General features: G+C 56.2%; 120 protein-coding genes and 2 tRNA genes (1 of these 122 running past the window's edge). 60 read left to right on the top strand and 62 right to left on the bottom strand.

Features of this window, described 5'->3' with window-relative positions; all coding sequences use genetic code 11:
* Positions 1 to 29 precede the first annotated feature (29 nt).
* The 4 genes from recA to RUA4292_RS13260 all read left to right on the top strand — a co-directional run bounded on the left by recA (position 30) and on the right by RUA4292_RS13260 (position 5291).
* The gene (gene recA / locus RUA4292_RS13275; protein ID WP_058277981.1) at positions 30 to 1097 is read left to right on the top strand and encodes a recombinase RecA; all 1068 of its coding nucleotides are present in this window, start codon (positions 30 to 32) and stop codon (positions 1095 to 1097) included.
* Between the two features lie 245 nt (positions 1098 to 1342).
* Positions 1343 to 4012, top strand: a complete 2670-nt coding sequence (alaS, locus tag RUA4292_RS13270) for an alanine--tRNA ligase (RefSeq protein ID WP_058277980.1) — start codon at positions 1343 to 1345, stop codon at positions 4010 to 4012.
* Position 4013: 1 nt separating this feature from the next.
* Positions 4014 to 4301: a DUF1330 domain-containing protein gene (locus RUA4292_RS13265; RefSeq protein ID WP_058277979.1), complete on the top strand. Its 288-nt coding sequence runs from the start codon at positions 4014 to 4016 to the stop codon at positions 4299 to 4301.
* A 366-nt stretch (positions 4302 to 4667) separates the two neighbouring features.
* Positions 4668 to 5291 (top strand): transglutaminase-like cysteine peptidase, encoded by a 624-nt coding sequence (locus RUA4292_RS13260; RefSeq protein ID WP_058277978.1) that lies wholly within the window; start codon positions 4668 to 4670, stop codon positions 5289 to 5291.
* A gap of 145 nt (positions 5292 to 5436) precedes the next feature.
* Here the strand turns inward: RUA4292_RS13260 and RUA4292_RS13255 are convergent, their stop codons facing one another.
* From RUA4292_RS13255 to RUA4292_RS13245, 3 genes are all read right to left on the bottom strand, one after another.
* A complete protein-coding gene (locus tag RUA4292_RS13255; protein ID WP_233493431.1) occupies positions 5437 to 5952 on the bottom strand; it encodes a hypothetical protein in 516 nt (171 codons plus the stop codon).
* Positions 5953 to 6116: 164 nt separating this feature from the next.
* Positions 6117 to 7934, bottom strand: coding sequence for a translational GTPase TypA (typA, locus tag RUA4292_RS13250; RefSeq protein WP_058277976.1), 1818 nt, complete (start codon positions 7932 to 7934; stop codon positions 6117 to 6119).
* Positions 7935 to 8010: 76 nt separating this feature from the next.
* On the bottom strand, positions 8011 to 8346 hold the full coding sequence (locus RUA4292_RS13245) for a DMT family transporter (RefSeq protein ID WP_058277975.1): 336 nt from the start codon (positions 8344 to 8346) through the stop codon (positions 8011 to 8013).
* Positions 8347 to 8551: 205 nt separating this feature from the next.
* On the opposite strand from RUA4292_RS13245, the gene RUA4292_RS25475 reads away from it, so the two are divergent.
* Complete coding sequence (locus RUA4292_RS25475; protein WP_267885453.1) at positions 8552 to 8683, top strand: hypothetical protein; 132 nt, start codon at positions 8552 to 8554, stop codon at positions 8681 to 8683.
* Positions 8684 to 8736: 53 nt separating this feature from the next.
* On the opposite strand, the gene RUA4292_RS13240 is transcribed toward RUA4292_RS25475, so the two are convergent.
* Genes RUA4292_RS13240 through RUA4292_RS13230 form a run of 3 tightly spaced genes read right to left on the bottom strand, consistent with a single transcriptional unit; the run spans position 8737 to position 10789 of the window.
* Positions 8737 to 9894 carry an HD domain-containing protein gene (locus RUA4292_RS13240; RefSeq protein WP_058277974.1) on the bottom strand — a complete coding sequence of 386 codons (1158 nt, stop codon included), beginning with the start codon at positions 9892 to 9894 and terminating at the stop codon, positions 8737 to 8739.
* Positions 9891 to 10136: a hypothetical protein gene (locus RUA4292_RS13235; protein ID WP_058277973.1), complete on the bottom strand. Its 246-nt coding sequence runs from the start codon at positions 10134 to 10136 to the stop codon at positions 9891 to 9893. The genes RUA4292_RS13240 and RUA4292_RS13235 overlap by 4 nt, the downstream gene beginning before the upstream one ends.
* Positions 10136 to 10789 carry an alpha/beta hydrolase gene (locus RUA4292_RS13230; RefSeq protein WP_058271679.1) on the bottom strand — a complete coding sequence of 218 codons (654 nt, stop codon included), beginning with the start codon at positions 10787 to 10789 and terminating at the stop codon, positions 10136 to 10138. The genes RUA4292_RS13235 and RUA4292_RS13230 overlap by 1 nt, the downstream gene beginning before the upstream one ends.
* Before the next feature lie 177 nt (positions 10790 to 10966).
* On the opposite strand from RUA4292_RS13230, the gene iscR reads away from it, so the two are divergent.
* The 10 genes from iscR (at position 10967) to RUA4292_RS13180 (ending at position 18925) form a co-directional block, all read left to right on the top strand.
* On the top strand, positions 10967 to 11425 hold the full coding sequence (gene iscR, locus RUA4292_RS13225) for a Fe-S cluster assembly transcriptional regulator IscR (protein ID WP_058277972.1): 459 nt from the start codon (positions 10967 to 10969) through the stop codon (positions 11423 to 11425).
* Positions 11426 to 11485: 60 nt separating this feature from the next.
* On the top strand, positions 11486 to 12529 hold the full coding sequence (locus RUA4292_RS13220; protein ID WP_058277971.1) for a cysteine desulfurase family protein: 1044 nt from the start codon (positions 11486 to 11488) through the stop codon (positions 12527 to 12529).
* A 17-nt stretch (positions 12530 to 12546) separates the two neighbouring features.
* Entirely contained in the window at positions 12547 to 14067 is a 1521-nt protein-coding gene (sufB, locus tag RUA4292_RS13215; protein ID WP_058277970.1) for a Fe-S cluster assembly protein SufB, read from the top strand.
* A 70-nt stretch (positions 14068 to 14137) separates the two neighbouring features.
* Positions 14138 to 14893 (top strand): Fe-S cluster assembly ATPase SufC, encoded by a 756-nt coding sequence (sufC, locus tag RUA4292_RS13210; RefSeq protein ID WP_058271675.1) that lies wholly within the window; start codon positions 14138 to 14140, stop codon positions 14891 to 14893.
* Positions 14893 to 16173, top strand: coding sequence for a SufB/SufD family protein (locus RUA4292_RS13205; protein WP_058277969.1), 1281 nt, complete (start codon positions 14893 to 14895; stop codon positions 16171 to 16173). The genes sufC and RUA4292_RS13205 overlap by 1 nt, the downstream gene beginning before the upstream one ends.
* Positions 16173 to 16658: a YIP1 family protein gene (locus RUA4292_RS13200; protein WP_058277968.1), complete on the top strand. Its 486-nt coding sequence runs from the start codon at positions 16173 to 16175 to the stop codon at positions 16656 to 16658. The genes RUA4292_RS13205 and RUA4292_RS13200 overlap by 1 nt, the downstream gene beginning before the upstream one ends.
* Entirely contained in the window at positions 16655 to 17221 is a 567-nt protein-coding gene (locus RUA4292_RS13195) for a Yip1 family protein (protein WP_058277967.1), read from the top strand. Before RUA4292_RS13200 ends, RUA4292_RS13195 begins: the two co-directional genes overlap by 4 nt.
* 13 nt (positions 17222 to 17234) lie before the next feature.
* On the top strand, positions 17235 to 18455 hold the full coding sequence (locus RUA4292_RS13190; RefSeq protein WP_058277966.1) for a cysteine desulfurase: 1221 nt from the start codon (positions 17235 to 17237) through the stop codon (positions 18453 to 18455).
* A 66-nt stretch (positions 18456 to 18521) separates the two neighbouring features.
* Positions 18522 to 18598 (top strand) — tRNA-Arg (locus RUA4292_RS13185).
* Between the two features lie 87 nt (positions 18599 to 18685).
* On the top strand, positions 18686 to 18925 hold the full coding sequence (locus RUA4292_RS13180) for a hypothetical protein (protein WP_233493430.1): 240 nt from the start codon (positions 18686 to 18688) through the stop codon (positions 18923 to 18925).
* 2010 nt (positions 18926 to 20935) lie between these two features.
* Here RUA4292_RS13180 and RUA4292_RS13175 read toward each other — a convergent pair.
* Positions 20936 to 21313 carry a hypothetical protein gene (locus RUA4292_RS13175; RefSeq protein ID WP_145974950.1) on the bottom strand — a complete coding sequence of 126 codons (378 nt, stop codon included), beginning with the start codon at positions 21311 to 21313 and terminating at the stop codon, positions 20936 to 20938.
* A gap of 425 nt (positions 21314 to 21738) precedes the next feature.
* Between RUA4292_RS13175 and RUA4292_RS24785 the strand changes: the two genes are divergently transcribed.
* Together RUA4292_RS24785 and RUA4292_RS24490 are read left to right on the top strand one after the other, a co-directional pair.
* Positions 21739 to 21972: a hypothetical protein gene (locus RUA4292_RS24785; RefSeq protein WP_058277963.1), complete on the top strand. Its 234-nt coding sequence runs from the start codon at positions 21739 to 21741 to the stop codon at positions 21970 to 21972.
* A gap of 373 nt (positions 21973 to 22345) precedes the next feature.
* Positions 22346 to 22810, top strand: coding sequence for a hypothetical protein (locus tag RUA4292_RS24490; RefSeq protein WP_145974949.1), 465 nt, complete (start codon positions 22346 to 22348; stop codon positions 22808 to 22810).
* A 412-nt stretch (positions 22811 to 23222) separates the two neighbouring features.
* On the opposite strand, the gene mepK is transcribed toward RUA4292_RS24490, so the two are convergent.
* Positions 23223 to 23792, bottom strand: coding sequence for a peptidoglycan L,D-endopeptidase MepK (mepK, locus tag RUA4292_RS13165; RefSeq protein ID WP_058277962.1), 570 nt, complete (start codon positions 23790 to 23792; stop codon positions 23223 to 23225).
* Between the two features lie 83 nt (positions 23793 to 23875).
* Between mepK and RUA4292_RS13160 the strand changes: the two genes are divergently transcribed.
* The 5 genes from RUA4292_RS13160 to RUA4292_RS13140 are packed head-to-tail and all read left to right on the top strand — an operon-like array spanning position 23876 to position 28386.
* Positions 23876 to 24133, top strand: a complete 258-nt coding sequence (locus tag RUA4292_RS13160; protein ID WP_058277961.1) for a hypothetical protein — start codon at positions 23876 to 23878, stop codon at positions 24131 to 24133.
* Positions 24134 to 24146: 13 nt separating this feature from the next.
* Complete coding sequence (locus RUA4292_RS13155; protein ID WP_058277960.1) at positions 24147 to 25751, top strand: L,D-transpeptidase family protein; 1605 nt, start codon at positions 24147 to 24149, stop codon at positions 25749 to 25751.
* A gap of 35 nt (positions 25752 to 25786) precedes the next feature.
* Positions 25787 to 26878, top strand: coding sequence for a UDP-3-O-(3-hydroxymyristoyl)glucosamine N-acyltransferase (gene lpxD, locus RUA4292_RS13150; protein WP_058277959.1), 1092 nt, complete (start codon positions 25787 to 25789; stop codon positions 26876 to 26878).
* A gap of 32 nt (positions 26879 to 26910) precedes the next feature.
* Positions 26911 to 27168: an acyl carrier protein gene (locus RUA4292_RS13145; RefSeq protein ID WP_058271604.1), complete on the top strand. Its 258-nt coding sequence runs from the start codon at positions 26911 to 26913 to the stop codon at positions 27166 to 27168.
* A 9-nt stretch (positions 27169 to 27177) separates the two neighbouring features.
* Positions 27178 to 28386: a beta-ketoacyl-[acyl-carrier-protein] synthase family protein gene (locus RUA4292_RS13140; protein ID WP_058277958.1), complete on the top strand. Its 1209-nt coding sequence runs from the start codon at positions 27178 to 27180 to the stop codon at positions 28384 to 28386.
* Between the two features lie 63 nt (positions 28387 to 28449).
* On the opposite strand, the gene RUA4292_RS13135 is transcribed toward RUA4292_RS13140, so the two are convergent.
* A complete protein-coding gene (locus RUA4292_RS13135) occupies positions 28450 to 29058 on the bottom strand; it encodes an invasion associated locus B family protein (RefSeq protein WP_058277957.1) in 609 nt (202 codons plus the stop codon).
* 433 nt (positions 29059 to 29491) lie between these two features.
* On the opposite strand from RUA4292_RS13135, the gene RUA4292_RS13130 reads away from it, so the two are divergent.
* Positions 29492 to 31033, top strand: a complete 1542-nt coding sequence (locus RUA4292_RS13130; protein ID WP_058277956.1) for a helicase HerA-like domain-containing protein — start codon at positions 29492 to 29494, stop codon at positions 31031 to 31033.
* A 41-nt stretch (positions 31034 to 31074) separates the two neighbouring features.
* Here the strand turns inward: RUA4292_RS13130 and RUA4292_RS13125 are convergent, their stop codons facing one another.
* The 9 genes from RUA4292_RS13125 to RUA4292_RS13085 form a co-directional block, all read right to left on the bottom strand.
* The gene (locus RUA4292_RS13125) at positions 31075 to 31326 is read right to left on the bottom strand and encodes a hypothetical protein (RefSeq protein WP_058277955.1); all 252 of its coding nucleotides are present in this window, start codon (positions 31324 to 31326) and stop codon (positions 31075 to 31077) included.
* 187 nt (positions 31327 to 31513) lie between these two features.
* Positions 31514 to 32827 carry a branched-chain amino acid ABC transporter permease gene (locus RUA4292_RS13120; protein ID WP_058277954.1) on the bottom strand — a complete coding sequence of 438 codons (1314 nt, stop codon included), beginning with the start codon at positions 32825 to 32827 and terminating at the stop codon, positions 31514 to 31516.
* Positions 32824 to 33834 (bottom strand): branched-chain amino acid ABC transporter permease, encoded by a 1011-nt coding sequence (locus RUA4292_RS13115; protein WP_058277953.1) that lies wholly within the window; start codon positions 33832 to 33834, stop codon positions 32824 to 32826. Before RUA4292_RS13115 ends, RUA4292_RS13120 begins: the two co-directional genes overlap by 4 nt.
* 116 nt (positions 33835 to 33950) lie before the next feature.
* Positions 33951 to 34304, bottom strand: coding sequence for a hypothetical protein (locus RUA4292_RS13110; RefSeq protein WP_058271610.1), 354 nt, complete (start codon positions 34302 to 34304; stop codon positions 33951 to 33953).
* A 222-nt stretch (positions 34305 to 34526) separates the two neighbouring features.
* The gene (locus tag RUA4292_RS13105) at positions 34527 to 34850 is read right to left on the bottom strand and encodes a hypothetical protein (protein WP_058277952.1); all 324 of its coding nucleotides are present in this window, start codon (positions 34848 to 34850) and stop codon (positions 34527 to 34529) included.
* Positions 34851 to 35065: 215 nt separating this feature from the next.
* Positions 35066 to 35509, bottom strand: coding sequence for a hypothetical protein (locus RUA4292_RS13100; protein ID WP_058277951.1), 444 nt, complete (start codon positions 35507 to 35509; stop codon positions 35066 to 35068).
* Positions 35502 to 36344, bottom strand: a complete 843-nt coding sequence (locus RUA4292_RS13095; protein ID WP_082637092.1) for an ABC transporter ATP-binding protein — start codon at positions 36342 to 36344, stop codon at positions 35502 to 35504. The genes RUA4292_RS13100 and RUA4292_RS13095 overlap by 8 nt, the downstream gene beginning before the upstream one ends.
* On the bottom strand, positions 36341 to 37129 hold the full coding sequence (locus RUA4292_RS13090) for an ABC transporter ATP-binding protein (protein WP_058277950.1): 789 nt from the start codon (positions 37127 to 37129) through the stop codon (positions 36341 to 36343). Before RUA4292_RS13090 ends, RUA4292_RS13095 begins: the two co-directional genes overlap by 4 nt.
* 130 nt (positions 37130 to 37259) lie before the next feature.
* On the bottom strand, positions 37260 to 38441 hold the full coding sequence (locus RUA4292_RS13085) for an ABC transporter substrate-binding protein (protein ID WP_058277949.1): 1182 nt from the start codon (positions 38439 to 38441) through the stop codon (positions 37260 to 37262).
* A gap of 153 nt (positions 38442 to 38594) precedes the next feature.
* Between RUA4292_RS13085 and RUA4292_RS13080 the strand changes: the two genes are divergently transcribed.
* Positions 38595 to 39689, top strand: coding sequence for a PQQ-dependent sugar dehydrogenase (locus tag RUA4292_RS13080; RefSeq protein ID WP_058277948.1), 1095 nt, complete (start codon positions 38595 to 38597; stop codon positions 39687 to 39689).
* A 7-nt stretch (positions 39690 to 39696) separates the two neighbouring features.
* Here RUA4292_RS13080 and RUA4292_RS13075 read toward each other — a convergent pair whose 3' ends face one another.
* Complete coding sequence (locus RUA4292_RS13075; RefSeq protein WP_058277947.1) at positions 39697 to 40701, bottom strand: GlxA family transcriptional regulator; 1005 nt, start codon at positions 40699 to 40701, stop codon at positions 39697 to 39699.
* Between the two features lie 169 nt (positions 40702 to 40870).
* Here RUA4292_RS13075 and RUA4292_RS13070 point away from each other — a divergent pair, with 169 nt between their 5' ends.
* Positions 40871 to 42241 (top strand): class II 3-deoxy-7-phosphoheptulonate synthase, encoded by a 1371-nt coding sequence (locus RUA4292_RS13070; RefSeq protein WP_058277946.1) that lies wholly within the window; start codon positions 40871 to 40873, stop codon positions 42239 to 42241.
* 57 nt (positions 42242 to 42298) lie between these two features.
* On the opposite strand, the gene RUA4292_RS13065 is transcribed toward RUA4292_RS13070, so the two are convergent.
* Positions 42299 to 42970, bottom strand: a complete 672-nt coding sequence (locus tag RUA4292_RS13065; RefSeq protein ID WP_058278201.1) for a PAS domain-containing protein — start codon at positions 42968 to 42970, stop codon at positions 42299 to 42301.
* Between the two features lie 245 nt (positions 42971 to 43215).
* Here RUA4292_RS13065 and RUA4292_RS13060 point away from each other — a divergent pair, with 245 nt between their 5' ends.
* The 12 genes from RUA4292_RS13060 to RUA4292_RS13005 all read left to right on the top strand — a co-directional run bounded on the left by RUA4292_RS13060 (position 43216) and on the right by RUA4292_RS13005 (position 54986).
* Positions 43216 to 44106 carry a YicC/YloC family endoribonuclease gene (locus tag RUA4292_RS13060; RefSeq protein ID WP_058278200.1) on the top strand — a complete coding sequence of 297 codons (891 nt, stop codon included), beginning with the start codon at positions 43216 to 43218 and terminating at the stop codon, positions 44104 to 44106.
* Positions 44107 to 44122: 16 nt separating this feature from the next.
* Positions 44123 to 44764: a guanylate kinase gene (gene gmk, locus RUA4292_RS13055; RefSeq protein WP_058277945.1), complete on the top strand. Its 642-nt coding sequence runs from the start codon at positions 44123 to 44125 to the stop codon at positions 44762 to 44764.
* Positions 44761 to 45285: a gamma carbonic anhydrase family protein gene (locus tag RUA4292_RS13050; protein ID WP_058277944.1), complete on the top strand. Its 525-nt coding sequence runs from the start codon at positions 44761 to 44763 to the stop codon at positions 45283 to 45285. Before gmk ends, RUA4292_RS13050 begins: the two co-directional genes overlap by 4 nt.
* Positions 45286 to 45316: 31 nt before the next feature.
* Entirely contained in the window at positions 45317 to 46363 is a 1047-nt protein-coding gene (locus RUA4292_RS13045) for an ATP-binding protein (RefSeq protein WP_058277943.1), read from the top strand.
* Between the two features lie 196 nt (positions 46364 to 46559).
* The gene (locus tag RUA4292_RS13040) at positions 46560 to 47600 is read left to right on the top strand and encodes a substrate-binding domain-containing protein (RefSeq protein WP_058277942.1); all 1041 of its coding nucleotides are present in this window, start codon (positions 46560 to 46562) and stop codon (positions 47598 to 47600) included.
* 82 nt (positions 47601 to 47682) lie between these two features.
* Complete coding sequence (gene pstC / locus RUA4292_RS13035) at positions 47683 to 49155, top strand: phosphate ABC transporter permease subunit PstC (protein ID WP_058277941.1); 1473 nt, start codon at positions 47683 to 47685, stop codon at positions 49153 to 49155.
* Positions 49152 to 50513, top strand: coding sequence for a phosphate ABC transporter permease PstA (gene pstA / locus RUA4292_RS13030; RefSeq protein WP_145974948.1), 1362 nt, complete (start codon positions 49152 to 49154; stop codon positions 50511 to 50513). Before pstC ends, pstA begins: the two co-directional genes overlap by 4 nt.
* A 12-nt stretch (positions 50514 to 50525) precedes the next feature.
* Complete coding sequence (pstB, locus tag RUA4292_RS13025; protein WP_058278199.1) at positions 50526 to 51323, top strand: phosphate ABC transporter ATP-binding protein PstB; 798 nt, start codon at positions 50526 to 50528, stop codon at positions 51321 to 51323.
* A 16-nt stretch (positions 51324 to 51339) separates the two neighbouring features.
* Positions 51340 to 52041: a phosphate signaling complex protein PhoU gene (gene phoU / locus RUA4292_RS13020; protein WP_058271623.1), complete on the top strand. Its 702-nt coding sequence runs from the start codon at positions 51340 to 51342 to the stop codon at positions 52039 to 52041.
* Between the two features lie 12 nt (positions 52042 to 52053).
* A complete protein-coding gene (gene phoB / locus RUA4292_RS13015) occupies positions 52054 to 52743 on the top strand; it encodes a phosphate regulon transcriptional regulator PhoB (protein WP_058277939.1) in 690 nt (229 codons plus the stop codon).
* Positions 52744 to 52868: 125 nt separating this feature from the next.
* Entirely contained in the window at positions 52869 to 54098 is a 1230-nt protein-coding gene (locus RUA4292_RS13010) for an acyl-CoA dehydrogenase (protein ID WP_058277938.1), read from the top strand.
* A 120-nt stretch (positions 54099 to 54218) separates the two neighbouring features.
* Complete coding sequence (locus RUA4292_RS13005) at positions 54219 to 54986, top strand: SDR family oxidoreductase (RefSeq protein ID WP_058278198.1); 768 nt, start codon at positions 54219 to 54221, stop codon at positions 54984 to 54986.
* Here RUA4292_RS13005 and RUA4292_RS13000 read toward each other — a convergent pair.
* Together RUA4292_RS13000 and RUA4292_RS12995 are read right to left on the bottom strand one after the other, a co-directional pair.
* Positions 54983 to 55852, bottom strand: coding sequence for an acyl-CoA thioesterase (locus tag RUA4292_RS13000; protein ID WP_058277937.1), 870 nt, complete (start codon positions 55850 to 55852; stop codon positions 54983 to 54985). The two genes, RUA4292_RS13005 and RUA4292_RS13000, sit on opposite strands and share 4 nt — an antisense overlap.
* Before the next feature lie 49 nt (positions 55853 to 55901).
* A complete protein-coding gene (locus RUA4292_RS12995) occupies positions 55902 to 57131 on the bottom strand; it encodes a serine hydrolase domain-containing protein (protein WP_058277936.1) in 1230 nt (409 codons plus the stop codon).
* A gap of 196 nt (positions 57132 to 57327) precedes the next feature.
* On the opposite strand from RUA4292_RS12995, the gene RUA4292_RS12990 reads away from it, so the two are divergent.
* A complete protein-coding gene (locus RUA4292_RS12990; protein WP_058277935.1) occupies positions 57328 to 57936 on the top strand; it encodes a 2-hydroxychromene-2-carboxylate isomerase in 609 nt (202 codons plus the stop codon).
* An 8-nt stretch (positions 57937 to 57944) separates the two neighbouring features.
* Here the strand turns inward: RUA4292_RS12990 and RUA4292_RS12985 are convergent, their stop codons facing one another.
* Both RUA4292_RS12985 and RUA4292_RS12980 read right to left on the bottom strand, forming a co-directional pair.
* Positions 57945 to 58970: a phosphotransferase gene (locus RUA4292_RS12985; RefSeq protein WP_058277934.1), complete on the bottom strand. Its 1026-nt coding sequence runs from the start codon at positions 58968 to 58970 to the stop codon at positions 57945 to 57947.
* A gap of 23 nt (positions 58971 to 58993) precedes the next feature.
* Positions 58994 to 59812, bottom strand: coding sequence for an SDR family oxidoreductase (locus RUA4292_RS12980; protein WP_058278197.1), 819 nt, complete (start codon positions 59810 to 59812; stop codon positions 58994 to 58996).
* Between the two features lie 134 nt (positions 59813 to 59946).
* Here RUA4292_RS12980 and RUA4292_RS12975 point away from each other — a divergent pair, with 134 nt between their 5' ends.
* The 3 genes from RUA4292_RS12975 to RUA4292_RS12965 all read left to right on the top strand — a co-directional run bounded on the left by RUA4292_RS12975 (position 59947) and on the right by RUA4292_RS12965 (position 62276).
* A complete protein-coding gene (locus tag RUA4292_RS12975) occupies positions 59947 to 60948 on the top strand; it encodes an NADPH:quinone oxidoreductase family protein (RefSeq protein ID WP_058277933.1) in 1002 nt (333 codons plus the stop codon).
* A gap of 126 nt (positions 60949 to 61074) precedes the next feature.
* Positions 61075 to 61524 (top strand): type II 3-dehydroquinate dehydratase, encoded by a 450-nt coding sequence (gene aroQ, locus RUA4292_RS12970; RefSeq protein ID WP_058277932.1) that lies wholly within the window; start codon positions 61075 to 61077, stop codon positions 61522 to 61524.
* Positions 61521 to 62276, top strand: a complete 756-nt coding sequence (locus tag RUA4292_RS12965) for a helix-turn-helix transcriptional regulator (protein ID WP_058277931.1) — start codon at positions 61521 to 61523, stop codon at positions 62274 to 62276. The genes aroQ and RUA4292_RS12965 overlap by 4 nt, the downstream gene beginning before the upstream one ends.
* 359 nt (positions 62277 to 62635) lie before the next feature.
* Here RUA4292_RS12965 and tsf read toward each other — a convergent pair whose 3' ends face one another.
* The 5 genes from tsf to RUA4292_RS12940 all read right to left on the bottom strand — a co-directional run bounded on the left by tsf (position 62636) and on the right by RUA4292_RS12940 (position 66435).
* Complete coding sequence (tsf, locus tag RUA4292_RS12960; protein WP_058277930.1) at positions 62636 to 63511, bottom strand: translation elongation factor Ts; 876 nt, start codon at positions 63509 to 63511, stop codon at positions 62636 to 62638.
* Between the two features lie 76 nt (positions 63512 to 63587).
* Positions 63588 to 64391: a 30S ribosomal protein S2 gene (rpsB, locus tag RUA4292_RS12955; protein WP_058271914.1), complete on the bottom strand. Its 804-nt coding sequence runs from the start codon at positions 64389 to 64391 to the stop codon at positions 63588 to 63590.
* 166 nt (positions 64392 to 64557) lie between these two features.
* Complete coding sequence (gene olsA / locus RUA4292_RS12950) at positions 64558 to 65394, bottom strand: lyso-ornithine lipid O-acyltransferase (protein ID WP_058277929.1); 837 nt, start codon at positions 65392 to 65394, stop codon at positions 64558 to 64560.
* 4 nt (positions 65395 to 65398) lie between these two features.
* Complete coding sequence (gene olsB, locus RUA4292_RS12945) at positions 65399 to 66154, bottom strand: L-ornithine N(alpha)-acyltransferase (RefSeq protein ID WP_058278196.1); 756 nt, start codon at positions 66152 to 66154, stop codon at positions 65399 to 65401.
* Between the two features lie 98 nt (positions 66155 to 66252).
* A complete protein-coding gene (locus RUA4292_RS12940; RefSeq protein ID WP_058271637.1) occupies positions 66253 to 66435 on the bottom strand; it encodes a DUF3553 domain-containing protein in 183 nt (60 codons plus the stop codon).
* 44 nt (positions 66436 to 66479) lie between these two features.
* On the opposite strand from RUA4292_RS12940, the gene RUA4292_RS12935 reads away from it, so the two are divergent.
* Complete coding sequence (locus RUA4292_RS12935) at positions 66480 to 67076, top strand: histidine phosphotransferase family protein (RefSeq protein ID WP_058277928.1); 597 nt, start codon at positions 66480 to 66482, stop codon at positions 67074 to 67076.
* Here RUA4292_RS12935 and RUA4292_RS12930 read toward each other — a convergent pair.
* From RUA4292_RS12930 to RUA4292_RS12885, 10 genes are all read right to left on the bottom strand, one after another.
* Positions 67073 to 68335 carry a glutamate-5-semialdehyde dehydrogenase gene (locus RUA4292_RS12930; RefSeq protein WP_058278195.1) on the bottom strand — a complete coding sequence of 421 codons (1263 nt, stop codon included), beginning with the start codon at positions 68333 to 68335 and terminating at the stop codon, positions 67073 to 67075. The two genes, RUA4292_RS12935 and RUA4292_RS12930, sit on opposite strands and share 4 nt — an antisense overlap.
* A 44-nt stretch (positions 68336 to 68379) precedes the next feature.
* A complete protein-coding gene (proB, locus tag RUA4292_RS12925; protein ID WP_058277927.1) occupies positions 68380 to 69486 on the bottom strand; it encodes a glutamate 5-kinase in 1107 nt (368 codons plus the stop codon).
* Positions 69474 to 70508, bottom strand: coding sequence for a GTPase ObgE (gene obgE, locus RUA4292_RS12920; protein ID WP_058277926.1), 1035 nt, complete (start codon positions 70506 to 70508; stop codon positions 69474 to 69476). The genes proB and obgE overlap by 13 nt, the downstream gene beginning before the upstream one ends.
* A gap of 37 nt (positions 70509 to 70545) precedes the next feature.
* Positions 70546 to 71082 carry a GNAT family N-acetyltransferase gene (locus RUA4292_RS12915; protein ID WP_058277925.1) on the bottom strand — a complete coding sequence of 179 codons (537 nt, stop codon included), beginning with the start codon at positions 71080 to 71082 and terminating at the stop codon, positions 70546 to 70548.
* The gene (locus RUA4292_RS12910; RefSeq protein ID WP_058277924.1) at positions 71079 to 71687 is read right to left on the bottom strand and encodes a LysE family translocator; all 609 of its coding nucleotides are present in this window, start codon (positions 71685 to 71687) and stop codon (positions 71079 to 71081) included. The genes RUA4292_RS12915 and RUA4292_RS12910 overlap by 4 nt, the downstream gene beginning before the upstream one ends.
* On the bottom strand, positions 71687 to 72184 hold the full coding sequence (locus RUA4292_RS12905) for a GNAT family N-acetyltransferase (protein WP_058277923.1): 498 nt from the start codon (positions 72182 to 72184) through the stop codon (positions 71687 to 71689). The genes RUA4292_RS12910 and RUA4292_RS12905 overlap by 1 nt, the downstream gene beginning before the upstream one ends.
* 84 nt (positions 72185 to 72268) lie before the next feature.
* Complete coding sequence (gene rpmA, locus RUA4292_RS12900; protein ID WP_058271644.1) at positions 72269 to 72538, bottom strand: 50S ribosomal protein L27; 270 nt, start codon at positions 72536 to 72538, stop codon at positions 72269 to 72271.
* Between the two features lie 11 nt (positions 72539 to 72549).
* Positions 72550 to 73167, bottom strand: a complete 618-nt coding sequence (locus tag RUA4292_RS12895; RefSeq protein ID WP_058277922.1) for a 50S ribosomal protein L21 — start codon at positions 73165 to 73167, stop codon at positions 72550 to 72552.
* Positions 73168 to 73375: 208 nt separating this feature from the next.
* Positions 73376 to 74176: a DUF2059 domain-containing protein gene (locus RUA4292_RS12890; protein ID WP_082637090.1), complete on the bottom strand. Its 801-nt coding sequence runs from the start codon at positions 74174 to 74176 to the stop codon at positions 73376 to 73378.
* Positions 74176 to 75024 carry a DUF2059 domain-containing protein gene (locus RUA4292_RS12885; protein WP_058277921.1) on the bottom strand — a complete coding sequence of 283 codons (849 nt, stop codon included), beginning with the start codon at positions 75022 to 75024 and terminating at the stop codon, positions 74176 to 74178. Before RUA4292_RS12885 ends, RUA4292_RS12890 begins: the two co-directional genes overlap by 1 nt.
* 117 nt (positions 75025 to 75141) lie before the next feature.
* On the opposite strand from RUA4292_RS12885, the gene RUA4292_RS12880 reads away from it, so the two are divergent.
* The 9 genes from RUA4292_RS12880 (at position 75142) to RUA4292_RS12840 (ending at position 84000) form a co-directional block, all read left to right on the top strand.
* Positions 75142 to 75231 (top strand) — tRNA-Ser (locus RUA4292_RS12880).
* Positions 75232 to 75630: 399 nt separating this feature from the next.
* On the top strand, positions 75631 to 76125 hold the full coding sequence (locus RUA4292_RS12875; RefSeq protein ID WP_058277920.1) for a hypothetical protein: 495 nt from the start codon (positions 75631 to 75633) through the stop codon (positions 76123 to 76125).
* Positions 76126 to 76308: 183 nt separating this feature from the next.
* Positions 76309 to 77337, top strand: coding sequence for an alcohol dehydrogenase catalytic domain-containing protein (locus RUA4292_RS12870; RefSeq protein ID WP_058277919.1), 1029 nt, complete (start codon positions 76309 to 76311; stop codon positions 77335 to 77337).
* Positions 77338 to 77412: 75 nt separating this feature from the next.
* Positions 77413 to 78288: a branched-chain amino acid ABC transporter permease gene (locus tag RUA4292_RS12865; RefSeq protein WP_058277918.1), complete on the top strand. Its 876-nt coding sequence runs from the start codon at positions 77413 to 77415 to the stop codon at positions 78286 to 78288.
* A gap of 3 nt (positions 78289 to 78291) precedes the next feature.
* Entirely contained in the window at positions 78292 to 79389 is a 1098-nt protein-coding gene (locus RUA4292_RS12860) for a branched-chain amino acid ABC transporter permease (protein ID WP_058277917.1), read from the top strand.
* Complete coding sequence (locus RUA4292_RS12855) at positions 79386 to 80150, top strand: ABC transporter ATP-binding protein (protein ID WP_058277916.1); 765 nt, start codon at positions 79386 to 79388, stop codon at positions 80148 to 80150. Before RUA4292_RS12860 ends, RUA4292_RS12855 begins: the two co-directional genes overlap by 4 nt.
* Positions 80147 to 80920, top strand: a complete 774-nt coding sequence (locus RUA4292_RS12850; protein ID WP_058277915.1) for an ABC transporter ATP-binding protein — start codon at positions 80147 to 80149, stop codon at positions 80918 to 80920. Before RUA4292_RS12855 ends, RUA4292_RS12850 begins: the two co-directional genes overlap by 4 nt.
* A 5-nt stretch (positions 80921 to 80925) precedes the next feature.
* Positions 80926 to 82812, top strand: coding sequence for an AMP-dependent synthetase/ligase (locus RUA4292_RS12845; RefSeq protein ID WP_082637089.1), 1887 nt, complete (start codon positions 80926 to 80928; stop codon positions 82810 to 82812).
* A gap of 30 nt (positions 82813 to 82842) precedes the next feature.
* The gene (locus RUA4292_RS12840) at positions 82843 to 84000 is read left to right on the top strand and encodes an ABC transporter substrate-binding protein (RefSeq protein WP_058277913.1); all 1158 of its coding nucleotides are present in this window, start codon (positions 82843 to 82845) and stop codon (positions 83998 to 84000) included.
* 74 nt (positions 84001 to 84074) lie between these two features.
* On the opposite strand, the gene rpsI is transcribed toward RUA4292_RS12840, so the two are convergent.
* Positions 84075 to 84560: a 30S ribosomal protein S9 gene (rpsI, locus tag RUA4292_RS12835; RefSeq protein WP_058271904.1), complete on the bottom strand. Its 486-nt coding sequence runs from the start codon at positions 84558 to 84560 to the stop codon at positions 84075 to 84077.
* Positions 84561 to 84565: 5 nt separating this feature from the next.
* Positions 84566 to 85024 (bottom strand): 50S ribosomal protein L13, encoded by a 459-nt coding sequence (gene rplM, locus RUA4292_RS12830; protein WP_058278194.1) that lies wholly within the window; start codon positions 85022 to 85024, stop codon positions 84566 to 84568.
* Between the two features lie 242 nt (positions 85025 to 85266).
* Between rplM and RUA4292_RS12825 the strand changes: the two genes are divergently transcribed.
* On the top strand, positions 85267 to 85629 hold the full coding sequence (locus tag RUA4292_RS12825) for a nuclear transport factor 2 family protein (protein ID WP_058277912.1): 363 nt from the start codon (positions 85267 to 85269) through the stop codon (positions 85627 to 85629).
* Positions 85630 to 85633: 4 nt separating this feature from the next.
* Here the strand turns inward: RUA4292_RS12825 and RUA4292_RS12820 are convergent, their stop codons facing one another.
* On the bottom strand, positions 85634 to 87037 hold the full coding sequence (locus tag RUA4292_RS12820; protein ID WP_058277911.1) for an aminotransferase-like domain-containing protein: 1404 nt from the start codon (positions 87035 to 87037) through the stop codon (positions 85634 to 85636).
* 99 nt (positions 87038 to 87136) lie between these two features.
* Here RUA4292_RS12820 and RUA4292_RS12815 point away from each other — a divergent pair, with 99 nt between their 5' ends.
* A complete protein-coding gene (locus tag RUA4292_RS12815; protein ID WP_058271589.1) occupies positions 87137 to 87364 on the top strand; it encodes a DUF1127 domain-containing protein in 228 nt (75 codons plus the stop codon).
* Between the two features lie 57 nt (positions 87365 to 87421).
* On the opposite strand, the gene RUA4292_RS12810 is transcribed toward RUA4292_RS12815, so the two are convergent.
* Complete coding sequence (locus RUA4292_RS12810; RefSeq protein ID WP_058277910.1) at positions 87422 to 87865, bottom strand: PaaI family thioesterase; 444 nt, start codon at positions 87863 to 87865, stop codon at positions 87422 to 87424.
* Between the two features lie 58 nt (positions 87866 to 87923).
* On the opposite strand from RUA4292_RS12810, the gene RUA4292_RS12805 reads away from it, so the two are divergent.
* The 4 genes from RUA4292_RS12805 to gluQRS all read left to right on the top strand — a co-directional run bounded on the left by RUA4292_RS12805 (position 87924) and on the right by gluQRS (position 91859).
* The gene (locus RUA4292_RS12805) at positions 87924 to 88709 is read left to right on the top strand and encodes an enoyl-CoA hydratase (RefSeq protein WP_058277909.1); all 786 of its coding nucleotides are present in this window, start codon (positions 87924 to 87926) and stop codon (positions 88707 to 88709) included.
* Positions 88710 to 88973: 264 nt separating this feature from the next.
* Positions 88974 to 90314, top strand: a complete 1341-nt coding sequence (trmFO, locus tag RUA4292_RS12800) for a methylenetetrahydrofolate--tRNA-(uracil(54)-C(5))-methyltransferase (FADH(2)-oxidizing) TrmFO (RefSeq protein WP_058278193.1) — start codon at positions 88974 to 88976, stop codon at positions 90312 to 90314.
* 37 nt (positions 90315 to 90351) lie between these two features.
* On the top strand, positions 90352 to 90966 hold the full coding sequence (locus RUA4292_RS12795; protein WP_058277908.1) for a class I SAM-dependent DNA methyltransferase: 615 nt from the start codon (positions 90352 to 90354) through the stop codon (positions 90964 to 90966).
* Complete coding sequence (gluQRS, locus tag RUA4292_RS12790) at positions 90963 to 91859, top strand: tRNA glutamyl-Q(34) synthetase GluQRS (protein WP_058277907.1); 897 nt, start codon at positions 90963 to 90965, stop codon at positions 91857 to 91859. Before RUA4292_RS12795 ends, gluQRS begins: the two co-directional genes overlap by 4 nt.
* Before the next feature lie 6 nt (positions 91860 to 91865).
* On the opposite strand, the gene hisI is transcribed toward gluQRS, so the two are convergent.
* Entirely contained in the window at positions 91866 to 92255 is a 390-nt protein-coding gene (hisI, locus tag RUA4292_RS12785) for a phosphoribosyl-AMP cyclohydrolase (RefSeq protein WP_058277906.1), read from the bottom strand.
* Between the two features lie 48 nt (positions 92256 to 92303).
* Between hisI and RUA4292_RS12780 the strand changes: the two genes are divergently transcribed.
* Positions 92304 to 92756: an iron-sulfur cluster assembly scaffold protein gene (locus RUA4292_RS12780; RefSeq protein ID WP_058278192.1), complete on the top strand. Its 453-nt coding sequence runs from the start codon at positions 92304 to 92306 to the stop codon at positions 92754 to 92756.
* A 59-nt stretch (positions 92757 to 92815) separates the two neighbouring features.
* Positions 92816 to 93454, top strand: a complete 639-nt coding sequence (locus tag RUA4292_RS12775) for a MarC family protein (protein ID WP_058277905.1) — start codon at positions 92816 to 92818, stop codon at positions 93452 to 93454.
* A gap of 185 nt (positions 93455 to 93639) precedes the next feature.
* Here RUA4292_RS12775 and RUA4292_RS25470 read toward each other — a convergent pair whose 3' ends face one another.
* The 5 genes from RUA4292_RS25470 to sciP form a co-directional block, all read right to left on the bottom strand.
* Positions 93640 to 93762: a hypothetical protein gene (locus tag RUA4292_RS25470; protein ID WP_255414864.1), complete on the bottom strand. Its 123-nt coding sequence runs from the start codon at positions 93760 to 93762 to the stop codon at positions 93640 to 93642.
* 111 nt (positions 93763 to 93873) lie between these two features.
* Positions 93874 to 95964, bottom strand: coding sequence for an ATP-dependent DNA helicase RecG (gene recG / locus RUA4292_RS12770; protein ID WP_058277904.1), 2091 nt, complete (start codon positions 95962 to 95964; stop codon positions 93874 to 93876).
* Entirely contained in the window at positions 95961 to 98087 is a 2127-nt protein-coding gene (gene ligA, locus RUA4292_RS12765) for an NAD-dependent DNA ligase LigA (RefSeq protein WP_058277903.1), read from the bottom strand. The genes recG and ligA overlap by 4 nt, the downstream gene beginning before the upstream one ends.
* A gap of 124 nt (positions 98088 to 98211) precedes the next feature.
* Positions 98212 to 98928 (bottom strand): response regulator transcription factor CtrA, encoded by a 717-nt coding sequence (ctrA, locus tag RUA4292_RS12760; protein ID WP_058277902.1) that lies wholly within the window; start codon positions 98926 to 98928, stop codon positions 98212 to 98214.
* Positions 98929 to 99010: 82 nt separating this feature from the next.
* Positions 99011 to 99304 carry a CtrA inhibitor SciP gene (sciP, locus tag RUA4292_RS12755; RefSeq protein WP_058278191.1) on the bottom strand — a complete coding sequence of 98 codons (294 nt, stop codon included), beginning with the start codon at positions 99302 to 99304 and terminating at the stop codon, positions 99011 to 99013.
* Positions 99305 to 99433: 129 nt separating this feature from the next.
* Between sciP and mnmA the strand changes: the two genes are divergently transcribed.
* Entirely contained in the window at positions 99434 to 100579 is a 1146-nt protein-coding gene (gene mnmA, locus RUA4292_RS12750; protein WP_058277901.1) for a tRNA 2-thiouridine(34) synthase MnmA, read from the top strand.
* A 10-nt stretch (positions 100580 to 100589) separates the two neighbouring features.
* Here the strand turns inward: mnmA and RUA4292_RS12745 are convergent, their stop codons facing one another.
* The 13 genes from RUA4292_RS12745 to frr form a co-directional block, all read right to left on the bottom strand.
* Positions 100590 to 101126, bottom strand: coding sequence for a hypothetical protein (locus RUA4292_RS12745; RefSeq protein WP_158507026.1), 537 nt, complete (start codon positions 101124 to 101126; stop codon positions 100590 to 100592).
* A 31-nt stretch (positions 101127 to 101157) separates the two neighbouring features.
* A complete protein-coding gene (gene lpxB, locus RUA4292_RS12740; RefSeq protein ID WP_058277899.1) occupies positions 101158 to 102324 on the bottom strand; it encodes a lipid-A-disaccharide synthase in 1167 nt (388 codons plus the stop codon).
* Complete coding sequence (locus RUA4292_RS12735) at positions 102324 to 103118, bottom strand: LpxI family protein (protein WP_058277898.1); 795 nt, start codon at positions 103116 to 103118, stop codon at positions 102324 to 102326. The genes lpxB and RUA4292_RS12735 overlap by 1 nt, the downstream gene beginning before the upstream one ends.
* Before the next feature lie 3 nt (positions 103119 to 103121).
* Entirely contained in the window at positions 103122 to 103907 is a 786-nt protein-coding gene (gene lpxA, locus RUA4292_RS12730) for an acyl-ACP--UDP-N-acetylglucosamine O-acyltransferase (protein WP_058277897.1), read from the bottom strand.
* Positions 103904 to 104377: a 3-hydroxyacyl-ACP dehydratase FabZ gene (gene fabZ, locus RUA4292_RS12725; RefSeq protein WP_058277896.1), complete on the bottom strand. Its 474-nt coding sequence runs from the start codon at positions 104375 to 104377 to the stop codon at positions 103904 to 103906. The genes lpxA and fabZ overlap by 4 nt, the downstream gene beginning before the upstream one ends.
* Before the next feature lie 72 nt (positions 104378 to 104449).
* Entirely contained in the window at positions 104450 to 105034 is a 585-nt protein-coding gene (locus RUA4292_RS12720) for an OmpH/Skp family outer membrane protein (RefSeq protein WP_058277895.1), read from the bottom strand.
* 7 nt (positions 105035 to 105041) lie between these two features.
* On the bottom strand, positions 105042 to 107402 hold the full coding sequence (bamA, locus tag RUA4292_RS12715) for an outer membrane protein assembly factor BamA (protein ID WP_058277894.1): 2361 nt from the start codon (positions 107400 to 107402) through the stop codon (positions 105042 to 105044).
* 124 nt (positions 107403 to 107526) lie between these two features.
* A complete protein-coding gene (locus RUA4292_RS25465; RefSeq protein WP_267885452.1) occupies positions 107527 to 107655 on the bottom strand; it encodes a hypothetical protein in 129 nt (42 codons plus the stop codon).
* Positions 107656 to 107745: 90 nt separating this feature from the next.
* Positions 107746 to 109098, bottom strand: coding sequence for an RIP metalloprotease RseP (gene rseP, locus RUA4292_RS12710; RefSeq protein WP_058278190.1), 1353 nt, complete (start codon positions 109096 to 109098; stop codon positions 107746 to 107748).
* Between the two features lie 4 nt (positions 109099 to 109102).
* The gene (gene dxr / locus RUA4292_RS12705; protein WP_058277893.1) at positions 109103 to 110275 is read right to left on the bottom strand and encodes a 1-deoxy-D-xylulose-5-phosphate reductoisomerase; all 1173 of its coding nucleotides are present in this window, start codon (positions 110273 to 110275) and stop codon (positions 109103 to 109105) included.
* A complete protein-coding gene (locus RUA4292_RS12700) occupies positions 110275 to 111057 on the bottom strand; it encodes a phosphatidate cytidylyltransferase (RefSeq protein ID WP_058277892.1) in 783 nt (260 codons plus the stop codon). The genes dxr and RUA4292_RS12700 overlap by 1 nt, the downstream gene beginning before the upstream one ends.
* Positions 111054 to 111785 (bottom strand): undecaprenyl pyrophosphate synthase, encoded by a 732-nt coding sequence (gene uppS, locus RUA4292_RS12695; protein WP_058277891.1) that lies wholly within the window; start codon positions 111783 to 111785, stop codon positions 111054 to 111056. The genes RUA4292_RS12700 and uppS overlap by 4 nt, the downstream gene beginning before the upstream one ends.
* A gap of 9 nt (positions 111786 to 111794) precedes the next feature.
* Positions 111795 to 112294, bottom strand: partial view of a ribosome recycling factor gene (gene frr / locus RUA4292_RS12690; RefSeq protein ID WP_058277890.1) — the 3' portion only. 64 nt of this gene lie beyond the right edge of the window; only the last 500 of its 564 coding nucleotides appear in the window; its start codon lies beyond the right edge, outside the window; it ends in the stop codon at positions 111795 to 111797.

Here is a 112294-nt window from a genome sequence, read left to right as displayed (position 1 = left end):
GGTGTGACAAAAGAGAAGGCGACAGGACAATGGCGGATCTTCTGACAATGAGCGACAAGAAAAACGCAGACAAGCAAAAGGCGCTTGATAGCGCGCTGGCGCAAATCGAACGGCAGTTCGGCAAAGGCTCGATCATGAAGCTGGGCGAGGATGCCAAGCAGGACATCGATGCAAGCTCGACCGGGTCTTTGGGCCTGGATATCGCGCTGGGTATTGGTGGTCTGCCGATGGGTCGGATTGTTGAGATTTATGGCCCGGAAAGCTCGGGCAAGACCACGCTGACGCTGCATTGCATTGCAGAACAGCAAAAACGTGGCGGTGTGTGCGCATTCGTGGATGCCGAACACGCGCTGGACCCACAATATGCCCGTAAGCTGGGCGTCGATCTTGATGAACTGTTGATCTCGCAGCCTGACACCGGTGAACAAGCGCTTGAGATCACCGATACGCTGGTGCGTTCGGGCGCTGTGAATATGGTTGTCGTCGACTCAGTTGCGGCTTTGACGCCGAAATCGGAACTCGAAGGCGACATGGGCGACAGCAGTGTTGGCGTGCAGGCCCGATTGATGAGCCAGGCGATGCGTAAACTGACAGGCTCAATCAGCCGCTCGAATTGCATGGTGATCTTTATCAACCAGATCCGCATGAAAATCGGCGTTATGTTCGGCAGCCCCGAAACCACGACTGGTGGTAACGCGCTTAAATTCTACAGCTCGGTTCGTTTGGATATTCGCCGCATCGGCGCGATCAAAGATCGTGATGAGGTTGTCGGCAACCAGACGCGCGTCAAGGTGGTCAAGAACAAGGTGGCGCCGCCCTTCAAGCAAGTGGAATTCGACATCATGTATGGCGAAGGCATCAGCAAGATGGGTGAGTTGCTGGATCTCGGCGTCAAGGCTGGAGTGGTCGAGAAATCGGGCTCGTGGTTCAGCTATGGCGACGAACGGATCGGGCAGGGGCGTGAGAATGCCAAGCAATACCTGCGCGACAACAGCCGCATTGCGCTGGATATCGAAGACAAGATTCGGGCCGCGCACGGCCTGGAGTTCGACATGCCACCCGGTTCTGCCGCGGAAGATGACATCCTCGAGGCGTAACAGCCCAATTGGGGGCCGCAAAAATCCCCCGGTTTTGCAAGAATTGAGAATACTCGAAACTAGGCGGTCCGCGTGGCTGCCTTAACTCGTTCTGCATACGGTGATCTTGTACTATTGGTGTGTACGGATCTTGTTGACGGGTTTTCTAGCCCTTCAAAAATAAGGCCGGTTTATCTTTGTGGACTATCCTTTGGGACGGGGATAAACCATTTCAGAACACTGAGATTGCGCGCCGAGAGAGCCATATGCCCACGCTGAACGAAATCCGCTCAACCTTTCTGAATTATTTTGCCAAACAGGGGCATGAAATTGTCGCGTCCAGCCCGCTGGTTCCGCGCAATGACCCGACATTGATGTTCGTGAACTCGGGCATGGTGCAGTTCAAGAACCTGTTTACCGGCGTTGAAACCCGTGATTATCAGCGCGCCACGACGGCGCAGAAATGCGTGCGCGCCGGCGGTAAGCACAATGACCTCGATAACGTTGGCTATACCGCACGTCACCACACCTTCTTTGAAATGCTGGGCAATTTTTCGTTCGGTAACTACTTCAAACACGAGGCGATCCCTTTTGCGTGGGAGTTGATCACCAAGGAATTCGGTATCGACAAGAACCGCCTGCTGGCAACGGTGTATCACACGGATGACGAGGCGTTCGAGATCTGGAAAAAGGTCGGCGTTCCCGAAGACCGGATCATCCGCATCGCTACCAGCGATAACTTCTGGCAGATGGGTCCGACTGGTCCGTGTGGACCGTGTACCGAGATTTTCTACGACCATGGCGATCACATCTGGGGTGGCCTTCCGGGATCGCCCGACGAAGACGGCGATCGGTTCATCGAAATCTGGAACATCGTTTTCATGCAGAACGAGCAATTCGAGGACGGCTCGATGGTCGAACTCGACATGCAGTCGATCGACACCGGCATGGGGCTGGAACGGATTGGCGCGCTGCTGCAGGGCAGCCATGACAACTATGATACCGACCTGTTCAAGACGCTAATCGAAGCGTCTGCTCATGCCACAGGGGTTGATCCCTATGGCGACCAGAATGTGCACCACCGGGTGATTGCGGACCACCTGCGCGCGACATCCTTCCTGATCGCTGATGGCGTGATGCCGTCCAATGACGGGCGTGGCTATGTGCTGCGCCGGATCATGCGTCGTGCTATGCGTCATGCGCATCTTCTGGGGGCGAAAGATCCGGTTATGTATCAGCTGGTGCCAAGTCTGGTGCAGCTGATGGGCGCGCAATACACTGAGTTGGGACAGGCGCAGCCATTGATCGAAGAGACGCTCCTGTTGGAGGAAACGCGGTTCAAGCAAACCCTCGATCGTGGTCTGAAACTCCTGGATGATGAAGTTGCAGGCTTGCCCGAGGGCGCGGCGCTTCCGGGTGATGCGGCATTCAAATTGTACGACACGTATGGGTTTCCGCTGGACCTGACGCAGGATGCCCTGCGCGAAAAGGGTCGTTCTGTGGACACGGACGGGTTCGACGCGGCAATGGCCGAACAAAAAGCCAAGGCCCGAGCGGCATGGGCCGGTTCGGGTGAGGCTGCAGATCAGGCGGTGTGGTTTGATGTGCTGGATACTGCCGGAGCTACGGATTTTCTGGGCTATGACACGGAAAAGGCCGAAGGGCAGATTGCCGCTTTGGTGGTCGATGGTGCATTGGTTGACACAATTGAAAAGGGCGGATCCGGTTGGGTGATTGTCAACCAGACGCCGTTCTATGGCGAAGCTGGCGGTCAGATCGGTGATACTGGCGAAATCCGTCGTCTTGAAGAACGCGATGACATGGCGCGGGTCGAAGACACCAGAAAATTCGCTGAAGGCAAAATCTATGCCCACAAAGTGACCGTTGATCAGGGCGCTTTGTCCAAAGGTGACGCGGTCGAGCTTGAGGTCGACCATGCGCGGCGCACGGCAATTCGCGCAAACCACTCGGCCACGCACCTGCTGCACGAGGCGCTGCGTGAAACGTTGGGCGATCATGTTGCACAGCGCGGCTCGCTGAACGCGGCCGACCGGTTGCGGTTTGACTTCAGCCATTCCAAGGCGCTGAGCGCGAATGAGATCCAAAAGGTCGAACGCGACGTGAATGACTTCATCCGTCAGAACTCGACTGTCGAAACGCGGATCATGACCCCCGATGATGCGCGCGAACTGGGCGCACAGGCGCTGTTTGGCGAGAAATACGGCGACGAAGTCCGGGTTGTGTCCATGGGCAAAGCTCCGACCGGCAAGGGTCAGGATGGAGAGACCTGGTCGATTGAGCTGTGTGGCGGTACGCATGTTCGCCAGACTGGTGACATCGGTACTTTTGTGGTTCTGGGCGATAGCGCCAGTAGTGCGGGAGTGCGCCGGATCGAGGCGCTAACCGGCGACGAGGCGCTGCGGCATCTTTCCCAGCAGGATCAGCGTCTGGGTCAGATCGCATCGGAGCTGAAGGCGCAGCCGGATGACGTTGTCGGCCGCGTCAAAGCACTGTTGGATGAACGCAAATCGCTGCAAAACGAAGTGGCGCAGCTGCGCCGTGATCTGGCCATGGCCGGCGGTGCCGGGCAGGGTGGCGGCGAAGCGCGTGATGTGAATGGGGTGGCCTTCCTTGCGCAGGCGCTGAACGGTGTATCGGGCAAGGACCTGCCTGCGCTGATTGATGAGCACAAAAGCCGTTTGGGGTCCGGTGCCGTTTTGCTGATCGCGGATGCGGGCGGTAAGGCTGCTGTGGCCGCCGGTGTGACGGCCGATCTTACCGACAAGGTTTCAGCCGTTGATCTGGTTCGTGCGGCCGTCGCAGAACTGGGCGGCAAGGGCGGCGGTGGACGCCCCGACATGGCGCAGGGCGGTGGCAAGGACGCGTCGAACGCAGATGCGGCGATCAAAGCCGCAGAACAGGTTTTGGGAGGATAAGATGGCTGCACTCTGGATTGCCCACGTCACCGTGACGGACACGGAAGCATATGCGAAATACGCGGAACTCGCAGGGCCTGCGCTTGCCAAGCACGGCGGGGCGTTCATCGCCCGTGCCGCACGGTATGTCCAACTGGAAGGAAAAGAGCGCCCGCGCAATGTGGTCGCCAAATTTCCGTCCGTCGAGGCCGCGGTCGAGTGCTATAATTCACCGGAATACCAGCAGGCACTGGACCACGCGCGCGGCGCAAGTGAGCGTGAACTGGTGGTCGTAGAAATCACCGAATAAGAATAAGCCAAGTCTGATCGGCAGGTTTCCTGCCAATCAGATCCATTCATGGGCGAAATTCAGCCGAACTGTTCATAAGTGAAGTGAACCGTATTGTGGGATTTTCCCACCCGTTCGGAATCTTCATGATTCCAGTATCTTATTTTATTGGAACGAAAGTTATTGGGTATTTTCCCGCTTGGATTGTGGCGCTTCTTTCTCATTTCCTGCGCGAAATGGTCATATTGAGTGACGAATTTCCGCCTTTTTTCCCCTTCACGTTCGCCTCAGATTGTACAAGCGCTACCGTTTACCATTACTTGTTTTTAATCGAATACGGTCCTGTTTGTCGTCAATCGTTGCGCAGACAGGGATCGAGGTTCAGGCATGAAATCGGTAGGTATCGGACTCAAGGCCGCTCTTGGGCGGTTGAAAACATATTCAGGTCGGGCAGTGGGGATTGCTGCTTTGGTTTACGGGCCTGCGGTTTTTGCGTCACAGGCGGATGCGAGCGAGGGCAGCTTCATCCGAAGTCTCGCGGCGTCCCCTCCGCCTTCCGGTGCGCAGCAGTTGTGCCGTCAGTACGCTTGGGCGTGCTCAAGTAAGACGTCGGTACGCATGACATCCCAGCAGGAAATGCAGATCATTGAGCGGATCAACCGTCAGGTCAATGCAACGACGCGCGCGGTTACGGATCAGACGCAATACCGCACCACCGAGCGGTGGGCTTTGCCGACAACGCGCGGCGGGGATTGCGAGGATTTTGCTCTTTTGAAGAAAAGAGATCTGATCAGGGCGGGCGTTGATCCTAACAAATTGCTGATCGCGACAGTGTTGGATACGCGCCGAAATGCACATGCAGTTCTTGTCTATCGCTCCGCTCAGGGGGATTTGGTGCTGGACAATTTGACCAACCGGATCAAACCCTGGTCGGCCACGCGGTACTTGTTCCTTCGGATGCAGGATCCGGCAAAACCCAGCCATTGGGTTGGTGTGTACGGAAGAAGTTAAAAATATTGACTGATCTATCAGGTTATGTATGGCAAAAGGGGCGACACGATAGTCGCACCTTTGTTTGTAAGACCGAATGCCGAGACGTTTTCGGCGTTTTTTAAGGTATAGCCTAATATTTCAGGCTTCTTTGCGTTTGATCACGTCAGAGGGTGCCGCCGCTGCCATCGGTACCGCCGCCACCGGCACCACCACCGCTGCTGGAGTTTCCGCCGCCATTACTGCCGCCGTTGCCGTCCCCGCTGCCGGAGTTTTCGCCGCCATTGCTGTCGCCGTCGCCGCCGTTACCACCGATACTGCGGCCGTCGCTGCCATTGCCGCGCTCACCACCATTTCCGGATTCTCCATTTGTTCCGGGCACTCCGTCACCGCCGTTGCTTCCGGACGATTCACTGCCGCCATTTGAGGCGCTTCTGCCGTCGCCGTCGCTGGTACGGCTACTCGCAACGGTTGCCGTGGGGATATCAGTCAAAATCGCTGCAAACAAAGGACAGGCTTGCGACGTGCGAGCCAGGATATCCTCAAAGTCGGCACGGCGGTGAATGTAGCGCAGCATCCGCTTGTCGACAACTTTGCAACTACAAAGCGTTTCGGTGGATACAGATTGCCGGGCTGTTTTGACTTTGCAAACTTCAGCCGCATGAGCCGCGAGTGACAGCAATAAACGCCAGTAGATTTGCAGCCTATTGGTGAAACTGTATGAAAAACAAAAGAAAGTTCCCGCCAGCAAGACGGGCTTTCCTTTGATTTAGATGGTAATTCTAGAAGTGATTTTACCACGAACTGTTCATTGTTTGGATTATGTAAACAACATTACAGACCGGATCAGGCAGATCTTGCCATCCGTTTCCGTTCGTGCGGGTCGAGGTAACGCTTGCGCAACCGAATGGCGTTTGGAGTGACCTCAACCAGTTCGTCATCATCGATATAGGCAATCGCCTCTTCCAGAGAATACTGGATATGAGGTGTCAGGCGGACGGCGTCATCGGAACCGCTGGCGCGTACATTTGTCAGTTTCTTGCCTTTGAGCGGGTTCACCTCAAGGTCGTTATCGCGTGAGTGCTCGCCGATGACCATGCCCTGATACACGTCGGTTTGCGGGGCAACAAACATCCGGCCGCGCTCTTCCAGGTTCCACAACGCATAAGCCACGGCCTGTCCGTTTTCCATCGAGATCAAAACCCCCGCACGGCGACCCGGGATCGGGCCTTTGTGGGCCGCCCAGCCGTGGAACACACGGTTCAGAACACCGGTGCCGCGCGTGTCGGTCAGGAATTCACCATGGTATCCAATCAACCCGCGCGACGGTACATGCGCGATAATACGGGTTTTACCCGCGCCGGCCGGACGCATTTCGGCCAGTTCACCTTTACGCGCGCCGGTGATCTTTTCGATCACCGAGCCCGAATATTCATCGTCGACGTCAATAGTGACCTCTTCGATGGGTTCCATGCGCTGGTCGTCTTCTTCGCGGAACAGAACCTGCGGACGTGAGATGCTGAGCTCGAACCCTTCACGGCGCATGTTCTCGATCAAAACGCCCATCTGCAATTCGCCACGGCCAGCAACCTCAAAGGCATCGCCGCCAGGTGTGTCGCTGATGCGGATGGCAACGTTCGACTCGGCCTCTTTCATCAGGCGGTCGCGGATAACACGCGACTGAACTTTCTTGCCGTCGCGACCGGCCAGGGGTGAATCGTTGATGCCAAAGGTCACGGTGATGGTTGGCGGGTCGATGGGTTGTGCGGGCAGGGCTTCGTCAACCTGCGGCGAAACCAGCGAGTCGGCCACAGTTGCCTTGCTCATGCCTGCAATAGTGACGATGTCACCGGCTTCGGCCACGTCGATGGGCTGTTGGGCCAGTCCGCGGAACGCCAGGATTTTCGACGCGCGGAAGTTTTCGATTAGCGTGCCATCGCGGCTCAGCGCCTTGAGGTTGTCGCCCGCTTTCAAAGTGCCGCTTTCCACACGACCGGTCAGGATGCGACCGATGAACGGATCGCTGCCCAGCGTCGTGGCCAGCATACGGAAGGGCTCGTCCTTGTTTTCGACCTGCTTTGGGGCAGGGACGTGATCGACGATCAGATCGAACAGGGCGGTCAGGTCCTTGCGTGGCCCGTCCAGCTCCATATCCGCCCAGCCCGAGCGGCCCGAGGCATACATGGACGGAAAGTCCAGCTGGTCGTCGTCAGCGCCGAGGTTGGCGAACAGGTCAAAGCATTCATCAAGTGCGCGGTCGGGTTCAGCGTCAGGTTTGTCGACCTTGTTTAGAACTACGATGGGACGCAGGCCCAACGCCAACGCCTTTGAGGTCACGAATTTGGTCTGCGGCATCGGGCCTTCGGCGGCGTCCACCAACAGGACAACACCGTCGACCATGCTGAGGATCCGCTCAACCTCGCCACCGAAATCGGCGTGGCCGGGGGTGTCAACGATGTTGACCCGGGTGCCTTTCCATTCGACCGAGGTCGCTTTGGCAAGGATGGTGATGCCGCGTTCGCGCTCCAGATCATTGCTATCCATGGCGCGTTCGGCCACCGCCTGGTTTTCCCGGAACGCACCGGATTGTTTGAGCAGCTCATCCACCAGGGTCGTTTTACCGTGGTCCACGTGAGCGATGATTGCGATATTGCGCAGGTCCATGAGAGGTCAGCCTTTGAACGGGAAGTTGCCGCGCGCATAACGCGGATTGACCGAATAGGCCAGCCCTAACCGGTCGTCAGTGGCCCGCTGTGCTGGAAAACAAGTGAATGATCAGGATTCCGGCCAATATCATCGCCAAACCGAGCACCGCAGGCCAGTCCAGGCGCTGACCAAAAACAATGAAGCCTATGATGGCGATCAGAACGATCCCCAAGCCTGACCAAATGGCATAGACGATACCGACCGGCATAAATTTCAGGGTGAGGCCCAGCAGGTAAAATGCAACTCCGTAACCCATGACAACCAAAACAGAGGGCCAAAACCGGCTGAACTGCTGGCTGGCCTGCAGCGCCGATGTGCCAATTGTTTCGGCGAAAACCGCCAGCAATAGGATGAGATAGGCTTTGGGCACGGCAGGTCTCGATTCAGTTGCAGTTGGGGAGGTTGACCACAAAATCCCAATTCACGACAAGGGGAATGTGAATGGATATCGGGAAAAGTTCTGTGTCGGAAGAACCGGGACTACCCACCGAAGAGGTCAGGATAACCATACTATTTCAAAGAGAAAAATTCTGATATGAAATGGGTGGTTTTTAGTTTTCTTTTATGAGTTTTCAATGACGAAATTTGCGATATCCGTGATCGTTGCTTCGGCATTCATAGTGGCGCTTGGGTGGCTTGCGGCCGGGGGGTCCGTCGACATAAACGCAGCCAGTGGTGTTGAGCGGTTTGAAAGTTTTCAGGTTTAAGTGCCTGCCGGAACGATTGGAAAAGGGGCCTTTGCGCCCCTTTTTCTATTGGCTCAACCGACAGTGTTTTCTGAAAAATACGTGCTCAGTTTCGGTCGCAACCATGACCACAGCGCTGGTGCGCCGCGATTGATCGGCGTTCCCACACGGCGTTCGATCTGGGCAAACGTCACGTTGTAATCGACCCAGGATCCGCCACCTGTTTCAAGGTTTCCGACCGGGGTTTGAAACCTATCGATCGCCTTGGCAAATCGCGCGTCTGGCGACTCGGCGGCTTCGAACTCCTCCCATAGTGTCCGGAAGGCGTGCTGCGGTGCCTCGGGCAACAACCCGAACAACCTGTCGGCGGCGGCCTTTTCTTCGGCTTCTTGTGCGGCGTGGTCGACTTGACCGTGGATGGGGTGATCTCCGGCATCAATTTCGACGATATCATGCAGCAGAAGCATTTTTAGGACGCGGTCCAGCGATACACCGGGCTGCGCGTATTCCGCCAAAACCCAAGCGAACAGCATGATGTGCCAGGAATGCTCGGCCGAGTTTTCAAACCGATCATCAGACAACAGGCGTGAGGCGCGGTATACGGATTTCAGGCGATCTGCCTCAGTCAGAAAAGCCAGCCGTTCGGAAAACGCCGTTTCGGGCGTTGACTGCGCGTGAAGCAGGGCGCTGGCCAGAGCGTGTGCTTGGGGGAATTCCCGTGCCAAATACGCGGCGCGACCACTGCTGAGGTTTTCCCGCGCTACTTCAACATGATCCGGGTTGGGGGTTGGCGCACACAAGACTTGAAACAGCGGTTGGCATCGGTCCAGATACTTGGCGAATTTCGCGTCCGGCGTCGTGTCGGCCTCGAACTCTTCCCACAGCGCGTGAAACGCAGACGTCTGATCGTCTGGCAAAAGACCAAACAACTCGTCCGCCGCCGCGCGCTCGGCGCGTTCCACGGCGGTCCAATCGGTTTCCAAGTGAATGGGGTGATCCCCGACGATGATCTCGACCAGATCGTGCAACAGCAGCATGCGTATGACGCGGTTAATGTTAACGTCGTCACCCGCCAGCGGCTCCATCGTCAGTGCCCATAAGGCCAGGTGCCAGCTGTGTTCTGCAGAGTTTTCAGGGCGGGACCGATCCAGTAGCGCATTGGCGCGATCGACCGACTTCAGCCTGTCCGCGCGTTTCAGGAATTCAAGTTGCGCGGACAGCCTTTCAGTCATTTCTTTTCAATCGCTTTCACTTGGGATCGATGTTTGGTCAGTGCGTCGATGACAAACTTGCGCGCTTTGCGTTCAGCAATGCGCACACGCATTTCGGTCAGAAAGGCCTCTTCCAAGGTCTGGGAGGATGCGCCCAAAAGCTCTCCCACCTCGACAAAGAAACGATCATTGCCGGTTTCGTCCATCACCTTCATCGTGTCCTCGGCCAGTTTGGCCGCGAGGTTACTGATGGTGTCGGACATTAGCGCGTGTTCTCGGTCAGGCGACGCTTCACATAGTCACTGACATCGGTGATCAGCGTGTCCATGTGACGGTCCTGGAAGAAGTGATCAGCACCCTCAACCTCGTTATGGGTGATGGTGATGCCCTTTTGCTCGTGCAGCTTGTTGACCAGCGACGTAGTGTCGGCGGGTGGGGCCACACGGTCGGACGAGCCGTTGATGATCAGGCCGGACGAAGGGCAGGGGGCCAGGAATGAGAAGTCATACATGTTGGCTGGTGGCGACACGCTGATAAAGCCCGTAATTTCGGGGCGGCGCATCAGCAGCTGCATTCCGATCCAGGCACCGAACGAGAAGCCGGCAACCCAGCAGTGCTTGGAGTTGTTGTTCATTGACTGCAGATAATCCAGCGCTGACGCTGCATCGCTCAGCTCACCGATGCCCTGATCGTATTCGCCCTGGCTGCGGCCCACGCCGCGGAAGTTAAAGCGCAACACGGTGAAACCCATGTTGTAAAACGCATAGTGCAGATTATAGACCACCTTGTTGTTCATGGTCCCGCCGAATTGTGGATGCGGGTGCAGCACGATGGCAATCGGTGCGTCTTTTTCCTTTTGCGGGTGGTAGCGGCCTTCCAGGCGGCCTTCGGGTCCGGGAAAAATCACCTCGGGCATGTGTGCTTTGGTCCTGTCTTTTTCTTCCTGATGCCACGATATACTTGACGGTAATCGTAAGGCACTTTAGAACGGTTCTAATTGTGATGCTTTGCGCAAGGCGCTGCCTGTCGGAGATACGCACTGGCGGCGGCGGCGTCAATGTTTTCGCTTATAACCTGCCATGAGGGAAAGACAATGAAGCTTTCGACAAAGGGTCGTTACGCGATGGTTGCACTGGCTGATATTGCTCTACAGCCCTCGGATCGCCTGGTGACGCTTAGCGAAATTTCCGAACGTCAGGATATCTCGCTTCCTTATCTCGAGCAGCTATTCGTCAAATTGCGCCGGGCTGAACTGGTTTCGTCCGTGCGTGGACCGGGCGGTGGGTATCGTCTGGCGCGGCCTGCTTCCGAGATTCGGGTGGTCGAAGTTTTGGCAGCAGTGGATGAAACCGTGGACGCGCTGCAAAAAGGTGCCGGGGCTTCCGGGGCATCCTCGGGCAGCCGGGCGCAGTCTTTGACCAACCGACTTTGGGAAGGTCTTAGTGCGCATGTCTACGTTTTTTTGCACCAGACTCGCCTGTCTGACGTGATCAAGAACGACCTGGCTCCGTGTCCCGCAGTTCCCAGTCTGTTTTCTATCGTTGATGAGTGACCCGATGCCGATTGCCTTTGGGGTTTCATTTCTGCTTTGCATCCAAGAAAAGATGTATCCATGAATCGTGTTTATCTGGATCATAACGCAACTACACCGCTGCGCCCCGAGGCGCGCGACGCCATGGTGGCAGCGATGGATTTGTGCGGGAACCCCTCATCTGTTCACGCCGAAGGCCGCGCGGCTAAGGCTTTGATCGAACGGGCAAGGGCGCAGGTTGCAGCCGCATTTGGTGCAGATGGGGCAGACGTTGTGTTTACCTCAGGTTCGACCGAAGGGGCCGCGCTGACATTGGCCAATCGTGATTTGCATGGGTCCGTGATTGAGCATGACGCGATCAGATCGTGGATCACCGAAGACTTGCCCGCGTCGCAATCTGGTCAGGTGGACGTGTCAAACCCCGAGCTGTCGACCCTGCAATTGGCGAACTCCGAGACGGGGATTGTCCAATCTTTGGCAAACGGATTGGCCGTGACGGATGCGACACAGGCCTTTGGTAAGTTGCCGGTGGCCTTTAACTGGCTGGGCGTCCAGATGGCGTTGATTTCGGCTCACAAGCTAGGCGGCCCGAAAGGTATTGGCGCGGTGGTGATGAAACGTGGCACCGAACTGCCTGCAATGATCAAAGGCGGTGGGCAAGAGATGGGCCGACGGTCAGGCACCGAAAATGTCATTGGAATCGCGGGGTTCGGGGCGGCAGCTGAAGCTGCGACGCGGGATCTTTCAAATGGTATCTGGGAACAGGTTCGTGAATTTAGAAATATTCTAGAAAATGCCCTTGAGGCTGGTTCTAAATCTACTATTTTTGTCGGGAAAGGTCAGGGCCGCCTTCCGAATACCTCGTGTTTCGCAACCCCCGGCTGGAAGGGTGAAACGCAGGTCATGCAGATGGATCTGGCAGGTTTCGCTATCAGTGCAGGTTCTGCCTGTTCCAGCGGCAAGGTCCGGGCAAGCGCGGTTTTGACCGCGATGGGTTTTGATGAGGTCACAGCAGCAAGCGCGATCCGCGTGTCTCTGGGACCTTTGACCACTGAAGAAGATGTGCTGCGTTTCGCCGAAACGTGGCTTGAAAAAGAAAAGAAGCATCGCGCGCGCGCCGCGTAATCTGACGGAGGTGTCATATGGCCGCTTTGGACCAGACCCAGGTAAAAGAGGGTGTCGATCAGGAAACCGTGGACGCGGTACGCGAGGTCAGTACCTACAAATACGGTTGGGATACCGATATCGAGATGGAATACGCGCCCAAGGGCGTGAACCCGGACATCGTTCGGCTGATCTCGGATAAGAACGAAGAGCCCGAATGGATGACCGAATGGCGTCTGGCGGCCTTCGAACGCTGGACCAAGATGGATGAGCCGAACTGGGCCATGGTTCATTATCCAAAGATCGATTTCCAGGACCAGTATTACTATGCCCGTCCCAAGTCGATGGAGGAGAAGCCGAAGTCGCTGGACGAGGTCGATCCAAAGCTGCTGGCTACTTACGAAAAGCTGGGTATCCCGCTGAAAGAACAGATGATACTCGCCGGTGTCGAGGGTGCCGAGGACATGCCCGCCGAGGGTCGCAAGGTGGCCGTGGACGCGGTGTTTGACTCCGTGTCCGTGGGAACAACCTTCCAGGACGAGCTGGCGAAACACGGCGTGATTTTCTGTTCGATCTCCGAAGCGATCAGGGAACATCCGGAACTGGTCAAGAAGTACCTTGGCACCGTTGTTCCAGTGTCTGATAACTTTTACGCCACGCTGAACTCGGCCGTGTTTTCGGATGGCTCGTTCGTCTACATTCCACCGGGTGTTCGCTGCCCGATGGAGTTGAGCACCTATTTCCGCATCAACGCGGAAAACACAGGCCAGTTCGAACGGACCCTGATCATCGCGGACAAGGGGTCTTACGTCTCTTATCTGGAAGGTTGCACCGCGCCACAGCGCGATACAGCTCAGCTGCACGCGGCGGTAGTCGAGATCATCATCGAAGAAGATGCTGAGGTGAAATACTCGACCGTTCAGAACTGGTTCCCCGGGGATGAAAACGGCAAGGGCGGTATCTACAACTTTGTGACCAAGCGCGCCGATTGCCGGGGTGACCGGTCCAAGGTGATGTGGACCCAAGTGGAAACCGGATCCGCCGTGACCTGGAAGTACCCTTCTTGCATCCTGCGCGGTGATGAAAGCCAGGGTGAGTTCTACTCGATCGCTATCACCAACAACATGCAGCAAGCTGATACCGGCACCAAAATGGTGCATCTGGGCAAGAACACCAAGTCGCGCATCGTGTCCAAAGGGATCAGCGCGGGTAAAGCGCAGAACACCTATCGTGGTCTGGTCTCAATGCATCCCAAGGCAAAGGACAGCCGCAACTACACCCAGTGTGACAGCTTGCTGATCGGTGATAAATGCGGGGCTCACACGGTGCCGTATATCGAGGTTCGCAACAATTCATCGCGCGTGGAACATGAGGCGACGACATCCAAGGTAGATGACGATCAGCTGTTCTACTGCCGTCAGCGCGGCATGGACGAGGAAGAGGCCGTGGCCCTGGTCGTCAACGGGTTCTGCAAGGACGTCCTGCAGGCGTTGCCGATGGAGTTTGCCATGGAAGCGCAGCAGTTGGTGGCCATCAGCCTTGAAGGGTCAGTGGGTTAACCCCGCATTCCTCTGAATTTAGAACATATCGGGGCCGGATGGCCCCTTGCGGTACGCAAAAGGACAAAAAATGCTGGAAATCAAAAACCTGCACGTGAAGCTTGAGGAAGAAGAAAAGCAAATCCTCAAAGGTGTCGATCTGACGGTTGAGGCCGGAAAAGTACATGCGATCATGGGGCCGAACGGCTCGGGCAAGTCGACGCTCAGCTATGTGCTGTCGGGCCGCGATGGGTACGAAGTGACCGAAGGCTCTGCCACGCTGGAAGGTGAGGACCTTTTGGAGATGGAGCCGGAAGAGCGCGCGGCTGCGGGTGTCTTCCTGGCGTTCCAATACCCTGTTGAGATCCCGGGTGTTGGCAACATGACCTTCCTGCGCACGGCCGTGAACGCTCAGCGCAAGGCGCGCGGCGAAGACGAGCTGTCAGCTGCTGATTTCCTGAAGGAAGTTCGGGCCAAGGCAAAATCGCTGAAAATCGACGCGGACATGCTCAAGCGTCCGGTAAACGTTGGCTTCTCAGGCGGTGAGAAGAAGCGGAACGAAATCCTGCAGATGGCGATGCTGGAACCCAAGATGTGCATCCTGGACGAAACGGATTCGGGTCTGGACGTCGATGCGATGAAACTGGTGGCTGAAGGCGTGAACGCGCTGCGTGATGAAGGCCGTGGTTTCCTGGTCATCACCCACTATCAGCGCCTGTTGGACCACATCAAACCTGATGTCGTGCACATCATGGCGGACGGTCGCATCGTTAAAACCGGTGGTCCCGAACTGGCGTTGGAAGTTGAAAACAACGGTTATGCCGACATCCTGGCAGAGGTGAACTGATGGCTTTGCCCGAAGTAAAACAAACCGCGACCGAGGCACGGCTGGCCACGCTGACCATGCCCGAAGCCGGCTGCACCCGAGCCGCGCGCGAAGACGCGCTGGCGCGAGTGCTGGAAATGGGTCTGCCGGGGCGGCGCGACGAGTATTGGAAGTACACGCGCCCTGACACCCTGATCTCGGCCGAGCAGCCGCATGCAGCATTGTTCCACTCAGACGAGCCGCTGCTGTTTGGCAATCTCGACCGGTTGAAGATCGTTTTCATCGACGGTGTGTTCAGCGCCGAAGACTCGGATGATTTAGAGCTGGAAGGTGTCAACATCGACCGGATCGAGGATATCTGCTGTAAGGATATTCACTGGGCCAAAGAGTTGTACGGCGTTCTGGAATCGCGCGGGCAATCCCCGGTTCAGCGGCCGTTGGCTGCTTTGAATACCGCCTTTGCCGCAGATGGCGTTGCGATCCACGTTACCGGCAAACCGACCAAGCCGATCAGCCTGATCTATCGCCATGCATCCGAGACCTCGGACGCCATGCTGCATCACATCATCCGTGTCGAAAGCGGCGCTGAAGTGACGGTTCTGGAAAACGGTCCTGCGGCATCACGGTTCAACAAATGCATTGAGATCGACATCGCCGATGGCGGTACGCTGCATCACGTGCGCGCGCAGGGCAGGGACCACGAACGTCGCGCTGCGACACACATGTTCACGCGTCTGGGTCAGGAATCTGTCTATAAATCCTTCACGCTGACGGTGAATGGCATTTTGACCCGCAACGAACAGGTAATCGAACTGACCGGTGACGACGCCATAGCTCATGTGGCGGGAGCTTGTGTTGGCGACGGCGATTTTCATCATGACGACACAGTTTTCGTTACCCATGACGCGGTGAACTGCGAAAGCCGTCAGGTCTTTAAGAAAGTTCTGCGCAACGGCGCGACCGGCGTGTTCCAGGGTAAGATCCTGGTCAAGGAAGGCGCACAGAAGACTGATGGATATCAGATCAGCCAATCCTTGCTGCTGGATGATGACAGCCAGTTCCTCGCCAAGCCCGAGCTTGAGATCTATGCCGACGATGTTGCGTGTTCGCATGGCTCAACCTCGGGTGCGATTGATGAGACGGCGCTGTTTTACCTGCGTTCGCGTGGGGTTTCGGTTAAGGACGCCACCAATATGCTGACGCTGGCATTTTTGGCCGAAGCCGTCGATGAGATCGAGGATGAGGAATTGGCTGAGGCCATCGTAAACCGCCTTGAAGGCTGGCTGTCGCGACACATCTGATGCCTTTGACCTCGGATATCGTGGCCACCTATCGGGGGCCGGGTCGTGTCGTGCGGCGGCTTCTTGATCTAGGCCCGCGCGAGGACCGGGCGCTGATGTTTGTCATGGCGTTTTGCATTGTGGCATTCATAGCGCAATTGCCCAGCCTTGCGCGACGCGCGCATATCGAAGGACTAGAGCTGGATATGCTGATGGGCGGTGCCTTGATGGGCACTGTCATTATCCTGCCTCTGTTTTTCTACCTGCTGGCATTTGTCTCATACGGCGCGGCCCGGTTGGTTGGTGGTCAGGGGACGTCCTATGGCGCTAGATTGGCTCTGTTCTGGGCGCTATTATCCTCAACACCTCTGGTTTTGTTGAATGGTTTGGTCGGCGGTTTCATAGGATCTGGCCCGGCCCTGACACTCGTCGGGATCGTCTGGTTCGCAGTGTTCCTTTGGTTCTGGCTGGCAGGTCTCAGTCAAGCGCAAAGGCGGCAAGAATGAATCCCACTGGCTTTGTTGATCTTGCGATTTTGACCCTGACACACCCCGCCCAAGCGGCCCGGCGCCTTTTGGACATGCGGCCGGGGCGAGAAATCTTATGGCTTTCTTTCTTTCTGGCCGTGGTGCTCAACGGCCTTGTGCAACTGGGTATTGATCATTTGCTTCCAGTCCCCGGTGATGAATCCGTACCCCCACCCACGCCTGTACTCCTGGGTCTGGTCCGATCTGCCGGCGCCATGCTGCTAAGCGTCGGGGCATTCCTGTTCGTAGGGAGGTTTCTGGGTGGCCGTGCAACATTCGATGACATCCTGACGCTGACCATCTGGCTGCAGTACCTTCAGATCGCTGCGATGGTGATCACGCTGGTCATTACGATCGTGCTGCCGTTTTTGATGCTGATGTTTTTGCTGGCCACGGCGATTATCAGCCTTTACGTCACGCTCCATTTTCTGAATGAAGCGCACCAGTTCGGTTCGCTTGCTAAATCCTTCGGGGTCATCGTGTTATCTGCTTTGATTGCAGTGCCCTTTGTCCTCGCATTAACGCCCGGCGGCCCCGTATAGGGAGTAGAAGACCATGTATGACGTGCAGAAAATCCGCTCAGACTTTCCAATCCTGTCTCGGGAAGTGAACGGCAAGCCGTTGACCTATCTGGACAATGGCGCATCGGCGCAGAAACCGCAGGCCGTGATTGATGCGGTGACACGGGCATATTCCGAAGAATACGCGAATGTTCACCGCGGCCTGCATTACCTGTCCAATCTGGCGACCGAGAAATACGAATCCGTTCGCGGAACCATCGCCCGTTTTCTGGGCGCGGCGAACGAGGATGAGATTGTCTTGAACTCGGGCACGACCGAGGGGATCAACCTGGTCGCCTATGGCTGGGCCATGCCGCGCATGGAGGCCGGGGATGAGATCGTGCTGAGCGTGATGGAACACCACGCCAATATTGTCCCCTGGCATTTTCTGCGCGAACGTCAGGGCGTCGTCCTGAAATGGGTCGATGTGGACGCAGATGGTGGGCTTGACCCGCAGGCCGTGATCGACGCGATCGGTCCCAAGACCAAGCTGGTTGCAGTGACGCAGTGTTCGAACGTGTTGGGCACAGTGGTTGACGTCAAAGCGATCACAGAAGGCGCACACGCGAAAGGCGTTCCGGTGCTGGTCGATGGCAGCCAGGGCGCTGTGCACATGCCCGTCAATGTCGCCGATATCGGCTGCGATTTCTATGCAATTACTGGCCACAAGCTTTATGGCCCTTCGGGGTCGGGTGCGATTTACATCAAATCCGAACGCATGGCCGAGATGCGCCCCTTTATCGGTGGCGGCGACATGATCAAAGAGGTCAGCAAGGACCAGGTGATCTACAACGACCCGCCAATGAAGTTCGAGGCCGGAACGCCCGGTATTGTTCAAACCATCGGTTTGGGTGTTGCGCTGGATTACATGATGGATCTGGGGATGGAAAATATCGCCGCTCATGAGGCCGGGTTGCGCGACTATGCCATGCAGAAACTGACCGGTCTGAATTGGTTGCAGGTTCAGGGCACACGCCCGGACAAGGCCGCGATCTTCAGCTTTACGATGGACGGGGCAGGGCACGCGCATGATGTCTCGACCATTCTGGACAAGAAAGGCGTGGCTGTCCGTGCCGGTCATCACTGCGCTGGTCCTCTTATGGATTTCTACGGTGTCACCGCGACTTGCCGCGCAAGCTTTGGTCTGTACAACACTACGGACGAGGTCGACATACTGATCGACGCGCTGGAATTGGCACATGATTTGTTTGCGTGAATCCTGGCCGATCCGGAAAGATTTGCAGTTGCACCCGGATCGGATCAAGGTTAGCTAACGGCCAAGGCACCTGTAGCTCAGCTGGATAGAGCGCTGCCCTCCGAAGGCAGAGGCCAGAGGTTCGAATCCTCTCAGGTGCGCCATCATCGCTATATTTCTAAGGTTTGTTGGGCAAAACAGTCGCTTCTGTACCACCTTTGCGGGAGTTTAAGTACCACATGGCTATCGTGATGAAGATCAAATATCTCGACAAACTCAAGGAAGGCTTCAGGTTCAAGCGCAGGTTCCCTGCGGACGTCGCTCAGGTCACCGGAAGAGAGTTTTTTCAAGCTCGGTTCGCAGTGAAGGAAGAGGGGCCTGCTCTGCTCCGTGAGCATGCCGCCTTGCTGAGAGATTTTGAGGATACCGTCAGGGCTGCCAGATGGCAGGCTACAGGTTCGGAAGAAGTGCCACCTAGAGAGAGATGGTAGGGGATGCAACAGATACGAGGTATGGCGCTGATCGGATTAGCGAACCCGCGCTGCCGGCAAGGGGAACCTGCTGGAGATGCAGCGCGGGCCGTCCCAACAGAGGGATAACTCAGAGATAGTGCCAATACCGTGCATGGGTCTGTGCCAGATGGCCGCAACGGATGCTGAAAGCACCAGACAAGGATTGGAAAGTTAATCGGCCATTCGGGCAGGCTGGGCATTCGGGTCAGGACCTATTATCCGGCACAGACATCAACGGCGGCTCCTGTACGCAGCGGGCGTTCAACAAAATCAAGGCAGCGACCGAGTTGTAGACAAAGCTGACTTAGAAAAGTCGATCGATTTCCTAGCGCTAGCTATGGCACTAGAAATCCGGAAGCACTCACTCGCTTAATGTTTTGACGATAGTCGGGTTAGGGCCGGCCTCCAACTCCCCAATACTCCTTATCAGGTCCTTGGTATCCAGCCCCTTCATAACTGTCATAGCTGCACAGCCTCACAACGATGATTACGAAGAGGGCCATGAGGATTGCTCTGGCAGTTGGGGTTTGGAGCAAGTATTTCATCATTCTTATGTAATATTGCGTGATTGATCTGACAAAGAAGTCCCGCTCATTTTCACTCAGCTCGCCAATAGAGCCGAACTAGCCGAACACGAACTGACACTGCTGGCCACGTTGGGGGCAAAACGCTTCCGTTGCGAACTAGGCGAAAGCGTCACCCAACTTCTTTGGTTATGTAAAAAACAAAAACTATCCCTAGCATTTGATGCAGTAGCTGTGTGTTTGCTCAGGACACTTTCAAAGGCTTGAGCTATTGTCTTCGACACCACGAGCGCCAGCCATTACATCCTTGGCAGAAAGTGACGTGCTTTTGGCAGAACCTCGCAAGCCTAAGTCGAGCGCGTCTTCCAAATCCAATACATAGATTGGAATGGAGATAGGCGGATGCCGAATATCGAAAGACTAATTGAAGAACCAACGCTTGAACGGCTCACTAGAACTAAAGCGAAAATGAAAGCGCAGGGTTGGAAGCCCATTGGATCACCTGTTAAATCCGAGGCGGGTTACTCACAACTCATCCAACGAAACTGCTGTCTGTGCTGAGCTCCCATTATGGGTTCCGCAACGTTTCTTCGTTCCGGAAGCGCAGATCTTGCTAACAGGTTCGTTGTCAGGCCTCGGCACAATCCACCCGCCAATAAAGTCTAAAACACGAAAAAGATTGGCATTAAATCGAAAGACCAGTCGGTTTATCTTTCTATCCTCGGTCCGAGTTTTTTCTTAAGTTTCATCGTGACCGATATGTCAAATTCAACTCTGCTTCTTTCGAGCTCATTGCGGCCCAAATTGCGCGCTGAGCAAACGTCTTCGGATATAGGTGCGCACCACTCCGAATTGCCATTCAACGCAATCGAATTGGATGGTTTATCTGTATTGGGTCCGTTAATCCTTTTCAGAATCGTATTTGTCGCATTTCGCTTTGCTTCTCGCGCAAACAGCGGATTAAAGTACGAGAAGTCCGCTCAGTATCGCCAAACTCCCAGAACCCGAAAGTCAGTACCGGGATCGTCACGACAGCGACCCACACCATTCGATGCTCAAACTGCAAAACTGTTGTCAGCCAGCAAAGTTGTGCAAGGGAAGGCATGTGTGACAGATGGCGATACAATCGTCATCAACAAAACGCCGATACGATTGTTCGGTCTTTCTCGAGGGTGGAAAGACGTGGCCTTGAGGTGACCCCAGCGGGGGAATGCGCGGCGTTTTGTATTATCTCTCGCACTCAGACTTTTTTGCCAATTTTTCGCTGTTAAGCGGTGGCTTAGCTCAAAAAAAGCCGGCAATGGAAGGACGCAATTGTAATGTGCCGTGAAATAGAAAATCGCGGCGCTTGCAAAAGCACCCGTTTATTGAAGCCGAGAATCCGCATAGTTCACTCAGGTAGTTCTGCTGTCTCAAAGGGGAGTTCCCGAGCACGCCACCATCTCGGATTGGGGTTTCCAAAATTTTAAGAGCGTGACTTCCTAAAGCGCTGGGTTCTTCGATGCAATTCCTTGACGCGCAATAACTCGTCTGTAGTAAGTGGCTCAATGTTCAGCTTCTCAAATGCCATCCATGCAGCTGACTTGGTCTCCTCCGACGCATTGCCGCCTGGATGTAACGCCATGCGGATTAATTTATACTCACTTGGCGTCAGCATCTTTTGGCCTCCATTTTCGAGGCCTTCGATCCTCTTCATTAAGGCATCCACGCCTTCCGCCATCAAATCCACCTGACGTTCCAAACGCTCTGCCATATCAAGTGTGACACTTTCCGTTACAGGCGCTGTTGTAACGCTTTCCGTTACAGATGAACCTGTAACGAGAGGTTTCCCATCAGCAGTCAAACCGGCGGCCCTACGCCTTTTTCTTAGGGCTGTAACGCGACATTTGCTCCCGCAGTATTTCTTGCGAGGACCACCTATCAGCGTCACACCACAGTTCTCGCAGTTGGACATCAAACACTTTCCGTTACAGGCACCTGTAACGAAAGCTATTCGATTTGAACTCGCGCAACTAGTCCAATTACTTAGTCCGTGAAACGGGTGTGACCGGGCAGCAGCGACGGCTAATCGAAGTGCCGGTTCAGTAGTTGGCGAAGCTATTCCCTATGTGGGCGCTGCGCTAATCGTGGGCGTGACAGCGCTCGAACTGTATGACCTTTGTGCAACTGTAAAAAATTAGAATGCCTGTAGGGCATGTCATGTGGCAGGCACGCTTTCGTGACAACCCTAGGCCATAACCTGACCCGGAGACTGTAGTGCTTAGAAAGATGGCCCTCCTTGCCCTGTTTGTGATCGCTGCCTGTGACAGCAGAACTGAACGACTGTCGCGGGAATATCAGATCGGTGAAGAGTTGATGATCGATTGTCGGGAAAATGGGCAGCGATGTCCTGAGTATCTCAATTTCAAAAAACGCTTCGAAGCAAATGTTGACAACGTCACCACCTTTGAACGCAGTCTTGCGACCCACAAGGCGCGGATAGCGCGAGGCGCTCCGGTCTAACTTCCGGTTGTTGTGACGGGGCATTAACCAGCCTGCGGGCGGCCAATCGGTCATAGTTAGCGATACTAAAGTATAGTCTCATATACATATGCGCCTCTATTGGTATGGGTCGTCTTGTGCTCCACTTCAGAAGCATAGTCCTTATGTGAACCCCTCCTGCGGCCAGCATCCCGTTGCCGTAGGGACTTTGCCAGCTTCGCAAAAACCGCTTACTGGAACAGCGGAGCTGGCGTCTTTTAAGAAACCTAATTCACAACACTAGTTTTTTTGAATGTCGTCTGCAGCCTGACATCACGGTCGCAGCAGTAGTTTCGGGTGTGAGGCTTTCCGTGAAGCAGGTGCGCATTCATTATAATTTTGCCTAGAAATAGCGATGGTGAAAACACTTTGGAAGACTTGGGAATATTCTACTTCATTCGGCGGTTTCACACGAACCTTGTTAGAACGCCCGGTTGACCCATGGGGAGGAAGCACCGTCATTATTCCAATAAAAGCCACGGCAATTGACTACGGCAGCTTGCAGGACACTTTTCCGCGGGGAAATCTAACGTGGTTATTGGTTTTGGGGGCAGGAGATAGATGTGTAGGTTTGCCGCATTCGAACAAGAAAGATGCCACTGAAAAGGCTGAAGTTTTTAAGCGCCATGGCGTAGACCACGCCCAGGTATTTCCTCTCCACCAACAGCCTTACGGAACTACTGGTGGTAGCGTGAAAAAGTTTGCGACAGGGGCGAAGCCCTGCTTTCAATCCTTGCGCTCCTCCAAAATGGAATGGTTGCAGTTGCGAGGCATGGCGCAGAGATCGCCAACGTATTGCCCAAAACACTTCGGTCATTAGCGCTCAAGGTTTCTTTCCCACGCCTTGACACTCGCTGTACCACTTCACAACCCACTAGCGGCCGGATTATCCAATAAAATAAAGGTTTAAGGGGAGGTTGGATTCGCACAAGAGCCATCTCAGGTGCGCCATTTCTAATCAGATATTGAACTGTCAATATTGCCTCGAACTCGTCGCTGATGGACGGTTCGAAAGTTAGTGAACAAAGTTTCTTCCCTGCAGATTGAAGAAATCAAACAAGAATCAACAGCAGACAGGTGGTAGTGGTACTACAATGGAAAACAGAATCACGTGCGGTGGTTGTTCAGATTCTTTGATGTCTCGCTCGCCGCGAAATGAAATGTACTTGACGTCTGAAAGGAACAAAGAGCGCCCAAGGGCGCTCGTCGTTAAGAAACAGTTTGGGTGTCTTTTAGCCGCCCCAGCTGCGAACCTCGCCGCAATCCATATGGACGAAGTTCGAGCGGTGGTACTTGCCGACACCGCCAGCGCGGCAGGACATAGCTGCTTTGGCCATCTGGGATACGGAACGGGAGGACAGGCGCAAGTCTGCAGCCTGGCCTTTCATGTGTAGCGAGTTCTTGGCCACACGGCGCGAACGAGACCGCAGCATTGCATTGGTTTGGGGGGAGCGGTAGCCGGACAAAAGAGTGTAGGGCTCATTCACGTCCAGAAGATTATGAGAGGCTGCCATGATGTCGATGGTGCGCAAATCCATGGATTTGGCCTGATCAGTACGCCAGTCGCGCATGAAGTGGTTCACTTCTTTCACAGCGTCCTTGATGTATTTTCCGTCAACCCAATATATCATATCAAGCCGTTCGCCCGTGCGGCCCGAATACATACGGATACGGCGAATATCGCCGCCACCGCGCAAAAAACCTGCTGCATTGGAATAAGTCGGTGCTGCTACAACTGCTGTTGCAGCGAGTGCGCGCAATAGGGCACGCCGGGTCAAGCCCGATGTACTGCTCGTGGTCATTTCGTTTCGTCCCGTACTGTTCCTGCCTGCGCACGATGTTACGCGCGCGATCTTGATTTTTTCCCATCCGAGATGCGGGATTTATGACACAGTACGAAATGCCAGCCAAGAAATCTTTCACATTCATCTTTTCAAGGGGGAATTTTCGGCGAATTTTTGCGCAGGTGATGCAAATCGGTATAGTATTGAAGCAATTAGGCGTTGGCGCAACGCAGCCGATGCAAACGCGCATCAGGCTCGGATGGATGCTTTGGATTGATGTATTTGTGAATGGACAAAACGTCCAGCTGAAAACCATATTCATTCGGAACGCGCCTCAGAACGCGCAAAGTATTGAATAATCAAGGTCATCCCATGCGAGCACTTTATCGGTTGCCTAAAAGTCTTATCTTCGCCGCTTGCATTACGGCGTCTGCCTCTGTGGCAAGTGCCCAGTCTGCACCCGGAACGGCATTTCAAATGGCTGTGGCCGAGTTTGCTCCTGCAGGTTCAGGTCTGGCAGAGTTCTATCGTACCAACGCCTTTGCCCCAATATGGGTGGGCGACACGCCTGAGCATGAAGCGCGCAGAGCGCGGTTGATAAAGGCGTTATCTTCCACAAACCTGCATGGCTTGCCCGAAGGGGGCTTTGACGTTCAATCGATCTTATCAAAAATGCAGGACGCCAGATCGCTGCGGGATTTGGGTGCGGTTGAAATCGAATTAAGCAAGGCGTTTGTCAGCTATGCAAGTGATCTGTTTTCAGGCGCATTGCGTCCTGCGCAGATTGACGATGGGCTGGTCCGCACAGTGTCGCGTCGGTCGGCCAATGACCATTTGCAGGGCCTACTTACTGCGGAGGGTGACGCGTATTTCGATCTGCTTGCACCGCAATCTACCCAATACCGCGCGTTGATGAAACAGAAGATCGCGCTTGAGGCATTGGTCAACCAAGGCGGTTGGGGTGCTGGTGTGCCTGTGGGTAAGTTGGAATATGGCGATACCGGATCTAATGTAATTAAGGTTCGTAACCGTCTGATTGCAATGGGGTATCTAAGCCCGACCGCAAGCCCGAAATTCGATGAGGCAATGCTAGCTGCTGTCAAAGACTTCCAGCAGGCGCACGGTCTGGCCACCGATGGTGTCGCCGGTGAGGGCACGATCACCGAGCTTAACCGTACTGCGTCCGAGCGTTTGAAGGCCGTTTATGTTGCACTGGAACGCGAACGCTGGTTGCCGCGTGAACGGGGTGAGCGGCACATTCTGGTCAACCAGGCCGACTTTTCGGCCAAGATCGTGGACGATGGCCGGATTACCTTTGAGACCCGCGCCGTGATTGGCAAGAACGTGCATGACCGTCGCAGCCCGGAGTTTTCGGACGAGATGGAGCATATGGTCATCAACCCCAGTTGGTATGTGCCGCGCTCGATCATCACCAAGGAATATCTGCCAAAACTGCAGTCAAATCCGAACGCCGTTGGCCACATCCAGATCACGGATCGCAGCGGTCGTCTGGTTAATCGGGGCGCGGTTGACTTCACCCAGTTCAACACAAGAAACTTCCCGTTTGCCATGCGTCAGCCCCCCAGCAAAAGCAACGCGCTGGGGTTGGTAAAGTTCATGTTTCCCAATAAGCACAACATCTATCTGCATGATACGCCTCAGAAATCTCTGTTTGCACGTGAGACGCGAGCGTTCTCGCACGGGTGTATCCGGTTGGCGCAACCCTTCGAGTTTGCCTATGCACTTTTGGCCAAACAGGAAGAGGACCCAAAGGCGTTTTTCCACCGTATATTGGCGTCCGGCAAGGAAACGACTGTCCCGCTGGAACAGCATGTTCCGGTACATCTGATCTATCGCACCGCCTATGTCGGTCCGAAAGGTGAGGTTCAGTACCGCCGCGATGTCTATGACCGGGACCGGAAAATCTGGGACGCTCTGCAGAAAGCAGGGGTAGCCCTGCCGGACGTTCAGGGGTAATCACCGGGGCAGGTCCTTAACTCGGGAAGCCCGTCATGCAGTACACTATTCAGCAAATCGCCGAAGCCTTGGGCGCGGACTGTCAGGGTGAACTTGGCCTTATTATAGAGCGCGCCGCAGAACCGGTCGATGCCCGGCCGTCTGACCTGGCAATGGCGATGTCGCCGAAATACGCGGACGCGCTTAGCACGGGTGCCGCCCGCGCCGCCGTTTTGTGGGAAGGTGCGGATTGGCAGGCTCTGGGGCTGGAGGCCGCGATTTTTGTGCCGCGTCCACGCATGGCGATGGCGGGTATCACGGCAATGCTGGACCGCGGGCAAGGAGTGCAGCCGGGCATTCACCCCTCTGCCGTAATCGACCCAACGGCGGAGATAGGCGAGGGTGCCTCGATCGGCCCATTGGCGGTTGTTGGTGCCGGTGCGTGTATCGGTAAGAATGCGGTCATCGGTCCACATTGCGTGATCGGTCTGGATGCCGTTCTGGGCGACGACGCGTTTCTGCGCGAGATGGTGAGTATCGGAGCAAGGGCTCAGATCGGTGATCGTTTCATTGTGCAACCCGGCGCTAGGATCGGCAGTGACGGTTTCAGCTTTGTGACGCCCGAGGTATCAGGCGTGGAAAACGCCCGCAAATCCATGGGCGATCAGGGTGAAGCCCGGGCGCAGAGCTGGCTCCGCATTCATTCTTTGGGTGCCGTCGAGATTGGCGATGATGTCGAAGTCGGTGCGAATTGCACCATTGACAATGGAACCATCAGGAACACCCGCATCGGCGATGGCTCAAAGCTAGATAACCAGGTTCATATCGGGCACAATACACGTGTAGGACAGGATTGCCTGCTATGTGGGCAAAGCGGTGTGTCCGGATCAGCCGAAATTGGAAATAACGTTGTTTTGGGCGGACAAACCGGAGTGTCGGACAACATCTTTGTCGGCGATGGTGTGATTGCGGGCGGGGGCTCAAAAATCTTGTCCAACGTGCCCAATGGGCGTGTGGTTATGGGCTATCCAGCCGTCAAAATGGAAACGCATACAGACATTTACAAAGCACAGCGCCGGCTGCCGAGATTAGCACGTGACGTTGAGGCGCTGAAAAAGGCTGTTTCCAAACAGCCTCCAAGCGATTAAATCAACCACAACATGATAATTAGAGGATCGACATGAGCATCAGCGACCGCGTCATCGCAATCATTGCAGAGCAGGCCGTGCTGGAGCCGTCGGATGTGACACCCGAAAGCACGCTCGAAGATCTGGGTATCGACAGCCTTGGACTGGTCGAGAGCATTTTTGCCATCGAGGAAGAGTTCGATATCTCGATTCCGTTCAACGCAAACGAGCCGAGCGCCAGCGACTTTGACATCTCGAACGTCGCGGCCATCATTACCGGCATCCAAAAGCTGGTGTCGGAAAAGGTCTGACATAATCCTATGAAACGCGTCGTTATCACCGGGGCCGGTACAATCAATTCACTGGGCCATTCGGTGCCTGATACGTTAGAGGCTATGCGCGAAGGGCGCTGCGGTATCTCTGCGCTTGAATTTCGCGATGTTGAAAGACTGGCCATTCAAATCGGCGGTCAGGTCCGCGGGTTCGAGGCCGAGGGGCGGTTTAACCGCCAGCAAATGACCCTGTATGACCGGTTCACACAATTCACTCTGACAGCGGCCAAAGAAGCGATTGAACAATCCGGAATCGAATTCCACGGAGATATTGCCGCCCGCTCGGGCGTTGTGTTGGGAACCGCTGGCGGCGGCGTTTCGACCTGGGATGACAACTACCGTTCCGTTTATGAGGATGGCAAAAACCGGGTGCATCCGTTTGTCGTTCCCAAGCTGATGAACAATGCGGCGGCCAGTCACGTTTCGATGGAGCATAACCTTAAGGGTCCCAGCTTTACGGTGTCGACGGCCTGTGCCTCGTCCAACCACGCAATGGCGCTGGCGTTCCAGATGGTACGCAGCGGTGCTGCTCCAGCGATGCTGACCGGTGGGTCAGAGTCGATGTTGTGTTTTGGTGGTGTCAAAGCCTGGGAAGGGCTGCGTGTCATGTCCAAGGACGCCTGCCGCCCTTTCAGCGCGAATCGCAATGGCATGGTGCAAGGCGAAGGCGCAGGTGTCTTCGTGTTCGAAGAATACGAGCACGCCCGCACCCGTGGGGCTGATATCCTGTGTGAGGTCGTGGGTTTTGCGATGTCGTCAGATGCGTCGGACATAGTCATGCCCAGCAAACAGGGCGCTGCGCGTGCCATGTCGGGCGCGCTTGCGGATGCAGGGTTAAGCGCGGACAGTGTTGGATATATCAACGCGCATGGAACCGGCACCGCGGCCAATGATAAAACGGAATGCGCTGCCGTGGCCGGTGTCTTTGGTCCTCATGCGGACGAACTGATGATATCTTCGACCAAGTCGATGCACGGCCACCTTATCGGTGGCACCGGCGCGGTCGAACTGCTGGCCTGTATCATGGCACTGCGGGATGGGGTGATCGCTCCGACCATCGGCTATGAAGAGCCGGACCCCGAATGCGCGCTGGATGTCGTGCCAAACGAAGCCCGCGAGGCGAAAGTGGACGTAGCACTGAGTAACGCCTTTGCATTTGGCGGGCTGAATGCGGTAATTGCCTTAAAACGCATATAAATGCTGATTTCAAACAAAGACGCCGCCGGTAAAACCCGGCGGCGTTTTTAGCTTCGCGAAACCTCAGTTCTGCAGAACTTTCAGGCCTTCAAAACCTGCTGTAAAGCCTGACAGCGAAACTTCCAGTTGCAGCAGTTGGTTTGGTGCGAGAACTGACACAAGCGACAAGGTCGCTTTGGTTCCAACCTTCATTGCGTCCACGTCGCCTTCGGTAAAGCCCATCTGAGCGACACAGCCAACGGGGTTACAGTGGTGATAGTCGTAGCGCTTGCCCGGAGCACCATCGATCGAAAGCGCCAGCTGCGCCTGTAGCATCGTTTCTAGCGGGACAACCACAGTTGCTCCGGCAACCGCGGCCACGCCTTCGGGCAGTTTTTCCAGAGTGATTTCCGCGATCGGCTGGCCTTGCTCGCCAGTCAGGATCTGACGCATCGCGCAGGGATCTTCGTCGGCATCGGTCTTGATGCACAGGATCGCCCAGTCGCCTTTTTCTTCCTTGACGTATTGTTCGCCGTTACGCGGACCGGATTCACCCAGGTCCAGATCGTCGCCGATCTGAGTTTGCGAGGTCTGGGGTTGCTGTTCGGCTTCCTGCGTCGTTTCCTGAGCGTATGCGGCTCCGCACCACAAAGAAGCGGTCACCAGGCTGACTGAAAGGGTGTTCTTGATCATGATTGCCTCGGTCTTATGTTGGACTTTTTCACTCGTCTATCACCCTTGTCCAACACTGTCAGGGGCTAAGGTGGGTCATTTCAACATGTGAACGGTTTTTTGCCGGGTTTTCGGAAAGGTAACGCTACTACAGAAAAGAACGAAGGGAGCCGGTGGAGCGGCTCCCTTCTAATAATTTTCTCCCCGTCGGACTGGCCGACTTATTTATGCGCAGACGTTACGAAAGGCAGGGGCATTGGTCAACTGAAAACCTGAAATTTTAATCTAACGGCCATGATTTGTGAAAAAAACCGCGCCCGAAGGCGCAGTCAGTCGACAGGGAGGAAATATGCCGCCCCGTAACCTTAGCGACGTGGGCAGCAATTAGACTTTCGCAGTTAAAGGTTAACTTTGTATGCTGGCCGCAGATCGGTGGAAATAAGGCCTTACATTCATGGACCAAAACATATTCTTGGGCGGCGGTGGCAACGACTACAGCCAGCCACAGTCGCTGACGCTGAAGTATGCCAACCGTCACGGCATGATCGCGGGGGCGACGGGAACAGGTAAAACGGTGACACTGCAAATTCTGGCCGAGGGGTTTTCCCAAGCCGGTGTTCCGGTATTCCTGTCTGACGTCAAAGGGGACCTGTCCGGTCTGGCCAAGGCGGGGAGCGAAGGCCACAAGCTTCACCAGGCGTTTCAGGATCGCGCCCAGCGGATCGGCTTTGCCGACTATGCGTATGGCGCGTGCCCGGTTACGTTCTGGGATCTGTTCGGGCAACAGGGACATCCCGTTCGTACAACAGTAACCGAGATGGGACCTCTGCTGCTGTCGCGCCTGATGGATCTGAGCGAAGCACAAGAGGGCATTCTGAACATCGCGTTCCGGGTGGCAGACGAAGAGGGCTTACCGCTACTAGACCTCAAAGACCTTCAGTCCTTGTTGGTCTGGATTGGGGAAAATAGGGCTCAGTTGTCTTTGCGCTATGGCAATGTCTCAACTGCTTCGATCGGAGCCATTCAACGCCGCCTGCTGGTGCTGGAAAACCAGGGCGGCACCAAACTGTTTGGTGAACCCGCGCTGGAATTGGCCGATCTGATGCGCGTGGATGAAAACGGGCAGGGCGTCGTGAACATCCTTGCCGCTGACAAGTTAATGGGGTCACCGCGTCTGTATGCAACATTCCTGCTGTGGCTGCTGAGCGAGCTGTTTGAGGAACTGCCCGAAGTTGGCGACCCGGACAAACCCAAATTGGTGTTCTTCTTCGACGAGGCGCATTTGCTGTTCGATGATGCGCCCAAGGTTCTGGTGGACAAGGTCGAGCAGGTTGCACGCCTCATTCGCTCCAAAGGGGTGGGTGTTTACTTCATCTCGCAGAATCCGGCGGACGTTCCGGAAGACATTCTGGGACAACTTGGTAACCGGGTGCAGCATGCTTTGCGCGCATTCACGGCGCGGGATCGAAAAAACCTGCGGCTTGCGGCAGAAACCTATCGTGGAAACCCGGCTTTCGATACAGAAGAGGCGATCCGTGAAGTTGGTGTCGGTGAGGCCGTGACCTCGATGCTTCAGAAAAAAGGCGTGCCAGGGATCGTCGAACGCACTCTGATCCGCCCACCCGGATCGCAACTGGGACCAATCACCAAGGCCGAGCGGAAGGCGCTGATCGATGCCTCAGCGATGAACGTGAAATACGGGCAGTTAAAGGACCGGAAATCGGCTTTTGAAATCCTTCAGTCCCGCGCAGATTCAGCAGCGCAAGCTGCGGCCGAGGCCGAGGAACAGTTGGAAACCCAATCCACGGCCGAGCGTGAATTTGCGACAGCAAGACGCTATTCCGGTAGCCGGGTTGGGCGGTCATCCTCTCGCGTGATGCGCAAGAAAGACACGTTCGCAACCGCTATGAGCGAGGCCGTGATAAAGGAACTAAAAGGAACAACCGGACGCCGCATTGTGCGCGGCATTCTGGGCGGTTTGTTCAAAGCCAGATAAGGGTATTGCCGGGCAGGAACCTTCTGCCCGGCGCACGTATTTTACTTCAGGCGGCGCTGGCCTTCTTGTTTACAATAGGCGTCCGCTTCGGAGACCGACATTTTGGTGGCCGGGAAGTTGGTCGCCCGATCCCAGATCACACGGTCTGGACGATATAGTTGGCAAGTAACTTCACCCTTAGGTGTCTGCACCTTTACCGGGGCCGTTTCCAATTCTTCCGGCGACGGGATACATCCAGCCAGCATGGCGAACAGCGGGACGATAAGGGCTATTTTAGTGAAGGAAGTATTCATGTGCACTCTTTTTAAACTCGTAGGTTTCCCGAATGATCGCGGGCCAAGCATCAATTTAGCGTAAATACTGGCCAAAAAGAGGGCTGGATCAAGGCGGTACTGGGATTCGTCTAATCCGTATAACGTATAAAATCAAGAAACCGCACCAGACAGTTGGCGCGGTTTCAAGAATTGATGGATTGTGGCCTTACTTTTCCGGAATCAAACCCCTTGGGCTGAACCTGAGAACAATCAGCAGGATAAGGCCCATCGTGAACAGCCGCATATGCGCGGCGCTGTCGATCAAATGAGATTTCAGCGCGCTGCCATCCGGCATGCTGGATGTGATCAGGTTCATGAACCACAATCCCATCGGTTCGACCTGAACCCATAGGAACCAGATCAGGAATGCGCCCAGAACGGCACCGAAATTGTTGCCCGAACCGCCCACGATGACCATCACCCAGACAAGGAACGTAAACCGCAGCGGATTGTATGTGCCCGGCGTAAGTTGCCCGTCCAGAGTTGTCATCATCGCACCAGCGATGCCGCAGATGGCCGAGCCGAGCACGAAGATCTGCAGGTGGCGGCGGGTGACATCCTTGCCCATAGCCTCTGCCGCGACCTCATTGTCGCGGATGGCGCGCATCATGCGGCCCCACGGGCTTTTCAACGCCATTTGGGCCATCCACAGCAAAGCAAGCAGAACGATCATGAACAGCAGCGAATAGCCCAGTTTGACCGACAGCGTCGACGCGATGACGGGGTCCAACCCGAACCAATCGGCGCGCGCGACAAAGCTGGGATCGTTCTGCAGATCGACCTCGTAACCCACCACGGGGGAAGGGCGCGGGATGCCGTAGACGTTCTTGACACCCCGGGCCAACCAGTCTTCGTTCTTCATGATCGCAATGATGATCTCGGCAATGCCCAGCGTCGCGATCGCCAGATAGTCAGAGCGCAATCCAAGCGCCGTCTTTCCGATCAGCCACGCCGCACCAGCAGCCAGTAATCCGCCCGCAGGCCAGGCCACAAGGACCGGCAGGTTCAAACCGCCGAGGTTGCCGGCAACTGCGGGTTCGATTGCCTCGACCCCTGCAACGCTTGGATCGAATACCGCGCGGTAGACAAAGAACCCAACAAGGAGAATGGCAATAGTCGTCAAGGTTTGGGCACGTCCCCTGGGCATCCGAGTCGCCACCAGAACAGCCGCCACAACGGTTGCTGCCCCCAAAAGCAACGCCAGAATAATACCATAACCACCCGAGGACCATGCTCCGGGGGTCGGCGGGGTCGATACCAACACAACAGCCAGACCACCCAGTGCGACAAAGCCCATGACGCCGACGTTAAAGAGGCCGGCAAATCCCCATTGCAGGTTCACCCCAATCGCCAAGATGGCCGAGATCAACCCCATGTTCAGGATCAGGATTGCGGCGTTCCAGCTTTGTGTGAAACCGGTCAGCAGGATCAAACCGCCAACGACAATGAAAAGCAGCGTGTTTTTGACGGACTCGGTCATACCGCTTTCCCCTTAAACAGGCCGGTAGGCTTGAACAGAAGCACGATCAGCAGGATGGCAAAGCTGACGGCAAATTTGTAATCGGTGGACAGGAATTGCACCAATCCTGATGGCGCCAGGCTTTCAGGCGCGACGTAAGTCAGTACCTTTTTCCAGGCATAGGTAACGGTCACCTCGGAAAATGCGATAATGAACCCGCCCGCGATGGCGCCCAGCGGGTTGCCAAGACCGCCGACAATGGCCGAGGCGAAGATCGGCAGCAGAAGTTGGAAATAGACAAACGGTTTAAAGCTTTTATCCAACCCATAGAGAACACCAGCGGTGGTCGCCAATGCTGCCACGATAATCCAGGTGATCATCACAACGCGCTCGGGGTTAATACCTGAAAGCAGCGCCAGATCCTCGTTGTCGGAATAGGCCCGCATCGATTTGCCCGTGCGGGTCTTGTTGAGAAACCAGAACAGCAACGCCACCGCGACAACGGCAACTACCAGAGTGATGCCCTGAGAGGTCTTGATCGCAAGCCCCTCACGCAATCCGGTCATCGACTTAAAATCACGGGCGGATATGATAAATCGCGCACCGTCCGAGAACCTTTGATCATCCGGTCCGATGATAAAGCGAACAAGTCCGTTCATGATGAACATGACGCCCATAGAAACGATCACAAGGATCACCGGTTTGGCCCTTTGTTCTCGATAAAACCGATAGACCAGCCGGTCGGTTATCAGAACCAGAACGATGCAGCCCAAGATCGCGAAGGGCAGGGCCAACAGTGCGGTGGGTAGCGGTCCGAAACTCACTCCGACGGCTTGCAGGCCCCAGGTGACCAGCACGGCAATCATCGCGCCAAAGGCCATCGTGTCGCCATGGGCAAAATTCGAAAACCGCAGGATGCCGTAGATAAGCGTGACCCCCAGCGCCCCCAGAGCCAACTGGCTGCCGTAAGCAACCGCAGGCACGATCACAAAGTTCGAAAGCGCAACAAGCGCGTTTAGTAAGTCCATCATTTCTTCTCACTGTCCGGGTGCGGCTTTATGGCACGACGCTTATGTCAGACACAACAATTTGCGCTCCCTTTTTTGGGCTGAAAGGACCGGAATGTGAGAGAGTTATCGCTTTGTCAGCTTACGGGGTCATCGCAAATGCCACGGTCGTTTGCAGTGTGCTGCCCCTTGATGGACATGTCATAGTTTAGGTCGTCGAAATCGACTACAAAAGTGACCACGTCTTTGTCCATGATGTGGAGAAACGTCAGCGAGTTAACACCTGAGAGAATCTTGGCCTCACCCCGAATTGTGTCCGTTACGATGAAGCCGGTATCAGTCGCACCCGAACGGGCCAGAGTAACGCTACTACCATCGGTGTCCGAGACGCAGGTCACGACAAAATCAGCGCCGTCTAGCGGTCCGGAACCAGCTGCCAAACCAAATGAGGGGGCGAGAAGGGCAAGTGTCAGTGCAGTCAGATTTTTCATGGTGTCCCTTGGTGGTTTGCTCTGCCTTCCAGATTGGGGTTTCTGCTGGAATGCGGGTGGTTGAGAATGAAGAGCGAACGGAGATCCGCGACGCCCTCATCTGACCTAGACAATATCATTCGGAAAAAAAGAGGAGTGAGCATGTGCTCACATCCTCTTGATATTTCTTGAGATATTAACCTCGATAGCCCCGATTTGTTTCGGGGCTCTCTGAGAGAGCACTTAGACTTCTTTACATGTCCCGTGATCGGTGCCGGCATGTGGGCCTTTGACTGAAAGATCATAAGACATGTCGTCATAGTGGACGACAAAGGTCATGACATCTTCGCCTTCGATATAGACAAACGTCATGTTGCCAACGCCTTTAAGCACCATGGCGTCGCCGGAAATGTTCGCAGTTTCGATGTTGCCCTTATCTCCCTCCGGTGCCCTGTTGAGGCGCACTTCGCTGCCTTCGCGGTCTGAGACGCAGACAAAGTGGCGCTCTTCCGCCGTTGCCGCGGTTGCGAACAAGGTGGCGACGGCCACACACATCCATTTTTTCATTTATGGGTCCTGAATAGAGTTTTTCATTCAGAAGGTTCGCTTGATTTCACGGAACTAACTTTGGTTGACCGGGAAACCGTTTCCTTCACAAAGCCCGGCGCTAAACGCACAATGTGACGGGATTGCAGCCGACGCGTGAAAATCTTGGGATGGTAGGGGAATTTCGGGAATTAGGATAACGTTGGAGAGCGCCACAAAGGCGCTGAGGAATTCCCTTAAAACTCCTGCTCACATTTTCCGGAGAATGCACGTCTTGCCTTGCCGATTTTCGCATAATCGACATAGCGCATTGGCACCGTGAACAGTGTCACGGCCATTTCGCTGTCTGAGGTTTTCGTCACATACATGTTTATGTGTTTGTCGTCCTGTGTCCGAGATGCGGTCAGCAAGTCGTTTTTCGCGGTGGCGGTCCACTCTTGTCCATTTGATAAACGGATTTTCGAAGTGATTTCGCCTGCCCTTGCTATCTGATCCACAGAAAAGTCACCAAAATTGCTTTGAACAAGCTCTGGTGGAGTACCCAAAAGTTCGAGCGTGAGTTCAGCGCCCTCGCAGTCCTCCACATACGCGCAGGTTTCTTGCAAGGCGCAGGGAGTTGAAAGCGCTGTACTGCCAATTGCGGTAAACGCGAGCGTCGCCACGGCCTTCAACTCACCCACCCAAGAAACTCTTTCGCACCTCAGGATCGGCCAACAGTTCCTTGCCTGTACCGGTATAAGCATTTCGACCTTGAACCAGAACGTAACCCTTGTCGGCAATCTCCAGGGCCTGACGAGCATTCTGCTCCACCATCAGGATTGGCAAACCAGTGCGGGAAACCTCGATGATCCGGTCGAACAGCTCGTCCATCACGATGGGCGATACACCTGCGGTTGGTTCGTCCAGCATCAGCACCTTAGGCTGGGTCATCAGCGCGCGGCCGACGGCAACCTGCTGGCGTTGGCCGCCCGACAGCTCTCCAGCCGGCTGGTTGCGTTTGTCACGCAGGATGGGGAAGAGGTCATAGACCTGCTCCATCGTCTGACTGATGTCGTCGCGACGGATGAACGCGCCCATCTCAAGGTTTTCTTCAACCGTCATTGACGTGAAGATGTTGGAGGTTTGCGGCACAAACCCCATACCGCGGATTACGCGGTCCTGCGGGGTGAGGTTGGTGATATCTTCCCCATCCAGCCGGACAGAGCCCGCACGCACATCCAGCATCCCAAACACGGCCTTCATGGCGGTCGACTTTCCGGCACCGTTGGGTCCAACGATGACTGCGATCTCACCCTTGTCGACGGCGATGGTGCAATCGTGCAGGATGTCCGGCCCTTTGCCGTAACCGCCGGTCATGGTGTCGCCGATCAGAAAGGGACCGCCTTCAACCTTGGAAACGGGACCGCTTTTCGCATGCGCGGGCGTCATAGTGCCAACGCCGCGGGTATTGGTGATCGAGGCGTCTTTGTTGCCGTGATCGTCCTGATAGGGATTATCGCCTGCACCCGCAGTCATGTTTGGGCCTCCAGCTTGTCTTTGTTCTTGAGGCCGGTCCCCAGATAGGCTTCGATCACGTGCTCATTGGCCTTGATCTCGTCCAGTGTACCCTCAGCCAGAACCTTGCCCTCGGCCATACAGATGACCGGGTCACAGATCTTGCCGATAAAATCCATGTCGTGCTCGATGACGACGAAAGTATAGCCGCGTTCCTTGTTTAGACGCAGGATTGTGTCGGCGATGGTCATCAACAGGGTGCGGTTCACGCCTGCGCCGACCTCGTCCAGAAACACGATCTTGGCGTCGACCATCATGGTGCGGCCGAGTTCCAGCAGCTTCTTTTGCCCGCCAGAGACCTGACCCGCCTTGTGGTCGGCCAGATGTTCGATAGTCAGAAACTCAAGCACCTCATCGGCCTTGGCCTTCAGGGCTCGTTCTTCTTCGGCGATGCGCTTGCGACCAAACCAGGTGTTCCACAGGGATTCACCTGATTGCGTGCCGGGCACCATCATAAGATTCTCGCGGCAGGACATCGAAGAGAACTCGTGCGCGATCTGGAAGGTGCGCAGCAGACCCTTGTGAAACAAGTCATGCGGAGGCAGGCCGGTGATCTCTTCGCCGTCCATGAACACTCTGCCGCTTGTCGGAGGCAGAACGCCCGCGATCACGTTGAAAAGGGTGGTCTTTCCCGCCCCGTTCGGCCCGATCAGGCCTGTGATCGAACCTTTTTGGATTTCCAGCGACGCCCCATCCACCGCGTGAAACCCGCCGAAATGCTTGTGCACGTCCTCGACGACGATCATCTTTTCCCCTAGCCACCCTTGTCGGTGTTTCTGCTTCCTCGACCCCAAAAGGTGAGGTGCGGCCTTTTTTCATTGAAACAGCCCGGACACAAGGCCCGGGCTGCTTGATTTTATGACGTTTAAGACCGGTTCAACGGAAGTTGACGGTCTTGTTTTCGCCGTCGGTTACTTCGATCTCGCGATAAGACCCCGCGCTTTCACCGGGGCCGATCAGCTCAACACCCGACGCGCCGACATAGTCGATGTCCTGACCAGCGGCGAGAAGCTCCAGACCTTTGGCCAGTTCACCCGGATAGATCTTCTCACCCGGGGCGTTGGCGACATCCAAGATCTTGGCACCGTATTCAGCCGGGTTAGTGGAACCTGCCGCCTGCATGGCCAGCATGAACAGTGCGGCAGCGTCATAGGATTCAGGCGAATAGGGCGACGAACCGTCAAAGCCTGCGGCCTCGGCCATCGCAAAGTACTTTTCAGCACCTTCACCGCCCGAACCGGCGATCTGACCAAACGAGCCGTTCAGGTCGGGACCGACGTTGGAAGGCAGCGAGTCACCGATCATGCCGCCCGGCAGACCGAATGTTTCGAACGCACCGCTGTCCAGCGAGGACTGGATGATGCCCAGACCGCCCTGGTCCAGATAGCCTGCGACAACCAGAATATCGCCACCAGCCGATGCCAGAGCACCAACTTCAGCCGAGTAGTCAGCCTTGCCGTCTTCGTGCGCGGCAACGATGGTAACTTCACCACCGGCTGCTTCGAACGAGGATTGGATCGCGTCTGCCAGACCCTTGCCGTAGTCGTTGTTGGTGTAGGTCAGGGCGATCGAGTTGATGCCGCGATCCTTCAGGATGTCAGCCATCACTTCGCCTTCACGTGCATCCGACGGGGCGGTGCGGAAGAACAGACCATTGTCTTCCATGGTCGACAGACCCGGCGATGTCGCCGACGGCGAGATCATGACCATGCCGTTCGGGATCGCAACGTTTTGCAGGATCGCGCCGGTCACACCCGAGCAGTCGCCGCCGACAATACCGGCAACGCCGTCCGCGATCATACGTTCGCCGTTCGAGGTCGCCAGACCGTTGTCGATACAACCGGTGTCAGCGCGCGACGCGGTGACCTTTGAGCCGTCCAGCAGTTTGCCGGATTCGGTGACTTCGGCCATCGCCATTTCAGCGCCGGAACCCATTGCAGGTGCAAGCGATTCAATCGGGCCGGTAAAGCCGAAGAGGACGCCCAAAGTGACGTCTTCGGCCAGTGCCGGACCAGCCAGCAGAGCGGTTGCTGCGGTTGCAGTAAGCAGCTTTTTCATATGGTTACTCCCTTATTGGAACGTATTCGTTCTGGGCAAGACCCTAGGCAAGCTGTCTGGAAAAGAAAAGTCCTAACGCAAATGTGTTTTTGCCAACAACAAACCTATTTGTTTTGATGAGCTTGTCACATTTTACCAGAGTTGGAGATTCTCATGTTTAGGGCTGCCGCGATTCTGGTCCTGTCAATTTTTGCTGGCCCCATCACCGCCGTTACCCTTCAAACCTCTGCCGGGACGGTTCAGGTCACGGCGATGGTTACCGGGCTGGATGCTCCTTGGGCCATCGGGTTATTGCCCGGCGGCGGTACATTGGTGACCGAACGGGACGGCGAGCTTTTGTTTGTCTCGCAAGGCGAGGGCAAACGCATTGCTGGGGTGCCCAAGGTGGCTGCGAACGGGCAGGGAGGGTTGCTCGATATCACCGTGGCACGGGATTTTGCACAGTCTCGCGAGGTGTTCCTCACCTTCTCCAAACCGCAAAGTGGCGGGGCGGGAACAGCGGTGGCCGTGGCGCGCCTGTCGGAAAACGGGGGCCGTTTGGACAACGTGCGGATCATTTTCGAAGCGGTACCCGGAGGTTCGACCGGCCGACACTTTGGTTCGCGTGTGGTCGAGGCACAGGACGGAACGCTGTTCGTGACAATAGGCGATCGCGGAGACCGTCCGTCAGCGCAGGACAGGTCAAACCACATGGGGACCGTCATTCGTATCAATCGGGATGGTTCGGTACCTGCTGACAACCCTTTTGTCGGGCAAGCCGGTATTCGACCTGAGATTTGGTCATTTGGTCATCGCAACCCGCAGGGCGCTGGGTTGGACAGGCAAGGACGCTTGTGGATTTCAGAGCATGGTGCGCGGGGCGGGGATGAAGTGAACCTGATCCAACCGGGGCGGAATTACGGCTGGCCGGTGATATCCTATGGCGTCCATTATTCGGGGCAGAAGATCGGTGAGGGCACTTCGAAACCCGGTATGGAACAGCCTGAATACTACTGGGATCCGTCCATCGCACCGTCCGGTTTGCTGGTCTATTCCGGCAAGCTATGGCCAGAGTGGCGGGGCGATATCTTTGTCGGGTCGCTTAAGTCTGACTACATCTCGCGCCTTGAAGGAACACCGCTGCGCGAGGTCGAACAGATCAAAGGGCCGGAAACCGAGCGCGTTCGCGACATTGTCGAAGCCCCGGATGGCGCGATCTGGTTCATTTCGGTGGGACAGGGAGCCATCTATCGCATGACCCCCAAATAGGCGCGGATCAGACCGAAAGCCGCCCGCTTTGAGCACCACGCTCACGGTAAGGCGTGGTGTTATAATGCGCCCGGTAGCATTTTGAGAAATGGCTGGGTGAGGCAAACCCGCAAGCCAAAGCCACGTTGATCACGCTCATGTCCGTCTGCATCAGCAGATTGCGGGCTTTATGCAGGCGCAACTCCATATAGTATCGCTTGGGCGAGCGGCTGAGGTAGCGCCGGAACAGGCGTTCCAGCTGGCGCGTGGACATGCCGACATCCTTGGCCAAAATCGAGGGTGAGATCGGCTCTTCGATGTTCTTTTCCATCATCAGGATGACCTGGCTTAGCTTGGGGTGGCGTACACCAATCCGGGTCGGGGTCGACAGGCGCTGTGTGTCCTGATCGGTGCGGATCGAGGAATAGATCATCTGATCCGCTACGGCATTCGCCAGATCCTCACCATAATCATCGGCAATGATCTTGAGCATCAGGTCGATTGAGGACGTGCCGCCCGCGGTCGTCATCCGGTTACCATCGATCTGGAAAACCGATTTGGTCAGCTCAACTTCGTCGAACTCTTCGATAAAACTGTCAGAATTCTCCCAGTGGATTGTGGCGCGTTTGCCGTCCAGCAATCCGGCCTTGGCCAACGTAAAGGCTGCTGTACACAGACCGCCGATGCGCAATCCGCGCCGCGCTTCGCGGCGGACCCAGTTCAGCACTTTCTTTGTTGTCGCCAGTTGCACGTCGACGCCGCCGCAGATCAGGACCACGTCATCGCGTTGCAGTTCGACCAAGTCGGTTTCAACGTTAAAGGTAGTCCCGGCAGAACAGCTGACCGTATCACCACCTTCACCAGCAAGGGTCCACGTGTAGAGTTCTTTGTCTACCATGCGGTTGGCAATCCGCAGGCTGTCCAGCGCCGAGGCAAAAGACAGCAGGGAAAACTTGTCCAAAAGGACAAACACGAAATGCCGAGGATTGGCCTCAGCGCCTTCCACTGTGACAACTTGGCGTTGCTCTTGCATGGCTTGGTGTCCTTGATTCGGCGCGTTGTTACGTCGCGTCCGGCGTCGTTGTTGCCAGCCACCATGATCAAAGCTTGTTTCCCCCGTCAAGAGGCGCAAATCGTATATGGTCACTCTTCAATGCATTTTGTATAGAGACGACCTGACTACTTCAGCGGAGATCAAAGCTATGACCGAATGGCAAAAAACGAACTGGCGCAACAAGCCCCGGGTTCAGATGCCAGACTATATCGATGCGGCCGCGCTGGCCAAAGTCGAGGCTCAGCTTTCTCAGTATCCCCCGCTGGTCTTTGCTGGCGAAGCACGGCGTCTCAAGCAACATCTGGGTGCCGCCGGTCGCGGCGAGGCTTTCCTGTTACAGGGCGGGGATTGTGCTGAAAGCTTTGAACAATTCAGCGCGGATGCAATTCGTGACACCTTCAAGGTGATGCTGCAGATGGCGATGGTGCTGACCTATGGTGCAAAGGTGCCGGTGGTCAAAGTGGGCCGCATGGCGGGCCAGTTTGCCAAGCCGCGCAGTGCGCCGACCGAGGTTTTGGACGGTGTTGAGTTGCCTAGCTACCGCGGTGACATCATCAACGAGCTGGCTTTCACGCCCGAAGCCCGCATCCCGAATCCCAGCAAGATGCTGCAGGCCTACACTCAGGCTGCCGCAACCTTGAACCTGTTGCGTGCATTCTCGACCGGCGGATTCGCCGATATGAGCATGGTGCATTCGTGGACATTGGGCTTCACGGATGAACAGGATGTTCAGAAATACTCGGAAATTGCAGACCGTATTCAAGACACGATCGACTTCATGGATGCCGCCGGAATCACAGCGGACACTACGCATGAGTTCTCAACCGTGGAGTTTTACACCAGCCACGAAAGCTTGCTGCTGGAATACGAAGAGGCTCTGACCCGTCTCGATTCGACTTCTGGCAACTGGTTGGCTGGGTCCGGTCACATGATCTGGATTGGCGACCGTACGCGTCAGCCAGACGGTGCGCATGTCGAATTCTGCAGCGGTGTATTGAACCCGATTGGTCTGAAATGTGGCCCGACCACGACAGCCGAGGACCTCAAGGTTCTGATGGCCAAGCTGAATCCGGAAAACGAAGAGGGTCGCCTGACCCTGATCGCACGGTTTGGCGCAGGCAAGGCAGGTGAACACCTGCCGCGTCTGGTCAAGGCGGTTAAGGAAGAGGGCGCCATGGTGACCTGGGTCTGCGACCCAATGCATGGCAACACGATCAAATCGGCAACCGGGTACAAAACCCGTCCGTTCGACTCGGTCCTGCGCGAAGTGCGCGACTTCTTTGGCGTTCATCAGGCCGAGGGTACGGTTCCCGGCGGTGTGCATTTCGAGATGACCGGTTTGGACGTCACCGAATGCACCGGGGGTGTGCGCGCGGTGACCGAAGAGGACCTGTCGGACCGCTACCACACAGCGTGCGACCCACGCTTGAACGCGTCGCAGTCCTTGGAACTGGCATTCCTGGTTGCAGAAGAATTGACCAACTTGCGCCGCGACCGCAAAAAGCGCGCCGCCGGTTAAGGTTATCAAAAATCAACGAAAAGGCGGGCTGCAAAGGCCCGCCTTTTTTGCTTGTGATTAGTCATCGCGCGACACAACCAGCCTCAAATGTGAACCGGGACGGTCAAATTTTTGCTGATCTTCGGCGAAGCCAGTCTCGACCGTTTGCGACGGTTTGGGAACCTGCACATGCGACACCGGGCGCAAGTTGGTTTCTGAGATTGTGAACCGACGGGGTGTTGCACCGATTGCGCCGTCGCTGACCAATACGCCCAGAATGCGGCTGACATCACCCAGATCACTTTTCAGCGGCAACAGAAGCATGCGGGCCTGCGATTGCACACGCCCCAATCGACCTGATGAGTCCAGGGTCAGATTGGCGATTGCTGGCTGTGCGAATACCTGTTCCGACACGGTTTTGATCTGGTCCCGCGCGTCGGGCTCAAAGAAAGAGGTCAGCGGCATACCTCGCACTTCCTTCCCGGCCAACTGGTTCAAATGCCTCCCGGCCAGACGGAACCGGGTAAGTCCGGGGGCGATGCGTTCCAGAACGAAAGTGTATTCCAAAATGTTCTCAAGCCCGCGGGGGTCGATTTGCGACCGCATGGGAACACCGTCACCTGTCAAAAGTGCCGTCCAATACGCCTCGGCCTGCCGGTTGGGCGAAAGGCTGCGCCCGCTGTCAAAACGATCCATAGCGACGATCTTTCCAAAACTTGACCCGAAACCGTTCCCGAAAAAGGTTTTCATCATTATCACCCTGGCGCCTATCGACCGTCATTTTCCTAAAATGCGAAATACTGGGGACCTCTATCCGAGACCGGTGTTCGCAGGTGTAAGACTGACGCAGGTTGATTCAATTTTGGAGTAAATCTTTAACGAATGGTTAACGACTGGCGGACAAAGGCAGAGTCAGCAAACTCTTGCCCTGTAAGCGCAGTTCGCATTAGGTGCGCCCAGCAAACTGAAAACAGGCAGCTATGGAAAGGGCAGGCATGATTAAATCCATGACGGGTTTCGCCTCGGGCAAAGGGGCGTTTGGGCCGCATAGCTGGACGTGGGAGTTGCGCAGCGTGAACGGCAAGGGGCTGGACATGCGTCTGCGCGTGCCGGACTGGTTGACCGGGCTTGAGGCCGCGTTGCGCGCCGCCATGTCGAAACAACTCAGCCGGGGCAATGTGACATTGTCTTTGCGCCTCAGCCGAGATGAGACGCAGGCGGACCTGGTCCTGAACGAGACTGCCATGGGTGCCGTTCTTGAGGCTGTGGCGCGAACGCAGGAAATGGCCATTGCGCGGGACGTGACCCTTAGGCCCTCGACGGCCGCTGATCTGATCTCGCTCAAGGGTATGTTGGATGCGGGCAGTGATGGGGATGACCCGGGCCCATTGGTTGGCCAACTGACGACAGAGTTCACTGGCCTATTGGGCGAATTCATAGAAATGCGCCAGTCTGAGGGGCGGGTGCTGGCGACTGTTCTCGAAGATCAACTAGGCCAGGTGGCTTCATTGACGGTCCAGGCGGCAGAGCTGGCAGAGCAGCGCAAGGACAAGATGGCCGAGGCGCTGCGGGATAATTTGGCGCGGGTAATGGACAACGCGCAGGGGGCTGATCCGGACCGCGTTGCACAGGAACTGGCGCTAATCACCGTCAAGGCGGACATCACCGAAGAGATTGATCGCCTGAAAGCGCATGTCGTGGCAGCCCGCGATCTGCTGGCGGAGGACGCGGCGGTCGGGCGCAAGCTGGATTTCCTGATGCAGGAGTTCAACCGCGAGGCCAATACTCTGTGCTCAAAGGCGCAAAGCGCCGATCTGACAGCAGTAGGGCTTGAGTTGAAGGCCGTAATAGATCAGATGCGCGAGCAAGTGCAGAACGTAGAATAACCACAGGAGCGCCCAAATGGCGGATCGACGCGGCCTATTAATTATTCTGTCCTCGCCTTCGGGGGCCGGTAAATCGACCCTGGCGAAACGGCTGATGCAGTGGGATTCTGAGCTGGAGTTTTCGGTCTCGGCCACCACCCGCGCGCCACGTTCGGGGGAACATGAAGGGCGCGAGTATTACTTCCTGAGTGAGGATGCGTTCCGGCAGCAGGTGTCTGAGGGGCAAATGCTGGAACATGCGCACGTGTTCGGCAATTTCTACGGCTCACCTGCGGGTCCGGTACGCGAGTCCATTAACAGTGGGAAAGACGTTCTGTTTGACGTGGACTGGCAGGGCGAGGTGCAAATCCGTAATTCGGACCTGGGCAAACACGCTTTGTCGATCTTTATCCTTCCGCCGTCGATCCCTGAGCTGCGCCGCAGGTTGGAAAGCCGCGGTCAGGACAGTGAAGACGTGATCGCAAAACGAATGCTGAAAAGCTGGGATGAGATCAGCCACTGGGGCTATTATGACTATGTTCTGATCAATGACGATCTGGATGCCACCGAGGAGAAGCTAAAAACCATCGTCAGCGCCGAACGCATGCGCCGCATCCAGCAGCCCAGCCTACAGAACCATGTCCGCACGCTGCAAAACGAATTTGAGGGCTTGGCATGACCATTTACGCTTTGGGTGACCACGTGCCGCAAATCCATGAAGACACATGGGTTGCGCCGGATGCCAACCTGATTGGGAAAGTCGTTCTGGAGCAGGGTGCCTCGGTCTGGTTCGGCTGCACCATCCGCGCCGACCACGAAGAGATCCGCGTGGGCGAGGGCAGCAACGTCCAGGAAAACTGCGTCATGCATATCGACGCCGGGTATCCGCTGACCATTGGTAAGAATTGCACCATCGGACACAAGGTCATGCTGCATGGCTGCACGATCGGGGAAAACACGCTGATCGGGATGGGGGCGATTGTCCTGAATGGGGCTAAGATCGGGAAAAACTGCCTGATCGGTGCCGGCGCCCTGATTACGGAAGGCAAGGAAATACCCGATAACTCTCTGGTCATGGGGTCACCGGGCAAAGTTGTGCGGGAACTGGATGCGGCGGCAGCGCAAAAAATCACCTTCAGTGCGCTGCATTATCAGCAGAATATGCGCGCGTTTCGCAAAACTTTGAAACCTGTGTCCTAGGTTGATTCCAAACGCATCAAGAGTGACGGAAATGCCAAACGACCTGCTTGCTGAAATTGTGTCAGCCATTCCGATGCCCACGCTTATGGTTGATCAGACCGAGCGCATCATAGCGGCCAACACCGAAGCCAGAACTATGCTGGGTCAGAACATCGAAGGCCGTCATTTCGCAACGATCCTTCGGCAGCCACAAGTTATCGACGCGATAGAGCAGAGCCTGCGCAGCAAGGGCTCGTCCAAAACGCGCCATTTGTCCAATGATGGTGCCCAGGACACCACTTTCGAAGTGCAATGCCGTTACATGAATGGTGTGGGCGCGGTGGAGGGCGGGGCCGTGATGGTCGTTTTCCAGGACGTCACGCATCTGGAACAGGCCGGACAAATGAGACGTGACTTCGTGGCAAATGTCAGCCACGAATTGCGCACGCCTCTGACTGCTCTGATGGGCTTTATAGAAACATTGCGCGGTCCAGCGCGAGACGATGCAGCCGCCCGTGAACGGTTTCTGCAGATCATGACCGACGAAGCCAATCGGATGAACCGGTTGGTCGGGGATCTGCTATCCCTGAACCGGGTCGAGAGCGAAGAGCGGGTTCGCCCCAAAGAGCAGCTAGATCTGACGGGTTTGTTGCAATCAACGCTTACAACGCTTCGTCCCCTGGCCGAGGCTGCAAATGTGGACCTGACACTGGATACGTCTTCGGGACCTATCTCGGTGACCGGAGACAGCGACCAACTGCGCCAAGTGTTTACGAACCTCGTTGAGAACGCCATCAAATATGGTGGGAGTGGCGGTAGTGTTGATGTGCGCATTCAGGCATCCGACCGCGACACCGCCATGCGCGGTCCTGCGGTTCGGGTACAGATCGCAGACAAAGGCCCAGGCATTGATGCCGTACATCTGCCGCGCCTGACCGAGCGATTCTATCGCGCCGATAGTCACAGGTCCCGCGAATTGGGCGGTACAGGGTTGGGTCTGGCGATTGTAAAGCACATCGTCAACCGCCATAGGGGCCGGTTGCGTGTCGAAAGCACCTTGGGCAAAGGTTCTGTATTTACAGTGATTTTGCCACGCTGATCTCGGACTTCCAGCGCGGGTCCATTTCGAACGCGAACGGTGTTCCGCGGGGTCAAGTTAAGAAAACGTAAGAAAATCGTTACGTGTCATAAAACCGTTACGAACTTGTCACAAAAGGCTTACCGACGCCTCTTAGGGGTTCGCCCCAAGATCATCATGGGGGTGATCAGAATTTACCTTTCTCAAGGAGACTGTAATGTCCTTTGTTAAACTGTCGGCTTCGGCTCTCACCATCGCTGCTGTATCGGCCACCACGGCCGCCGCTCGTGATCAGGTTCAGGTTGCAGGGTCGTCGACCGTTCTGCCTTATGCCTCGATCGTGGCTGAAGCCTTCGGTGAAAACTTTGACTTCCCGACGCCAGTTGTTGAATCGGGTGGTTCCTCGGCGGGCCTGAAGCGTTTCTGTGAAGGTGTTGGCGAAAACACCATCGACGTTGCAAACGCCTCGCGCGCGATCCGTGAAAAAGAAATCAAAGCCTGTGCCGAAAACGGCGTGACCGACATCATCGAAGTTCAGATCGGTTATGACGGCATCGTTTTCGCATCCGACATCAACGGCAACTCGTTCGAGTTCACGCCGGAAGACTGGTACAAAGCGCTGGCCGCGAAAATCGTTGTAGACGGTGAAGTTGTCGACAACCCGAATAAAACCTGGGCCGACGTGAACCCGGATTTCCCGGCGCAACCGATCGCAACCTTCATTCCAGGCACCAAGCACGGCACACGTGAAGTGTTTGAAGACAAGGTGATCCTGGCAGGTTGTGAGCACCTCGGCGATTTCGAAGTGTTCAAGGCAGCTGCCGGCGACGACAAGAAAGCAGCTGAAAAGCAGTGCATCGCCATCCGCACCGATGGCGTTTCGGTCGACATCGACGGTGACTACACCGAAACTCTGGCCCGTATCGACAGCAACAAAGACGGCATCGGCGTCTTTGGTCTGGCGTTCTACGAGAACAACACGGACAAGCTGCAAGTCGCAACCATGTCCGACATTGTTCCTTCGACTGAGTCGATCGCAACCGGCGAATACCCGGTTTCGCGCCCGCTGTTCTTCTACGTGAAGAAAGCCCATATCGGCGTGATCCCCGGCCTGAAAGAATACGCTGAGTTCTTCGTCGCTGACGAGATCGCAGGTCCCGACGGCCCGCTGGCAGAATACGGCCTGGTATCCGATCCTGAGCTGGTCAAGGTACAGGAAGCTGTTGCCAACGAAACCGTTCTGGGCGGCGGTTCCTAATCACACATACGAACGGAACCGGGGCGATTTTTCGCGCCCCGGTTCTTTTTGACTCCATCTCTGCCATCCCCACGGAGTTCTCATGGCGTTATCCTGGCTGTTGCTTATCCTGCTTGCGCTGGCAGTGATCGGATTTTTTGCGGGTCGGTCCCGCGCTTTGGCAAGTGCGGGTGGAAACGTCCGCGATTTGCATTCTTTACCGTCTTACTACGGTTACAACGTTGCGCTGACGGCTCTGGTTCCCGCAGTTGGCGTGCTGATCGTCTGGCTTCTTGCCCAGCCGATGATCGTAAACAGCACGGTATCCAGCCTCATTCCTGATCAGGCAGTGCCCGAAGGGTCGGAGCGTGGCCTGATCATGAGTGAAGTGCGCCGCGTCGCCTACGGCCTGGACGGCGCTGTCGCCAGCGGTGCGATGACCGAAACTCAAGCCCAGAACGGCAATGCGGATATCGAAGCGCTGACGAAAACGCTGAAAGACGCAGGCCAGGTTCTGACTCAGGACATCACACAGCCCATTCTGGTCGCGGCACAGAAGTTCCGCAGCATGACGTCCACAGGGACAGTTGCGATGCAGGTCGTGGTCCTGGCGTTGGCTCTGCTCGGAGCGGCATTTGCCTATTTGCGCACGCACAAGGAGTTTCGGGCCCGCAACGTGGTAGAGCAGGGGGTTCTGGCCCTTCTTTTGCTGGCCGCGTCAATCGCGATCCTGACAACCATAGGCATTGTTCTGTCGATGCTGTTTGAGACAATGAACTTCTTCCAGCTGCATTCGTGGAAGGACTTCTTCTTCGGCAGCACGTGGGCCCCGAACTTCCGCGGAGGCAGTGAGCTGTCGATCCTACCGCTGCTCTGGGGCACGCTGTACATCTCTGTGATCGCGCTGCTTGTGGCGGTCCCGATTGGGCTGTTCGCCGCGATCTATCTGTCTGAATATGCCTCGGGCGTCACGCGATCTGTCGCCAAGCCACTGCTGGAAATCCTCGCCGGTATTCCGACCATCGTTTACGGTCTGTTTGCGCTGCTGACTGTGGGTCCGGCGCTGGTGTCGATGTTCGGCGATGGCGGCGCGCTGGGTGTGGGTTGGATGGCCAGCTCAAACGCGGTCCTGACCGCTGGGTTGGTTATGGGGATTATGCTGATCCCGTTTGTCTCGTCACTGTCGGACGACATTATCAACGCGGTGCCTCAATCCATGCGGGATGGCTCGCTTGGCTTAGGCGCCACGCATTCGGAAACTGTGCGCAACGTGATCCTACCGGCCGCGCTGCCCGGTATTGTCGGCGCGATCCTTCTGGCCGCAAGCCGCGCCATTGGTGAAACGATGATCGTTGTTATGGCCGCGGGCGCAATCGCCAAATTCTCGGGCAACCCGTTCGAGGCGATGACAACCATCACCACGCGAATTGTCAGCCAGCTGACAGGCGATACCGATTTTGCCAGCCCCGAAACGCTGGTGGCTTTTGCTCTGGGTCTGACCCTGTTCATCATCACGCTGGGGCTGAACATCTTTGCCCTCTACATCGTACGCAAATACCGGGAGCAGTACGAATGACCGATATTTCCCAAATGCCTGACGCTGCTCCGACCACGAAGCCCAAGGGCGGCTCGCTGTTCGAAAAGGACGCGCGCACCAAGCGGCGCAACGCAGCTGAAAGCCGGTTCAAAATGTATGGCATTGCCGCCATTGGGATCGGATTGCTGATGCTGATTGTGCTGGTGACCAATATTGTCACCGCTGGCACCGGTGCGTTTCAGCAAAGCTTTCTTGCACTGAATGTCGAATTGAAGGCCGACAAGCTTGACAAGAAGGGCAACCGGAACATCGAGGATATCAAGAAGGTTTCGACCTTTGGTTATGCCCCTCTGATCGCGTCTGCGCTGGAAAGCGAAGTCGAAAAGCTGGGCATCCAAACAGACCTGAAACCCAAGGAGATGGGCAAGATCCTGTCCAAGGCGGCGCAGGCCGAGTTGCGAAACTATGTGATCGCCAACCCTGATGAGATCGGCAAAACGGTCAGCTTCCGCTTTTTGGTCAACAGCCGTGTCGATGGCTACATGAAAGGCCGTGTGACCCGCGAGTCGATTGCCAACGACAAGAGTATCTCGGTCGAACAGTTGGATTTCGTGGATCAACTGCGCGATGCAGGTGTGCTGTACAAAGCCTTCAACCCGGATTTCATTTTCGGTGCAGATGCGTCGGACCAGCGGCCCGAAGCGGCTGGGATCGGTGTCTCTATGCTGGGTTCATTGTTCATGATGTTGGTCGTCCTGGCGCTGGCCTTGCCCATCGGTGTGGCGGCTTCGATCTACCTAGAAGAATTCGCACCCCAGAACCGGCTGACAGATATCATCGAGGTCAACATCTCGAACCTGGCCGCTGTGCCGTCCATCGTGTTCGGTATTCTGGGTCTGGCCGTATTCATCAACTATATGCACCTGCCGACGTCCGCGCCGCTGGTCGGTGGTCTGGTGTTGACGCTCATGACCTTGCCGACGATCATTATCTCGACCCGTGCGTCGCTCAAGGCGGTTCCGCCGTCGATCCGAGATGCGGCGCTGGGGGTAGGGGCCTCGAAAATGCAGGCGGTGTTCCACCATGTCCTGCCGCTGGCCGCTCCCGGTATTTTGACCGGCACTATCATTGGCCTTGCGCAGGCGCTTGGGGAAACCGCGCCGCTGCTGCTGATCGGGATGGTGGGCTTTATCGCCTCGAACCCGCCCGATGGCATTGTCGCGGGCTTCCTGTCACCAAACTCGGCCATGCCAGCGCAGATCTATGAATGGTCCAAACGCGCCGACCCGGCCTTTTACGAACGCGCATGGGGGGGGATCATCATCCTGTTGATCTTCCTCGTTACAATGAACACCATTGCGGTACTTCTGCGCCGCCGCTTTGAACGCCGCTGGTAAATGGGGGCTATTATGAATGATATGACACGAGTGGAGAGAACCGTGGACTCCAAAGCCATCAAGATCGCCGCCAACAACGTTCAGGTTTATTACGGCGACACGCACGCCATCAAAGACGTGGACGTCCAGATCGAGGACAAGACCGTGACGGCCTTTATCGGCCCATCGGGCTGCGGCAAGTCCACTTTTCTGCGCTGCCTCAACCGGATGAACGATACTATCGACATCTGCCGGGTTGAGGGCGATATCCTGCTGGACGGCGAAGACATCTACGACAAGCGCGTCGACCCTGTGCAGCTGCGCGCCAAGGTCGGAATGGTGTTTCAGAAACCAAACCCGTTTCCCAAATCGATCTATGACAACGTGGCCTATGGCCCACGCATCCATGGCCTTGCAAAGAGCAAATCGGAACTGGATGATATCGTTGAGAAATCTCTGCGTCGTGCTGCGATCTGGGATGAGGTCAAAGACCGCTTGGACGCACCCGGAACCGGCCTGTCCGGTGGTCAGCAACAGCGCCTGTGCATTGCCCGTGCCGTGGCAACCGAGCCTGAGGTTTTGCTGATGGACGAGCCATGCTCGGCGCTTGATCCGATTGCCACTGCGCAAGTCGAGGAACTGATTGACGAACTGCGCTCGCGCTATTCGGTGGTGATCGTAACCCACTCGATGCAACAGGCCGCGCGAGTCAGCCAAAAGACGGCGTTCTTCCATTTGGGCAACCTCGTGGAATTCGGAGAGACCGGCCAGATCTTTACCAACCCCGAAGATCCCCGCACGGAAAGCTACATCACCGGCCGTATTGGCTGAGGACAGGTATTTGAACATGACCGAACAACATATTGCATCCGCATTCGACCGCGACCTTGAAGCGGTTCAGGCCCATATCATGAAGATGGGTGGTCTGGTCGAGGCCGCGATCATGAACGCTGCGCGCTCGCTCGAGACCCGGGATGTCGAATTGGCCCAAGAGGTGCGTCAGGGCGACAAAGCCATTGATGCGCTTGAGGATCTGATCAACGAAGAAACCGCGCGAGTGATCGCGCTGCGGGCACCCACAGCGAGCGACCTGCGTCTGGTTCTGTCGGTTCTGAAAGTCTCGGCAAACTTGGAACGTATCGGCGACTATTCCAAAAACATTGCCAAACGCACCACGGTTCTTGTCGACGCCGGCGAGATCAACGGCAGTGCCGCGGCCCTGCGCCGTATGGCGCGCGAGGTTGAGCGGATGCTGCGCGACGCGTTGGACGCTTATATTCAACGTGACGCAGAATTGGCCGCTGACGTGATCCAGCGGGATGAAGAAGTAGACCAGATGTATAACGGCCTGTTCCGCGAGTTTCTGACCTTCATGGCTGAAGATCCCCGCAACATCTCGTCGTGCATGCACCTGCATTTCATCGCAAAGAACATCGAACGTATGGGCGATCACGTTACAGCCATCGCTGAACAGGTGGTTTATCTGGTGACTGGGGAACGGCCGTCGGAAGCACGTCCCAAAGCTGATACCACCTCGCAAACCGCCTAGGAGGCAACGATTATGTCCGCTGATCAGCCTACGGTACTGGTTGTTGAGGATGAACTGGCCCAGCGTGAAGTGCTGGCTTACAACCTCGAAGCAGAAGGGTTTCGTGTATCCAAGGCGGCCAATGGTGACGAGGCGTTGCTATTGGTTGATGAAGACAATCCGGACATCATCGTTTTGGACTGGATGATGCCCAACCTCAGCGGGATCGAAGTGTGCCGCCGCCTTAAAACGCGCCCGGATACACGATCGATCCCCATCATCATGCTTTCAGCCCGGTCGGAAGAGGTCGACAAGGTGCGTGGTCTGGAAACCGGGGCGGATGACTATGTGGTCAAGCCGTATTCGGTTGTCGAGCTTATGGCGCGCGTGCGCACACAGTTGCGCCGTGTTCGCCCGGCGACGGTCGGTATCAAGCTTGAATTTGCGGATATCATTCTGGATTCCGAGACACACAAGGTCAGCCGCAACAGCAAGCCGCTGAAACTGGGCCCGACCGAGTTTCGTCTGCTGAGCACGTTCATGGAAAAACCGGGTCGTGTCTGGAGCCGCGAACAGTTGCTGGACCGGGTCTGGGGGCGCGATATCTACGTGGATACCAGAACGGTAGACGTTCACATCGGCCGCTTGCGCAAGGCGCTGACGCAGCATGGCGGTGAAGATCCCGTGCGTACGGTCCGCGGCGCAGGGTACGCCTTGGGGTAAAGACACGGGGCAGGGCGCATCGCCCTGTTCTATGCGGTTTACTCATGGTTCGATGCGAAACTGTAGCTGTTATTTGCGGTTACGGCAGGGTAATTTGCGACAAAGCCGACTAGCGGAGAACCAAAATGAACGCCCCGAACACCAAACCGACTTTGCGCGCCAAAGATGCACCTGACATGGGGGCGTTCTCGTGGGACGATCCATTTCGTCTGGCGGATCAGCTAACAGAAGATGAGCGCATGATCGCCGCGAGTGCGCAGGCATATTGTCAGGAAAAGCTGCAACCACGGGTTCTGGAAGCTTTCCAGAACGAGGAAACGGACCCGGAAATCTTCCGCGAAATGGGTGAAATGGGCCTTTTGGGCACCACGATCCCCGAAGAATACGGCGGTCTTGGTGGCGGTTATGTGTCCTACGGCCTGGTCGCGCGCGAGGTTGAGCGTGTGGATTCTGGCTATCGCTCGATGATGTCGGTACAAAGCTCATTGGTGATGTACCCGATCTATGCCTATGGCAGCGAAGAACAGCGCCGGAAGTACCTTCCGAAACTGGCCAGCGGCGAATGGATCGGCTGCTTTGGTCTGACAGAACCTGATGCCGGCTCGGACCCGGCGGGCATGAAAACCCGCGCGGAAAAGATCGACGGTGGTTATCGACTGACCGGCAGCAAGATGTGGATCTCAAATTCACCCATCGCAGACGTCTTTGTGGTGTGGGCCAAGTCCGACGCGCATGACGGCAAGATCCGTGGCTTTGTTCTGGACAAGGGCCTCAAAGGTTTGAGCGCGCCTAAAATTCAGAACAAGATGAGCCTGCGGGCATCGATTACGGGTGAGATCGTTCTGGATGGCGTCGAAGTGGACGAGGGCGCATTGCTGCCGCATGTTCAGGGCCTGAAAGGGCCGTTCGGCTGTCTGAATCGCGCCCGTTATGGGATCAGCTGGGGCGTCATGGGCGCCGCAGAAAGCTGCTGGCACGGTGCGCGTCAGTATGGTCTGGACCGCAAACAGTTCAACAAGCCACTGGCGCAGACGCAACTGTTCCAACGCAAACTGGCTGATATGCAAACCGAGATCGCCCTGGGCCTGCAAGCCAGCCTGCGCGTAGGCCGTTTGATGGATCAGGCCGAAGCAGCGCCTGAAATGATCTCGATCGTTAAGCGAAACAACTGCGGCAAAGCGTTGGACATCGCACGGATGGCCCGCGACATGCACGGTGGCAATGGCATCTCACTGGAATTCCAGGTTATCCGCCACATGGTCAATCTGGAAACTGTGAACACCTATGAGGGCACGCACGACGTTCATGCGTTGATTTTGGGGCGAGCACAGACCGGACTTCAGGCCTTCTACTAGGATATTCTAAATACCGCATAATCGGTATTATGGTAAAAACTGAGTATTGGCAATTTCCGGTTTTCCCAAAATTGCCAATGCCTTACGATGCCTTTCAAATCGTCCAATTCGGAGCCCCTGATGAACTTGAATGGCAAGACTGTGGTGGTCACCGGTGCAGCCAACGGTATCGGTAAAGGTCTGGCAACCCGGTTCGCGCGCGAAGGTGCAACGGTCGTATGCGCAGACATAGACACCGAAGCTGCGCGTTCTGTGGCCACTGAAATCAATGGACACGCGGTAACATGCGATGTTTCAGACGAAGCCAGTATCAAAGCGTTGATTGATCACGTCGAAGATGAGATTAGCCCGATTGATCTGTTTTGTGCAAATGCCGGCATCCTGACTCTTGGTGGTCTGGACGTTCCGGATGAAGACTGGGAGCGGATCTGGAAGATCAACGTCATGTCGCATGTCTGGACCGCGCGTCATCTCGTTCCGCATATGATCGCGCGCGGCGGTGGCTACATCATGACAACGGCCTCGGCTGCGGGACTTTTGAACCAGCCTGGCGCTGCACCATACGGCGTTTCCAAACACGCCGCCGTGGGCTTTGCCGAATGGCTGTCGCTGACATACAGCCATAAAGGCCTGCGCGTTTCCGTTCTATGTCCGCAAGCGGTTCGGTCCGAAATGACACGCGGCTTTGAGGATTCGGTAGCGTCTATCGACGGTATGCTAGAGCCTGAAGACGTGGCCCAGGCCTGTGTCGAAGCCATTGAGTCCGAACAGTTTCTGGTGCTGCCGCATTCGAAAGTGTTGGACTACATTCGGCACAAATCCAGCGATTACGACAGCTGGCTTAGGGGTATGAATAAGTTAAATCAACAGTTTACGGGCGATGATTAAAGTTTCTTCTGGGCTTTTCGCATCAGGCCTTCCTGCGTGACCGACGCAACCAAAGTGCCATCTTGTGCATAAATCGACCCTCGGTTGAAGTTGCGCCCTCGCCCGCTCCAGGGCGAATCCATCGAATACAGATGCCAGTTTTCAAAATGGATCGGCGCGTGGAACCACATGGCGTGATCCAGGCTGGCCCCATTGACCTGACCCGTAAACCAGCTGAGGCCATGCGGTCGCATACCTGATCCCATCAGATACATGTCTGACGCGTAAGTCAGCAGCAATTGCTGTGTGGCAGAATCCGCCCCCGCTGCGCCGGGCATGCGGAACCAGACCTGATTTCGATCGTCCGATTTTTCAGGATGGAACGGATCAAGATGGCTGGCCTCACGGACCTGAATCGGCCGTTCGCGTGTCAGTTCTCCACGCATGTGTTTGGGTACCAAATCCACGTACTTCTTGCGCAGTTCAGTGCGCGACGGATAACTTTCCGGGTCCTCCATCTGGGGCATCTCATGGTGATGATCCCAGCCTTCATCCTGAATGTGAAACGAGGCCGATACGTTCAAGATCTGTTTGCCATGTTGTATCGCGACCACGCGCCGTGTGGTAAATGAACCTCCATCCCGGGCTCTATCAACCTGATAAATAACAGGAATAGATGGATCGCCCGGGCGAATAAAATACGCATGCAGCGAATGGCACAGCCGATCATCCACAGTACGGTACGCCGCCGCCAGAGCCTGCGACACCACCTGCCCGCCAAAGATTCGCGTCGGAGTCTCGCCGCCTGACCCGGTGCCTCGGAACAGGTCAACTTCGAGCCTCTCGAGGTTCAAAAGGTCAAGAAGGACACGTTCTGCTTCGGTCATTGGCGACTCTCCGGTTGGCTATGAAAGAGGCGTATCAGCGCCACCCGGGTCAATCAACCAACGCGCCCATTACCAGCGCCTTTAGCTCGGATCGGGACGGGTAAGAGCTGGACGGGGACAATTGGGTGAAGAATACGGCCGACAGATCATTGCTGCGGTCAATCCAGAAGAATGTCGAAGCCATACCGCCCCAACTAAAATCACCTAATGACCCAGGTGTTCGGGTTCTGCCAGGGTTGATGATGACAGACCCGGCCAGACCAAATCCCATGCCTTCCATCGGTTGCTCGGCAAAGCTTTGCGGGCCCATCGAGGCGATATCGCCCGGCAAGTGGTTTTGCAGCATGAAGTCGACTGTCTTTGGACCCAGCAAGCAGTGGCCGTTGCCCTGCCCCCGGTTTCGCATCATCTCGGTGAATTTGACGTAGTCGTCGATCGTGCTGACCAGACCGCCGCCGCCCGAAAAGGTCGTCGGCTTTACAAATGGGGATGCGCCTGCCTCGTCTGTCAATCGCAGGGTGTCGCCGCCGGTCTCGGCTGAATTCAGCGCCATCGCGTCTCCGGCCAGCGGCGTATAGAGAGACGCGAACCGATCCCCTGCCCCTTTGGGCACAGAAAATCCGGTCTCGGCCATCTCAAGCGGCTCAAAGATCTCTTGCGCGAAGAACTGATCCAAGGTTTTGCCGGAAACAACCTCGACCAACCGGCCTAACACATCAGTGGAAACTGAATACTCCCAACGGGTTCCGGGCTGGAATGCCAATGGCAGTTGTGCCAGTGCGCCGATCCTGTCCTTCAAAGCCCCTTGATTGGGGCTAAAAATCAGCTTCTGTTCATCCATCGCTGCCGGGAGAACACCGGGATTGAACGGATAGCTGAATCCGCTTGTGTGGGTCAGAAGCTGATGCAGTGTCGGGGATGGTGCATCTTCGGTTTGATCCAGCCTCTCCGCCCCAGGAACAAGAGCCTGAACGGAAGCAAATTCAGGCAGAAAATCAGAAAGCTGCGCGTCGAGGTGGAACAACCCACGCTCGGCCAGCATCATCACCGCGACCGAGGTGATGGGTTTCGTCATAGAATAGATCCGCACAAGCGTATCGCGCTGAAACGGTAGGCCCTTTTCAACATTTCTAAGGCCACAGGCGTGAAAGAACGCCTCGGACCCATGGTGGGTCAATAGTAATGAACTGCCCGCGTATTTGCGCTCATCGACATAGCGCTGCATCCAGTCCCGTATGCGGTTCAGGCGGGTAGGATCAAGGGTGGTCTGGCTGAGCATGGGTTTCTCGAACCTCCTCGGCGGTTTGGTTGATCTTGACCGGTGACGCACTGAATTAACAGAGGAATTCCTGATTTCCCACATCGTGACCAACGGCCAGTGCGCGTCAGCCTTCCCGCCTGTACACTAGACGCGTTATAGATTCGTCTGGTGGTTCAGAGTTCATTTGACAGATCGTCGTATCGGAGTTTAGACAATGACGCAGACCATAGATTTCATTTTCGATTTCTGCAGCCCAAATGCATTTCTGGCCCACAAGGTCTTGCCCGAACTGGCGGAACGAAATGGCATGCAGGTAAGCTATGTGCCCGTGTTGCTGCCCACGATATTCAAGGCGACGCATAATCAGAACCCGTTCGAGGCATTCTCGGAAAACCGCCAGAAAACGGCCTATCTGACCCATGATCTTCATCGCTTTGCCCGCAGACGCGGATTGAATTTTCATATGAGCCCGCATTTCCCGGTGAACACCAAATTTGCCATGCGCGGTGCTGTATTTGCCTCGGGTAAATCATGGGAATCCAAATATATAAACGCGATATTTGATGCGATTTGGGTACATGGCCAAAAAGTCGATGAACTGGGTGTGCTGATGGATATATTGCAGGAAAACAAACTTCCCGCGCGCAAGATCCGCGAGGCCATGACGGGTGCCGAAATAAAGCAGCGGCTCAAAGAGCAATCCAAGGCCGCCGTAAAACGAGGCGTATTCGGAGTGCCCACAATGTTTGTGGGCACCGAGATGTTTTTTGGCAAAAACAGCCTTGGCAATATTGAGTTGGAGCTTGCCCGGCCATCAGCCTGACAGAAGATCTAAGAATTCAGTGCTTCAAGCCCGTGTTTTGCAAAAACCGGAACATAAGCCCCAAATACCTGCGCGCGTTTGGGATCAGACGCGTTGCCATCCAATGCGCGCTTGTACACACCCTGTAGAATTCCGGCCATTCGGAAGAAATTGAACGCCAGGTAGAACCCGAAAGTTTCAATCCCAGGTAAGCCGCGACGCTGGCAATACCGCCCGATAAACTCTTGATCCGACGGTATTCCCAGGGCTTGACGGTCGATGCCTGCCAACCCGCGCCCCTCGTTTCCGGGGGGCAGTTGCCACTGCATGATGACTGCTGCCAGATCTGCGTAAGGGTGCCCGATCGTCGACAGCTCCCAATCCAGAACGCCAATGCAGCGCGAACCGTTTTGCTCGAACATCAGATTGTCGATGCGGTAATCACCATGCACCAAAGTTCGCTGCCCGTCATCCTCCGGAATGGCCCCCTCAAGCGCGGAAATAAGCGCGTCCATTTCGGGGATGGTCGTTGTCTCGGATGCGCGATACTGCTTGGTCCATCGGGCAATTTGGCGCTCAAAGTAATTGCCGGGCGGGCCATAGTCGGACAGGCCTACTGCGTCCACATCAACGTCATGCAATTCCGCCAGCACGCGGTTCATTTCATCGAATACACCACTGCGAGTTGCGTTGTCGGCCTCATCCACCGTCGGCTCAAGGAATACACGCCCCTGCAACCGTTCCATGACATAAAACGCCGAACCGATGACGTCGTCATCCTCGCAAAGCAGCATCACCTGAGGGACCGGAACCGCGCTATCGGCCAGAGCGCTTTGAACGCGAAACTCGCGTTCCACGGCATGGGCTGACTTCAGCAAAACGCCTGGCGGTTTACGGCGCAGCACATAAGTCTTGGACGGTGTGCGCAGTTCGAAAGTTGGGTTGGATTGTCCAATGGCGAACTTCGTCGCTTCCGGCGGACCCATGTAACCGTCCAAATTTGCGCTGAGATAGGTGTCTAGCGCCGTCAGGTCGAGTTGTGATTTATCGCGCATTTCCAATAACTATTCCCCCGGGGCTATAGTGCTTCGGCGAAGAGATTGCCGGCGGTCACCACGTTTAGGCCTCCAGAAACCGGGATGACGGCTCCGGTCACATAGCTGCCGCCACGCCCGCACAGGAACAACATGCACCCGGCGATATCTTCGTCGCGACCTACACGGCCAAGCGGTACCGTCTTGCCAACCTTTTCGCGCGTCCCTTCGTCTGCCGTCGCAAAGGCTGTCATCCGTGACACAAATGGCCCCGGCGCAAGTGCGTTAACAGTGACGTGATAGGGCGACAATTCCTTGGCTAGGATTTTGGTCAAGTGGAGCACGGCGGCTTTGGACGCGGAATAGCTGTAAGCACCGTCGCCCATCGGTACCTCGCCCATTACTGATCCAACGTTGACGACGCGCGCCGGATCGTCCGGTGTTCCGGACTTCATCAGCATCGGCAACAGGCGTTGTGTCAGTTCGAACAGACCAGCGACGTTGACGGAATTGACCTTTTCCCACGCGTGATGGGGAAACTGTCCCAGCGGTGAACCCCAAGAGATGCCCGCATTATTCATCAGGATATCAAGGGTATCCGTGCGATTCTTGACCTCATCGACTATGGCCAGAACGCCTTCTTCCGTTCCGACATCGCCGCTGAAACCTTCGGCGCTGCCGGGCGCGTCCAGAGCATTCAGCTCGGCCGCGACGGTTTCACAGGCTTCCCCCTTGCGCGACGCGATCAGCACGCGTACCCCTGCCCTTACAAGCGATTCCGCAGCCATCCGGCCAATGCCGGTGGCACCACCTGTCACCAGTGCGGTTTTTCCCTGCAGCGAAAATAGGGTTTCAGGGGTCATGGTCTGCTCCTCGGTTTTGAATTGTGGCACAGGTGGCGATTTTCGGCGAGATTTGCACCCTGCGGAATTCTTGACAACATTCACCGCTGCGCCAAAGGTCCTCTCAACCGAATAACAAGGACAAGACAGTCATTATGCAAGCGTTACTCAGCGTCGCGCCGGGCGGACCGGATACTTTGGAACTTACGACCCAGCCCGACCCGGTGCCAGGAAAGGGAGAGTTGCTGGTCGGGGTTAAGGCTGCTGGCGTCAATTTCCCCGATACGTTGATGATCCAAGACCTGTATCAGATTAAACCACCCAGACCATTTGCCCCGGGTGGGGAAATTGCGGGTGAGGTATTGGGCGTTGGCGAAGGCGTAACCGGATTCGAGGTTGGGGACAGGGTTCTGGCGCTGACCGGATATGGCGGTTTTGCCACGCAATTGACGGTCAAGGCGGCCATAGCCGTGAAATTCCCCACATCGATGCCATTCGATGACGCGGCATGTTTCATTTTCACCTACGGCACGTCCTACCACGCGCTGAAAGACCGTGCCGCATTGCAGCCTGGTGAAACGCTTTTGGTGCTGGGTGCCGCAGGTGGTGTCGGTAGCGCGGCCATTGAGCTGGGCAAGGCGATGGGGGCGCGTGTCATAGCGGCCATATCTTCTCAGGAAAAGGCGGATTTTTGCCGTCAAATCGGCGCGGACGACACAATCGTATATTCCCGCCAGATGGACCGCGACGCCCAAAAGGCATTCTCTGGCGAAATCAAGGCCATGGCGGGCGCAAATGGCGTGGATGTCGTCTATGATGCCGTTGGTGGGGATTATGCCGAACCAGCGCTGCGCAGCATGGCGTGGAATGGCCGGTTCCTTGTTGTTGGGTTTCCGGCCGGTATTCCCAAAGTCCCACTCAACCTACCATTGTTGAAGGGCTGCCAGGTCGTTGGCGTGTTCTGGGGGGCTTCGGTCTATCGGGATCCCAAGGGCCATGCCGAAAATATCAGCGAGTTGTTCGACTTATACGCCAATTCACAGATAAAGCCGCAAATCAGTCGGCGGTTTCCTTTAGCGGATGCAAGCGAGGCACTGAAATTGTTGAACGACCGCACCGTTCTTGGAAAAGTTGTGGTAACGATGCCAGAATCCTGACTGGTTTTCGACGCTTGGTTCAAGATCAGATGGTGTTAGATGCGCGACACTCGCCTGATGAGTGCGCAGGCTGGTGGACATCCATACCTAATCACGTTTATCAACCAGTAATGGGACGGAGAATGAATGCATAAAGTTCTGATTCTGAACGGTCCGAACCTGAACTTGCTGGGCACACGACAACCCGAGGTTTATGGCCGTACAACGCTGAAAATGGTCGAAGAAACCTGTGTAAGCCACGGCGCGTCTGTCGGGTTGGACGTATCACACCTGCAATCCAATCACGAAGGTGGGCTGATCGACGCGATCCACACGGCCAAGGGCAATCAGGATGGGATCATTCTGAACGCCGGCGCGTATACCCACACCTCGGTCGCCTTGATGGACGCGATATCTTCGGTCGAGCTGCCGGTTGTTGAGGTTCACCTGTCGAACATACACGCGCGCGAGCCCTTCCGGCACAAATCCTATGTAGCGCCGGTTGCGCTGGGACAGATCTGCGGCTTTGGGCTGCAGAGCTATGTGATGGCGCTGGATGGGTTGTCAGCTCATCTGCAGAATGAGGGATCCGTATGAAGCTGGGTGAGTATCTGAATTTCCTCAGCTACGTCAAAACTCTGGAGGAGCTTTGGGATGCCCATTGCCGCCAGATGGCAAATTTCGGGTTCGACCGTCTGCTGTACGGCTATACACGTTACAGGACTGAGACGTCTTTGGGTGACCCTGAAGACTTCACCATCCTTACAAACCACGGCAAAGAGTACATCGATGGTTTCGTGCGCGACGGGCTGTACTTTCACGCGCCAATGCTGAAATGGGCGCTGCACAATGAAGGCGCGGCCAGTTGGAGAATGATTCAAGATATGAATTCCGACGGCACGATGACCGCCCAGGAACGCCAGGTATACGAGTTCAATCGGTCAAAAGGCGTTGTGGCGGGATACACTGTCAGTTTCACCTCGGTGTCGATGCGGTCTAAGGGGGCGATCTCTCTTTCGGCTGGTGGTGCCACAAGTCAGGATGAGGTCGACGCAATCTGGGCGGAACATGGCGATGACATCTTGTTGATGAACAATGTCGCGCATCTGAAGATACTCACCCTGCCCTACAACACCCCCAATCGCGCTTTGACGAAACGTCAGCGCGAGGCGCTGGAATGGGTTGGCGATGGCAAGACAACGCAGGACATAGCGCTTTTGATGGGCCTGACATCGGCGACCGTTGAAAAGCATTTGAGGCTGGCCCGGGAGTCCCTTTCAGTGGAAACAACAGCACAAGCCGTGCTCAAAGCATCCCTGCAAAATCAGATGTTCATCATGGAAGCATGATGTGTTTTTTTTGACGCTAAATTGCGTCAATTTACGTCGGGTAAGGAAAACATGACTTCCCGAATCTGAACCCCAGTTGCAAAATGATATTGTTCCGTGAGTGGTGGCTTTAGCCTGGGAACGTTTTGATCGGATCTTTGCAATACCAAAGCTCTCCGGTCGCTCTGACATAAAGGCGTCTATTTGTCCGCGTCTCTTAGTCGGAATTTTGGGGGGCCTCGACCATCCCCATCTGCGGGGCCCCTCAATCCTTCCAATAGTAGTGTATGATCTGTTGAAGGCGCAAAAAAAACGACTACTGGAAAGTAGCCGGTTTAATTCTGTTCAGGTTGAGGCCCCTTTCAGGGCCTCTGCCAGAATTAGCCCTGTACGGCTTTGGCAACTTCAGCTGCGAAGTCTTCTTTTTCGACCACGATGCCTTCGCCAACTTCCAGACGGACGAAACCAGTGATGGTTGCGCCTGCTTCTTTGGCAGCGGCTTCGACGGTCAGGTCAGGGTTCACAACGAACGACTGGTTCAGCAAAGTTGATTCCGCTACGAATTTCTTCATACGGCCAACGATCATTTTTTCGATCACCTGCTCCGGCTTGCCGGATTCGCGGGCGATGTCCATCTGAACCTGCTTTTCTTTTTCGACAACAGCCGGGTCCATGTCCGCTTCAGACAGGGCCGCCGGGTTCACAGCTGCGATGTGCATCGCAATCTGCTTGCCGATCACTTCGTCACCACCGGACAGAGCAACCAGTACACCGATTTTGCCCATGCCGTTGGTGGCTGCGTTGTGAACGTAGGACACAACAGTGTCGCCTGACAGTTTCGCCATGCGGCGAACCGACATGTTCTCACCAATGGTGGCGATCTTGTCGGTCAGGGTGTCAGCTACGTTCTTGCCGCCCAGATCAGCGGCCAACAGAGCTTCGACATCGTCGACGCCTTCTGCCGCGTAAGCAATCTTGCCAACCATTTCCTGGAACTCGGCGTTCTTTGCGACGAAGTCGGTTTCCGAGTTCACTTCGACAGCAACACCGTTGCCACCGTTGACGTGAACTGCAACCAGACCTTCTGCTGCAGTACGGCCGGATTTCTTGGCCGCTTTGGCCAGACCCTTGGTGCGCAGCCAATCAACGGCTTCATCCATGTTGCCGCCGGTTTCGGTCAGCGCTTTTTTTGCGTCCATCATGCCTGCGCCGGTCGAGTCGCGCAGTTCTTTAACCATTGCTGCTGTGATTGCCATCTTTTGGCTCTCCTCAATTCAAACGGAATTGGGGCAGGTCTACCCTGCCCCATATGTCATTTACGTGACGGGCAGCTTACGCTTCGGCTTTGGCTTCCGGCGTGGCTTCTTCTGCAACGGGTGCTTCTTCCGCAACGACTTCTTCAACTGGTGCTTCTTCGAATGCGCCCAGGTCAACGCCTGCAGCACCCATCTGAGCGGTCATACCGTCCAGAGCGGCACGAGCAACTAGATCGCAATACAGAGAGATCGCGCGCGCTGCGTCGTCGTTACCGGGGATGATGTAATCCACGCCATCGGGCGAGCAGTTGGTGTCGACAATTGCCACAACCGGAATACCCAGCTTGTTGGCTTCGGCGATGGCCAGTGCTTCTTTTTTGACGTCGATGACGAACAGCAGATCGGGAACGCCGCCCATTTCGCGGATACCGCCCAGCGACGCCTGCAGTTTGCCCTGGTCACGTTCCATGCCCAGACGCTCTTTCTTGGTCAGGCCTTCGGCCCCTGATTCCATGGCTTCGTCAATCTGGTTCAGACGATTGATCGACTGAGAAACGGTTTTCCAGTTGGTCAGCGTGCCGCCCAGCCAGCGGTGGTTCATGTAGTACTGAGCCGACTTTTCAGCGGCTTCTGCGATCGGCTGAGCTGCCTGACGCTTGGTACCAACGAACAGAACGCGGCCACCTTTTGCAACGGTGTCACGAACGGCCTGCAGAGCCTGATCCAGCATTGGAACAGTCTGGGTCAGGTCCATGATGTGGATGCCATTGCGCGAGCCGTAGATGAACGGGCCCATGCGGGGATTCCAACGCTGTGTCTGGTGACCAAAGTGAACGCCAGCTTCCAGCAGCTGACGCATGGTGAACTCGGGAAGAGCCATGCTATTTTCCTTTTCCGGTTTACGCCTGGGCGGGGGTGAAAGAAGCGGATGCTCCAACCGGCGGGCCAGATAAGGATGTCTCCCTCAAATAGCCCAAACCCCGCCTGCGGGTTTTAATGGCGCGCGTATACGGTAGGAATTCGCCCGGTGCAAGTGCCAAATGGCCTTATTTTTCAAGCCGAGCAATTGCATGCGCGTGGCGCACTGCCTGTTCGCAATGTGCGGCCAACGCCTTGCGGTCGGCAAAATCGCTGACTTTGGCTGGAACGTGGTAAATCAATTCCACCGTCCCCTGCCGACGCGCGCCCAAGGTTTTGAGAAGATGCGGGGCAAAATCCATATCGCCCCACCAGCCATAGAACCTGTCAGGTTGCCCATTTGGCGCGTGAAAGACCACGGAAACAGGCTGAACATACATGCAGTCCCGCAATTCATCCGAGAAGAACGCGGCGAAAAGTGTTGTTTTAAAGGGTAAAACACGAAGGCCGTCGGTCGAGGTGCCCTCGGGAAAAAACAACAACTTATGCCCGACTTTCAAGCGCTCTTCAAAGATCAGGGTCTGTTCGCGGGCTTTCTTGCGATCTCGTTCGATAAACACCGTGCCCGTGGCGCGGGCCAGCCAGCCGATACCCGGCCATTTGGCCACTTCGGCCTTGGACACGAAGTAAGCCCGTTTGCGTGCGTTCAGCGCAAAGATGTCGAGCCATGATGTGTGGTTCGCGACCACAGCGCCGCGTTCGCGCATCAATTCGCCAGAGCTGCGAAAGCCGATGCCAAGAAGCCGGAGCGCATTGCGGCAGACAAACTGCGCAATGAACGGTGTGATCGGACGCCGTAAACCGAATAGCGGGCGCTCGATCAGGCGAACGGTCAACAAAACGAGCAGCCCGCCAAAAACCAGCAGTGCCAAGGGAAGGCCGCGCAAGATTACCAATGCCCAGCCAAATACGCCCAATTCAATAGGGTCTGGCGCGTCGTCACTGTCCCAAAGCGGATCGTTCACTGGATCAGGCTCCGCTGTAAATACGCCTCTGGCGCTCGTTCATGCGCGCCGTGTCGAGGATCAGGCAAACATCTGTTGTGTTAAACGCGTGGTCGATAAACGCCCCCTCGCCCACAAAGCCACCCAACCGCAGGTACGCCTTGATCAGCGCGGGCACCCGAACCATCGCCCTACGGCGATCCAGCGCATCCGGCGCGACAAGGTCCATGCTTTGAAACAATTCGGGTTGCGCCCTGACCCGCAGGTCCGGCGGGGCCAGATGATTGTGGTGCAACATCGACAAAGGCTGGGCCAATTCCTGCACATTGATGCCGTGGAAGCTGGCGACGCCGAACAGCACCTCAATATCGCGCTCGGCCACATAGCCTGCTAGGCCGTTCCAAAGATGGTACATCGCCGTTCCGCCCCGATAGTCCGGGTGAAGGCAGGAACGTCCAAGCTCTAACAATTTGCGGCCGCTCTGTTTCAACACGGTCAGGTCGTATTCATCCTCGGAATAGAACTGCCCCAATTCGATGGCTCGTTCACCCGGTAACAGCCTGTAAACGCCCACAACTTCGCCAGTGGCGTCATCATAGGCCAGCATGTGATCAAAATAAGGATCGAACTGATCCTGCTCTAACCCTGCCTCGTGGTCCACCATCTTGCCGCCGCCGCCCAATTCGCGGACGAACACATCATATCGCAGCCTCTGGGCTGCGCGCAGTTCGGCCTCGGATTCGGCAAGTTTGACGGTGAAAGAAGGGCCTGCATCCGGCATCGAGTATTCCGCTTTTGTTTGCGCGCTGATACCGCAGTTTTCGGTCAAATGGCAACCGGCGCGACGGCGGCCCACCGTTAAGCATTCTTAAACCAGTTTCACGGATCAAAGACGGGCGTCAGGGCGATGCGGGTTCCGTCAATCACCACTTTTCCCTGTTCTTGGAAATTCACGGTGATCTTGCCCCCAATGTTGGACTGCACCTGTCCGACACCCCAGTCGGGGAAATCGGGGTGGCGGACATACATGCCCGGTGCAAGTATGGCATTGAGGTCTGTCATGATCGGGCTCCGGTCCGGCGGCAGATACAACAGGAGAGGTACGCATGGGCGGCACCAACGTCAATCTGGCCGAACTGATAGGGTCGCGAATTTGTCACGATCTGATCAGCCCCATTGGCGTAATAAACAATGGGCTGGAACTGCTTGAGATGGTCGGAACCACGCAGGGCCCCGAGATGGAGCTGATCTCGGGCAGCGTCGGAAGCGCCGGAGCAAAGATCAGGTTCTTTCGCGTCGCTTTTGGGTCGGCCAGCGATCAACCGTTGGGTCGGGCCGAGGTCACAGAGCTTTTGAAAGACGTCGAAAGCGTTGGTCGTGTGCGTGTCAACTGGCACGTGACCGATGCGATGCCACGCAATCAGGTCAAGCTCGCCTTTCTGGCCCTGATGTGTTGCGAAAGCGCGATGCCGATGGGGGGCGATGTCACTGTGGCAAACAACGGCGGCAGTTGGACTGTGGTCGGTGTCGCGGACAAGCTGAATATTGACGCCGATCTTTGGAAGAACCTGCCCAAAGGCCAATTTGCGAACAAGGTGACGCCAGCGCAGGTGCAATTCGCGCTACTTCCGCAAACGGCCGCGTCTATGGGGCGGCGGGTTGCGGCGGAAACCACCTCAACCCGCGTCGCTATCCGGTTTTAAGACCGGACGGTCCCGTTGCCGCGGACAAGGTATTTGAAGCTCGTCAGCTGAGCGGCCCCGACCGGGCCGCGCGCATGCATTTTGCCAGTTGCAATACCGATCTCGGCCCCCATTCCGAACTCGCCACCATCGGCAAACTGGGTTGAGGCATTGTGCATCAGGATCGCACTGTCGAGCCGTTCAAAGAACCGGGCCGCGGCATCGGCATCCTCGGTCATGATGCAATCGGTGTGGTTCGAACCGAACTGGCGGATATGCGCGATTGCCTGATCAATATCAGCCACCGGCTTGGCTGCGATGATGCTGTCGAGGAATTCTTTGCCCCAGTCGTCGCCCGTGGCCGCTATGGTGCCGTCCAGGGCCAACGCGCCTTCGGCATGGATTTCGACGCCCGCCGCAAGCAAGGCGGAGATGATATCCCGGCCGAGTGTTTCAGCCACATCCTGATGGATCAGCAAGCACTCGGCAGCACCACAAATCCCAGTGCGCCGGGTTTTGGCGTTCAGCACGACGTCCAGCGTTTTCTGGGGGTCTGCAGCCTTGTCGATATAGATGTGCACGATACCTTCCAAGTGCGCAAAGACGGGCACGCGTGCCTCGCGCTGAACCAACCCAACCAGACCTTTTCCGCCGCGCGGAACGATGACGTCCACACAATCGGTCATGGTCAGCAGCTCTTGCACAGCGGCGCGGTCTCGCGTGGGCACAAGTTGAATGGCATCTTCTGGCAGGTTTGCAGCTTTTAGCCCTTGGACCAGACAGGCGTGAATGGCGGTCGAGGAATGGAAACTTTCAGAGCCGCCGCGAAGGATCACCGCGTTGCCCGACTTCAGGCACAATGCGCCTGCATCCGCCGTCACGTTCGGGCGGCTTTCGTAAATCACTCCGATAACGCCCAAAGGCGTGCGAACACGCTGGATGTTCAGGCCCGAGGCCATGTCCCATTCGATCAGAACCTCGCCCACGGGGTCTGGCTGATCCGCGACCGTGCGCAGCCCGTCAACCATGCCCTGAATGCGCGCTTCGTCCAGCATCAGCCGGTCCATCATCGCCGGGCTCAGGCCTTTTTCACGCCCAAACTCTAGGTCTTTCTTGTTGGCCTCAATGATATCCGCGCGGTTGGCCCAAACAGCGTCAGCTGCGGCAATCAAGGCGGCATGTTTACGCTCGGCACTTGCAAAGGCCAGATCGGCCGAGGCTGCTTTAGCGCGTTTACCAAGATCGGCCATAAGGGCGGGAATGTTGTCGAAATCCTTCATCTCAGGTGCCTTTCGGTCGGTCATTTGGTTCTATCATCGCGTCATTACAACGCCAAATCATCTCGATGGATCAGGACGGCCCGGCCTGGATAGCCCAGTGTGGCTTCGATCTCTGAGGACTTCCGACCCTTGATCGCATCCGCCTCTTGCGCGGTATACCGGCTGAGGCCCTGCGCCAAACGCCTCGACCGGTGGTCCATGATCGCAACCGGATCACCGCGTCCGAAATCGCCCGTTACTTCAACGATGCCAGCAGGCAGCAGGCTTTTACCATTACCCAACGCTTTGGCCGCGCCTGCGTCCACCACGATTTCACCACGCGGTTTCATGGCCGAAATCCAGCGTTTGCGCGCAGCATGCGGGTCCAGCGTCGCTGTAAACCAAGTGCAATTGGCGCCATCTTCAAGCGATTTCAGCGGGTTCAAAGTCGAACCTTCGGTGATCGCCATATCACAACCGGCAGCAGTTGCCATCTTGGCGGCCAGCAGCTTGGTCTTCATTCCGCCTTTGGACAGGCCGGAACCGGCATCGCCTGCCATCTCTTCGATCTCGGGCGTGATGGTCTCAATAACATCGAAACGCTTGGCGTTTCCGTCTTCACTCGGGTTCCCGGTGTAGAAACCGTCGACATCCGACAACAGGATCAATTGATCGGCCCCAACCGTCACCGCGATCTGCGCCGCCAACCGGTCATTGTCGCCGTAGCGGATCTCATCCGTAGCAACGGTATCGTTTTCATTGACGATCGGAACCACGCCCAAACTCAGCAGCGTTTCCAGCGTCGCGCGCGAATTCAAATACCGCCGCCGGTCCTCGCTGTCTTCCAGCGTCACCAAAACCTGCGCAGTTGTGATTTTGTGCGGCGTCAAAGCCTCTTCATAAGCCCGCGCCAGCCGAATTTGGCCAACAGCAGCGGCGGCCTGAGATTGTTCCAACGGCAAATCCGCCATGGGCAGGCCCAAAACACCGCGCCCCAACGCAATCGAGCCGGATGAGACCAAAATGACGTCAGCTCCCTGCCCTTTGAGCCAGGCCACGTCTTGAGCCAGCGAGTGCAACCAATCCGACCGCAGCAACCCGGTATCACGGTCCACCAGCAAGGCAGAGCCGATTTTGACCACCAATCGGCGTGCTGCGGTCAGGGTTGCCAAGACTTGGTCTCCTCAACGGGTTTTTGTCGCAGGCGGTTTTCGTCGATCTGGGCACGCAAGGCGCGCAACACTTCGGTTACGCCCAGATGCGCGACGCCAGACATGGTCATCACAGGGCCACCAACAGCCTCTTCCAGCTCGGCCCGTTGCAGCGCCTGCTCCTCTTCGTCCAGCGCATCGACCTTGTTCAAAACTGTGATCCGGGGCTTTTCAGCCAGTTCACCGCCGTAAGCTTCAAGCTCATGAATGATGGTGCGGTAATCGTCGGCGACGGTTTCCGAGGTGCCATCGACCAGATGCAGCAGAACGGCACAACGTTCCACGTGACCAAGGAACCGATCTCCAATCCCGCGCCCCTCATGGGCGCCTTCGATCAGGCCGGGAATATCCGCGACGACAAATTCCACATTGTCGACACCGACCACACCAAGATTGGGATGCAGGGTCGTGAACGGATAGTCAGCAATCTTGGGTCGCGCGTTCGATGTGGCCGCCAGAAAAGTCGATTTACCAGCATTGGGCATGCCAAGCAGACCCACATCCGCAATCAGCTTCAGCCGCAGCCAGATCGTGCGGTCGATCCCTGCCTGACCGGGGTTAGCCCGGCGTGGAGCCTGATTGGTTGCCGATTTGAAGTGCAGGTTGCCAAAGCCACCATTGCCGCCCTTGGCCAGCAGAACACGCTGCCCAACCTCTGTCAGGTCGCAGATGACGGTCTCTTCGTCCTCGTCCAGAATCTCAGTCCCGACAGGCACACGCAGGATGATTTCGTCACCATCCTTGCCCGTGCGCTGCTGTCCACGACCGGGTTGACCGTTCTTGGCAAAGAAATGCTGCTGATAGCGGAAGTCGATCAGGGTGTTCAGCCCGTCCACAACCTCGACCCAAACAGACCCGCCCTTACCGCCGTCTCCGCCATCGGGACCGCCGTATTCAATGTATTTTTCACGCCGAAAGCTGACGCACCCGCCACCGCCGGCCCCGGACCGGATGTAGACCTTTGCAAGATCGAGAAATTTCATAACTGTCCCCTACTGCAAGGGCCCCATCGGCCACAAGTCAGAGTTTTTTACTATATGTCCAGGTGGGCACATTCGCATCGCGCGCCACCGAGTAGCTTTCGGCATCACCCAGATACTGGAACCCACAATGGGTCAGAACCCGGGCCGAGGCAGGATTGTCCTGAAACACGCTGGCAAACAAATTCGAATTTTCAAGCGGGTTAGCCTTCACCAACATCTCGACGGCCAGTGAAGCTACGCCTGTATTCCAGTAAACAGGCGCCACCCAATAGCCAACTTCGGACTGATTGCGATCCAGCCGCGTAAGCGAAATCAGACCAATCAGTTCCGGCCCACCATCTTTGGTGGCGTCCATCGCCCAGACGTCCTCATCCCGGTCTTCAGCCATCGAACGCGTCACAAACGCCTCGACCGACCCCGGTGGCAGCGGATGCGGGATCGACGTGGTCATACGTGCCACGCGCTCATCGCCTGCATAATGCTCGATGAGACCCATATCCGACCGGCGCAAGGGGCGCAGATCGAACCGCTCGGTTTCGAGGACCGGCTGGTTTATTATTGTCTCGAGTTTCATGAGTGCGTTCCTCCTCCGAACAACACAAAAAATACGGACGCAACAGTGAGACTCGCTAACGTCCACATCAGATATTTTTCCACGGGCCGACCTTCAACCACGTGGGCAATTCTATCTCCGGCAAATGTCCAGATCGGGTGTAAAACCGCCTGGCAAAGCAATAAACAGAGAGCGATCGTGAACGTCGCGTTAAAGCTGGGCGTGCCAACCGCAACGAACCCGGTAAAACCGGCTATGATCATGGCCCATGCCTTTGGGTTAAGGGGATGAACGATCAGCCCCGCCCAAAAACCGGGCACGTCTCCAATGGTTTCACTGCGCGAAAGACGCAGGTTCGCGATCTTCCAGGCCAGCCAGCAGATATACGCCGCCGAGGCGTATTTCAGGACCGAAAAGACAATCGGTGCCTGATCCGCGAGTTGCAGCAGACCAAAACCAACGGGCCAGATGATCAGCTGTTTGCCAAGGATCACACCGGCCACAAACGGCAGAGCCGCCCGAAACCCGTAGCGTGCACCTGTGCCCAGCAGGACCATATTGGCGGGTCCGGGCGTTCCGACCTGGGAGGCTGCGAAGATCAGGAAACTAGTTGTTGCAACGGTCATTACATCGCCTCCCAGTCCACACGACGCAGCAAAACGCCCTGAATTATCACATCTTCGTTGGTCGACCGCGCCGTCGCACGATGCTGGCCATTTGGTTTGAACCCAAGTTTTGACAAGACCGCCTTAGACCGTTCGTTGCCGACGTGATAACCCGAGGTGAGTTCCTGCTGATCAGATCGAAAGAACCTTGAAATCATCGCGCGGGAGGTTTCGGTCACATAGCCCTGCCCCCAGAACGCTTTGGCAACCCAATATCCCAGCTGAGATCCGGTCGAGATACAGCCGATGAGGTTCTCTTCTTGAGTGATGGCAAAGGCATCATCTTCGGCTGCCATCACGTCGACAAATTCAGTTGAATCCGCGTCATCATAGGGATGCGGTACAACCGTCAACCAGCGCACCACGTCCAGATCGTTCAGAAGAGTGACAAGACGCGACGAGTCCTCACGCCGAAACCGACGCAAGACAAGACGCTGTGTTTTTATCACTTCGGTCATGGGACCGCTCCTGAAAACGAGAAAGGGGACCGGCACTTTCTGCCGGTCCCCCATGAAATTTTCTTAAACCTTCTGGGTTTCGGCTTACTCTGCGGCCTCCGCCACTGGCAGGACCGAAATAAAGGTGCGGTTTTTAAGTCCCTTGTGGAACTTCACGGCGCCATCCACAGTTGCAAAGATGGTGTGATCTTTGCCCATGCCTACGCCTTCGCCCGGCCAGAACTTGGTGCCGCGCTGACGCACGATGATGTTGCCTGAAATGGCGGCCTGGCCACCATACAGTTTCACGCCAAGGCGGCGACCAGCTGAGTCGCGACCGTTACGGGAGGAACCGCCAGCTTTTTTATGTGCCATTCTGTCTCTCCTTAGCCTTTAGCCAAATCTTTGGACTGCTCAACCCATTCGGGTTTCACTTTGACCGTTTCGATAGCAGCAATCTGATCGTCCGACAAGGCGGCCAGAGCGGCAAAGCTCTCGATACCGGCTTCGGCCAGCTTCTTGGCAGCGGCGGGGCCGACACCGGTCAACTGGGTCAGATCGTCAGCGGCAGCAGCAGCGGCAGGTGCCTCTGCTTTGGCTTCAGCTTTCTTGGCAGGCTTTTTTGTCACTGGGGCAGCTTCGCCAGCCGGTGCCGAACCGGTTGCAGCTTTGATGCCCGACTTGTCAGCGCCTGACGCCAAAATGTCGGTGATCTTGACCAGAGTCAGCTTCTGACGGTGGCCAACGGTACGCTTCGAGCTGTGCTTACGACGGCGTTTTACGAAGTTGATGACCTTGTCACCTTTGATCTGTTCGATCACTTCGGCCTGAACGCCTGCGCCTGCGACGAACGGTGCACCAACAACTGGAGCGTCGCCGCCCACCATCAGAACATCGTTGAATTGAACTGTTTCACCTGCGTCGGCAGCCAATTTTTCAACGCGGAGGATATCGCCCGCTTGAACTTTGTACTGCTTGCCGCCAGTCTTGAGGACCGCAAACATGCGTCTTTCCTTTGTTTAATCGCGTTCTATGGTCCCCGACCGGGCGTTTCTAGCTTTCGCCACCTCGAACAGCGCGCCCTTTTCGGGCTTTGTGACGACCCGTGGGACAAGGTCCTAGGGTCAATAATAACGACACCCGGCGCGGAAAACCGGCCGGGATGCGCGCTTATCCATAGATTGATCGGCAAAGTCAACATCAAATACAGGATCAAAGATCCGATGCGCCAAGCGCCCGTGAGACCGCCTGCCCCAGTTGAAAATAGATCTGGTCATACATCTTATCGAAACCGTCGAAAAAGGCCTCGTTTACGGCGCGCCCGGTCTCAGTTCGGGAAAAAGCAATGTTCTCCCGCATCTGAGTCTCATCGAGCGGTTGATAGGCCACCAGAAGGAAGGAATACAACCAGATGCGGTTTTCCTCGGTAAGCCTGTCCTTGTCCGACAAGAGCTGCGCCAGAATATCTTCCGAGCTGGTTCCGGCATCCGCGCTGAGGCCGCGAAAAAAGTTATAATCCGAACTAAGCGAGCTTTGTACGTTCTTTTCGATAAGGTCGTTGACTTCGATGTACTCGCCGACCAGCCGAAAAAGTTGGGTGCCGCCTTCCCCGTTCAGATAGTTTTCGCGTGCCATGTCCTTGATGGTTTCATCCGCGAAGGCCCTTCTGGCCGAGTTTTCCAGAGTGATAACGGTTTGCCCGACATCACTTTCAAAGAACAGGATGGCGCGATCCATCTGGCTGGCTGTCAGGCTGGTCTCGAAGGTCCCAGAAATCTGTTCCTGCATCCACTGTGGATCATAAATTTCGTCCACCTGATCATCAAAAAACGGCCCGCCGTCACCACCCAGAAATGTGTCGTTCAGGTCTTTCGCCTGTGCCAAACCTTCGTCGCGCAGAATATCGACGACCTGCTCCAATTGAAGTGCCAGCATGAGGCGTTCAACCCGCTCGGACGCTGCCAGTGGCATGGCTGACAGAAACACGGCGAAATAAGCAGCGATCAGGCGCATCAGATATCCTGGGCCGGATGTAGTTCCGCCATCCGCGCGGCCAGATCTTCAAACTTCATGGCCATGATTTCGTATTGAATGGCATTCAGCAGCTCATAGACTTCTTGCATCAAAGGCTGCTCCAAAGCCTCAGCATAGGCGACGACCTCAGAATCCGAGAAGTCCTTATAGGTATAGGCTGCCCCGGCAAGCGCGGACAGCTGCAAAGCTTGCCGCATGCCGGTCTCATTGCGCTTCATCATCTGACGCAGTTCATCCGCGCCCAGTTGCAAGTCAATCACCCCCGAGGCGCTGGCAGCGAGCAAAAAGCGCACCTGAATTTCCTGCAGCGCACGTAATGCCGTCCCGCTGGAATCAATTGCATTGTTCATGCGTTTCAGATTTTCGACCCGCTTGGATCCATCCTTGATCAGGTCCGAGACGATTTTCTGCCCTTCCAGTTGCTTGGCATCGTCATCTTCAACCATGTGCGATGCATTCTCGGACTCGACCAGCCTTTGCCCAAGGTCGGATGCATAGAACTCGACCGCATGGGTTAGCGCTTCATCGCTCAGCGTTTGTTCCAGAATAGACACGGCTGTTTCGCGCATGTCCCTAGTGTCAAAGACTTCTTCGGTCAAGCGTGTCCAGTCCGACCCAAACCCGTCAGGATCGATTCCCAACATTTGCGGGGCTGAGGCCGAGGCCAGCGCGATGCTTTCAAGTGCAACGTCGAACCCGGTTGTTGTCAAAAAGGCTTCGATCCGGTCCCGTCCGGCAGCAAGTGCTTGCTGCGACCCGTAGATTACGAACAGAACGGCGGCGAATAGCGGCAGGATAGTTTGGCGTAAAGGATAAGTCATACCCATGAGCCTAGGGGAAATACCGCGTCAGGCAACGGAAAATCCCGGCTTTGTCATTTTCAGGAATTTTCTGCTTGCACCCCCGCGCGTTCCTCACTAAATCCCCCCCTCACAGACCCCCGCGGAGAGGTGCCGGAGTGGTCGAACGGGGCGGTCTCGAAAACCGTTGTGGGTGCAAGCCCACCCAGGGTTCGAATCCCTGTCTCTCCGCCATTTTCCCGACTCAGGATTGGCAGCCATCTGAATGCTGTTTCTCAGTGCCCTACGTGGCGCTTTAGTTCGTTTCTCTGTTGCAATATGAACTGTAAAAACAGAGGAATTTAAGATGATACAAAGCAAAACTACTTCTTAAGTTATTTTGAGTTTGATGTTCCACCGTCTCGAAACCACGACATATGTGCCTACTTACGGTCCAAACCCGCCTCGGATTTTGGCGAGTAATCAAGCTCACCTGCCGTGCTGTCCGCATGACGGCGTGTTGTTGCCACCTGGTTCCATCAGATCGGCGCAGGCTGGCTCAAACCCCCGAATTGAAATGAATTTCTGGGAATTCCCCTTTGATCACTGATAATTTACCCTCATCTAAGCGACACATATTTCAAGGAGAACCCCATGTCGCGTACTCTCATATTAGCTGTTATCGTCGCCGGACTTGGCGCCGGAGCTTACTATTACATCAATCAACCCGAACCCACGCCTGCCGAAAGCCTGCAATCGGCGGCCCAGGACGCAGGTGAGGCCGCAAATGATGCCGTGGATGCCGCCACCGAACAGGCGAGCGAAGCCGCATCTTCCATTGCTGATCAGGCCACCGAAGCGGCCGAACAAGCCGGACAGGCGGCCTCTGATCTGGCCGACCAGGCCGGAGATCAGGTCGCGTCCCTCGCCAATCAGGGGCAAGACTTGCTGAATTCCTGGATCGAAGAAGGTACGCTTTCCGTCCAGAATTTTGACTATGACGCCTTGGTAGCTTCGGTTCAGGATAGCCAGTTGTCACAGGACCTGAAAACAAAAGCCTTGGGTATCCTGGATGAAATCAAGGCATCCCCTCAGTTGATTGCTCAGAAGATCGAAGAGCTGCGCACGCTTCTGACTGGACAACAATAATTTCTGGGGGCCGTTCTATTTTGAGCGGCCCTTTTTCTTTACTGGGCGCGCATTCCCGTTACGTCAGGCGCAACTCTGATTGACGTCTCAGCACCCGTTTGATTGGCTGCTCCTAAATCCAACGCAACACCACTTGCAACAGACCTGTTCTGTGCTGTGTCCGTACAGGAGATAGGAGACATAATGACCACCCTGCCCCTAAACATGTTCGCCGTCATTCAAACCCATGACGGCTATTCCGGATCGGCCACCGGTCCTTTTATCGAGGATGCCGCCGATTGGCTGGCCGAGGCCGAGCTTCCCGTGCCCGAACCCGGTCCCGGTCAGGTGTTGATCAAATTACGGACGGCGTCGGTGAACCCATCCGATCTCCACTTTATCAAGGGAGAATACGGGCAGCCGCGTATCAAAGGCACACCCGCCGGGTTTGAGGGCTGTGGCGACGTGGTGGCCACCGGCACCGGTGCCGAAGCATTGCAGGGTCAACGGGTCGCCTTTGTGGCGGCTGGTTCTGGGGCGTGGGCGGAGTATGTCGTGACGCAGGCGTTGATGTGCATCCCACTGCGACCCGATATCACGGACGAAGATGGTTCCGCCCAGGTCATCAATCCCATGACTGCGATGGCCATGGTGGACATCGCGCGAGGTGCGGGCGATGCTTTTGTCGTTTCGGCGGCCACCAGCCAGTTGGGCAAACTCATGTGCTCATTGGGGCGCGATTTGGGACTGAAACCCATCGCAATCGTGCGTCGGGCCGAGGCAGTTGAATCCTTGAAGGAACTTGGCGCTCATGAGGTCTTGGTCACGTCCGACCCGGACATGATGCAGAAATTCGGAGCGCTCAGCATGGAACTAAAACCACGTGTCTTTCTGGATGCCGTGACGGATCAGGTTTCCGAGCGGATTTTCTGTTCGATGCCCAACGGTGCGCGGTGGGTCATCTACGGCAAGCTCAGCCCCGAATTGCCAAAACTGACACAGACCGGTCAGTTGATCTTTATGGGCAAGCGGATCGAGGGATTCTGGTTGACCAACTGGATGACGTCAACGCCTCCGGCGGGCCAGATGAGAGTTGTTGGTGAAGTACAGGCCCGGTTTGCTGACGGACGCTGGAAAACGGATGTTTCTGCACGGCTTGGCTTGCGCGATGTGGTGGCAAATCTGGCCAATGCTCTGAAAAAGAGTGACGGGAAGGTGATTATCACGCCATAGTAGAACAAAGCCCCGGACGAAGGAGGATGTCCGGGGCGTAAGGAACGCCGGTCCAACCGGCATGGGAGGACAAACTTGGATAACGCACAGCTGCTGATCAGCGGGCTGGCGAATGGCTGTGTCTACGGCCTGATCGCGCTTGGCTTTGTGCTGATTTACAAGGCCACCGAGGCAGTAAATTTCGCGCAGGGCGACTTCATGATGTTGGGCGCCTTCGTGACGATCGGGCTTACGAATACGGAGTATATGGGGCTGCCCTTCTGGATGGCCTTGCCGATTTCATTGGGGATCATGGGCGCGTTGGGCTACTTGCTTGATCGCCTAATCATCCGGCGTTTGTTTGGAGAAAGCCAAACGGCAGTTGTTATCCTGACCATCGCTTTGGGTTTCGTAATCCGGTTCGCAGCCGGGTTGATCTGGGGGCACGAGCCGCAGACGCTTCAAAACCCGTTGGCCGGCAAGGAAGTCCGCTTTGGCGGACTGGTGCTGGGGATGGAGGACGTCGCGGTCATCGTCGTGACCATCTTGCTGACCTGGGGGCTGTATGTTTTCTTCAGTCGAACCAAGCTGGGTCTTGCGATGCAGGGCGCGTCGCAGAACCAGTTAGCGGCGTATTACATGGGAATACCGGTGAAGCGTGTGCAGGGCTTTATCTGGGCTTTAGCGGGGGTTGTCGCGGGGATTGCAGGCATCTTGTTCGCGGCCAAGGGGTCTGTCGATCCAACCACCGGTTTGCTCGGCATCAAGGCCTTTGCCGCAGCCGTAATCGGTGGCTTCGGCAGCCTTCCGGGGGCATTAGCTGGCGGGCTGATCGTCGGCGTGATTGAACCCTTTGCCAGCCGTTACATTGCAGCAGGGTACAGCCAGATCGCGCCTTATGCGCTGCTACTGGCGGTGCTAATCTTTCGCCCAAACGGGCTGTTCAGTCAGGTTCGGGTCAAAAAGGTCTAACTCATGCGGATTGTGTTCAAAACAAACTACATGCAGGATATCCGACCTTGGAAGGACGCGTATCAGCTTTGCCTGTACCTGATTTTGCTGGCGGTTGTCGCCGCCGCTCCGTGGTGGCTGGACGATTTCTACCTGGGTGAACTGACAAACGTGCTGATCTGGGCCATCGCGGGCCTGGGGTTGATGATCCTGACGGGTCACACAGGTCAAGTCAGCCTCGGGCATGCTACGTTTTTGGCCTTTGGTTGCTACGCCAACGTCATTCTTCTTGAAGCTGGCGTGCCGTTCCTGATTGCCTTCCCCTTGGCTGGTATTCTGACCGGATTGGCCGGAGTGACGGTTGCCATCCCTGCCCTGCGACTGCACGGGATATATCTCGCGATCTTCACAATGGCCCTGTCCATCCTGATGGATGACGTCATCGTTCTGGCCGAGCCGATCACAGGCGGGGTCGCGGGTAAATACCTAGGCGGCGTTGAGATTTTCGGGTTTCTGGTCGACCGATGGGGCACTCCGGTTCAGTTCTTCTGGCTGGTTCTTGGTGTGGCGGTGCTGGTGACGCTTGGCTACATCAACTTGTTGCGCGCGCCCTTGGGGCGCAGCTTTATCGCTGTTCGGGATTCTGAAGTGTCGGCACAGGCCATGGGCGTGGACATTGCACGGACCAAGATGATCTCGTTCGCACTGTCCTGCGCTGTCAGCGGATGGGCGGGCGCGTTGATGGGCATGTTCTCGGGCGCATTCAACAATGAGACGTTCAGCGTCCTGATCTCAATCCAGCTACTGATGATGATCGTGATCGGTGGTCTGGGATCCATCCACGGCGCATTCCTTGGAGCGATCGTGATCGGGTTCCTGCCCCAATTCCTGTCGATATCAAAGGAATATGTTGGCGCGGTGTTTGGTGGCAATACCGTCGCCATCCCGGGGTTGGAGTTCGGTATCTTCGGAATGATCCTGATCGCCTTCATCCTGTTTGAACCGATGGGCTTGTATGGACGCTGGCTGAAAATCCGGACGTGGTTCGAGCTGTTTCCCTTCTATCGCAAGGACATGTTCAAGCGTCAGAAATCCTACCTCAAGACGGAGCGCCTGAGATGAGCCTTCTTGAGTTCGAAAACGTCACCCTGAAATTCGGTGGGTTGACTGCCGTCAATGATCTATCTTTCGAAGTCGAGGAAGGCGAGATTTTCGCCATCGTTGGCCCTAATGGTGCAGGGAAGTCCACAGTCTTCAACCTGATCTCGCGTTTCTACGACCCCTACACAGGCAATATTCGTTACGACGGGCACGACTTGCTTAAGGCCAAACCGTCCGGCGTGGCTGCATATGGAGTGGCGCGGACATTTCAGAACATCGAACTCTTCGAGCATGCGACGGTCTTGCAGAACCTGCTTGTCGGACGACACCGCCACCGCAAATCGAACATGCTGTCCGAGGTGTTGTTTCTGCCCTCCGCACGACGACAGGAACTGGAGAACCGCGAAAAGGTCGAAGAGATTATCGACTTCCTCGACCTGCAGGCGTTCCGCGACAAAATGATTTCTGGCCTGCCCTATGGCGTGCGTAAGGTAGTCGAGGTGGCCCGCGCACTGGCCACCGATCCCAAGCTGCTGTTGTTGGACGAACCCGCCTCGGGTCTGTCTGTCGAAGAAACAACCGACATGCGCTGGTGGATCGACGATATGCGGCGACAGATGGCGATCACGGTTCTGATGGTCGAGCATGATATGGGGCTGGTTTCCGGCGTCTCGGATCGCGTTCTGGCAATGGCGGACGGCGCAAAACTGGCGCTGGGAACACCTGCTGAGGTTCAGTCGCACCCGGCGGTGGTCGAGGCCTATTTGGGTAAAGCCTCATGAGCGAGCCGATCCTGACAATCCGCAACATCGAGAGTTTCTATGGTCCGATCATGGCGATCCGGGGTGTTTCTCTGGATGTTCATCAGGGCCAAATTGTCTCGATCCTTGGCGCCAATGGCGCGGGCAAAACCACGCTGATGAAAACCGTTTCTGGCGTGATGGATCCGGAAAAGGGCAAGATCACGTTTGAAGGCGACGAAATTCAGGGGTCCGAGCCGCACAAGGTTGTGCAGAAAGGTATCGTTCACGTGCCCGAAGGGCGTGAGGTGTTTCCACTCCTGACGGTCGATGAAAACCTCAGCCTCGGGGCCTATACCCTGAAGGACAAGGGGCAGGTCGACCACGATCGGGATCTGGTGTTTTCATACTTTCCGATCCTCAAGGAACGTCGCAATCAAGAAGCCGGCACCCTGTCCGGCGGACAGCAGCAGATGTTGGCGATTGGCCGTGGGTTGATGGCCAATCCAAAGATCATGCTGTTGGATGAACCCTCGCTTGGTCTGTCACCGCTGCTGGTGCAGGAAATTTTTGGCATCCTCAAGCGACTGAATGACGAACAGAGCATGACCATGATGCTGGTCGAGCAGAACGCCAACGCCGCCCTGGAACTGGCCCACCAAGGCTATGTGATGGAGGTCGGACGCATCGTAATGGATGGCGCAGCAGATGTTCTGATGCGGTCAGAGGACATCCAGAATTTCTATCTGGGCGTTCAGGAAGAAGGCGCGCGGGAAAACCGCCGTTGGAAGCGGAAAAAGACGTGGAGGTGAGACAGATGAAAATCAGCACCCTGCCCCCTCAGATCACAGTCAACGGCGTTCGCCTGAACGCAACCCCCGGCCAGCGCCCGGTCTGTGTCGATGAGTGCACGACAATCTGCGAGCTGTTCAGGAAACGCTGCGCCGAGCTTGGCGATCTTACGGCGCACCGCGAAAAAGACCTTGGCATCTGGAGGTCATATTCTTGGGCGGACTATTGGCAGCACGCCAAGTGGATTGGGCTGGCCCTGCGCAAATTGGGACTGCAACGAGGCGAGGTTGTCTCGATCCTGTCCGAGGATCGAAAAGAATGGGCCTGGTTCGACATGGGCATTCAGGCCGTTGGTGGCATTGCGTCTGGTGTCTACACCACCGACTCGGCTAACCAGCTGAAATACCTGATCAATGACAGCGACAGCCGATTTCTGATCGTCGAAAACGAAGAGCAACTGGACAAATTCCTGAAGGTCGAAGATGAGGTTCCGGGCCTTCTGAATGTCATCATTCTTGACGATGAGGGCTTGCACGATCTGGATCATGCGCGCTGCATAATGATCGATGCATTGTACGCGCTGGGTCAGCAAGCCGAGGCTGAAGAACCCGATCGTTTCGAGGCCGAAATCGCGCTGGCGTCGCCGCAGGATACAGCACTTCTGATCTACACCTCGGGCACCACGGGAATGCCGAAAGGCGCGATGCTGAGCCATGAGAACATACTTGCGGCAATAGAATGTGGGGCACATGCGTTGCCTGCCTTAGAGACGGACGAACAGCTGTGCTTTCTACCGCTGTGCCACATTCTAGAGCGTGACGTATCCATCTATTTCCCGCTGGCCGCCAAATGCATCGTCAATTTTGCCGAAAGCCCCGAGACGGTGTTTGCGAACCTGCAAGAGATCTCACCATCGACCTTTACAGCCGTTCCGCGGGTTTGGGAGAAGATCTATTCCTACGTTCAGATTATGACGCAGGATGCGACGCCCACGGGCCGCGCAGCCTTTGGCATGGCCCTGAAGGCAGGGCTTGCGCGGGCCGAGTACATTCTGGCCGGCAAACCCGTCCCGGCCAGTGTCGCCGCGCAATTCTGGGTGTGGGACCGGCTGGTACTGCGCAACTTGCGCCGCATGCTGGGTATGGACAAGATGCGGCGTGGTGGTTCTGGCGCGGCCCCTATTTCGACAGATCTGTTGAAATGGTACTGGGCCATTGGCGTGCCGTTGGTCGAGGGGTTCGGGATGACCGAAACTTCAGGTCTGGCGACGCTAAACACCATTGAAAGCAATAAGGTCGGGACCATCGGACGCGCTGTGCCGGGAAATGACATCCGTATCTCCGAAGACGGTGAGATTCAGCTAAAGGGCCTCAACATTTTTCAGGGTTATTGGCGCAATAACGCAAAAACGGCCGAATCTTTCACTGCCGATGGATGGCTGCGAACTGGCGACCTCGGGCATATTGATGAGGATGGCTACGTCACCATCTCAGGCCGAATGAAAGACATCATCATCACTGCTGGCGGCAAGAATATCACCCCGGCCGAGATCGAAAGCCGGTTGAAATTCAGCCACTACATCTCGGACGCGGTTATAATCGGTGACAAGCGAAAATTCCTGACCGCGCTGATCATGATTGATCAGGAAAACGTCGAAAAATTTGCGCAGGATCGGAAGATTCCGTTTTCAAATTTTGCATCCCTTTGTGCGGCCCCTGAAATCAAAGATCAGATACAAGGGGAAATCGACGCGGTGAACAAGGATTTTGCACGGGTCGAGCAGATCAAGGACTTTCGCCTGATTGATGTACTTCTGACCGCAGATGACGATGAACTGACCGCAACAATGAAGCTGAAACGCAGCTTTGTCGAAAAGAAACACGGCCATCTTATTGAAGACATGTACAACTAATAAAAGAGATAACCTAAAGGGAGGAGAAAGATGAAGAATGTGATCATGCGGCTGGCGGCCACCGCCTTGACGGCTTCGGCGACCCTTGCCAATGCACAGACACAGGGTGTCACGGATGATGAGATCATCATCGGGTCGGTCAATGACCTGAGCGGTATCTTCGCAGCCGTCGGTGTTCCGGCGACCAAGGGCGCAAATGTGGTGTTTGACCGCGTGAACGCTAATGGTGGCATACACGGGCGGACGATCCGCTATGTTGTCGAGGACAATGGGTATCAGATGCCGCGTGCGATGCAGGGCTATAACAAGCTGCTGAACCGCGACAAGGTGTTCGCAATGCTGCAGTCGCTGGGAACGCCGATGAATGTCGCGGGGTTCAAGCTATTGGATCCAAAAGGTATTCCCAATGTTGCCCCTTTGTCTGCTGCACGGCAGATGTTACAGGAGCCGATGGACAACAAGTTCACGGCCTTTTCCACATATTTTGACCAAAGCCGTGTCGGTGTGAAATATCTCGCTGAGCAATTTGGTGGTCAGTCTGTGTGTTCGATGTATCTGCCAACCGATTTTGGTGAGGAAATCGTCGAAGGCACTAAGGCCGGTGCCGAAGAAGCCGGGATCGCTTTCGTCGCTGAGACCACGCACAAACCGGATGAAACGGATTTCGTCGGCTCACTCAGCAAGTTAAAGGAAGAAGGCTGCGATATCGTAACGATCGCTCTAGGCGTACGTCAGGCCATTACCGTTGTCGGCACGGCCAAAAAGATGGGCCTTGCAGATATGAAGTTCCTTGGCACCTCGGCCAGCTTCCTGACTGTCGTTGCGCAAGTGCCGGGCGGTGTGACCGACGGTTTCTATGCCGCCGCATCCTGGCAGGATCTGTGGTCCCGCGCGGAAGACCCCGCCCCTGCCGCCTTTATCGAAGAATATAAAGCCGCAACCGGTGAAGACCCCGTGGGATTTGCCATGCTGGGATATTCTGCGGCCGAAACGATGGTCAAAGCGCTTGAGGCTGCTGGCCCCGATCTGACGCATGAAAGCTTTATCGCAGCGATGGAAACACTGGACTATCAGGATGAACTGGTGGGCAACCACATGACGTTTGGACCTGATGACCATCAGGGGGCTGATTCAGTCTATGTGAATGTTGTCGAAAACGGTGCCTGGAAGATGGTGTACGAAGAATAACCCCCAACACGCATCTCAAACGAAAAAGGGCTCGCACATGCGAGCCCTTTTGATTTTGTGTATTCGGTGGCGAATTAACGCTTCGAGAACTGGAACGAACGACGCGCTTTGCGCTTACCGTATTTCTTACGTTCAACAACGCGGCTGTCGCGGGTCAGGAAGCCAGCGGCTTTCAGTGCGCCACGCAGGGACGGATCGTACAGCTGCAGCGCTTTCGAGATGCCGTGCTTGACCGCACCGGCCTGACCGGTCAGGCCACCGCCTTTGACGGTTGCGACAACGTCGAATTCACCTTCAACACCGGCAACCTGGAACGGCTGGCGCAGGATCAGCTGCAGAACGGGACGCGCAAAATACTTGTCCTGATCCTTGCCGTTTACGGTGACCTTGCCAGAACCCGGCTTGATCCAAACGCGGGCAACAGCGTCTTTACGCTTGCCGGTGGCATAAGAGCGACCCAGTTCGTCACGTACGGGTTCGCGCACGATGACTTCTTCGGCCACAACCTCAACGCCTGCAACGGCGCTCAGCTCTTCGAGAGTATTGATCTGATCAGCCATGGTCATTAGCTCCGGGTGTTTTTCTTATTCATGGATGCAACATCCAGAACTTCGGGCGACTGGGCTTCATGCGGGTGCTCAGCACCGGCATAAACACGCAGGTTGGTCATAACCTGACGCGACAGGCGGTTGCCAGGCAGCATGCGCTTGACCGCTTGGGTCACAACACGCTCGGGGTGCTTGCCTTCAAGGATCTGCTGCTTGGTGCGCGACTTGATGCCGCCCGGGTGGCCAGTGTGCCAGTAGAAGTTTTCTTCGCGCTTCTTGCCGGTCATCTGGATTTTGTCAGCGTTAATCACGATGACATTGTCGCCCATGTCCATGTTCGGGGTGAACGACACTTTGTGCTTGCCACGCAGACGCATGGCGACGATCGAAGCAAGACGACCCAGAACAACGCCCTCGGCGTCGATCAGGATCCATTTCTTGTCGATGTCTGCAGGTGTTGCAGAAAAGGTTTTCATGGCAGGATAGTCCTGTTTGATGTGAAAGACCGCCCACATACGGAGCGGCCCGAATTCGATGTTGCGTATTTAGATGTACCCTTGTGGCGCGTCAAGAACATGAAATCAAAAATAATCTAGCAATTACAGCATATTATGAAATAGGTATTATTTTACCCCATAAAATCGCCATCAATTTCCGCAAATATCCCCGACCAGATATACTGTTGTAGAGCAGCGATCAAAAAAGGAGTGGCCAGAGAATGGATTGGCAGCAAACCATCGCCGATTACGGGGCGGCCTGGCAACAGGCGGACCAAGGTCAACGCCTTGACCTATTAACCAAGTGTTTCGCCACGGATGGCGTCTATGTAGACCCGACGGCAGAAGTAAACGGACGGTCAAACCTGTGCGATCATATCGGGGAAGTCCTCCAAAGCTCTGGCGGGCGGGTTGAGCTGACCAGTAACCCCAACAATCATCACGATGTCGTCCACTTTACTTGGCATATGGTTGACCCCGACGGCACCGTAATGGTGACCGGCCACGATTTCGTTCGATTGGATGAACAAGGCAAGATTTCACATCTGGCCGGGTTCTTTGGCGACCCCGCCCCATTGAGCTAGGGGCCTAGACGCTGATCTGTTCCGGCGGATTATCTAAAAGCGCCCGCAGGCGCTGCATTGCGGCCTCGAACCGCTCCAATGACACGTGCCCATTCATCGCAATGCGTACGGCGTTGGGGGCACGCCCGTCCCGCAGCGCGAACTCGTCGGCAGACCGTAACTGAATGCCTTCGCGTTCAGCAGCACGGCTGAATGCGGCGGCACGCCAACCCGACGGCAAGTTCAGCCAGACAAACGGCACGTCCGGCGCCCAGTTCAGATCAAAGCCGCCAAGCGCATTGACCGTCACCCGGACATAGTCGCCCATCCGGGCACGGACGTCCCTGGCAATCTGCCGTGTCCGCGGATCAGACAGCAACAGCCGGGTCAGCTCTGCAAGCGGTTGTGCCAAACCGAAATAGCCGTATTCGGCTGAGCGCCGAAGATCGACGCTGCGTTCGCGCGGGGCGATGGCGAACCCGACCCGCAGGGCTGGCGTCAGGATCTTTGAGATCGACGAAACATGCCAACCCCGTTCAGGTGCCAAAGCGCGATAGCTGGGCTCGCGTGCGTCCCCCATTCGATAGCAATCGTCTTCAATGATTTGCAAATCATGGCGGCGGGCGACTTCCACAACCTCTTTTCGACGTTCCAGCGGCGTATGTGTACCGGTTGGGTTTTGCACCTCGGGCGAGACGCAAACTGCTTGCGCCTGGGTCTGACGCAAAATGTGATCCATAGCCTGAGGGTCAATGCCCCACTTGTCCATCTTCACGCCGACAACCTCGGCTCGCATCAACTCACCTGCCCGACGGAAACCGGCATATGACAGATCTTCAACCAGAACGACCGGCTTGGGGCCGCGCAGGATCGTCTGAAACACCAGGCAAAGACCATTTTGCCCACCATGCGTCAGAACCACATCATCATGGGTCACTGCGCCAAGCGGCAGATCTGAGAGCCATTCAACGACCGCCTGCCGCATGGGTTGGTACGCATCGCGCGTCGGGTAATTCATCAGCAAACGCGGATCGGCTTGTGACACTTTCTTAAGACATTCCCTGATCAGGGCCACCTGCCCCACGTCCGGTAATCTGGGGCTGAACAGGCTGACATCGGCGTTGTACTTGTCGTCGCGCAGGTGAAGTTGTCTTGCCCACACATCGTCCAGCAAAGGTGATTTTGGAGGGGCGACAAATGTACCACGTCCAACCTCGGCTTGTAGCAAGCCTTCTTCCGTCAGAATCGTATATGCCCGGGCAACCGTGCCGGGCGTTATTTGTAACCGATACGCAAGCTCCCGGACTGGAGGCAGTTTAGATCCTACCTCCAGCGCTTTGTTCTCAATCGCTTTTCGTATTGTATCGGCGACCAGTGTGTACTTGGGACCTTTGGATTTTGGTAACACCTCTGGCCAAATTGTATCCATTACAATTCTTCCTTTGCTTTTGACACAATCCCGAATGTATCACGCCCATGTACCGAACATTAGTACTTTGTGTCAATACAATTTGAAAGGATACCCAAGATGACACGCCATATGCACAACCCCGCCCTCATGCTGCTGAACGATAGCCCTCGGCTGCCGATGATCGCCGCGCTGGCCGTGCGGTTTGCGGCGACTGTCACACAGTGGGAACGACAGCGCCGCAGCAGAATTAACCTGTCCAAGTTGGATGATCGCATGCTTAAAGATGTCGGCCTGACCCGCCCCGCGGCCGACCGCGAGATCAAACGCTATTTCTGGCAGTATTAATTATCCCCAGTCCCTATCGGGACCTCTTCCTAGGCCGGGTTTCATACCCGGCCCTTTTTATCCAAACACCGCCGCTGCAGACCCTGCAGGTGGCAATGAATAGGTCATCGTAGCCCGCGCAACGGGTTTGACAGAGCCTTCCGAGAACATCAGAACATCGCCTACCGCAAGCGTCTTGCCCAGTTTTAGCAAGCTGCAGCGCGCGATCATATCGTTGGCCCCATCGGGTTTGCGCATGAAGTCCATCGAACACCCTGTCGTCACCGCGAGCGACTGACGTCCTTTCAATGCAAGGATCATTGCATAGACGCTGACATCGGCCAGACCGAACATCGACGGGCCTGAAACTGTCCCCCCTGGACGCAGATGTCTGTCCCCGACTTTCAGCCGCATTGTGATTGAGTTTTCATCCAGCCTGTCTATGACAAAGTCCTTCTCGACCTGCGGAAACACCTCGACCAGATAATCTGACAGTTGTTCGCGGTTCAAAACCAACGACATACTTCCCCTCCTCGAATTGCCGTCCTAGAGTTGGCCCGACATCAGATCGGAGAGCAAGATGGGAATTCTGGAACGTAACGACATGAATGGCGTTGCCCGGTTGAAAATGAACGCGCCAGAGCGCCTGAATGCCCTGAGCGAAGAGATGCTGGCGGCACTTCAGACTGAATTCGACGCCTTAAGCAACGACTCGAGCATTCGCGCCGTAATCCTGTCCGGCGAAGGTAAAGCGTTTTGCGCAGGTCACGATCTGAAACAGATGACTGCCGGACGTCAGAGCGAGGACGGGGGAAAAGCCTATTTTCAAGACCTGTTCGCGCAGTGCGCCAAGATGATGCTGTCGATTCAATCACTGCCCCAACCCGTGATCGCGCAAGTCCACGGCATCGCCACGGCGGCCGGCTGCCAACTGGTGGCCACTTGTGATCTTGCGATTGCAGCCGAAGGCACGCGCTTTGGTGTAAACGGGGTCAATATCGGGTTGTTTTGTTCGACCCCTATGGTGGCCCTCAGCCGGAATATCCCCCGGAAACAGGCATTTGAAATGTTAACAACAGGCGCGTTCATCTCGGCGGAACGCGCGACAGAGCTGGGCCTGATCAATCGCGCCGTACCCGAAATGTTGTTGGAACATGAAACGATGGCGCTAGCCGAACAACTAGCGGGCAAGCTTGGATCAGCGGTCAAAGTGGGCAAACAGGCCTATTACAAGCAATTGGATATGCCGATCGAACAGGCCTATGCCTATACCGGCGAGGTAATGGCACAGAATATGATGCATCGGGATACCGAAGAAGGAATATCTGCATTTATCGAAAAAAGGCCGCCAAATTGGGAACAATAGCGAGATTATTTAAGGAAATTTTCGCGACTGTTCGCAATTTAGTCCTTTTCAAAAGGGCCACACTGTGGCAAAGCTGAGACATGGCTTAGGCCCAAATACGCTTTTGGGTCGCTGTAGGCGGAAGGTCCCTCCATGCTGGTTTCTCTCACCGGCGCTGACATTCCCGCTACGGCGACCCCAAGTACCCTACTAAAATTGCTAGCTAATCAACGCGAAACTTGGCGTGTGTTGCGTTGCGCGATGCTGTGGCCTATGTGGCAACTCATGACACAGAAATTGCATATAGTTGGCGGCGGCATGGCAGGGTCCGAGGCGGCCTGGCAAGCAGCGGAAATGGGCGTGGATGTTGTAATCCACGAAATGCGGCCCAAAGTGGGCACTTTTGCGCACCAGACCGGCAATCTGGCCGAGATGGTGTGCTCGAACTCCTTCCGCTCGGATGACGACGAACAGAATGCCGTCGGTCTGCTGCATTGGGAAATGCGCGCGGCCAACGGGATCATCATGACCACCGCCGATACGCATCGCCTGCCCGCCGGTGGGGCTTTGGCCGTGGATCGTGATCCGTTTGCCGAAGCAGTAACCGCCAAGCTTCAGGCCCATCCGCGAGTTGAGGTAACGGGCGAAGAAGTCACCGCCCTGCCCGAAGACGGCCACTGGATCATTGCGACGGGTCCGTTGACTTCGTCGTCTTTGGGTGAATCGATACGTTCCGAAACTGGCGCCGAGGCGCTGGCGTTCTTCGACGCCATAGCCCCGATCGTCTATGCCGACAGCATCGACATGAGCCAGGCGTGGATGCAGTCCCGTTATGACAAGGGCGAAACCGAAGAAGAGCGCACTGCCTATCTGAACTGTCCCATGGACCGCGATCAGTACGAGGCCTTCATCGACGCCCTGTTGGCGGCGGACAAAACAGAATTCCACGAAGGTGAAACTGCCGGGTATTTCGACGGCTGCCTGCCCATCGAGGTTATGGCGGAACGGGGCCGCGAGACGCTGCGCCACGGGCCGATGAAACCGGTCGGCCTGACCAACCCGCATCAGCCTGACGTCAAACCTCATGCGGTTGTTCAACTGCGCCGCGACAATGCACTTGGTACGCTGTTCAACATCGTCGGTTTTCAGACCAAGATGAAATATGGTGCACAGACTGACGTATTCCGCATGATCCCCGGGCTTGAGAATGCCAGTTTCGCGCGCCTGGGCGGGATTCATCGCAATACATTTATCAATTCTCCGACATTGCTAGACGCGCAGATGCGGCTGAAATCAAAGCCGAGTATTCGATTTGCCGGCCAGATCACCGGTGTCGAGGGGTATGTGGAAAGCGCTGCAATGGGCTTGTTGGCCGGTCGGCTGGCTGCTGCCGAGATCCTGGGGCGTTCCCTGCCCGAGATCCCGCAGGACAGCGCCATGGGTGCGTTGATACACCACATCACCGGCGGGGCCGAAGCCAAGACCTTTCAACCCATGAACGTCAACTTTGGTCTGTTTCGCCCGGTTGATGGCCTCAAAGGGGGGCGCCGGGGCCGTAAGGACCGGTACAAGGCCTACACCGACCGGGCCAAGACGGAATGGACAGACTGGCTGGCGCATTGCTGACTGGACGCATTGTGCCCTACCAGCCTAACATACGGGTATGAGCGACAAATACCTCAAAGACGCCTATGGGCTTGATACGCCTGAGGCGACCCGTACGCATTATCAGAAATGGGCCTCGTCATACGACGCCGAAGTTGGCTCACATGGCTACGCCACGCCTGGCCGCGTGGCCGAGGCGCTTTGGTCCCAGATGCCCGAATCGCAGACGCCTGTTCTGGATTACGGTTGTGGCACGGGTCTGTCCGGCAAAGCCCTGCACGATACGGGATTTCAGGTAATCGATGGTGTGGATCCCACGCCAAAGATGCTTGAAGGGGCAGCCGCCAAGGAGGTTTACAGAAACCTCACGACGTTTGAGATCACCGATCCGGAACCGCTGGAGCAAGATGCTTATAAGGCAATCACAGCGATTGGCGTGATCGGAACCGGCGCCGCCCCGCCAGAGACATTCGACCTGTTGATGAAGGCGCTACCCAAAGGCGGCTTACTGGCCTTTTCTTTCAACGATCACACACTTGACGATCCGTCCTTCACCACCCGTTTAAACGATTGGCTGGACATGGGCGCTGCGCGGTTGTTGTTTCGGGAATACGGGTCGCATCTTCCCGGGATGGACCTTAAATCTGACGTATATATTGTTGAAAAGACGTGACATTCATTACCAGATTTGCCCCATCTCCTACGGGTCCGCTTCATCTTGGCCATGCCTGTTCTGCACTTCTTGCCAGTGATATGGCCGCCGCTGAAGGCGGTCAATTTTTATTGCGGATCGAAGACATCGACCGCTCCCGCTGCCGGGCAAATTGGGAAGAGCAGATTTATGACGATTTGACCTGGCTAGGATTGACCTGGCCAGAACCCGTGATGCGGCAATCGTCTCGTGTGTCAACTTATAAAGACGCGCTGAAAACGTTGTGGTCACAAGGTCTGTTGTACCCGTGCACCTGCAATCGTCGGGACATTGCCGCCGCCGCCGGAGCGCCGCAGGAAGGAGTTCCTCTGCATGGGCCGGATGGGATCATTTATCCGGGCACGTGCAGGCATGTTTCAGTGCGATCGGGCCCGATTCCACAAGATTTGCCCCTTCGACTGGACATTGAAATGGCTGCACGTGTAGTTCCAGATCTGTTTAGGACTGCCACTCAACCGTTTGGAAAAACCGCGGTTTTCGAAGAAACAGGCGCGGGACCGAAAGGGGAAACGGGGCCCGTCACTTTCACTGCTGATGAGTTACGGGACACAATCGGAGACGTGGTATTGTCCCGGCGCGATATGGGAACGTCCTACCATCTATCCGTCGTTCTGGATGACGCAGCGCAAGGCGTAACTCATGTCGTGCGCGGTCAGGACCTGTTCGAGGCGACGCGTATCCATGTTCTGTTGCAGGCCCTGATCGGCTTGCCGACACCTGTCTATCACCATCATAAACTGATCCGAGATGATGCAGGCAAACGCTTGGCCAAACGCGACGACGCGCGCGCCATCGCCAAGTATCGTGGTGATGGAGTTACCGCGGAACAGGTTCGGGTCATGGTCGGGCTGTGACCGACCCTAGTCCATCGGCCGCATTAGCTCGACCTCTTCACCATCCCGCACTGCGGTGTAGAAACAGGTGCGCCGGTTCGTATGACACGCCGCGCCGGTCTGTCGCACCAGGACCAGCAGGCAGTCGCGATCACAATCGACGCGGAAATCGATCAGTTCCTGAACATGCCCCGAGGTTTCGCCCTTGATCCAGAACGACTGACGTGAACGCGACCAATACGTCACGCGGCGCGTTTCAAGAGTTTTTTCAACCGCTTCTGCGTTCATCCACGCCATCATCAACACCTCGCCAGAAGCTTCATCCTGTGCGATCGCCGGAATCAGACCGGCGTCGTTAAACTTCAGGCTAGACAGATCGAAAGTGACGGTCTCGGACATTGTAAAAACCTTTTGCATCCCGGTGGATGGCCACTATGTATGGGGAACACGCAACGAGGGAAAGCCATGTCTGGCGAGAACGACCTGATAAAGCTATATTCCGGGCGCATTCTGGCCCTGGCTGCGGATATTCCGCATCTGGAACGACTGGAAAACCCTGATGCGTCCGTCAAGAAACGCTCGCCTTTGTGCGGGTCGACCGTGACCGTGGACGTCAAGGTTGAGGACGGTCACGTGTCCGACTTTGGTCAGGACGTTAAGGCCTGCGCCCTGGGTCAGGCCTCGGCCTCGGTCGTTGGATCCGCTGTAATTGGAACCACGCGCGCGCAAATCGAAACCGCGCGGGATCAACTGTCGGCTATGTTGAAGAAAGACGGCCCTGCTCCGGACGCACCGTTTGACGGGCTGGAAGTTCTTATGCCTGCGCGTGATTACAAGAACCGGCACGCTTCGATTCTGCTGGCGTTGGATGCTACTGCTGAAGCTATGGAACAAGCCGAACAGGCCAACTGCGCCTGAAGATGGTAATTCAATTCAAACCCATCTAACCTCCGCCAAAGTTTTGGGGAGAATTTGGTTTGAATAGTTTGCTGGAACATTTTGTTACCCTGTGGGTCGTTATTGATCCGATTGGAACAATTCCCGTTTTTATCGCCGTTACAGCCGGGCTTGGGGCGGCGGCGCGCCGTAAAACAGCCCTGTTGGCGGCGTTCATAAGTGCCGGGGTTTTGCTGTTCTTCCTTGTTTTTGGGCAATTGCTGATCGAGGCGCTGGATATCGGTTTGAACTCGTTCCAGGTGGCCGGAGGGATCATCCTGTTCCTGTTCGCCCTGACGATGATCTTTGGCGAAAGCAAACAAGAGGTTGAACAACGCGCAGCAGAAGACGATCAGGAAGACAAATTCCACAAGCCCAACCCCGCGATCTTTCCGTTGGCGGTACCCTCACTGGCGTCGCCGGGTGCGATGCTGGCCGTGGTTATCCTGACTGACAACAACCGGTTCAGCGTGGCGGATCAAGGCATCACAGCACTGGTTATGTTGTCTGTCGTGGCCATCGCCTTTGTTTTGATGCTGCTGGCCGAACCGATCATACGACTGATTGGCCATTCCGGTGCTGCCATTATCAGCCGCATCATGGGGATGATCCTGGCATCGGTTGCAGTGAATTCCGTGCTGTCGGCGATGCTCGAAATCTTCAAAACCGGACAGTTGTAAAAAAACCGCCGCTCCTTCCGGGCGGAAAGGGCGGCGGTAGGCAATGCGTGTCTCGCGTGGGATCCGTATTTCCGCGCAGGGCCGAGGCATGGCCCTTTCAAGGGAATTGGGACAGGCAGGTCACCCTTGACAGAAATGGGGACGACGGCGCGGAGTTTTCGGCACGAGATCGCAGGCAGAAAGGGTCAGAACGCTCCGGGAAGGTGAAGGGCAACCACCAGCATCACCACCAATGACACCGCACCTGCCGCATCCTGCAATAGCGTGGAATGCGAACGACTTATGGCGGTCTTGATCTGGGTCAGCATGGTCTCACCTCCGGTCGGGTTTTAATCCTTTGTTGACCTTTTGTTCTCATATTTTGCCGAGTCAGTAAAGAACTTTTTGAGAACATTTGTGAACTTTATAGAACGAAATTGCTAACCCACTGAAATTAAACGGATTGCCTGATCCTGTTTCATAAGCCAAAGTAGAACACGCACCGCCTGCCCACGTTCCGTGGCCAGGGGCGGGTCTTTGCTAAGCAGATTGCGTGCGTCCGTCTGTGCTACGGCCATCAATCCGGCCTGGCGTTCCAGGTCCGCAATCCGGAATTTCGGCAACCCGGATTGGGCCGTACCGATCAGGTCACCTGCGCCGCGCATCTGCAGGTCAGTCTCTGATATCCGGAACCCGTCTTCGGTCTCACGCAGTACTTCCAGCCGTTTGCGCCCACCTTCACTGAGCGGGGGTTGATACATCAACAAGCAGGTCGAGTCCGCCTCACCCCGTCCAACGCGGCCGCGTAGCTGGTGTAGTTGAGCCAACCCGAAAATTTCAGCCCGTTCGATCACCATGATCGAGGCGTTCGGAACATTCACGCCAACCTCGATTACAGTCGTGGCAACAAGTACTTTTGTTCGGCCCTCTTGAAACGCGGCCATTGCGGCATCCTTGTCGGACGCGGGCATCTGGCCATGGACCAGGCCGACAATACCTTCGCCCAGTATGGCACGCAGCCGTTTGAACCTCTCCTCCGCTGCCGTCAGGTCCGAGACTTCGGATTCATCGACCAGCGGACAGACCCAATAGCACTGACGTCCTTCATCGATAGCCCGACGCAAATGCGCCACGACGTCATCCATACGCTCGGTGCTGATAATCGCCGTTTTGATCGGTTTCCGCCCCGGTGGTTTTTCATCCAGAACAGAGACGTCCATGTCCCCATATTGCGCCAAAGCCAGGCTGCGCGGAATCGGTGTCGCGGTCATCACCAGAACATCCGCGCCCTGCCCTTTTTCGGACAGCTCCATCCTTTGGCGGACCCCAAACCGGTGCTGTTCGTCCACGATGGCAAGTCGCAGGGCGTGGAACTCCACATCGCTTTGAAACACCGCGTGGGTGCCGACAAGGATGTGAATATCGCCCTGTTTTAGGGCGGCCAACTTTGCACGCCGTTCGGCGCCCTTGTCCCGCCCAGTCAGGATTTCCAGAACGACTCCGGCCTCTTCAGCAAGCGGGCGTAGGCCTTCCAAATGCTGCCTGGCCAGAATCTCGGTCGGCGCCATCATGACACCCTGTCCACCAGCCTCGACCGCGACCAGAAGTGCCATGAAGGCGACCAAGGTTTTCCCTGCGCCCACATCGCCTTGCAGCAATCGGTTCATCCGTGCGTCCGAGCCCATGTCGGCGGTTATTTCCTTGATCGCCCGCGCCTGGGCCCCGGTGGGTTTGTAAGGCAGATTAGCAAGAACTTTAGCTTGCAGAGCACCAGTGCCGACGCTCACGATGCCCCGGGCCTTTCGCTCGCGTTGTCGCGCCAGAGCCAGCGTCACCTGATGGGCAAACAGTTCGTCATAGGCAAGGCGTTCCCGGGCTGGCGCATGCGCGGCCACGTCATCCGCCCCCTGTGGGTTATGCGCCGCGGATACAGCCGTTGCCCAATCCGCCCAGCCCTGTTTTGACACTTGCGCAGGGTCAATCCACTCAGCCAGCTGTGGCGCGCGGGTCAATGCGCTACGTGCCGCCTTGTACGCCGTTTTTTGTGTGATGCCCTGTGTCAGGTGATAAACTGGCTCGAACTCAGGAATGTCATCCGCGCTTTCCACGGGCAGCATGTGATCTGGATGGACCATCTGCGCCATGCCGTCGAACAGTTCGAGCTTGCCAGAGATCACACGACGGCTGCCTGGCGGTAGAACTTTTTTCAAATAGTCGCCACGCGCGTGGAAAAAGACCAACTGAAACTCGGTCTGCGTGTCTTCGACGTGAACGCGGTAGGCCCCGCCTTTACTTCGCGACGGTCGGTGGGTACCGACCGTGACCTCAACCGTCAATGTCGTTGGCAGATCAGCCCCCTGGATTGTATCGCGCCGCCTGCGATCCACGACAGCGTAGGGCAAGCCGAACAGCACATCACGCGGCGACTCGATCCCCGCCTGCACCATTGTCTGCGCAGTCTTGGGGCCAACGCCCTCCAGAGTCTCGAGCCCCGCGAAAAGGGGAAACAGGATTTCAGGGCGGCCGCTCATGCGGTGCCGATCAGGTGCAGCCATTCATCTTCGTCCAGCGTCTCGATACCAAGTTCCGCTGCCTTCTCGGCCTTGGAGCCCGCACCCGGGCCTGCAACCAGCAAATCGGTCTTCTTGCTGACCGAACCAGAGACCTTGGCCCCCAGTGCCTCGGCCCGGGCTTTGGCTTCGGCGCGGGTCATCTTTTCAAGTGACCCTGTAAAGACAACCGTCTTGCCAGCCACCGGACTGCCCGATGTGTCGGGTCGTTTGGCGTCCTGCACGTCCAATTGCGCGACCAAAGCGTCGATGCTGGCGCGTTCTGCGTCCTGAGCAAATGCAGAAACCAACGCGCGCGCCATGACGTCACCTACGCCATCAATACCCAAAAGCTCGTCCCACTCAGGACCTTCGAAATCAGCGGCTGCGGTGACGGCGCGTTCAAATTCTGGCCAGGAGCCATAGTGGTTCGCGATCAGATTCGATGCGGCCTCTCCGACATGTCGAATGCCCAATGCAAAAAGAAGGCGTCCGAATGGGATTTGGCGTTTTTCATCAATTGCAGCCCAAAGGTTCCCGGCACTTTGCGCGCCCCAACCCTTACGGTTGGCGAGCTTGTTTAGATTGGCCGCATCTCTGTTCTGCAGTGTAAAGATGTCCACCGGGGTTTTGATTGGCAAGTCCGGGTCATCGTAGAACATTTCAATCTGCTTGGCGCCCAGCCCTTCGATATCGAACGCTTTCCGAGATACGAAATGTTTCAATTTTTCAACAGCCTGCGCCGGGCAAATAATCCCACCGGTGCAGCGTCTAACGGCATCGCCTTCTTCCCGAACCGCATCACTGCCGCATTCCGGACAGGTTGTGGGAAAATCATAAGGTTGCGCGTCATCTGGACGTTTCGAAATGTCGACATCCGCCACTTTTGGGATCACGTCGCCCGCGCGATAGACCTGGACCCAGTCGCCGACCCTAATATCTTTCCCATCCCGGATCGTACCGCCCTTTGCGTCGCGACCAGCGACATAGTCCTCGTTATGCAGCGTGGCATTGGACACGACGACGCCGCCAACAGTTACCGGGTGCAGCCGGGCAACCGGGCTGAGCGCACCCGTTCGACCCACCTGAATGTCGATGGCCTCTAGCCTTGTCCATGCCAGTTCGGCGGGAAACTTATGCGCGATAGCCCATCTGGGGGTCGTGGATCTGAACCCCAGCCGGGCTTGTAGCGCCAAGTCGTTCACCTTGTAGACAACTCCGTCGATGTCATAGCCAAGCGTTGCGCGTTGCGCTTCGATGCTACGGTAGTGCTTGATCATCTGATCTGTCGTTTCGCACAACGCTGTCAGTGGGTTGGTTGAGAAACCGAATTCCGCCAACCGTTCAATGGCACCCAATTGGGTATCGGCCAAGGGGGCTGACAACTCACCCCAGGCATATGCAAAAAACCGAAGCGGACGGGAGCGTGTGATTTTCGCGTCAAGCTGCCTCAACGACCCTGCAGCAGCGTTTCGTGGATTTGAAAATACCTTTTCGCCCAGCTCTGTCTGTCGCGCGTTCAGCTTGTCGAAGTCTTCGTGTGACATGTAGACTTCACCGCGCACCTCCAGAACCTCCGGAGCGTTTTTGACGCTGTGCGGAATGTCCGCAATCGTCCGCGCGTTCGCAGTCACGTTTTCACCAATCTCGCCATCGCCTCGGGTCGCCGCCTGCACGAGCTTCCCCTGTTCATATCTTAGGGACAGGGACAGACCGTCAATCTTGGGTTCAGCAGTAAAACCCAGCTCGGCGGAGTCGCTCAATCCCAGATATTTGCGGATTGACCTGTCAAAATCCGAAACGTCCTCATCGTTGAACGCATTGCCCAGGGACATCATTCTGACAGCGTGTACGAGTTTTGAAAATCCCTCCGCCGGTCGTGCGCCCACTTGATCTGTGGGGCTGTCGGGCCGTTTCAACTTAGGGAAACGCGCCTCGATGTCCGCGTTTCGCCTCTTTAGCGCATCGTAGTCGGAGTCCGAGATCTCTGGGGCGTCCTCGGCGTGATACAGCGTGTTGGCCCGCGCAATCAATTCCGCAAGCCGCGCCAGCTCGGCACGCGCTTGATCTTCCGTCAGCTCTGTTACCGCAATTGAATCGCTCATGGCCTCGCCCTGTCACATAGTCTTTGAACCCAGTGATAGGGCGAGGCCATGGCTAGGTCCAGATGTGCTGTTCCATCAGTGAGGGGGTCGCACTGAATCTACGGCGACCAGATTTCATTTGAAGTCAGGCACCAACGGTGATCCGACGTTCGTCCAGACTGTTGCTTTGGGGATCGCGCAGCACGTAACCCCTGCCCCAGACGGTTTCGATATAGCTCTCGCCACCGGTCGCATTGCTGAGCTTTTTGCGCAGTTTACAGATGAAAACGTCGATAATTTTCAGCTCGGGCTCGTCCATGCCGCCGTAGAGATGGTTCAAAAACATCTCTTTGGTCAGCGTCGTGCCTTTGCGGAGGCTTAGCAGTTCAAGCATTTGGTATTCCTTGCCGGTCAAATGAACGGCCTTGCCTCCAACCTCAACGGTTTTGGCATTCAGGTTCACCGCGACCCGGCCCGTATGAATGACGGACTGGGAATGCCCTTTTGACCGGCGAATGATTGCGTGAATGCGGGCAACCAGCTCCTCTCGGTGAAAGGGTTTGGTCATGTAATCGTCAGCACCGAAGCCAAAGCCCTTGATTTTGCTTTCGGTGTCATCAGCGCCCGATAGGATCAAGATGGGTGTTTCGACCCGCGCAATGCGCAGCTTACGCAATACTTCGTGACCGTTCATGTCCGGCAGGTTCAGGTCCAGAAGGATCAGGTCATAATCGTACAGTTTTGCCAGATCGATGCCTTCCTCGCCCAGATCCGTCGCATAGACGTTGAGGTTGGCGTACGTCAGCATTAGCTCAATGCTTTTCGACGTGGTTGGATCATCCTCGACAAGAAGTATACGCATTTACTGCTCCAATTTGGGTCATTTTAACAATTCAAATTGAGAATGCTCAAAAAAGGTTAAACTGACGTTACCGTTGCATCATTTACTCACTTTCATCTTTAGGTTGTCGAAATTTTTTTAATGCCGTCACTTTCAGAGCATCCGCACCGTGTTCAGCGACCGCAGAAACCCAAGAATTGAACTCTTCATCGCTTAGCCCATAGCGTTTTTTGGCGTCCGACAACGAAATCAGCCCGTATAGAACGCCGCGCACCACAATGACCTTGCGCGAAGCGACCCATCTGGTCGTCTCTGCAGGTGGCAGATCGTTTCGCGATAAAACCGTTCCATCCGGCAGGGTTACGGACCTTGGCCCTTCGACTTTGTGCAAATACATCTCTTGACCCTTTTTCAGCTGCGACAAAGCTGACAACAGCCTACTTAATGTCGCGTGAAACCGCCCCTTGAGAGTGTGTAGAATTTTCCTATATTCTGCCGGTCTTTCTTAACCCGCACTGGAATCGTCATGGCCCTCGATACCGAGACACCGCTGAACTCGCTTGGCTTTGCCAAACCCCCGTCAGAGACGCGGGTGGTTGTTGCCATGTCCGGCGGCGTCGACAGCTCAGTTGTTGCCGCTTATCTGGCCGATCAGGGCTATGACGTGGTTGGCGTGACGCTGCAGTTGTATGACCACGGCGCGGCCTTGGCCAAGAAAGGCGCCTGTTGCGCAGGGATTGATATCCATGACGCGCGGCGTGTGGCCGAGGAGCGCGGCTTACCGCATTACGTTCTGGATTACGAGAACATCTTCAAAGATGCTGTGATCGACGAATTCGCCGACAGCTATCTGGCCGGAGCGACTCCGGTCCCATGTATCCGGTGCAACGAGCGCGTGAAGTTCAAGGACCTCCTGGAAACTGCCAAGGACCTTGAAGCCGACTGTATGGCCACTGGCCATTATATCCAGCGCAAGATGGGCGCGAACGGGCCGGAACTGCACAGCGCCGAGGACGCGAACCGGGATCAATCCTATTTCCTGTTTTCCACTACGCCCGAGCAGTTGGACTTTCTACGTTTTCCTCTGGGCCACCTGCCCTCGAAGGACGCGACCCGAGAGATGGCCGCGCAATACGGGCTGTCGGTAGCGGACAAGCCCGACAGTCAGGACATCTGCTTTGTGCCCGATGGCAACTATGCCAGCGTGATCGAAAAGTTGCGCCCCGGTGCGGCGGAACCGGGTGAGATCGTTCATTCCGACGGTCGGGTGCTGGCACAGCATAATGGCGTCATCCACTACACCATCGGTCAGCGCCGCGGACTGGGTATCGGCGGGCTGAGCGAGCCTTTGTATGTGGTGAAGCTGGACGTAGACAAAAAGCGGGTTGTCGTTGGCCCGAAAGAACTGCTGGCGACCCGGACCGTTCCGGTGCGCGAGATCAACTGGCTAGGGGATGAGCCTTTTACGTCGCGCGACGAATGGCATTTGTCGGTCAAGGTGCGGTCGACCCGCCCGCCGCGCGAGGCGATTGTCCGACCTCTGTCTGAAACGACTGCCGAAGTCGAATTGCTGACACCTGAGGAAGGCATTTCGCCCGGTCAGGCCTGCGTGTTCTATTCCAATGAAAGCAGCCGCATATACGGCGGCGGCTGGATCTGGCGCGGTTACTGAGGCGTCCGGATCACAAGACGTCGGTCGGGCTGTTCACCAGAATATACAGTCCGACTGCTACCATGATGTAAGGTGCGATCCTGTCCAACCCGGCAAAACGCGGACCTAAAACCTGAGCGCGTGGTGCGCCCCAACTTGCAATCCCGATCAGCGTTGCCAGTGCGCACCCGGCCCCGATCATGGCCGTCAACCGAAACGCGGAAGTCGAATCCGCGAACAGCGGAGTCATAGCCGCAAGCGTGTCAATCGATAGCGTCAAAAACAGCGCGACGACTGAGGTGATAGCCCCAGTATCGGGCAGTTGACGCCCGCCCGAGCCTTTCCGTTGTTGCCAGATGCCATAAAGGCCCAGAGACAACGGGATAACCCCAAGATAACCGACCCAATTCAGAAACCGGCTGTGATCCAAGCCGCTGGCAATCACAAGCGACAGGCTCAGAATTATCATTTGCGCCGCCGCAAAGCCAAAGACGGCACGGCGCGTTTCCATCACCATGATTAGGCCAAACAGGATGACCAGATTGTCCAGGTTAGTTGATGTGGTCACGATCGCAGCGGAAAATGCGAACAGGATGTGTTCAATCATGGCGATTGGGCAGCCTGTTCAAAACCGCTCGGGCGGCCCGCAGACCCGGTGCCTCACCACCCCGGCCCAGACGATCCATGGTCACGTCCATAGCGCTGCGCTGCGCATCCGGACTGGTGGCCACGTCCGACAATGCCGTGGCAACCTTGTTCGGTTCGCAATCATCCAGCAGGCATTCGGGAACCGCGCGTGTTTCAGACACCAGATTGACAAGGGTCGCCGTGTCCAGATTCACCATGCGCTTTGCGATCAGCGTCGTCAGCCAGTTCAGATTGTAGGCTATCACCATTGGCGTGGCCTGTGCCGCCAGTTCCAATGAAACTGTCCCAGACGCCGCCAACGCAAGGTCGGCCGCAGCAAAAGCCGCCCTTTTCTGCGCCTGAGCCTGGTCCGAGGGCAAGTCCCGCGGATCAACTACGACTGGCGACCCTGGCCAGTCCTGAACATGCTCAGTTACCGCATCAAACATATGGGCCACGGCTGGTACGACCACGCGCGTGTCGGGGCGCTGTTTCAGAAACTCGATTAACGCCTGACCAAAGACCGGAGCCAGACGATCCACCTCACCCCGCCGCGAACCGGGCAAGGCCAGAACGATGGGCGATTGGCCTAGGCCGTACGCCTCGCGAAAGGCCTGAATGTCTTGTTCGGTCGCCACTGGTTCGCTGACGACAGGGTGTCCGACAAAGTCACATTCCATCCCCGCGCGCTGCATATAGGGCGGCTCGAATGGCAACAGCGCCAGTACATGATCGATGACCTTGGCCATCTTGTCCGCACGCCCGGGACGCCAGGCCCAGACACTGGGGGCAACATAGTGAACTGTGCGAATAGTACTTTGCGCTTTGACCAGCTTGGCAACCCGCAATGAGAAATCAGGACTGTCGATGGTGATCAGAACGTCTGGATTGCTATCCAGAACAGCCTGCGCTGTCTCGGAAATCCGACGTTTGAGGTGAAAAAACTTGGGGAGAACCTCGACAAGTCCCATAACCGACAATTCGGACATGGAAAAAAGGCTGTCCAACCCTTGTGCCTGCATCAGCGGGCCGCCAACACCCTGAAATTCAACTCCGGGTACCAGCGCGCGCAGGCCTTCCATCAAAGCCCCGCCAAGCCGGTCCCCCGAAGGTTCACCGGCGACGACGAAAACCCGCATCAGTTCGTCCGCTCGCGGACATACAAAAACAGGCCCAGCCTATCACATTCCGCAATCACGCGGTCTTTCTCAAGCACAAGGACGCCGCCCTTTTCGATCACAATTCCCGACAGCCCCGCCGCAACTGCGCCAGACACAGTATCAGGCCCGATCGCAGGCAGATCTGCACGAACGTCCTGATCTGGTTTCGGGGCTTTGAACAAAATGCCGCCGCCCGCATCGGGGCGCTGAGTCAGAGACTGCAACATCCATGCCGTGCCGAAGATACCTTCAATCGCCAGCGCCTGCCGTTTTGAAACCACACAGGCCTGCCCAACATCCGCAGCACCCATCGCCCGGACGATACCCGATGCACGGTCCGCATCCGTCAGATCGGCCTCAGACGGTTGCGCCTGCGTCAGACACCCGAGTTTTGGAAGAAGGTTCGGCGCGATTTCGTGGGCTGCCTTAACCTCCAGACCTGCATCCTCAAAAATGCCGATGACCGCGCGCAGCGCCGCATCATCGCCGGACATGATGGCTTGTTGCAGGATTGGGACCAAAGGCATTGTTGCTGCGTCGATCCTGGCGGGATCAATGGGCGGGCGGCCTACGGCACCTGCCATGCAAATTTGGGTCACACCCCGCGCCTTGATGTCGGCGATAAAGGTTCCGACCTGTTCCAATGGAAACTCGACATCCGGGGTCAGAGTATCCGGGCGGAAGCCCTCCATCGCACAGACCACCGGGCGGTCGGGCAACTGCGCGACCACTTCACCCGGCAAAACGCCTGTTCCCGCAATCAGCGCCAGCATTGTTTATTTCCCCGGTGTAAGGAAAGACCGATCCGAATGTCCGGTCACGAAATCGACGATCCGCTGAACGTATTCACTTTCGTTATCCGTGCCGACCCGGTGCGCGCGCTCCATGAACGTACCATCGCCAGTCGACAATTCGCGGAAGGCCGCCCGCAAAGCGGCAATATCCTCACGTGAGACACCGCGCCGTTTGAGGCCGACGAGATTTAGACCATCAAGTTCGCCACGCGGCGCCTGAACCAGGCCATATGGGATCACGTCATTTGGAACCATGGTCAACGCGCCGATGATCGCGCCACGCCCGACGCGGACCCACTGATGCAATCCAGAGATACCACCGACAATCACGTCATCCTCAATGATGCAATGACCCGCTGCGCCGGCATGGTTCACCATGATCACCCGATTGCCAATCTGGACATCGTGGGCCACATGCACGCCCGCCATCAGCAGACAATCATCCCCAATCCGCGTAACGCCGCCGCCACCATCGGTCCCGGTATTCACCGTGACATGTTCGCGAATCCGATTGCGTTTGCCGATCTCAAGGCGCGTATTCTCACCACCGAACTTCAAATCCTGTGGGATCTCTCCAATGACCGAAAAGTTGAAGATCACGGTCTCTTCACCAACCGAGGTATCGCCGGTCACCACAACATGCGATTTCAGCTCGACCCGATCCGCAAGCTTGACCTGAGGACCCACATAGCAAAACGGACCTACGACGCAGCCTTCACCAATCTGCGCGCCTTCTTCGATGATTGCGCTTGGATGGATGCCGCTCATGTGGTCTTTTCCATGTCCCAATCGACATAGGCCGAAAACTCAGCCTCGGCCGCGACCTCTCCTTCGACCGTGGCACGGCCACTGAATTTGAAGATCTTGCCACCCTTTTTACCGCGAACCGTTTCGACATGCATCTCAAGCACGTCACCCGGGATCACTTTGCGACGGAATTTGCATTTGTCGATGTTCATAAAATAGATCAACAGCTCGCTGTCGATCACGTCCATACCCACACCCAGCATAACACCCGCGGTCTGTGCCATCGCCTCGACAATGGTCACGCCCGGCATGATCGGGGTTCCCGGGAAATGGCCCTGAAAATGCGGCTCGTTCATGGTGACGTTCTTGATGCCAACGGCCGATTGAAAACCCGAGATTTCGACGACCTTGTCGACCAGCAGAAACGGGTAGCGGTGAGGCAATATCCGCTGGATCAGCTGAATGTCTGCGCTTTTGGTTTCCGTGGTCATAGTGCAGTCGTCCCGTTCTGGATTTCTCTTTGACGCGTGGTTAGCAACACCGCGCCTTAAGGGCAAGCGAACCTATTCTTTGCTTTCGTCTTCAAGTTGGCTGCCATCGCCAATCTGTTCATTGATCCGCGCAATCGCAGTGTCCGTCACATCGGTTCGGTCCGAGCTGAGAAAGACATTGGAACGTTCGATAACGACCGACGCCCCGGATTCGCGCAACAACTCGATAAGGATCGGCTGCACAAGAACCAGAAAGGTCTGCCGCGCTTCTTCGCTTCGGCGCGCAAGGGCGTCCAGTTTAGCACGCTGACTTTCGCGATGTGTCTGAACCTTGTTTTCGAACGCCTCGGCCAACGGTCGAAACTCTTCGGTTGGCAGTTCTGCGCGCTTTTCGGTCAGGTCTTTTTCTTCCTTGCTCAGTTCAGCGACAATTCGTTCATTCTCGTCGGCCAGCAATGCGCCTTCACTTTCGATCTCGCGCATGACGCGCCGACCGAATTGCGACTCGGAAAATAACCGGTCACTGGATAGGGTCAGAACATTCGCCTGAGGAACGCCTAATTGCTGCGCCTGAGCGGTCGACATGCAGGCCAGCGCCAGAAAAACGCACAGGGCCCGAAATGGGCCCTGTGTAATTAATTTTATCAAGTTCAACATCTGGCGATCAGAACCGTGCCTGAACGGTCAGGTCAAAGTTCTGTTCCTTGTCGAAGTCCTCTTTCTTCAAAGCTTTCGAGAAGTTGAACCGCAGGGGGCCGAAAGGCGTTTCCCACAGAACGGACACACCGATCACGTGGCGGATAGACCCGTCCGCGCCCACGATGTCGGCACCAGCAGTGTTCACGTTGTTGATATTGTAGACGTTACCAACATCGTAGAACACACCGCCGCGCAGACCCAGTTCTTCGGGCAGTCCAAGCGGGAAGTCTGATTCAAACCGGGCAACCCAGTAGTAGTTTCCACCGATCGCATCGTCCTGAGCGTTCGACAGGTCACGCGGACCCAGACCCGCAGGTTCAAAGCCACGGAACGTATTCGGACCAATCAAGAAGCGGTCGATCACACGGCTGAAGTCGTCGCCCTGCCAATGCAGTGCACCTAATTCCATCGAGGCCCTTAGAACAACTTCCTCGTTCAGGACACGTGTCTGCGCGATGCCGCGCGCTGTGGTCTTGTAGAACTCGTTGTCGCCGCCTAGACCGGCCGCATCAACGCCAACCTCAAACAAAACGCCCGCATTCGGGTTCAGACCACCGCGTCGACTATCATAGAGGTAGGATACGCCCAGCGTGCTGGATGTCCGCTTGCCCTGCTCTATTTCCGAAGCGATAACAGCACCGTTAACTTCATCATCTTGCTGCGTCATCTCGCTGCGGTTCCAGCCATAGCGGAGACGGAGCGAAGACAACTCACTGATTGCATAGCTCAGCTGCGGCTCGAAGAAGACGCGCTTGGTATCGTAGCTTGCAAAGCTCGAATTCGTCGATGCAAGGCCAAGACCCAGATCGAACTGCAACCGGCGACCCAGCAAATATGGTTCGGTAAAGTTAAGGATGTATTGCTCGGAATCCTGCGCCGTCGAAAGGGTCAAGCCAAGGTTTTGACCACGACCCAGGAAGTTGGATTCATTCAGGCCAATTGCAATCCCGAAACCGTCGGAAATTGAGTAACTACCACCGAGGCTCAGCGAGCCGGTGGGCTGTTCTTCGACGTCCACATCCACAATCACCTGGCTGGGCGTGGACCCTTCGCGCGGCTCAACATCTGCCACGGCAAAGAACCCAAGGGCACGGATACGTTCAGCACTCTGGCGGATTTCGCGCGGATTGAACGGATCACCTTCGACCGTATCGAACTGGCGACGGATCACGCGGTCCAATGTCGTTGTGTTGCCTTCGATGTCGATACGTTCAACAAAGATCCGCGGACCTCTGGTCAGAACAAACTGAACGTCCAGCGTCAGATCACGTGGGTTACGCGTGACCCGCGGTTCGACCCGCAGGAAATCAACACCCTGTTTCAAACCCAACCGTTCCTGGCGAGCGATCGAGCTTTCGATCAGAGAAGGGGAATAGGTCACGCCCGGGCGGATTTTCAATGCCGCTTGATATGCGGCAGGATCAACGCCCGGAATTTCACTGACGGTCGAAATCTTGCCAAACGAGAACTTCTGCCCCTCGGTGATATTCATCACCAGGAAGAAAGCGTCACGTTCGCGGGTGAATTCGACATTTGCGCTGTTCACGCGGAAATCCACGTATCCACGCGACAGATAGAAGTCGCGAATGACTTGTTTATCAAACTCGATCCGGTCCGCGATAAACGTATCGCCGCGCAGGAATGTACGCAGAATGTTGGCCTGCTTTGTCTCCAGTATCCGGCGCAAGCGGCGGTCTGAGTATGCCCGGTTACCAACAAAGCTGACACGCTCAACCTCGATCGTGGTGCCTTCGGCAATTTCAAAGACAAGATCGACACGGTTGTCGCTGCGGCGAATGATGCGCGGGATAACAGTCGCGGAAACGCGGCCCTGCGCGGAATAGATTTCAGCAATTTGATCCGCGTCGGCTTCAGCAAGCTGTGGTGTGAAAACCCGGCGGGGCTGAGAATTGATGGCATCAAGCAGAACATCGTCTTTTACGCGACGATTGCCTTCGATGCTGATCTGGTTGATCGTCGGATACTCTTCGACCTCAATCACCAGAGTGCTTCCACGCGGCGTCAGTTCAACTGTCTCAAAAACACCACTGTCAAGCAAACGCTGAAACGCATCGTTCAACTGTCCGGCGGTCACTGTCTGGCCGGGCTGAATTCCAGTCCGGGCAATGATTGTCGAACTTTCGATCCGCCTGTTACCCTCAACATCGAACGAATTGATCGTGTAGCTTTGCGCGCGCGCAACCTCTGGCAGGAAGGTAAAGCTTGCCACAAAAACAAAAGAAAAAATACGTAGCGTCTGCCACAAAATATTGTTTGCTGGCTTTTGCCCCCCGCATGATGTGCCTGCGCCTCGCCTATCAGTCATTTTTTTTCTACCCGAATTTTAGGACTTTATTGTTGAGTAGCGAGATTAGGTTTCCTTGTCAAAAGACGAAAACACAAAGCGGCCCAATGGGCCGCTGTTAATCGTGTTCAATTAATAGTGAGAATCACATGTTGACCAAGAAGGTCCAACCGCCAATGGCGAATGCAGTCGCACCGAAAAACAGCAAAAAGTCCCAGTTCAACATGAACAGGAAGCTAAAGCTTTGATACGATTTTCGAAGTGCGTTAGTCATTTGAGCATCTGCCACATAAAATTGAGACGCGATAAAATTATCTGCGGATTGAGGCGAAATTGCGGCTTTTGTTGGCGCGCAAGGCCACAATCAGCAAAACAGATCGTTGGTCAGGGCGAAGATCATCAAGCCGAGGATCAAGGATACCCCTACCCCCATCAAAATCTTCAGCGCGCCATCGCTTGGCGGTTTGCCAGTTACAGCTTCATAGGCATAAAACACCAGATGACCACCGTCCAAGGCAGGGATCGGAAACAGATTCAGCAAACCGACTGCTGTAGACAGCACAGCAATAAAGAAGATGAAGCTTTGCGCACCCTGGCTGGCCATCGCCCCCGAAGTTTCGGCAATACCAATCGGGCCGGTCATGTTGCAGGTGCTGATGGCACCGGTAATCATGTGCCAGATACCTGACAGTGAGCCGTCTATGACAAGCAGGGTTTGACGTGCGCCGCCCGAAATGGATTCAAGAACTCCGGCCGCCTCGGTCGCGGGTTCCAGCATCATCCCGCCAACGATACCGATGCGCCAATGTGTAACAAAGCCGCCTTCTGACTGCGGTTCGTCCGTACGGCGCGGGGCAAGTGCAAACTCAAGATCTGCCCCATCGCGCCAGACATTCATCAACAGAACTTTCCCGTCGGACCCTTCGACATGCTCTTTCAACTGATCAAATGCAAAGATCGGGTCCCCATTGACCGACGTGATGACATCACCACGCTTAAGGTCGATATCCATGGCTGCACTACGAGGCGTAACCTGCTGAATCAGGGGCGGAAACAGCCAGGGACCGGTCACATCCATGGTCTGACCATCGCGGATGACCGTATAATGCAGAACCGGTTCCACCGGCAACGCGTCAACAAAGTCAGTCCACGCGCCCGCCTCGTCAAAATCGGGCACCGCGACACCGCCAATAGCGACGATTTCGTCACCGTCCTGCAATTGCTGAACGGTGCCGGGTAAAGGGTGCAAGGTCCCGACCGTCAGTGGGTCCTTAGTCACACCCTGGGTCAGGAAAATCAGACCAAACACCAGGATCGACATGATGAAATTGAAAACCGGACCTGCGGCAACTGTGGCCGACCGGGCCCAAAGAGGTGCCCCATGCATAGTGCGGCGCAAATCCTCCGGGCTCTGCTCGGTAATTTCCTCCATCGCGGTTTCGTCTTTGCCCGACGCCGCATTCGCATCGCCCAGGAATTTGACATACCCACCAAAAGGCAGTGCGGCGATCTGCCATCGCGTGCCGCGTTTGTCGATGCGGCTCCAGAGAACCGGGCCAAACCCGACCGAGAACACCTCGGCATGGATACCGGACCAGCGTCCAACGATGTAATGGCCGTACTCGTGCACCGCGACGATCACCGAAAGTGCGATGACAAAGGCAATGATCGTGTACAGCAAATTGCCAAACTGAGGGATCAGAGAAAGTACGTCCAAAATTTTATCCTGCTCGTTGGATGACGATGTCATCTACCCATGTACGTGCCAAATGGTCCGTTTGCAGCACGTTATCAAGAGTTAAAGGGGCATCAATAAGGCCACCTGCGGCCTCGAATCTGTCCAGAACGGCCTCGACTATGTCGGCCATCTGAAGGAAACCTATTTCGCGCGCGACGAAGCGATCCAACGCCCGTTCTTTGGCGGCGTTGAACACAGCACCTGACAGGCCGCCGCGTTCCATCACGGCGCGCGCCAAGCGCAGCGCGGGATACCGCGCCTCATCGGGTTCACTGAACCTCAGCTGCCCAAGTTTGCCAAGGTCCAACCGTTCGACCGGCAAACCCTTCCGGTCGGGCCAGTGGAGAGCGTACCCGATGGCATGGCGCATATCCGGGGCGCCCATATGGGCCATGACAGCGCCGTCCTGGAACCCGACTAAGGCATGAACGATGGATTCCGGGTGCACCAGCACTTCGATCTGATCCGGAGACACGCCGAAGAATTCTTTGGTTTCAATCAGCTCCAGCGCTTTGTTAAACATTGACGCGCTGTCGATTGTGATCCGCTGCCCCATATCCCAGTTCGGATGGCTCGAGGCTTGCTCGACTGTTGCATGCGCTAGCCTGCTCAGTGGCCAATCGCGGAACGCGCCGCCACTTGCTGTGATGATGATACGCTCGACCGCGGCCATTTCCTCGCCGACAAGCGCCTGAAATACGGCTGAATGTTCGCTGTCAACCGGCAAAAGCCGCGCATTGTTCGCTTTGGCCGTTTCAAGAACCAACGCACCGGCGCAGACAAGCGTTTCCTTATTGGCCAACGCCAACGTGCCGCCCTGCCTGAGCACTTCAAGGCCCGGTTCCAGACCGGCGGCGCCCACAATGGCCGACATAACCCAATCGGCAGGCCGGGCCGCAGCTTCCGTCAGCGCATTTTGACCAGCTGCCACTTTGACGCCCGAGCCCGCAAGGGCCGTGCGCAGATCATCCAACCGGTCTTCATAGGCCGTAACTGCCACATCGGCGTTCAAACGCCGGGCATCTTCCGCCAGCTTTTCGATATTCGCCCCGCCCGTCAGAGCGACGACGTCATAGGACGCGGGGTCGCGATCAATCAGATCAATCGTGTTTTGCCCAATTGATCCGGTCGCGCCGAAGATTGAGATTTTGCGCATCACATCGCTCCGGGGGAATAGAGAATCCCGGCTATCAAAACGAACAGGGCCGCGCCCATCATGCCGTCAAAGCGATCCAGAAACCCGCCATGACCTGGTATCAGGTTCGAGCTGTCCTTGACCGCAAATTTGCGCTTTGTTGCGCTTTCGACAATGTCCCCGGCCTGACTGGCCATCGACGCAAGCACCGAAATTACCACAAACATGACGCCAAAGCCGGCATGAACGGCAAAGATCGTGCCAACCACAGCTGCTGCTGCCCACCCGCCTGCGGTGCCCGACCATGTTTTCTTTGGGCTGACCTTGGGCCAGAACTTAGGGCCGCCAAAGGTTTTGCCAACAAAGTATCCTGCAACATCCGTTGCCACGACCACCGAGATAAGCCAGACCATCCAGCCGAACCCCATGTTCTCGCGGATTGAGATGAAGCCCAGACCCGATGCAGCAATCCAGAAAGCGAAAAGCGCGTAGATCCCCTTGGATCGACTGATCTGTCCTGCCCCGACCAAGGCCGGCGCAAGCAGGAATGGCAGCGTATAAAGCGGCGGAAGATGATAGCTAAAAACGACAGCAATACCGGTGAGGATGCCCAACTGGATCGCCACACCAATGCGGTCCGGATCGATCATCCGCACCAGTTCCCAAGTCATCAATCCGCAGGCGATTGCGATAAAGGCTTCGAACCACAGGCCGCCCAGCCACACTTCGACCGAGCCGATGCACACAAGCACCGCAGCAGACAGAACACGGGCGGTTAGGTCAGACCATCGGCCCTCGCTCATGCCGGAACCGCTCCGAACCGCCGGTCACGGCTTCCAAAGTTCCGGCACAGCCGTTCCAGTTCGGCCGAGGTGAAGTCGGGCCAGAGCGTGTCGATAAATTCGTATTCCGAATAGGCCGATTGCCATAAAAGAAAGTTGGATATACGGGCTTCGCCACTGGTCCGGATCACCAAATCCGGATCGGGAAGAACATGTGTATCCAGATACTTGGGCAGGGTTTCCTCGTCCACATCTTCGGGGCGCAAGCGGCCTTCGGCGACGTCACGCGCCAACCGTTTGGTCGCCCGGGCAACCTCATCCCGCCCGCCGTAATTCAACGCTATGGTCAGATGCACCAGATCGTTTTGCTGGGTTGCAACCTCCAAAGTATCCATCAGTTCCGTCAGTTTGGAATCCAGTCGAACCCGATCGCCGATAAAGCGTACGCGCACACCAGCTTTGGTCAAGTTGCGCGCTTCTTTGATGATGTACCGTCGAAACAGGCTCATCAGCCCGGCTACTTCGACCTGGGTCCGTTTCCAGTTCTCGGTCGAGAAGGCAAAGACGGTCAGATACTTGATGCCCAATTCCGGACAGGCCTCAACCACTTCCCGAACCCGCCGGGCGCCGGCCTGGTGGCCAAACAGCCTAGGCCGGTTGCGCGCCTGTGCCCAACGACCGTTGCCATCCATGATGATAGCGACATGGCGCGGTCCTGTGGCGGATGAAGGTTGAGTAGTGTCAGGCATGATGCGGGCTCAGACCTGCATGATCTCGGCCTGCTTGGTTTCAAGCGCGGCATCTACGTTCTTGATCATCTGGTCGGTCAGGTCCTGAACTTCACTTTCCCAGAACTTCTGATCGTCTTCTGACATGCCGTCAGCCTTGGCTTTCTTGATCTGATCCATGCCGTCGCGACGGACGTTACGGATCGAAACGCGGGCGTTCTCGGCATATTGCCCGGCAACCTTGCCCAGCTCGCGGCGGCGTTCTTCGTTCAATTCGGGGATCGGCAGCATGATGATGGTGCCGTTCAGCTGGGGGTTGATGCCCAGACCGCTTTCACGGATCGCTTTTTCAACCTTGCCCACCAGGCCTTTGTCCCAAACATTCACCGTCACCATACGCGGTTCGGGGACGTTTACGGTACCGACCTGATTGATTGGGGTCATCGACCCATAGGCATCAACCATAACTGGTTCCAGCATCGACGCCGACGCACGGCCTGTTCGTAGTGAAGCGAATTCGGTTCTAAGGT

This window comes from Ruegeria atlantica (assembly GCF_001458195.1).
In the GTDB taxonomy this organism is placed as follows: Bacteria; Pseudomonadota; Alphaproteobacteria; order Rhodobacterales; family Rhodobacteraceae; genus Ruegeria; species Ruegeria atlantica.
Note: the sequence above shows the minus strand (reverse complement) of the source record. Positions and strands in the feature narration are given on the sequence as shown.

Coding starts and splice junctions, on each gene's coding strand:
- recA (WP_058277981.1), top strand. CDS start 30: ATGGCGGATCTTCTGACAATGAGCGACAAGAAAAACGCAGACAAGCAA.
- alaS (WP_058277980.1), top strand. CDS start 1,343: ATGCCCACGCTGAACGAAATCCGCTCAACCTTTCTGAATTATTTTGCC.
- RUA4292_RS13265 (WP_058277979.1), top strand. CDS start 4,014: ATGGCTGCACTCTGGATTGCCCACGTCACCGTGACGGACACGGAAGCA.
- RUA4292_RS13260 (WP_058277978.1), top strand. CDS start 4,668: ATGAAATCGGTAGGTATCGGACTCAAGGCCGCTCTTGGGCGGTTGAAA.
- typA (WP_058277976.1), bottom strand. CDS start 7,934: ATGGACCTGCGCAATATCGCAATCATCGCTCACGTGGACCACGGTAAA.
- RUA4292_RS25475 (WP_267885453.1), top strand. CDS start 8,552: ATGACGAAATTTGCGATATCCGTGATCGTTGCTTCGGCATTCATAGTG.
- RUA4292_RS13240 (WP_058277974.1), bottom strand. CDS start 9,894: ATGACTGAAAGGCTGTCCGCGCAACTTGAATTCCTGAAACGCGCGGAC.
- RUA4292_RS13235 (WP_058277973.1), bottom strand. CDS start 10,136: ATGTCCGACACCATCAGTAACCTCGCGGCCAAACTGGCCGAGGACACG.
- RUA4292_RS13230 (WP_058271679.1), bottom strand. CDS start 10,789: ATGCCCGAGGTGATTTTTCCCGGACCCGAAGGCCGCCTGGAAGGCCGC.
- iscR (WP_058277972.1), top strand. CDS start 10,967: ATGAAGCTTTCGACAAAGGGTCGTTACGCGATGGTTGCACTGGCTGAT.
- RUA4292_RS13220 (WP_058277971.1), top strand. CDS start 11,486: ATGAATCGTGTTTATCTGGATCATAACGCAACTACACCGCTGCGCCCC.
- sufB (WP_058277970.1), top strand. CDS start 12,547: ATGGCCGCTTTGGACCAGACCCAGGTAAAAGAGGGTGTCGATCAGGAA.
- sufC (WP_058271675.1), top strand. CDS start 14,138: ATGCTGGAAATCAAAAACCTGCACGTGAAGCTTGAGGAAGAAGAAAAG.
- RUA4292_RS13205 (WP_058277969.1), top strand. CDS start 14,893: ATGGCTTTGCCCGAAGTAAAACAAACCGCGACCGAGGCACGGCTGGCC.
- RUA4292_RS13200 (WP_058277968.1), top strand. CDS start 16,173: ATGCCTTTGACCTCGGATATCGTGGCCACCTATCGGGGGCCGGGTCGT.
- RUA4292_RS13195 (WP_058277967.1), top strand. CDS start 16,655: ATGAATCCCACTGGCTTTGTTGATCTTGCGATTTTGACCCTGACACAC.
- RUA4292_RS13190 (WP_058277966.1), top strand. CDS start 17,235: ATGTATGACGTGCAGAAAATCCGCTCAGACTTTCCAATCCTGTCTCGG.
- RUA4292_RS13180 (WP_233493430.1), top strand. CDS start 18,686: ATGAAGATCAAATATCTCGACAAACTCAAGGAAGGCTTCAGGTTCAAG.
- RUA4292_RS24785 (WP_058277963.1), top strand. CDS start 21,739: ATGGCCCTCCTTGCCCTGTTTGTGATCGCTGCCTGTGACAGCAGAACT.
- RUA4292_RS24490 (WP_145974949.1), top strand. CDS start 22,346: ATGGTGAAAACACTTTGGAAGACTTGGGAATATTCTACTTCATTCGGC.
- mepK (WP_058277962.1), bottom strand. CDS start 23,792: ATGACCACGAGCAGTACATCGGGCTTGACCCGGCGTGCCCTATTGCGC.
- RUA4292_RS13160 (WP_058277961.1), top strand. CDS start 23,876: ATGACACAGTACGAAATGCCAGCCAAGAAATCTTTCACATTCATCTTT.
- RUA4292_RS13155 (WP_058277960.1), top strand. CDS start 24,147: ATGCGAGCACTTTATCGGTTGCCTAAAAGTCTTATCTTCGCCGCTTGC.
- lpxD (WP_058277959.1), top strand. CDS start 25,787: ATGCAGTACACTATTCAGCAAATCGCCGAAGCCTTGGGCGCGGACTGT.
- RUA4292_RS13145 (WP_058271604.1), top strand. CDS start 26,911: ATGAGCATCAGCGACCGCGTCATCGCAATCATTGCAGAGCAGGCCGTG.
- RUA4292_RS13140 (WP_058277958.1), top strand. CDS start 27,178: ATGAAACGCGTCGTTATCACCGGGGCCGGTACAATCAATTCACTGGGC.
- RUA4292_RS13135 (WP_058277957.1), bottom strand. CDS start 29,058: ATGATCAAGAACACCCTTTCAGTCAGCCTGGTGACCGCTTCTTTGTGG.
- RUA4292_RS13130 (WP_058277956.1), top strand. CDS start 29,492: ATGGACCAAAACATATTCTTGGGCGGCGGTGGCAACGACTACAGCCAG.
- RUA4292_RS13125 (WP_058277955.1), bottom strand. CDS start 31,326: ATGAATACTTCCTTCACTAAAATAGCCCTTATCGTCCCGCTGTTCGCC.
- RUA4292_RS13120 (WP_058277954.1), bottom strand. CDS start 32,827: ATGACCGAGTCCGTCAAAAACACGCTGCTTTTCATTGTCGTTGGCGGT.
- RUA4292_RS13115 (WP_058277953.1), bottom strand. CDS start 33,834: ATGGACTTACTAAACGCGCTTGTTGCGCTTTCGAACTTTGTGATCGTG.
- RUA4292_RS13110 (WP_058271610.1), bottom strand. CDS start 34,304: ATGAAAAATCTGACTGCACTGACACTTGCCCTTCTCGCCCCCTCATTT.
- RUA4292_RS13105 (WP_058277952.1), bottom strand. CDS start 34,850: ATGAAAAAATGGATGTGTGTGGCCGTCGCCACCTTGTTCGCAACCGCG.
- RUA4292_RS13095 (WP_082637092.1), bottom strand. CDS start 36,344: ATGACTGCGGGTGCAGGCGATAATCCCTATCAGGACGATCACGGCAAC.
- RUA4292_RS13090 (WP_058277950.1), bottom strand. CDS start 37,129: ATGATCGTCGTCGAGGACGTGCACAAGCATTTCGGCGGGTTTCACGCG.
- RUA4292_RS13085 (WP_058277949.1), bottom strand. CDS start 38,441: ATGAAAAAGCTGCTTACTGCAACCGCAGCAACCGCTCTGCTGGCTGGT.
- RUA4292_RS13080 (WP_058277948.1), top strand. CDS start 38,595: ATGTTTAGGGCTGCCGCGATTCTGGTCCTGTCAATTTTTGCTGGCCCC.
- RUA4292_RS13075 (WP_058277947.1), bottom strand. CDS start 40,701: ATGCAAGAGCAACGCCAAGTTGTCACAGTGGAAGGCGCTGAGGCCAAT.
- RUA4292_RS13070 (WP_058277946.1), top strand. CDS start 40,871: ATGACCGAATGGCAAAAAACGAACTGGCGCAACAAGCCCCGGGTTCAG.
- RUA4292_RS13065 (WP_058278201.1), bottom strand. CDS start 42,970: ATGAAAACCTTTTTCGGGAACGGTTTCGGGTCAAGTTTTGGAAAGATC.
- RUA4292_RS13060 (WP_058278200.1), top strand. CDS start 43,216: ATGATTAAATCCATGACGGGTTTCGCCTCGGGCAAAGGGGCGTTTGGG.
- gmk (WP_058277945.1), top strand. CDS start 44,123: ATGGCGGATCGACGCGGCCTATTAATTATTCTGTCCTCGCCTTCGGGG.
- RUA4292_RS13050 (WP_058277944.1), top strand. CDS start 44,761: ATGACCATTTACGCTTTGGGTGACCACGTGCCGCAAATCCATGAAGAC.
- RUA4292_RS13045 (WP_058277943.1), top strand. CDS start 45,317: ATGCCAAACGACCTGCTTGCTGAAATTGTGTCAGCCATTCCGATGCCC.
- RUA4292_RS13040 (WP_058277942.1), top strand. CDS start 46,560: ATGTCCTTTGTTAAACTGTCGGCTTCGGCTCTCACCATCGCTGCTGTA.
- pstC (WP_058277941.1), top strand. CDS start 47,683: ATGGCGTTATCCTGGCTGTTGCTTATCCTGCTTGCGCTGGCAGTGATC.
- pstA (WP_145974948.1), top strand. CDS start 49,152: ATGACCGATATTTCCCAAATGCCTGACGCTGCTCCGACCACGAAGCCC.
- pstB (WP_058278199.1), top strand. CDS start 50,526: ATGAATGATATGACACGAGTGGAGAGAACCGTGGACTCCAAAGCCATC.
- phoU (WP_058271623.1), top strand. CDS start 51,340: ATGACCGAACAACATATTGCATCCGCATTCGACCGCGACCTTGAAGCG.
- phoB (WP_058277939.1), top strand. CDS start 52,054: ATGTCCGCTGATCAGCCTACGGTACTGGTTGTTGAGGATGAACTGGCC.
- RUA4292_RS13010 (WP_058277938.1), top strand. CDS start 52,869: ATGAACGCCCCGAACACCAAACCGACTTTGCGCGCCAAAGATGCACCT.
- RUA4292_RS13005 (WP_058278198.1), top strand. CDS start 54,219: ATGAACTTGAATGGCAAGACTGTGGTGGTCACCGGTGCAGCCAACGGT.
- RUA4292_RS13000 (WP_058277937.1), bottom strand. CDS start 55,852: ATGACCGAAGCAGAACGTGTCCTTCTTGACCTTTTGAACCTCGAGAGG.
- RUA4292_RS12995 (WP_058277936.1), bottom strand. CDS start 57,131: ATGCTCAGCCAGACCACCCTTGATCCTACCCGCCTGAACCGCATACGG.
- RUA4292_RS12990 (WP_058277935.1), top strand. CDS start 57,328: ATGACGCAGACCATAGATTTCATTTTCGATTTCTGCAGCCCAAATGCA.
- RUA4292_RS12985 (WP_058277934.1), bottom strand. CDS start 58,970: ATGCGCGATAAATCACAACTCGACCTGACGGCGCTAGACACCTATCTC.
- RUA4292_RS12980 (WP_058278197.1), bottom strand. CDS start 59,812: ATGACCCCTGAAACCCTATTTTCGCTGCAGGGAAAAACCGCACTGGTG.
- RUA4292_RS12975 (WP_058277933.1), top strand. CDS start 59,947: ATGCAAGCGTTACTCAGCGTCGCGCCGGGCGGACCGGATACTTTGGAA.
- aroQ (WP_058277932.1), top strand. CDS start 61,075: ATGCATAAAGTTCTGATTCTGAACGGTCCGAACCTGAACTTGCTGGGC.
- RUA4292_RS12965 (WP_058277931.1), top strand. CDS start 61,521: ATGAAGCTGGGTGAGTATCTGAATTTCCTCAGCTACGTCAAAACTCTG.
- tsf (WP_058277930.1), bottom strand. CDS start 63,511: ATGGCAATCACAGCAGCAATGGTTAAAGAACTGCGCGACTCGACCGGC.
- rpsB (WP_058271914.1), bottom strand. CDS start 64,391: ATGGCTCTTCCCGAGTTCACCATGCGTCAGCTGCTGGAAGCTGGCGTT.
- olsB (WP_058278196.1), bottom strand. CDS start 66,154: ATGCCGGATGCAGGCCCTTCTTTCACCGTCAAACTTGCCGAATCCGAG.
- RUA4292_RS12940 (WP_058271637.1), bottom strand. CDS start 66,435: ATGACAGACCTCAATGCCATACTTGCACCGGGCATGTATGTCCGCCAC.
- RUA4292_RS12935 (WP_058277928.1), top strand. CDS start 66,480: ATGGGCGGCACCAACGTCAATCTGGCCGAACTGATAGGGTCGCGAATT.
- RUA4292_RS12930 (WP_058278195.1), bottom strand. CDS start 68,335: ATGAAGGATTTCGACAACATTCCCGCCCTTATGGCCGATCTTGGTAAA.
- obgE (WP_058277926.1), bottom strand. CDS start 70,508: ATGAAATTTCTCGATCTTGCAAAGGTCTACATCCGGTCCGGGGCCGGC.
- RUA4292_RS12915 (WP_058277925.1), bottom strand. CDS start 71,082: ATGAAACTCGAGACAATAATAAACCAGCCGGTCCTCGAAACCGAGCGG.
- RUA4292_RS12910 (WP_058277924.1), bottom strand. CDS start 71,687: ATGACCGTTGCAACAACTAGTTTCCTGATCTTCGCAGCCTCCCAGGTC.
- RUA4292_RS12905 (WP_058277923.1), bottom strand. CDS start 72,184: ATGACCGAAGTGATAAAAACACAGCGTCTTGTCTTGCGTCGGTTTCGG.
- rpmA (WP_058271644.1), bottom strand. CDS start 72,538: ATGGCACATAAAAAAGCTGGCGGTTCCTCCCGTAACGGTCGCGACTCA.
- RUA4292_RS12895 (WP_058277922.1), bottom strand. CDS start 73,167: ATGTTTGCGGTCCTCAAGACTGGCGGCAAGCAGTACAAAGTTCAAGCG.
- RUA4292_RS12890 (WP_082637090.1), bottom strand. CDS start 74,176: ATGCGCCTGATCGCTGCTTATTTCGCCGTGTTTCTGTCAGCCATGCCA.
- RUA4292_RS12885 (WP_058277921.1), bottom strand. CDS start 75,024: ATGGGTATGACTTATCCTTTACGCCAAACTATCCTGCCGCTATTCGCC.
- RUA4292_RS12875 (WP_058277920.1), top strand. CDS start 75,631: ATGTCGCGTACTCTCATATTAGCTGTTATCGTCGCCGGACTTGGCGCC.
- RUA4292_RS12870 (WP_058277919.1), top strand. CDS start 76,309: ATGACCACCCTGCCCCTAAACATGTTCGCCGTCATTCAAACCCATGAC.
- RUA4292_RS12860 (WP_058277917.1), top strand. CDS start 78,292: ATGCGGATTGTGTTCAAAACAAACTACATGCAGGATATCCGACCTTGG.
- RUA4292_RS12855 (WP_058277916.1), top strand. CDS start 79,386: ATGAGCCTTCTTGAGTTCGAAAACGTCACCCTGAAATTCGGTGGGTTG.
- RUA4292_RS12850 (WP_058277915.1), top strand. CDS start 80,147: ATGAGCGAGCCGATCCTGACAATCCGCAACATCGAGAGTTTCTATGGT.
- RUA4292_RS12845 (WP_082637089.1), top strand. CDS start 80,926: ATGAAAATCAGCACCCTGCCCCCTCAGATCACAGTCAACGGCGTTCGC.
- RUA4292_RS12840 (WP_058277913.1), top strand. CDS start 82,843: ATGAAGAATGTGATCATGCGGCTGGCGGCCACCGCCTTGACGGCTTCG.
- rpsI (WP_058271904.1), bottom strand. CDS start 84,560: ATGGCTGATCAGATCAATACTCTCGAAGAGCTGAGCGCCGTTGCAGGC.
- rplM (WP_058278194.1), bottom strand. CDS start 85,024: ATGAAAACCTTTTCTGCAACACCTGCAGACATCGACAAGAAATGGATC.
- RUA4292_RS12825 (WP_058277912.1), top strand. CDS start 85,267: ATGGATTGGCAGCAAACCATCGCCGATTACGGGGCGGCCTGGCAACAG.
- RUA4292_RS12820 (WP_058277911.1), bottom strand. CDS start 87,037: ATGGATACAATTTGGCCAGAGGTGTTACCAAAATCCAAAGGTCCCAAG.
- RUA4292_RS12815 (WP_058271589.1), top strand. CDS start 87,137: ATGACACGCCATATGCACAACCCCGCCCTCATGCTGCTGAACGATAGC.
- RUA4292_RS12810 (WP_058277910.1), bottom strand. CDS start 87,865: ATGTCGTTGGTTTTGAACCGCGAACAACTGTCAGATTATCTGGTCGAG.
- RUA4292_RS12805 (WP_058277909.1), top strand. CDS start 87,924: ATGGGAATTCTGGAACGTAACGACATGAATGGCGTTGCCCGGTTGAAA.
- trmFO (WP_058278193.1), top strand. CDS start 88,974: ATGACACAGAAATTGCATATAGTTGGCGGCGGCATGGCAGGGTCCGAG.
- RUA4292_RS12795 (WP_058277908.1), top strand. CDS start 90,352: ATGAGCGACAAATACCTCAAAGACGCCTATGGGCTTGATACGCCTGAG.
- hisI (WP_058277906.1), bottom strand. CDS start 92,255: ATGCAAAAGGTTTTTACAATGTCCGAGACCGTCACTTTCGATCTGTCT.
- RUA4292_RS12780 (WP_058278192.1), top strand. CDS start 92,304: ATGTCTGGCGAGAACGACCTGATAAAGCTATATTCCGGGCGCATTCTG.
- RUA4292_RS25470 (WP_255414864.1), bottom strand. CDS start 93,762: ATGCTGACCCAGATCAAGACCGCCATAAGTCGTTCGCATTCCACGCTA.
- recG (WP_058277904.1), bottom strand. CDS start 95,964: ATGAGCGGCCGCCCTGAAATCCTGTTTCCCCTTTTCGCGGGGCTCGAG.
- ligA (WP_058277903.1), bottom strand. CDS start 98,087: ATGAGCGATTCAATTGCGGTAACAGAGCTGACGGAAGATCAAGCGCGT.
- ctrA (WP_058277902.1), bottom strand. CDS start 98,928: ATGCGTATACTTCTTGTCGAGGATGATCCAACCACGTCGAAAAGCATT.
- sciP (WP_058278191.1), bottom strand. CDS start 99,304: ATGTATTTGCACAAAGTCGAAGGGCCAAGGTCCGTAACCCTGCCGGAT.
- mnmA (WP_058277901.1), top strand. CDS start 99,434: ATGGCCCTCGATACCGAGACACCGCTGAACTCGCTTGGCTTTGCCAAA.
- lpxB (WP_058277899.1), bottom strand. CDS start 102,324: ATGCGGGTTTTCGTCGTCGCCGGTGAACCTTCGGGGGACCGGCTTGGC.
- RUA4292_RS12735 (WP_058277898.1), bottom strand. CDS start 103,118: ATGCTGGCGCTGATTGCGGGAACAGGCGTTTTGCCGGGTGAAGTGGTC.
- lpxA (WP_058277897.1), bottom strand. CDS start 103,907: ATGAGCGGCATCCATCCAAGCGCAATCATCGAAGAAGGCGCGCAGATT.
- fabZ (WP_058277896.1), bottom strand. CDS start 104,377: ATGACCACGGAAACCAAAAGCGCAGACATTCAGCTGATCCAGCGGATA.
- RUA4292_RS12720 (WP_058277895.1), bottom strand. CDS start 105,034: ATGTTGAACTTGATAAAATTAATTACACAGGGCCCATTTCGGGCCCTG.
- bamA (WP_058277894.1), bottom strand. CDS start 107,402: ATGACTGATAGGCGAGGCGCAGGCACATCATGCGGGGGGCAAAAGCCA.
- RUA4292_RS25465 (WP_267885452.1), bottom strand. CDS start 107,655: ATGACTAACGCACTTCGAAAATCGTATCAAAGCTTTAGCTTCCTGTTC.
- dxr (WP_058277893.1), bottom strand. CDS start 110,275: ATGCGCAAAATCTCAATCTTCGGCGCGACCGGATCAATTGGGCAAAAC.
- RUA4292_RS12700 (WP_058277892.1), bottom strand. CDS start 111,057: ATGAGCGAGGGCCGATGGTCTGACCTAACCGCCCGTGTTCTGTCTGCT.
- uppS (WP_058277891.1), bottom strand. CDS start 111,785: ATGCCTGACACTACTCAACCTTCATCCGCCACAGGACCGCGCCATGTC.